The 115,343-nt window shown below is 54.0% G+C and carries 97 protein-coding genes (1 of these 97 running past the window's edge); 48 read left to right on the plus strand and 49 right to left on the minus strand.

All coding sequences use genetic code 11. From position 1 onward, the window contains the following. From AAIG39_RS06725 to AAIG39_RS06765, 9 genes are all read left to right on the plus strand, one after another. Positions 1-329: LysR substrate-binding domain-containing protein (locus tag AAIG39_RS06725; RefSeq protein ID WP_343193467.1), on the plus strand; the 329-nt coding region annotated here is incomplete at its 5' end. Between the two features lie 59 nt (positions 330-388). After that, entirely contained in the window at positions 389-919 is a 531-nt protein-coding gene (locus tag AAIG39_RS06730) for a GrpB family protein (RefSeq protein ID WP_343193468.1), read from the plus strand. A gap of 258 nt (positions 920-1,177) precedes the next feature. Beyond that, a complete protein-coding gene (locus AAIG39_RS06735) occupies positions 1,178-2,032 on the plus strand; it encodes a transporter substrate-binding domain-containing protein (protein WP_343193469.1) in 855 nt (284 codons plus the stop codon). A gap of 10 nt (positions 2,033-2,042) precedes the next feature. After that, positions 2,043-2,696, plus strand: a complete 654-nt coding sequence (locus AAIG39_RS06740; protein WP_343193470.1) for an amino acid ABC transporter permease — start codon at positions 2,043-2,045, stop codon at positions 2,694-2,696. Positions 2,697-2,698: 2 nt separating this feature from the next. Continuing rightward, positions 2,699-3,340, plus strand: a complete 642-nt coding sequence (locus AAIG39_RS06745) for an amino acid ABC transporter permease (protein ID WP_343193471.1) — start codon at positions 2,699-2,701, stop codon at positions 3,338-3,340. A 31-nt stretch (positions 3,341-3,371) separates the two neighbouring features. Continuing rightward, positions 3,372-4,157, plus strand: a complete 786-nt coding sequence (locus AAIG39_RS06750) for an amino acid ABC transporter ATP-binding protein (protein ID WP_343193566.1) — start codon at positions 3,372-3,374, stop codon at positions 4,155-4,157. Beyond that, the gene (locus AAIG39_RS06755) at positions 4,154-5,407 is read left to right on the plus strand and encodes a M20 family metallo-hydrolase (protein ID WP_343193472.1); all 1,254 of its coding nucleotides are present in this window, start codon (positions 4,154-4,156) and stop codon (positions 5,405-5,407) included. The genes AAIG39_RS06750 and AAIG39_RS06755 overlap by 4 nt, the downstream gene beginning before the upstream one ends. Further along, positions 5,404-6,105: a DUF1989 domain-containing protein gene (locus tag AAIG39_RS06760; protein WP_343193473.1), complete on the plus strand. Its 702-nt coding sequence runs from the start codon at positions 5,404-5,406 to the stop codon at positions 6,103-6,105. The genes AAIG39_RS06755 and AAIG39_RS06760 overlap by 4 nt, the downstream gene beginning before the upstream one ends. Positions 6,106-6,174: 69 nt before the next feature. Then, positions 6,175-6,762: a cupin domain-containing protein gene (locus tag AAIG39_RS06765; protein WP_090084380.1), complete on the plus strand. Its 588-nt coding sequence runs from the start codon at positions 6,175-6,177 to the stop codon at positions 6,760-6,762. Positions 6,763-6,833: 71 nt separating this feature from the next. Here AAIG39_RS06765 and gap read toward each other — a convergent pair whose 3' ends face one another. The 5 genes from gap to AAIG39_RS06790 all read right to left on the minus strand — a co-directional run bounded on the left by gap (position 6,834) and on the right by AAIG39_RS06790 (position 10,842). Further along, positions 6,834-7,844, minus strand: a complete 1,011-nt coding sequence (gene gap / locus AAIG39_RS06770) for a type I glyceraldehyde-3-phosphate dehydrogenase (protein WP_090084381.1) — start codon at positions 7,842-7,844, stop codon at positions 6,834-6,836. 79 nt (positions 7,845-7,923) lie between these two features. After that, positions 7,924-8,904 (minus strand): GlxA family transcriptional regulator, encoded by a 981-nt coding sequence (locus tag AAIG39_RS06775; RefSeq protein ID WP_090084383.1) that lies wholly within the window; start codon positions 8,902-8,904, stop codon positions 7,924-7,926. 201 nt (positions 8,905-9,105) lie between these two features. Then, positions 9,106-9,414, minus strand: coding sequence for a YciI family protein (locus tag AAIG39_RS06780; RefSeq protein WP_090084384.1), 309 nt, complete (start codon positions 9,412-9,414; stop codon positions 9,106-9,108). Between the two features lie 12 nt (positions 9,415-9,426). Next, positions 9,427-10,050: an FMN-dependent NADH-azoreductase gene (locus AAIG39_RS06785; RefSeq protein WP_343193474.1), complete on the minus strand. Its 624-nt coding sequence runs from the start codon at positions 10,048-10,050 to the stop codon at positions 9,427-9,429. A 21-nt stretch (positions 10,051-10,071) separates the two neighbouring features. Beyond that, positions 10,072-10,842, minus strand: coding sequence for an alpha/beta hydrolase (locus AAIG39_RS06790; RefSeq protein WP_425503270.1), 771 nt, complete (start codon positions 10,840-10,842; stop codon positions 10,072-10,074). Between the two features lie 126 nt (positions 10,843-10,968). Here AAIG39_RS06790 and AAIG39_RS06795 point away from each other — a divergent pair, with 126 nt between their 5' ends. After that, on the plus strand, positions 10,969-11,976 hold the full coding sequence (locus AAIG39_RS06795) for a GlxA family transcriptional regulator (protein WP_343193475.1): 1,008 nt from the start codon (positions 10,969-10,971) through the stop codon (positions 11,974-11,976). Positions 11,977-11,989: 13 nt separating this feature from the next. Here the strand turns inward: AAIG39_RS06795 and AAIG39_RS06800 are convergent, their stop codons facing one another. From AAIG39_RS06800 to eitA, 4 genes are read right to left on the minus strand one after another with little or no spacing between them, the layout of a single operon-like run. After that, complete coding sequence (locus tag AAIG39_RS06800; protein WP_425503271.1) at positions 11,990-13,225, minus strand: MDR family MFS transporter; 1,236 nt, start codon at positions 13,223-13,225, stop codon at positions 11,990-11,992. Positions 13,226-13,239: 14 nt separating this feature from the next. Then, positions 13,240-14,001 (minus strand): siderophore ABC transporter ATP-binding protein EitC, encoded by a 762-nt coding sequence (gene eitC / locus AAIG39_RS06805; protein ID WP_343193476.1) that lies wholly within the window; start codon positions 13,999-14,001, stop codon positions 13,240-13,242. Then, entirely contained in the window at positions 14,001-15,038 is a 1,038-nt protein-coding gene (locus AAIG39_RS06810) for a FecCD family ABC transporter permease (RefSeq protein ID WP_343193477.1), read from the minus strand. Before AAIG39_RS06810 ends, eitC begins: the two co-directional genes overlap by 1 nt. Continuing rightward, on the minus strand, positions 15,038-16,036 hold the full coding sequence (gene eitA / locus AAIG39_RS06815) for a siderophore ABC transporter substrate-binding protein EitA (protein WP_090084395.1): 999 nt from the start codon (positions 16,034-16,036) through the stop codon (positions 15,038-15,040). Before eitA ends, AAIG39_RS06810 begins: the two co-directional genes overlap by 1 nt. 282 nt (positions 16,037-16,318) lie before the next feature. On the opposite strand from eitA, the gene AAIG39_RS06820 reads away from it, so the two are divergent. Together AAIG39_RS06820 and AAIG39_RS06825 are read left to right on the plus strand one after the other, a co-directional pair. Next, positions 16,319-16,699, plus strand: a complete 381-nt coding sequence (locus tag AAIG39_RS06820) for a nuclear transport factor 2 family protein (protein WP_343193478.1) — start codon at positions 16,319-16,321, stop codon at positions 16,697-16,699. Positions 16,700-17,176: 477 nt separating this feature from the next. Next, positions 17,177-18,463 carry an MFS transporter gene (locus AAIG39_RS06825; protein WP_343193479.1) on the plus strand — a complete coding sequence of 429 codons (1,287 nt, stop codon included), beginning with the start codon at positions 17,177-17,179 and terminating at the stop codon, positions 18,461-18,463. Between the two features lie 64 nt (positions 18,464-18,527). On the opposite strand, the gene AAIG39_RS06830 is transcribed toward AAIG39_RS06825, so the two are convergent. The 4 genes from AAIG39_RS06830 to AAIG39_RS06845 form a co-directional block, all read right to left on the minus strand. Further along, positions 18,528-19,292 (minus strand): SDR family oxidoreductase, encoded by a 765-nt coding sequence (locus AAIG39_RS06830; protein WP_090084401.1) that lies wholly within the window; start codon positions 19,290-19,292, stop codon positions 18,528-18,530. A gap of 51 nt (positions 19,293-19,343) precedes the next feature. After that, on the minus strand, positions 19,344-20,297 hold the full coding sequence (locus AAIG39_RS06835) for a 2-hydroxyacid dehydrogenase (protein ID WP_090084403.1): 954 nt from the start codon (positions 20,295-20,297) through the stop codon (positions 19,344-19,346). Positions 20,298-20,366: 69 nt separating this feature from the next. Continuing rightward, complete coding sequence (locus tag AAIG39_RS06840) at positions 20,367-20,744, minus strand: VOC family protein (protein ID WP_090084404.1); 378 nt, start codon at positions 20,742-20,744, stop codon at positions 20,367-20,369. Between the two features lie 124 nt (positions 20,745-20,868). Then, entirely contained in the window at positions 20,869-22,197 is a 1,329-nt protein-coding gene (locus AAIG39_RS06845; protein ID WP_090084593.1) for an MFS transporter, read from the minus strand. A gap of 708 nt (positions 22,198-22,905) precedes the next feature. Here AAIG39_RS06845 and AAIG39_RS06850 point away from each other — a divergent pair. After that, positions 22,906-24,090 carry a citrate synthase family protein gene (locus AAIG39_RS06850; protein WP_343193480.1) on the plus strand — a complete coding sequence of 395 codons (1,185 nt, stop codon included), beginning with the start codon at positions 22,906-22,908 and terminating at the stop codon, positions 24,088-24,090. A 59-nt stretch (positions 24,091-24,149) separates the two neighbouring features. Here AAIG39_RS06850 and AAIG39_RS06855 read toward each other — a convergent pair whose 3' ends face one another. Both AAIG39_RS06855 and AAIG39_RS06860 read right to left on the minus strand, forming a co-directional pair. Next, positions 24,150-25,613: a pyridoxal phosphate-dependent decarboxylase family protein gene (locus tag AAIG39_RS06855; protein ID WP_343193481.1), complete on the minus strand. Its 1,464-nt coding sequence runs from the start codon at positions 25,611-25,613 to the stop codon at positions 24,150-24,152. Between the two features lie 17 nt (positions 25,614-25,630). Next, positions 25,631-27,016: a diaminobutyrate--2-oxoglutarate transaminase gene (locus AAIG39_RS06860; protein ID WP_071845871.1), complete on the minus strand. Its 1,386-nt coding sequence runs from the start codon at positions 27,014-27,016 to the stop codon at positions 25,631-25,633. 781 nt (positions 27,017-27,797) lie between these two features. Between AAIG39_RS06860 and lysC the strand changes: the two genes are divergently transcribed. Beyond that, positions 27,798-29,159 (plus strand): lysine-sensitive aspartokinase 3, encoded by a 1,362-nt coding sequence (lysC, locus tag AAIG39_RS06865; protein ID WP_343193482.1) that lies wholly within the window; start codon positions 27,798-27,800, stop codon positions 29,157-29,159. Between the two features lie 60 nt (positions 29,160-29,219). Here lysC and AAIG39_RS06870 read toward each other — a convergent pair whose 3' ends face one another. Then, positions 29,220-32,147: an HD domain-containing phosphohydrolase gene (locus AAIG39_RS06870; protein ID WP_343193483.1), complete on the minus strand. Its 2,928-nt coding sequence runs from the start codon at positions 32,145-32,147 to the stop codon at positions 29,220-29,222. Between the two features lie 346 nt (positions 32,148-32,493). On the opposite strand from AAIG39_RS06870, the gene AAIG39_RS06875 reads away from it, so the two are divergent. Then, positions 32,494-33,771 carry a glycoside hydrolase family 10-like protein gene (locus AAIG39_RS06875; RefSeq protein WP_343193484.1) on the plus strand — a complete coding sequence of 426 codons (1,278 nt, stop codon included), beginning with the start codon at positions 32,494-32,496 and terminating at the stop codon, positions 33,769-33,771. Between the two features lie 40 nt (positions 33,772-33,811). Here the strand turns inward: AAIG39_RS06875 and AAIG39_RS25675 are convergent, their stop codons facing one another. Continuing rightward, entirely contained in the window at positions 33,812-34,282 is a 471-nt protein-coding gene (locus AAIG39_RS25675; protein ID WP_425503279.1) for an AAA domain-containing protein, read from the minus strand. A 71-nt stretch (positions 34,283-34,353) separates the two neighbouring features. Further along, positions 34,354-34,719 (minus strand): hypothetical protein, encoded by a 366-nt coding sequence (locus AAIG39_RS06880; RefSeq protein ID WP_090084415.1) that lies wholly within the window; start codon positions 34,717-34,719, stop codon positions 34,354-34,356. A 118-nt stretch (positions 34,720-34,837) separates the two neighbouring features. On the opposite strand from AAIG39_RS06880, the gene AAIG39_RS06885 reads away from it, so the two are divergent. Next, positions 34,838-35,449, plus strand: coding sequence for a GNAT family N-acetyltransferase (locus tag AAIG39_RS06885; RefSeq protein WP_249568805.1), 612 nt, complete (start codon positions 34,838-34,840; stop codon positions 35,447-35,449). On the opposite strand, the gene AAIG39_RS06890 is transcribed toward AAIG39_RS06885, so the two are convergent. After that, entirely contained in the window at positions 35,442-36,335 is an 894-nt protein-coding gene (locus AAIG39_RS06890; protein ID WP_343193485.1) for a LysR family transcriptional regulator, read from the minus strand. The two genes, AAIG39_RS06885 and AAIG39_RS06890, sit on opposite strands and share 8 nt — an antisense overlap. 142 nt (positions 36,336-36,477) lie before the next feature. Here AAIG39_RS06890 and AAIG39_RS06895 point away from each other — a divergent pair, with 142 nt between their 5' ends. The 6 genes from AAIG39_RS06895 to AAIG39_RS06920 are packed head-to-tail and all read left to right on the plus strand — an operon-like array spanning position 36,478 to position 42,179. Next, entirely contained in the window at positions 36,478-37,176 is a 699-nt protein-coding gene (locus AAIG39_RS06895; protein WP_090084595.1) for a CoA transferase subunit A, read from the plus strand. Positions 37,177-37,185: 9 nt separating this feature from the next. Then, positions 37,186-37,842, plus strand: a complete 657-nt coding sequence (locus tag AAIG39_RS06900; RefSeq protein WP_090084420.1) for a CoA transferase subunit B — start codon at positions 37,186-37,188, stop codon at positions 37,840-37,842. Positions 37,843-37,853: 11 nt separating this feature from the next. Then, positions 37,854-39,035, plus strand: coding sequence for an acetyl-CoA C-acetyltransferase (locus tag AAIG39_RS06905; protein ID WP_343193569.1), 1,182 nt, complete (start codon positions 37,854-37,856; stop codon positions 39,033-39,035). A gap of 11 nt (positions 39,036-39,046) precedes the next feature. Then, positions 39,047-39,964: a 3-hydroxyacyl-CoA dehydrogenase family protein gene (locus AAIG39_RS06910; protein ID WP_343193486.1), complete on the plus strand. Its 918-nt coding sequence runs from the start codon at positions 39,047-39,049 to the stop codon at positions 39,962-39,964. A 39-nt stretch (positions 39,965-40,003) separates the two neighbouring features. Further along, positions 40,004-41,398 (plus strand): GntP family permease, encoded by a 1,395-nt coding sequence (locus tag AAIG39_RS06915; protein WP_249568809.1) that lies wholly within the window; start codon positions 40,004-40,006, stop codon positions 41,396-41,398. 10 nt (positions 41,399-41,408) lie between these two features. Beyond that, positions 41,409-42,179 (plus strand): 3-hydroxybutyrate dehydrogenase, encoded by a 771-nt coding sequence (locus tag AAIG39_RS06920; protein ID WP_343193487.1) that lies wholly within the window; start codon positions 41,409-41,411, stop codon positions 42,177-42,179. Between the two features lie 26 nt (positions 42,180-42,205). Here the strand turns inward: AAIG39_RS06920 and AAIG39_RS06925 are convergent, their stop codons facing one another. The 3 genes from AAIG39_RS06925 to AAIG39_RS06935 are packed head-to-tail and all read right to left on the minus strand — an operon-like array spanning position 42,206 to position 43,392. Continuing rightward, a complete protein-coding gene (locus AAIG39_RS06925) occupies positions 42,206-42,643 on the minus strand; it encodes a YeeE/YedE family protein (protein ID WP_249568811.1) in 438 nt (145 codons plus the stop codon). Between the two features lie 19 nt (positions 42,644-42,662). After that, positions 42,663-43,094: a YeeE/YedE family protein gene (locus AAIG39_RS06930; RefSeq protein WP_343193488.1), complete on the minus strand. Its 432-nt coding sequence runs from the start codon at positions 43,092-43,094 to the stop codon at positions 42,663-42,665. Next, a complete protein-coding gene (locus AAIG39_RS06935; protein ID WP_343193570.1) occupies positions 43,084-43,392 on the minus strand; it encodes a metalloregulator ArsR/SmtB family transcription factor in 309 nt (102 codons plus the stop codon). The genes AAIG39_RS06930 and AAIG39_RS06935 overlap by 11 nt, the downstream gene beginning before the upstream one ends. 326 nt (positions 43,393-43,718) lie before the next feature. On the opposite strand from AAIG39_RS06935, the gene AAIG39_RS06940 reads away from it, so the two are divergent. Continuing rightward, positions 43,719-44,270 carry a cytochrome b gene (locus tag AAIG39_RS06940; protein WP_343193489.1) on the plus strand — a complete coding sequence of 184 codons (552 nt, stop codon included), beginning with the start codon at positions 43,719-43,721 and terminating at the stop codon, positions 44,268-44,270. 55 nt (positions 44,271-44,325) lie between these two features. On the opposite strand, the gene AAIG39_RS06945 is transcribed toward AAIG39_RS06940, so the two are convergent. Further along, on the minus strand, positions 44,326-45,084 hold the full coding sequence (locus AAIG39_RS06945; RefSeq protein ID WP_343193490.1) for a DeoR/GlpR family DNA-binding transcription regulator: 759 nt from the start codon (positions 45,082-45,084) through the stop codon (positions 44,326-44,328). Between the two features lie 87 nt (positions 45,085-45,171). On the opposite strand from AAIG39_RS06945, the gene AAIG39_RS06950 reads away from it, so the two are divergent. Next, positions 45,172-45,756 (plus strand): NUDIX hydrolase, encoded by a 585-nt coding sequence (locus tag AAIG39_RS06950; RefSeq protein WP_090084597.1) that lies wholly within the window; start codon positions 45,172-45,174, stop codon positions 45,754-45,756. 7 nt (positions 45,757-45,763) lie between these two features. Continuing rightward, entirely contained in the window at positions 45,764-46,126 is a 363-nt protein-coding gene (locus tag AAIG39_RS06955; RefSeq protein ID WP_343193491.1) for an NUDIX hydrolase, read from the plus strand. A 45-nt stretch (positions 46,127-46,171) separates the two neighbouring features. Here AAIG39_RS06955 and AAIG39_RS06960 read toward each other — a convergent pair whose 3' ends face one another. Further along, positions 46,172-47,101, minus strand: coding sequence for a DUF7916 family protein (locus AAIG39_RS06960; protein WP_343193492.1), 930 nt, complete (start codon positions 47,099-47,101; stop codon positions 46,172-46,174). Positions 47,102-47,309: 208 nt separating this feature from the next. Between AAIG39_RS06960 and AAIG39_RS06965 the strand changes: the two genes are divergently transcribed. From AAIG39_RS06965 to tehA, 5 genes are all read left to right on the plus strand, one after another. Beyond that, complete coding sequence (locus AAIG39_RS06965; RefSeq protein WP_090084438.1) at positions 47,310-48,059, plus strand: GntR family transcriptional regulator; 750 nt, start codon at positions 47,310-47,312, stop codon at positions 48,057-48,059. A gap of 265 nt (positions 48,060-48,324) precedes the next feature. Beyond that, positions 48,325-50,112 carry a malto-oligosyltrehalose trehalohydrolase gene (gene treZ, locus AAIG39_RS06970; protein ID WP_090084439.1) on the plus strand — a complete coding sequence of 596 codons (1,788 nt, stop codon included), beginning with the start codon at positions 48,325-48,327 and terminating at the stop codon, positions 50,110-50,112. Beyond that, positions 50,109-52,649 (plus strand): malto-oligosyltrehalose synthase, encoded by a 2,541-nt coding sequence (treY, locus tag AAIG39_RS06975; RefSeq protein ID WP_343193493.1) that lies wholly within the window; start codon positions 50,109-50,111, stop codon positions 52,647-52,649. Before treZ ends, treY begins: the two co-directional genes overlap by 4 nt. A gap of 47 nt (positions 52,650-52,696) precedes the next feature. After that, positions 52,697-54,772, plus strand: a complete 2,076-nt coding sequence (glgX, locus tag AAIG39_RS06980; RefSeq protein ID WP_090084443.1) for a glycogen debranching protein GlgX — start codon at positions 52,697-52,699, stop codon at positions 54,770-54,772. 149 nt (positions 54,773-54,921) lie between these two features. After that, positions 54,922-55,917 (plus strand): dicarboxylate transporter/tellurite-resistance protein TehA, encoded by a 996-nt coding sequence (tehA, locus tag AAIG39_RS06985; RefSeq protein WP_343193494.1) that lies wholly within the window; start codon positions 54,922-54,924, stop codon positions 55,915-55,917. 66 nt (positions 55,918-55,983) lie between these two features. Here tehA and AAIG39_RS06990 read toward each other — a convergent pair whose 3' ends face one another. Then, entirely contained in the window at positions 55,984-57,318 is a 1,335-nt protein-coding gene (locus AAIG39_RS06990; RefSeq protein WP_343193495.1) for an aminotransferase-like domain-containing protein, read from the minus strand. Positions 57,319-57,420: 102 nt separating this feature from the next. Between AAIG39_RS06990 and AAIG39_RS06995 the strand changes: the two genes are divergently transcribed. Further along, positions 57,421-58,299 carry a DMT family transporter gene (locus tag AAIG39_RS06995; protein ID WP_343193496.1) on the plus strand — a complete coding sequence of 293 codons (879 nt, stop codon included), beginning with the start codon at positions 57,421-57,423 and terminating at the stop codon, positions 58,297-58,299. A gap of 60 nt (positions 58,300-58,359) precedes the next feature. Further along, the gene (locus AAIG39_RS07000; RefSeq protein WP_343193497.1) at positions 58,360-59,250 is read left to right on the plus strand and encodes a dihydrodipicolinate synthase family protein; all 891 of its coding nucleotides are present in this window, start codon (positions 58,360-58,362) and stop codon (positions 59,248-59,250) included. 47 nt (positions 59,251-59,297) lie between these two features. Here AAIG39_RS07000 and AAIG39_RS07005 read toward each other — a convergent pair whose 3' ends face one another. The 20 genes from AAIG39_RS07005 to AAIG39_RS07100 form a co-directional block, all read right to left on the minus strand. After that, positions 59,298-63,317, minus strand: a complete 4,020-nt coding sequence (locus AAIG39_RS07005) for an eCIS core domain-containing protein (protein ID WP_343193498.1) — start codon at positions 63,315-63,317, stop codon at positions 59,298-59,300. A gap of 3 nt (positions 63,318-63,320) precedes the next feature. Beyond that, positions 63,321-64,736: an ATP-binding protein gene (locus AAIG39_RS07010; RefSeq protein WP_343193499.1), complete on the minus strand. Its 1,416-nt coding sequence runs from the start codon at positions 64,734-64,736 to the stop codon at positions 63,321-63,323. 105 nt (positions 64,737-64,841) lie between these two features. After that, entirely contained in the window at positions 64,842-66,065 is a 1,224-nt protein-coding gene (locus tag AAIG39_RS07015) for a hypothetical protein (RefSeq protein WP_343193500.1), read from the minus strand. Between the two features lie 19 nt (positions 66,066-66,084). Continuing rightward, positions 66,085-67,830 (minus strand): hypothetical protein, encoded by a 1,746-nt coding sequence (locus AAIG39_RS07020; RefSeq protein WP_090084452.1) that lies wholly within the window; start codon positions 67,828-67,830, stop codon positions 66,085-66,087. Positions 67,831-67,892: 62 nt separating this feature from the next. Continuing rightward, a complete protein-coding gene (locus AAIG39_RS07025) occupies positions 67,893-71,183 on the minus strand; it encodes a contractile injection system tape measure protein (RefSeq protein WP_343193501.1) in 3,291 nt (1,096 codons plus the stop codon). Beyond that, positions 71,170-73,275, minus strand: a complete 2,106-nt coding sequence (locus tag AAIG39_RS07030; protein WP_343193502.1) for a hypothetical protein — start codon at positions 73,273-73,275, stop codon at positions 71,170-71,172. The genes AAIG39_RS07025 and AAIG39_RS07030 overlap by 14 nt, the downstream gene beginning before the upstream one ends. Continuing rightward, positions 73,257-74,021, minus strand: a complete 765-nt coding sequence (locus AAIG39_RS07035) for a hypothetical protein (RefSeq protein WP_343193503.1) — start codon at positions 74,019-74,021, stop codon at positions 73,257-73,259. The genes AAIG39_RS07030 and AAIG39_RS07035 overlap by 19 nt, the downstream gene beginning before the upstream one ends. After that, entirely contained in the window at positions 74,021-77,707 is a 3,687-nt protein-coding gene (locus tag AAIG39_RS07040) for a baseplate J/gp47 family protein (RefSeq protein WP_343193504.1), read from the minus strand. The genes AAIG39_RS07035 and AAIG39_RS07040 overlap by 1 nt, the downstream gene beginning before the upstream one ends. Further along, positions 77,691-78,125, minus strand: coding sequence for a GPW/gp25 family protein (locus AAIG39_RS07045; RefSeq protein WP_090084460.1), 435 nt, complete (start codon positions 78,123-78,125; stop codon positions 77,691-77,693). The genes AAIG39_RS07040 and AAIG39_RS07045 overlap by 17 nt, the downstream gene beginning before the upstream one ends. Before the next feature lie 3 nt (positions 78,126-78,128). Next, a complete protein-coding gene (locus AAIG39_RS07050) occupies positions 78,129-78,428 on the minus strand; it encodes a PAAR domain-containing protein (protein WP_090084461.1) in 300 nt (99 codons plus the stop codon). A gap of 14 nt (positions 78,429-78,442) precedes the next feature. Beyond that, on the minus strand, positions 78,443-80,230 hold the full coding sequence (gene vgrG, locus AAIG39_RS07055; protein ID WP_343193505.1) for a type VI secretion system tip protein VgrG: 1,788 nt from the start codon (positions 80,228-80,230) through the stop codon (positions 78,443-78,445). Continuing rightward, positions 80,227-80,907, minus strand: coding sequence for a CIS tube protein (locus AAIG39_RS07060; RefSeq protein WP_343193506.1), 681 nt, complete (start codon positions 80,905-80,907; stop codon positions 80,227-80,229). Before AAIG39_RS07060 ends, vgrG begins: the two co-directional genes overlap by 4 nt. 54 nt (positions 80,908-80,961) lie before the next feature. Further along, positions 80,962-81,132 carry a DUF5908 family protein gene (locus AAIG39_RS07065; protein ID WP_343193507.1) on the minus strand — a complete coding sequence of 57 codons (171 nt, stop codon included), beginning with the start codon at positions 81,130-81,132 and terminating at the stop codon, positions 80,962-80,964. A 17-nt stretch (positions 81,133-81,149) separates the two neighbouring features. Next, positions 81,150-81,608 (minus strand): phage tail protein, encoded by a 459-nt coding sequence (locus AAIG39_RS07070; protein ID WP_079497381.1) that lies wholly within the window; start codon positions 81,606-81,608, stop codon positions 81,150-81,152. Next, on the minus strand, positions 81,598-82,068 hold the full coding sequence (locus AAIG39_RS07075; protein ID WP_343193508.1) for a phage tail protein: 471 nt from the start codon (positions 82,066-82,068) through the stop codon (positions 81,598-81,600). Before AAIG39_RS07075 ends, AAIG39_RS07070 begins: the two co-directional genes overlap by 11 nt. A 65-nt stretch (positions 82,069-82,133) precedes the next feature. Continuing rightward, positions 82,134-83,717 carry a phage tail sheath family protein gene (locus tag AAIG39_RS07080; protein WP_343193509.1) on the minus strand — a complete coding sequence of 528 codons (1,584 nt, stop codon included), beginning with the start codon at positions 83,715-83,717 and terminating at the stop codon, positions 82,134-82,136. A gap of 132 nt (positions 83,718-83,849) precedes the next feature. After that, positions 83,850-84,656, minus strand: coding sequence for a hypothetical protein (locus tag AAIG39_RS07085; protein ID WP_343193510.1), 807 nt, complete (start codon positions 84,654-84,656; stop codon positions 83,850-83,852). Positions 84,657-84,673: 17 nt separating this feature from the next. Continuing rightward, on the minus strand, positions 84,674-85,237 hold the full coding sequence (locus AAIG39_RS07090; RefSeq protein ID WP_343193511.1) for a Pvc16 family protein: 564 nt from the start codon (positions 85,235-85,237) through the stop codon (positions 84,674-84,676). A 1,019-nt stretch (positions 85,238-86,256) separates the two neighbouring features. Beyond that, positions 86,257-87,639 (minus strand): M24 family metallopeptidase, encoded by a 1,383-nt coding sequence (locus AAIG39_RS07095; protein ID WP_343193512.1) that lies wholly within the window; start codon positions 87,637-87,639, stop codon positions 86,257-86,259. A 40-nt stretch (positions 87,640-87,679) separates the two neighbouring features. Then, a complete protein-coding gene (locus AAIG39_RS07100) occupies positions 87,680-88,597 on the minus strand; it encodes a LysR family transcriptional regulator (protein WP_090084477.1) in 918 nt (305 codons plus the stop codon). A gap of 432 nt (positions 88,598-89,029) precedes the next feature. Here AAIG39_RS07100 and AAIG39_RS07105 point away from each other — a divergent pair, with 432 nt between their 5' ends. Together AAIG39_RS07105 and AAIG39_RS07110 are read left to right on the plus strand one after the other, a co-directional pair. After that, positions 89,030-90,430: an MFS transporter gene (locus AAIG39_RS07105; RefSeq protein ID WP_090084479.1), complete on the plus strand. Its 1,401-nt coding sequence runs from the start codon at positions 89,030-89,032 to the stop codon at positions 90,428-90,430. Then, positions 90,427-91,899 carry an amidase gene (locus tag AAIG39_RS07110; RefSeq protein ID WP_343193513.1) on the plus strand — a complete coding sequence of 491 codons (1,473 nt, stop codon included), beginning with the start codon at positions 90,427-90,429 and terminating at the stop codon, positions 91,897-91,899. The genes AAIG39_RS07105 and AAIG39_RS07110 overlap by 4 nt, the downstream gene beginning before the upstream one ends. Positions 91,900-92,037: 138 nt before the next feature. Here AAIG39_RS07110 and AAIG39_RS07115 read toward each other — a convergent pair whose 3' ends face one another. The 3 genes from AAIG39_RS07115 to nifJ form a co-directional block, all read right to left on the minus strand. Then, on the minus strand, positions 92,038-92,967 hold the full coding sequence (locus AAIG39_RS07115) for a hypothetical protein (RefSeq protein WP_090084482.1): 930 nt from the start codon (positions 92,965-92,967) through the stop codon (positions 92,038-92,040). Then, positions 92,945-94,504 (minus strand): AAA family ATPase, encoded by a 1,560-nt coding sequence (locus tag AAIG39_RS07120; protein WP_343193514.1) that lies wholly within the window; start codon positions 94,502-94,504, stop codon positions 92,945-92,947. The genes AAIG39_RS07115 and AAIG39_RS07120 overlap by 23 nt, the downstream gene beginning before the upstream one ends. A 179-nt stretch (positions 94,505-94,683) precedes the next feature. Further along, complete coding sequence (gene nifJ / locus AAIG39_RS07125) at positions 94,684-98,196, minus strand: pyruvate:ferredoxin (flavodoxin) oxidoreductase (protein WP_343193515.1); 3,513 nt, start codon at positions 98,194-98,196, stop codon at positions 94,684-94,686. A gap of 414 nt (positions 98,197-98,610) precedes the next feature. Between nifJ and nifH the strand changes: the two genes are divergently transcribed. The 14 genes from nifH to nifM all read left to right on the plus strand — a co-directional run bounded on the left by nifH (position 98,611) and on the right by nifM (position 111,822). Next, complete coding sequence (nifH, locus tag AAIG39_RS07130; RefSeq protein WP_090084487.1) at positions 98,611-99,492, plus strand: nitrogenase iron protein; 882 nt, start codon at positions 98,611-98,613, stop codon at positions 99,490-99,492. 25 nt (positions 99,493-99,517) lie between these two features. Beyond that, entirely contained in the window at positions 99,518-100,966 is a 1,449-nt protein-coding gene (gene nifD, locus AAIG39_RS07135; RefSeq protein ID WP_047370273.1) for a nitrogenase molybdenum-iron protein alpha chain, read from the plus strand. A gap of 55 nt (positions 100,967-101,021) precedes the next feature. Next, positions 101,022-102,584, plus strand: coding sequence for a nitrogenase molybdenum-iron protein subunit beta (gene nifK / locus AAIG39_RS07140; protein WP_343193516.1), 1,563 nt, complete (start codon positions 101,022-101,024; stop codon positions 102,582-102,584). 44 nt (positions 102,585-102,628) lie between these two features. Continuing rightward, positions 102,629-102,847, plus strand: a complete 219-nt coding sequence (gene nifT / locus AAIG39_RS07145; protein WP_039078967.1) for a putative nitrogen fixation protein NifT — start codon at positions 102,629-102,631, stop codon at positions 102,845-102,847. Positions 102,848-102,857: 10 nt separating this feature from the next. Next, the gene (locus AAIG39_RS07150; protein WP_343193517.1) at positions 102,858-103,517 is read left to right on the plus strand and encodes a NifB/NifX family molybdenum-iron cluster-binding protein; all 660 of its coding nucleotides are present in this window, start codon (positions 102,858-102,860) and stop codon (positions 103,515-103,517) included. 178 nt (positions 103,518-103,695) lie between these two features. Further along, positions 103,696-105,069 carry a nitrogenase iron-molybdenum cofactor biosynthesis protein NifE gene (gene nifE, locus AAIG39_RS07155; RefSeq protein ID WP_343193518.1) on the plus strand — a complete coding sequence of 458 codons (1,374 nt, stop codon included), beginning with the start codon at positions 103,696-103,698 and terminating at the stop codon, positions 105,067-105,069. Positions 105,070-105,079: 10 nt separating this feature from the next. Then, the gene (gene nifN, locus AAIG39_RS07160; RefSeq protein WP_343193519.1) at positions 105,080-106,462 is read left to right on the plus strand and encodes a nitrogenase iron-molybdenum cofactor biosynthesis protein NifN; all 1,383 of its coding nucleotides are present in this window, start codon (positions 105,080-105,082) and stop codon (positions 106,460-106,462) included. Further along, positions 106,449-106,913, plus strand: a complete 465-nt coding sequence (locus tag AAIG39_RS07165; RefSeq protein ID WP_090084496.1) for a NifB/NifX family molybdenum-iron cluster-binding protein — start codon at positions 106,449-106,451, stop codon at positions 106,911-106,913. Before nifN ends, AAIG39_RS07165 begins: the two co-directional genes overlap by 14 nt. A 198-nt stretch (positions 106,914-107,111) precedes the next feature. Continuing rightward, entirely contained in the window at positions 107,112-107,939 is an 828-nt protein-coding gene (nifU, locus tag AAIG39_RS07170) for a Fe-S cluster assembly protein NifU (protein WP_343193520.1), read from the plus strand. A gap of 34 nt (positions 107,940-107,973) precedes the next feature. Continuing rightward, complete coding sequence (nifS, locus tag AAIG39_RS07175) at positions 107,974-109,176, plus strand: cysteine desulfurase NifS (protein WP_343193521.1); 1,203 nt, start codon at positions 107,974-107,976, stop codon at positions 109,174-109,176. A 12-nt stretch (positions 109,177-109,188) separates the two neighbouring features. Continuing rightward, positions 109,189-110,331, plus strand: a complete 1,143-nt coding sequence (gene nifV, locus AAIG39_RS07180; RefSeq protein ID WP_343193522.1) for a homocitrate synthase — start codon at positions 109,189-109,191, stop codon at positions 110,329-110,331. Positions 110,332-110,333: 2 nt separating this feature from the next. Next, entirely contained in the window at positions 110,334-110,591 is a 258-nt protein-coding gene (locus AAIG39_RS07185; RefSeq protein WP_090084503.1) for a nitrogenase-stabilizing/protective protein NifW, read from the plus strand. Beyond that, entirely contained in the window at positions 110,588-111,031 is a 444-nt protein-coding gene (locus AAIG39_RS07190) for a nitrogen fixation protein NifZ (RefSeq protein WP_090084505.1), read from the plus strand. Before AAIG39_RS07185 ends, AAIG39_RS07190 begins: the two co-directional genes overlap by 4 nt. After that, positions 111,028-111,822 (plus strand): nitrogen fixation protein NifM, encoded by a 795-nt coding sequence (gene nifM / locus AAIG39_RS07195; protein WP_343193523.1) that lies wholly within the window; start codon positions 111,028-111,030, stop codon positions 111,820-111,822. Before AAIG39_RS07190 ends, nifM begins: the two co-directional genes overlap by 4 nt. Before the next feature lie 112 nt (positions 111,823-111,934). Here nifM and hrpA read toward each other — a convergent pair whose 3' ends face one another. After that, positions 111,935-115,343 carry the 3' portion of an ATP-dependent RNA helicase HrpA gene (gene hrpA, locus AAIG39_RS07200; protein ID WP_343193524.1) on the minus strand. It continues 494 nt past the right edge of the window, so 3,409 of the gene's 3,903 nt are visible here — the last part of the coding sequence; its start codon lies off the right edge, out of view; the stop codon is at positions 111,935-111,937.

Below are 115,343 nucleotides of genomic sequence, written 5' to 3' on the forward strand. Positions count from 1 at the left end.
ACGATGAACATCGCATGGACTGGGCCGTCTGGTTTAAGGCTGCCGGTATTGCGCATGCTATTGAGGAGAAAGGCCCGGTTTTTGTCGACTCAAATGGTGTACTGGAAGCGGCGATCGCCGGTAAAGGGATTGCGCTTATTCGAAGTACGCTTATTCGGGATGAATTGAAAAAAGGGCTGTTGATCAATCCGTTGCGCATCGCTATTGATTCGCTGGTGGCCTACTATCTGGTGTATGACGAATCGGCGCTGTTGCAAAAAATGAGTCGTAAATTTCGCGACTGGATAGTCTCTACCGCCACAGCGGAGAGAAATGAATATCCGGCGTAAAATCTCAGCGGCGCAGGTTTGTAGCCGTCGCAGGTCTTCATATTTCAAGGGGGAATCACATGGCCGGACGCCATATTTCTATCGAGCAAAGTGACACCACATGGCCGGATCGCTATCAGAAAGAGGCGTTATTATTACAGCGTGTGTTATCAGACATGCCCGTCATTATCCACCATATTGGCAGTACGGCTGTTCCTGGTCTTGCAGCAAAACCCATCATTGATATCCTGCTGGAAGTGACCTCGCTAAGTCTGCTCGATGAACATAACGACGCCATGCGTCAGGCAGGTTATACCCCCAGGGGAGAATACGGCATTGCGGGCAGGCGCTATTTTGTCAAAGGTGATAATCAACGAACCCATCATCTCCATGCTTTTGAGGTGGGCAGCCCGCACACGTTACGACATCTGGCATTTCGTGATTATCTGCGCCAGCACAGCGAAGTTGCGCAGGAATACGCAAGAGTAAAGCGCGAGGCTGCACAGCAGAGTGGAAATCAGTCCGGACTATACAGCCAGCTCAAAAATGACTTTATCGGGCATCATGAAGCGCTGGCGTTACGGGAAAAATCACGCCATCAGTCAGGCTGATTTCAGCTTATCGATAACGTACCATTGCCCCTTCTTAAAGCACGGAAGGCACCATATCCGTGCACATTAAATGTGCACATGACGATCCGTGACAGCCGTCCGCGATCGCGCCCACCACACAACTCTCCAGAATATATTCTATTTTTCAGCAACCTGAGAAATTTACCGCTGCCTTTAAACCAGTTGGCACGTTTCATGCCTCTCTAATTTTGTTCAAGTAACTTTACTAATGTTCAAATCACTTTCAGAGAGCACGCCATGACACTGACCCGTTTGACTTTACCCGCCTGTCTGACACTGATATCTGCCACGCTTTTTTGCTCTACGGCATACAGCGCCGATCTGCTTGAAAGAGTAAAAGAGGCCAAAGAGATCTCCGTTGCCACCGAAGCGCGATATGCCCCCTTTGAGTATGTTGATAACGGAAAAATCGTCGGCTACGACGTTGACCTGATGAATCACATCCTTGCGAAATCACTGCCAGGCGTGAAAGTGAAACAACTGGATCTGCCTTTTCAGGGCATTCTGCCAGGGCTGGATGCAAAGAAATTCGATTTTGTCGTCACCGCCGTTACCGTCAATAAACAGCGTATTGAACACTTCGGCTTTACCGCTCCGGTGGCGGAATCTACGGTCGCTCTGCTCAAACGAGCCGGAGACGATGCGATCAAAACCCCGGATGATCTGAGTGGCAAAGTGGTGGGATCGCAGGCCGGTTCCGGTCAGTTACAGGTGCTGCAATCCTTCGACCAGGCGCTGCGCGCCAGCGGCAAACCGGGTATTAAAGAGATCAAACAGTATGTGGCGTTCGATGAAGCTTACGCCGACCTGGCCTCCCGTCGTCTTGACGGTGTTGCCCAGTCGCTCTCAAACCTGGGGCCGCTTATCAAAACCCGACCGGGCGTGTTTGCCACGCTGCCGGAGATGATCGGGCCGCAAACCTTCTTTGGTTGGGTAGGGCGTAAAGATGCCGACAGCGCCTCTCTGGTCAAGCTGATCAGCGACGGGATTATCGAAGCCAACCGCGACGGCACCATGAAGGCGCTACAGCAGAAGTGGTTCGGCTTCACGATGACGGTTCCTGCAACTGAAATGCCTGAACCGGCGCTGTGAGCAGTAAACAATGACGGATTTCATAACGAGCTTACTCCACTGGCTTCCCATGCTAATGCAGGGGGCGCTCACCACGGCGGTGCTGTGTGTGACGGCGATGATCGCCGGTTTTGTGGCGGGTATTGGCTTATGGCAGATGTCGACAAGTCCGTTACGGATTTACCGTATGACGGCCCATGGATGGGTCAGTCTTTTCCGGGGCACTCCGGTACTGGCGCAACTGCTGCTCTGCTTCTATTTGCCCTCGCAGTTGGGTCTCGATATTCCCGGCTTTATGGCCGCTGCGCTGGCCTTAACGCTGAACACAGCCGCGTATCAATCGCAAATTCTGAGAAGTGGTTTCGCCAGTATTCCGCCGGGGCAGCTGGAAGCCGCCGCCATTTGCGGGCTGAGTCCACGGCAAATTTTATGGCGTATTCAGGTGCCGCAGGTGGTCCGGGCCACGCTGCCGTCGCTGATTTCCGAACTCATTGACGTTGTCAAGGCATCGGCGGTGGTGTCGGTTATTGCGCTGACCGATCTGATGCGCGTGGGCCAGCAACTGGCGTCATCCACATACCAGCCGCTGCAGGTCTATCTGGCAGTCGCCCTGGTCTATTTACTGCTCACCAGCCTGCTGGCGCTGTTGGGACGCCAGGCGGAACGGCACTGGCAGAGGGAATAACGATGACTGAACTTGCGCAATATTTGCCAGCCTACATTCAGGCGCTGGGCGTGACTCTGTGGCTAAGTCTGTGCGCCGCGTCCGGCGGTATGCTGCTGGGCTTTGCCTTAAACGGGATCTGCGGCAAACGTGGCCTGGCGTTTCGCCTGTGGCGCGTCTATGTGTGGGTGATCCGTGGCACGCCGTTTCTGGCGCAGCTTGCCGTCATCTACTTTGGCCTGCCGTCGATTGGCATCATGCTGAGCGCGGTGGAAGCCACGTTGCTCTCACTGACGCTCTATAGCGCCGCCTATTTCGGGGAAATTTTTCGCGCCGCATGGAACAGCATCCCGCCGGGACAGCGCGAAGCGGCGCTGGCCAACAACATTTCTGCGTGGCGCTGCTTCTGGCATATCCAGACACCGCAGGCCATCCGTTTTGCGCTACCGCTGTCAGGCAACCAGTTCATTCTGACCATTAAAGAGAGCGCCATCGCGTCAATCATTACCGTACCGGAATTGACCATGACGACGAGTCAGATTGTCGCCAGTACCTACAGCTATGTCTTGCCTTACTCCCTGTTGATCCTCAGCTACTGGCTGCTGGCACAGAGCGTCAGTCTGAGCGTAAGAACACTGAGCCATGTACTACGAACCGGAGAATAACGTGAACAATACCTCTACGCCGGTGCTCGAAATGCGCCATGTAGGCAAGTCATTCGCAAACCATGTGGTGCTCAATGACATCAATCTGCGCGTCGATCATGGCGAGATAGTTACCCTGATTGGCCCGTCCGGTTCCGGAAAAACCACTGCGCTTCGCTGCATGAATTTTCTCGAAGCGTACGACAAAGGCGACGTACTGATTAAAGGGCAACTGCTCGGGTATTCCGGCACGCAGCGTGGCCCGGCGCATGTCGACAGCGCCAGCCTGATTGCCGAGGTACGCAAACCGCTTTCGATGGTGTTCCAGCAGTTCAATCTCTGGCCGCATATGACGGTGCAGGAAAATGTCGCCGCACCGCTGGTGCTGGGAAAAAAGATGTCACGGCAGGCGGCAAAGGCGGCGGCGATGGCCGCGCTGGGTCGCGTCGGTATGGCGCAAAAAGCCGATGACTGGCCGGCGCGTCTGTCCGGTGGTCAGCAACAGCGCACAGGTATTGCCCGTGCGCTGGCGCTGAACCCGGAATTATTGCTGCTTGATGAGCCCACCTCAGCGCTCGACCCGGAGCGGGTGGAAGAGGTGCTGGATGTTATCCGAAGTCTTGCCGGGCAGGGTATGACCATGGTGATGGTTACCCATGAGATGGCGTTTGCCGCCCATATCTCGTCACGGCTGGTGTTTATGGCCGACGGCCACATTATTGAAAGCGGCACGCCGCGACAGATGTTCACCCAGCCGAAAAGCGAGCGCCTTAAAAGTTTTCTCGCACCGCTGTTTCGTCGCCCCCTGCAGGCCGAAGATCTGGAGAAATTACCATGAGGGAAACGAGCTTACGGGTCGCCCGACAACTGGACGAAAACTGGCTCAGCCATCTGCTGGCGCAACTGGCCGAATTTGGCAAGTTAGCGGAGGGCGGCGTGGACCGCCAGGCGTTGAGTGAAGTGGAACTTGATGCACGGGCCTGGCTTATCGAACTCGCCCGTGAACTCGGTTGTGAAATATACCGTGACGCCGCGGCTAATTTGTTCTTCCGTCGTCCGGGTCGATTCGCCGTTTCACCCGTCGTCACCGGCAGCCATATCGATACGCAACCGTCCGGTGGCAATTACGATGGCTGTTACGGTGTGATAGCCGGACTGGTATGCCTGAAAGCCCTCAATGACGCGCAGGTTGTTACGGAACGCCCGGTCGAAGTGGTTATCTGGACTAACGAAGAGGGCAGCCGCTTTGCGCCGGGGGCTATGGGCTCCAGCGCTTTCGTCGACCCGGAGAAATTATCCGCCCATCTTGGCGCGATGAGCGTTGATGGCGTCTTGTTTCGCGATGCGCTGGCGCATCATCAGACGCGCTTTGCGGCAATCCCGTTGCGTCCGGACCGCGAGATGGCCTGCTTCGTGGAGTTACATATCGAGCAGGGCCCGGTGCTGGAAAGTAGGAACCTGCCGCTGGCTATCGTTAAAGGCATTCAGGGTGTGCGCTGGTATCAGGTCACCTGCCATGGAGTATCGGCCCATGCCGGGACCACACCGATGACACTGCGCCATGACGCGATGACCCTGGCCCGACAACAGCTTGTTCGTATTGAGCAGGCGATGGGCGATGACGCAGATGACGCGTTGCGTCTGACATTTGGCCGCTGGCAGGTCACACCGAATGCCATTAACACCATCCCGTCATGCGTGCGTTTCACCCTCGATTTTCGCCACCCATCGACAGAAAAACTGGCACAGCTCGACAGGCTGATGAGTTCGCTTTCGAGTGAACACGTAACGGTCGAGTCGCTATTAAATAAAGCGCCGGTCACCTTTGACGCCGGTATCAATCACACTCTGCAAGCGGCCGGAGATGCGCTGGATATCGCGCAAACGGCGCTGTTGTCCGGAGCGTTTCACGACGCCATGTATCTGGCCGAACATTGTCCGACCAGTATGCTTTTTGTCCCAAGCCATCAAGGCATTAGCCATAACCCGGCTGAATATACCGATCCTCGCTCACTGGCGGCAGGCGCCCGTACGCTGGCCTGCGCACTGACTGAGCTATCCCAAACACTCAAAGGAGTTACATCATGACTGCAACTGCACACTACCCGGCCTGCTGCGAGAAAGATAATGGCGACGCACTGGGGATCAACCCGACGGCAACCTCCCCAATTTCACCCGATGGCGCGCCGGTGTTAAATGAGCTGTATACCATCCCGCCACGCTGTGGACGCGCTGTTTTACTGAAAAAAGGGCAGGTGATCAAAGTCATCAATACCCCAGGCAGCCAGGTGTGCGATACATGGTTTTTTAACAGCAGCGATCTGTGCGAATTTGCCTCTATGGAGCATACCCGTGCCTTTATCGACAAAATCATTCCGCAGCCGGGTGATGTACTGGTAACCAATCAGCGTCGCGCCATCGCCACGCTGCTCACTGATACCTCGCCGGGTGTGCATGACACGCTGATTGCCGCCTGCGATCTCTACCGTTATACCAACATGGGGATTACGGAGTATCACGACAGTTGCGCCGATAATATGCGTATGGCGCTCAATGCGATTGGTCTGCGCGCCCGCGAAGTGCCGCAACCGCTCAATTTATGGATGAACACGCCAGTAAACCCGGATTATTCCATTTCCTGGTTGCCCACCGTCAGCAAAGCAGGTGATTATGTAGAGATTCGTGCCGAGCTGGATTGCGTGGTTGTCATGTCCGCCTGCCCACAGGACATCGTGCCAATTAACGGCTGCTCACCGAAAGAGATCCAGTTCGTCGTAGTGGGATGATTTAGTGGGATAATTTTTCTTGCCAGGCCTGCATAACGCAGCCCTGGCAGACTTTAATGAAGCAGACAGATGAAAAAAAACGCTGACAACAAATCTACCGGAACACCGCTCGGCATGCGACTGCGCCACGCCCGTCTGGTGCAGGAAATGACCCTCAAGCAGCTTGCGCAAAAAGTTGAATGTTCGGAAAGTCTGTTATCCAAACTGGAAAATGACGCCGCTTCGCCGTCGCTGGCGATGTTGCACCGTCTGGCTAAAGCGCTGGAGACCAGTATTGCCGATCTGATGGCCGATGACTGGACGGCCGACCAGCCCGTACTTAAACCTGAACAGCGAAACCGTAAGCGCTTTCTGCAACGCAGTAAAAAAGGGGGTATCGAGCTGGAGAACCTGACCTGGCATCACAAAGGCGGTTTGCTACAGGGCAACATTCACATTATCGAGCCGGGCGTCGCCAGTGATGGCCTGATTGAACACCATGGTGAAGAGATGGGTTATGTACTGGAAGGTGAACTGGAACTGCGCCTGGGAGACGATGTCTGGACCCTGGAGCAGGGGGATTCTTTCTATTTTCCGAGCCAGATCCCGCATGGTTACCGCAATATCGGTACCGTGGTCGCCAGAGTGCTGTGGGTGAACACTCCGGTCACATTCTGATCGCGCTATAAGACGAAAAAAATAAGGCGAAAAAACCACGCCGCAGCGTGGTTTCGTTCAGGCAGGTGATATTACAGACCACGCTGTGCCATTTTCTTCGCAAGGTCGACCAGACGGTTGGAAAAGCCCCACTCGTTATCATACCAGGCAAGAATTTTCACCAGATTACCGCCAATCACCAGTGTCGAGAGGCCATCGATAATGGATGAGCGCGGGTCGCCCTGGTAATCGCTGGAGACCAGCGGTTCGTCGCTGTAACCCAGAATGCCTTTCAGCGGACCTGCTTCTGCTGCGTGGCGGAACGCCGCATTGACTTCGTCTACCGTCACATCTCGTTTTAAGGTTACGGTCAGGTCGACAATCGACACCACCGGGACAGGCACACGTAAGGAGTAACCGGTGAGGCGTCCATCCAGTTCCGGGATCACTTTCCCCAGTGCTTTAGCCGCTCCGCTTGAATACGGCACGATGGAAAGCGCCGCCGCTCGCGCCCCGCGCAGATCTTTTTCTGGCTGATCGTGCAAGGCCTGGCTGTTGGTGTAGGCATGCGTGGTATTCATCAGGCCGTGTTCAATACCGAAATTCTGATGCAACACCTGGGCGGCAGGTGCCAGACCATTAGTGGTGCAGCTACCATTACTCACAACGAAGTGGCGGGCGGGGTCGTACTGCTGGTCATTAACCCCCAGCACAATGGTCAGGTCATCGTTTTTACCCGGTGCGGAGATGATTACGCGTTTCGCGCCGCCGCTGCTGATATGTACCGCCGCTTTTTCGCGATCGGTAAAGAAACCAGTGGCTTCAATCACAATGTCGACGCCAACGTCACGCCACGGAATATTGGCCGGATCGCGCTCGCTAAAGACCCGTACGGCCTGACCGTCGACAATCAACTGGCCTTCGCCTGCTTCAACGGGAACGGGGAGCGTGCCGAGTAGTGAATCGTGTTTTAACAGATGCGCCAGCGTTTTGCTGTCCGTCAAATCGTTGATCGCCACAATCTGAATCTCTTTATCACCCAGAGCAGCACGCAAAACGTTGCGACCAATCCTGCCAAAACCGTTAATACCGACCTTAACCATGATGAACTCCTTCTTATCCGATGTCTGACCTCACTGTAGGTCGGCGGCGGTTTGGCGTAAATGACAAATAAGGATCACTTTACGCCATTTTGCGGCAATGGAAGCGCTGGCGATATTCTCCGGGGGTAAGGTGCAACTGACGTTCGAAAATCCGCCGTAAATTGATACTGCTGCCAAAGCCGGTCTCAGCGGCAATCTTTTCCAGCGTCTCGTTGGTTTGCTCCAGCCGGTTACGCGCTGCGCCAAGGCGTGCTTCGGCGACGTACCGTGCCGGTGAGGCACCCGTTTCGCGGGTGAAGACACGGGTAAAATTGCGCGGACTCATCGCCGCCCGTTCTGCCAGCTTGTCGACGGACAAATCCTCATCCAGATGCTCAAGGATCCAGGTTTGCAGGTCACGGATGGGGCCAACGCGAGTGGCCTGCTGCAAATTGTAACGGCTGAACTGGAGCTGGCTGCCAGGGCGGCGCAGATACATCACCATATTCTGGGCGACTTCCAGCGCGAGGCTAAAGCCATAATCGTCTTCAACCAGCGCAAGCGTCAGATCAAAGCCCGAACTGACGCCGCCGGAAGTCCAGACAGAGCCATCCTGAACATACAGAGGACCTGCTTCGAGGGTGATCTCAGGAAAGCGCGCCTGCATGGTTTCCAGCAGTCGCCAGTGGGTGGTTGCTCTTCGTCCATTGAGCAGCCCGGCTTCGGCCAGCAACATCGCGCCACCGCAAATGGAGACCACGCGTCGCGCATGGGGTGCGGCAAGGCGTAGCCAGTCGACCACCGCCGTGCCTTCGTATTCATCCTCGCCGCGTCCGGTAATCATGACGGTATCCCACGACTCTCGCGGGTCAATTTCATGCAAACGGCTATCGGCGAGCAGGTTCAACCCGGATTGACCATGGATGACCTGGTGCGGTTGGGTGGTGGCGAGAGTAAAGCGGTAACGCGGCTGTGAGAGGCCTTCTACATGCAGACGATTAGCCTGCATCAGAATGTCGGCGATACCGGCGGCTTCAAACAGCATGCCGCCATCAGGAACAATTATCAGGAATGTCTTCATGTCCTGAAAAGTACACTCATTACAATTTAAGTCAATATTAAGAGAGAAAATGCAGCAACGGTTCTGGCGCCAGAAGACCGCGTTTTGATATGCGGAATCTATTCTGTGGCCCTACTTACGCTGCGTTTCTCTTCCACATTCTAATGAGATCCTGCAATGAGCAATATTACCAACAAGGGGGAAATCCCCCTTGTTGTTTGACTACACTATTTTTGCATTTATTGCCCATTGCTGAGGAAATACCTTTGAACAGAGCATGGGCTCGATACCACGAACATCCAGACTGACTTTTTGATGTATTACAAACGGGTCTTGCGCCAGATAAGCGTGAACATCATCTTCATTGTCACAGTGAAAAAGAATATAGCCTCCGGTACCGCTTTTGAGTGGCCCGGCCAGGATCACACCGGCTTTATCAATACCATCAATCAGCCACTTTTTATGTGCATCCAGATGAGTGCCCAACTCTGATTCAGAGCATAAATAAGATAGCGTTACGGCATATAACATAATGTGCTCCGGTTAGTTAATAATATTGTTAATAAGTTGAGGGATAGTATTCAGCGCTCGCGTTATTTCCCGTTGTTTAATATCTTCACCTTTTGACACTCCCTCGGCCCGAATAAATTCCATTCTGGTGATACCTAAAAAAGCAAAGAAATTGCGCAAATACTGTTCCTGAAAATCCATTTCTGTCAGCGGTGTGTTGTGATAGAAACCGCCTCTTGCGGAAACAATTACCACCGTTTTTCCTGCCGCAAGCCCCACCGGACCGCTTGCCGTATAGTGAAATGTTTTACCAGGCTGTGCAATTCTGTCTAACCACGCTTTAAGCTGGCTGGCGACCGTAAAATTATACATTGGGGCACCGATAACAATAATATCGCTACTCAGAAATTCGCTGACTAAACGATCGGAAAGGGCATATTCATTTGCCCATTCCGGCACCGCTTCTCCGCCAGGTACTGCTCTGAATCCGGCAGCAATATCGCCCGTTAAATGATGTATTTCATCTTTTACCACATCGCGATAAATAATATTTTCACACGGTCCGGTTTCCGTTAGCGCCTTTACAACGGCATAAGATAACTGGCGGGAAACTGAATTTTCTGACGCGATACTGGAATCAATATGTAGGATTTTCATGATAAATACGCCTGTGTAATGTCACTGTTTAATGTTGTGTGCTGCTTTATCAATAAGCGCCGCAACGTCCTCAGGGTGCGATACCATTGACATATGACTTGACGGGATACGAGTGATAGTTGCGCCAGCTTTCCGGGCTAATAAGTTTTGTACGGTGGGTTTAAGCGCATTGTCATTTTCAGTTAATAAGTACCACGATGGCTTATTATGCCAGGCGGCCTGGTTAACTTTTTCATTGAAGGCTTTCGCCGCAATAGGTTGCTGTGCTGCGGCAAGTAAACGTGCCTGATGCCAGGGGAGATCATTTGCCATCACTTTATGGAACATTTCCGGGTTATCAAGCCAAATCAAACCATTTTTATCGGCCTGCATCCCATCCATGGGTTGATCAAGGCGGTTAAGGGTGTCGGTTACGGATTCACCGCTGTCGGGCACCAGTGCCGACAGATAGACAAGTCCTTTCACATTTTCCGCGTTACCGGCCTGAGTAATCACGGCGCCTCCCCAGGAGTGACCAACAAGCAGTACGTCTCCATGTTGTCGTTGCAGAACGCGCTCCGTTGCCGCCACATCGTCCTTAAGCGAGGTTAACGGATTTTGCACCGCCGTAACGGTATAACCTTTAGCCTGCAGAAGCGCAGTTACCGCAGACCAGCTCGAACCATCGGCAAATGCGCCATGGACCAGAACGATGTTTTTGATATTTTGCTCCCGCGCATCAGCGCTCATTGTGAAAACGAGGCAGAGCAGTAACGACGCGAGCAGCATGATTTTATTGCTGATAAAAGACATAACTGGGTATTCCTGATCCGCATGAATAACGTTTAAAGAGTGTAACGCTACGCCGAGAACGCTATTAAGTGTCATTAATGACAGGTATCATGCAAAATCAGACATTATGGTGAGCAGGCTTTGATTATGCGAATTGCGTTACTCGCGGTGCCGGGAAGTATGAAATCGGCTCTTTCCGGGTTGTCAGATATGTTCTGGCTGGCAAATCAGGTGGCAAGGCAAAATTCGGCGCTTAGTCATCATGATTCTGGTAATGAACCTGTTTTTAGCGCGCAGATCGTCACGGCTGACGGTCATCCGGTTATCGATGCGCAGGGCAGACCGATTGAAAGTGAAGGATCAGTTGAGGACGATAAATTTTCCCTGATTATTGCCAGCGGCATGCGTCTTGATGAAGAAAAATATCCGCTTTCAAGAGAAGCAATCACTGATGCGGCGCGGTGGGTGAAAACACAATATCAGCAGGGATGTGCGGTCGCCGGCGCCTGTGCTGGTGGCTTTGTTCTGGCGGAGGCAGGGCTGTTAAACGGACGGATGTGTGCCACGACATGGTGGTTATTTCACACGTTCCGGGAACGATATCCGCTAACAAAGCCCGTCTGGGGGAAAGCGCTGGTGGAAGATCGAAATGTCGTCACTACCGGTGGGCCACTTTCATGGGTTGATCTGGCGATACACATTGTCCGGCGGTACGCGGGGGATGAGATTGCAAAACTGACCGCTGATATGGCCGTTGCTGATAGCCAGCCACTCTCCCAACAACTTTATGCACCCGCTGGTTTTATTAATTCGCGCCATCCGTTACTCATCAAAGCCGAACATCTGGTGCGCTTTCAGGATCTGTCGATTACCGTCGAGCAACTTGCCGCATCGCTAAATATGACCACCAGAACCCTCAATCGAAAAATGACAGAACTCACGCAGGAAAGCCCAAAAAACTTTATAACGCGTGTGCGCATTGAGACGGCGGCTATGCTGCTGGAAAATCGCGGTAAAACGATTTCTCAGGTAGCAAGTGAGTGCGGATATCACGATGAAACGGCATTCCGGCGTGCATTCCATTCCGTGATGGGCATGTCACCGGGGATGTACAAAGAGTGGGTGAAAAACAGATCCCGTTCAGAAACAGGCTAAGAGAGAAAGGGGTTTAGCTCTTCTTTTTTTCCTGCCCCGGTCGGCAAATAAAGAGCAGGGCAACGGCGCTTAAGAATGGAAATACCGCCAGTTGCAGCCAGGGCCAGATAGCGTCGGCGGAAGGCGTCAACGCCCGGTCAAGCTGGCTGCCCAGCAGGAAATTGCCCGCCAGCACAGCAATACCACCGGCGGTTGCCAGTGCGCCGTAGTGTGCACCCAACATGGACGGGGCGGCGAATTGTGGAATCAAATCTTTCGCTGAGGGCACCAGTAACATCTGTCCCAGGGTCAGCAATGTCACAAAACAGGCGGCGGGCAACAGGCGAAGCCAGGAGTCCGGCGGCGTCGATGCAGCGAACAGAGCGACGCTCAGAAATGATGCGGACAACAGCAGAAAACCGCAGGGCAGTATCCGTGCCGCGCCAACGCGCCGGGCAAAGCGGGCGAGGGGGAGCTGAAGAAGAATAATGAGCCCCGATGCCAGCATGAATAACGGACCTAAATCCTTCTCGCTGCTGCCGGAGCGGGCAATTTCCACTGGCAATGCCAGATATAGCTGGTTGTAACTCAACAGCCAGGAACTGTAGGCAATGATAAAGGCCACAAATCGTGGCTGACGAAAAGTGGTCCACCACGGCGTAATATGCAGTGTTGCCTTGCGTGGCGGATTACGCGGCAGGCAAAAATGGAGCACGCCAAGTGCAACGATAAATACCATAGCCCCCGCCAGAGCTACCTGTCGAAATCCCAGACCGGCAAGAACGGCGCCCAGAACAGGGCCGAGTACCGCGCCAAGTTCGCCGCAGACAGCAAAAAGCGCAAACCATTCCGCGCGGTTGCGCTTCCCGCTCGCTTCACTGTCCGTTCCCGCCTTTGCCAGCAAGGCTTCTATGGACGGAGAGAAAAGGGCGCCGCCAACGCCTGTCAGGCAGGCGCCGAGAATAATGGGCGCGATGCTGTCGCCCAGCGCCAGCAACAGATATCCCACTACCCGAATAACGCAGCCGCAGAGGATGATGCTGCGGGCGCCGAATCGGTCGGACAGGGCGCCGCCCACGATAAACATCCCCTGCTGTGAAAAGGTCCTTAACCCCAGAATCAGGCCGATCATCCCACCGGAAAGCAGCATATCATCGCGAAGAAAGATCGCCAGAAAGGGGACAACGGCGTAAAAACCGATATTAAAAACAAACTGGCTACCCAGTAATACGGGCGGCCAGAGGTGCGTGGCGGGGCGAAGTAAATGCATCCAGATAGTCTTATTCAGATAAGGTAGTGAATATGTTTCTTGCCATGAAACGCCGATATTTCAATACGCGTTTTCACCCGAAAGACATCCCAGAGTAACTCTTCGGTCAGAATCTCCTGCGGCGTGCCTGTGGCAATCACCTGGCCTTGTTGCATCACAATTAATGCGTCACAGAACATAGAAGCATGATTGAGATCGTGAATGGCGACAATACTGGTGACCGGCAGTTCACTGATAAGCTTCATCAATTGCATCTGGTGATGGATATCCAGGTGGTTGGTTGGCTCATCCAGGAGGATCTCGCTCGGCACCTGCGCCAGTGCTCTGGCAATATGCACGCGCTGACGTTCGCCGCCTGATAAACTCAGCCATCCCTGATCGCTTATTTCGAGCATATCGACCCGCTCGAGTGCTGAATGCACCGTCTCATCATCGTGAGAAGTCCAGCCAGAGAAGGCGGAATGGTGCGGAATACGCCCCAGTTTCACCACGTCGCGAACCCGCATATTAGACTCGGTCATCCCGTGTTGTTCGACAAAGGCAATGCGACGGGCAAGTTGTTTTTTAGGCAACCGGGCGATGTTGTTGCCATCCACAGTAACGGTTCCTGCATGTGGTCGGCGTAAACCGGCAAGAATACGCAGCAATGAGGACTTTCCTGAACCGTTCGGGCCAAGCAGTCCCACCGTTTGTCCACGGGAGACCGACAGTGAGACATTATTGACGATAGTTTTCTTCGCTATCTTCCAGGTAATGTTTTCAGCAGTGATGCTCATTACTTGTTCCTTGAACGATAGATAATGACGGCAAAAAAAGGCACGCCAACCAGCGCAGTAACCACGCCGACCGGCAGACTCTGCGGTGCGATCAGCATTCTTGAGGCGATATCAGCCAGCACCATCAGAATCGCGCCGGCCAGAGCACAGGCAATGAGCAACGTACGGTGAAGCGGGCCAAAGAAAAAGCGCATCATATGTGGTACCACCAGACCGACAAAGCCGATCGATCCCGCCATACTGACGATGGTGGCGGTCATCAGCGCCGTGGCAGTAAAGAGAATCAGACGAACCACAGGCACATTGATGCCAAGCGATGCCGCGGCATCGTCGCCAAAGGTAAAGGCATCCAGCGCGCGGGAGTAAAAAAGGCAAACCGCAAGGCCAAGCAACAGGACCACCAGTGCCAGTTGAAACTCCGGCCAGCGAACGCCGCTAAAACTGCCAAGTAGCCAGAACATCACATCACGCGCCTGTTGCGCACTGGCGGAGGTACTGATGGTATAAGCGGTGATCGCGTTGAAGAGTTGGGATGCCGCCACGCCTGCCAGGATAGTTCGCTCATTACCGCCGCGCGCGCCGTTCGTCAGAAAGGCGACAAATGCAAAAGCGGCAAAAGCACCGGCAAACGCGCCAGCAGAAAGGGAAACCGCGCCGGTGCCAACGCCGAGAACCACGACAGAGACAGCGCCCGTTGACGCACCCGCCGAGACCCCCAGGACATAGGGTTCCGCCAGGGCATTTTTGAGCAAACTTTGCAAAACGGCGCCACAAATAGCCAGCCCCGCACCACAGCAGGCCGCGACTAACGCACGGCTAAGCCGGAAATCCCAGATCACACTTTCATGGATACGGCTGAGTGGCACCTCTGTGAGTCCGGCTTTGTTGGTCAGCGCAAAAAAGACGCTGCGAAGCGGAATGGAGAGTTCGCCGACGCTGACGCCTGTGGCAATGACCAGCAAAAGAAGCAGTAGCGCCAGCACCGTCGATGTAGTGAGTATCAGGCCCTGACGGGCCTGTTGTACTACGGAACTCATCAATTCAGTCCCATTTTTCTGAGCTGTTCAGCAACCTGTTCAGCGCCATAAATAGTACGAATTGTTGGGTTCATCGCCTGGCCATCCATCACGATAATGTGACCTTTTTTAACGGCATCAAGCTGGCTGACGGCCGGGTCGCTTTTCAGGAATTTAATTTTTTCTTCGGCGTTATCCAGTGCCCAGCGGTTGCGGTCAAGGCTGGAGACGACGATGACATCCGGGTTAGCGGCAATAATGCTTTCCCAGCCAACGGTTGGCCATTCGGTTTCGGAGGTAATGGCGTTGTGGCCGCCCAGTACATTCGCGATAAACCCTGACGCGCTGTTCTTGCCACCGACATAGGCGTCAGCAGACGGGGAGGAGCTGGAGAACCAGAAGACAAATGAGAGGTCTTTTTTGTTCTTGCTGAACTCGGCGCGCAGATCATTTTCGCGTTTTTTGAAATCCGCAATCAGCGCCTTACCGCGATCTTCTACGTTAAAAATGGTCGCGAAATCCGTAATTTCCTGATAAAGGAAGCTCATATCCCATAGTTTCTGACGGCTTCCGTACATATCGCCAACGCCTTTTTTGGTGGCGCACATTCCCGGTGACATATAGCTGTTGACGCCAACGGTGGTGAGATCTTCGCGTTTAGCAACCTTGCTTTCCGGGCCCAGTAAGAGTGGGATCTGGGCAGGGACGAAGTCCGGGTTTTGCGCGAGAATGGATTCGAGTGTTGGGATTTCAACGGTCAGGGTTTTGATTTTACTGTTTTTTTCTGCAAGTGATGGCAATACTTTCGTTGGCCAGAATGCGCTGGCAACCACTTTATCCTCAAGGCCAAGCAACAAAAGGATCTCAACAGTGTTTTGTCCCAGTGCCACGACACGTTCAGGCGCTTTGGTGAATGTCTCTTTGTATCCGCAGTTTTCGATGGTAACAGGGTAGGTGGTTGCAAACGCGGAGCTGACCGAAGCGAAAACCAATCCTAAGGCACTGATGATCTTTTTCATGTAACGCTATCCTTCGTTAGCGAGTTTCCTGGGCCGGAAACGAGTAAAATCGTAAATGAGAATTAATAACAAGGCGCGGTTTTATACAATGCCGAAGAAAAAGTGTCAACGCAGGAAGATAATTAATTGTTATTAATAGATTTTTATGCACCAGGAATTTGAATTAAAGCCCATAATCATTAAAACGCAGCGCTAAATCTATGAAGGCGGTAACACAGGTCTTTATTGTCGCTGCGAAGTGAATCTGAATCGGCTGAACGAGTGAAAAACAGGAAAATCAGGATGACAAGAGATTTACGGGTATTGCTTATGCAGAATGAGCAGAGGCTCCATCATACAGAAACGCGATCGCAGAGGACGTTGCTGGAGAAATTGTTGCATCGCGATTTTTTTGAAATTGGCCGTTCAGGTCAGCGATATGACAGAGAACATGTCATCAGTGCGTTAGTAAGGGAAACTGACGCTCAGAAAATCCAGTCCGATAATTTTGCGTTGTCACTGCTGGATGACAGGTGCGTGTTATTAACGTACCGGAGTTTTACGGTTGACGAGCAAGGCAGTATTGGTCGACAGACACTGCGAACATCTCTGTGGGTGAAGAGCGCAGACGATCCAACTGAGTGGCAGATGCGGTTTCATCAGGGAACGCCGACAGATGAGTGAAACAACAAACACAGTGGCAAAGACGGCTGCGAGTGATAAACGGTCAGCGCGAATTGCCAGCAAATGCACATTGTGAGGCCTTAGATGAACAGGACAAGGATGACCAAAGAAAGCTGGATTCTGTGGCATCTTATCTTAGTGCGCATAATGTATATTATGTTAAATGAGATTATTGTTGTGATTTAACTAAAGCGCACCCTGTTCTACTGCGACTTGCCACTACGTTAACCGCCTGCATTGCATGTACGAAACCTTAGCCTGTATGGCGAAGCTGACTCGATTTACACTCTCACCCCGGTCAACAATTATTTTATCCAGTCGACCAATTACACCTCAACACAGGGTCTGCCGTACCAGACTGTGACGGCTAAGTCGTTTATTTACTGGATCCTCTTCTCTTTTTGTCATCCGGAACAAATTTACGTTATGTTGACGGAATGCTTCCTTCATCCGTCCTCATAATGTTTGATACGCACGATGAAATTTAACGCCTTCATGCGCCTCGGTCCCGCATTCTTCCTTTTACAAACCGCAACGACCCTCAGCCTGTTGGCTGGGCATGTATTCCGTCTGGCTCTGGCATGGTGGTGCTTAAAGGAAACCCATTCAGCGGTCGCCTTCTCATCACTGATCGCGTTTTCCGTTGCCGCCGAGATTTACCTGAAGCCTTTTCTCGCCTCATTCGGCGATCGGTTTCACCGCGTAAAGTTTATTAACGGCTGTCAGCTCGCGGTTTTCGTCATCATGATGCTCTTTTCTCTTGCCTGTTCGGCGGGACAATTCCACCTCGTGTTACTGACCGCAGGCCTCATCGCGATGAGCGCAGTGGCATCAGTCAGAGAGCCCACCATCATGGGTCTGATCCCCGATCTGGTCGATGACGGTCATATTTCACGCGCCGTATCCAGCCGCTCGGCCATTAATTCCGTGATTATGCTCATCGGGCCGGTGCTGGCCGCCTCGCTAATCGCTTTGTTTTCTGTTGGCCTGGCGCTTTATGCCGCTGTGTTACTGCAAGGATTATCGTGCCTGGCCTGCGTTCTGCTTGCGAAACGGCCTGTATGCGTGCATTCGCCAGGCGCAGGTGAAAGCTGGTTCAGCAAAACGAAAGGCGGATTTGTCGCCATCTACCGTGTCAAATCAGAGTTTCACATCGCCTTAATTTCCGCGCTCATCAATTTTACGATGTTCCCCTTCTTTTCTGTGACCATTCCGTTTTGGATGAGCACGGAGTTGCGCCTGCCCGCCTCGTACCTTGGCGCATTTGAATTTTCCTTCGCCATCGGATTACTGGCCGGCAGTCTCTACCTTAATGCGGCAATAACCCGAAACGTTGGACGTTTCTGGAATGTCGTTATCGGGTTTATTTTGTTGGGTGGGAGCGTCCCGGCTATTGTGCTGGTCCCGGATATCAACATCTCGATTGCGCTGGCCTTCTTCTGTGGCCTGGCTTTCAACTTAATCAATGTGAATCTCAGCACCCTGAGAGCAACCGCCACCCCCGGACATTATCGGACACGGATGGCGGCCATGTCGGCGTTTCTCTCGAGTCTGGTCAACCCCTTCGGCGTCATGATAGCAGGCGGGTTTATTCACTGGCTGGGTGTGAGTGTGTTCACGCTCTTTTCAGGGCTTGCCGTGTTAATGATAGCCCCTCTGCTTCTCTGCTCATGGCATCTTAAGAGGGCGCTGTCCCTTGAAGAGGGTGAGATGAAAGGCTATTACGAAAAAACCTACCCGAAGGCCTTCACCAAAGAGGGATAAGAACCACAGTCCTCAGTCCGTTTACGCCTCAGGCGCAACCGGACTGAGTCTGGTTGCTGAGCGTCTAACCGCGCCCGACAAACGGCATTTTGGTCGCCATCACGGTGATAAACTGCACATTGGTATCAAGCGGAACGCTGGCCATGTAGACCACGCTGTTAGCGACCTGCGACACATCCATCATCGCTTCCACCGCCAGTTCGCCATTGGCCTGCTTCACGCCTTTAGACATCCGCTGCGATAGTTCCGTATACGCATTACCTATATCAATCTGCCCACAGGCGATATCGTACTTTCTGCCATCGAGCGAAATGCTCTTCGTCAGCCCGGTCACGCCATGCTTGGTTGCCGTATAGGCTGCCGAATCAGGACGTGGCGCGTGCGCCGAAACAGATCCATTGTTAATGATACGGCCCCCCTGCGGGGTTTGTTCCTTCATCAGGCGGAATGCACCCTGAGCACAAAGGAACATTCCGGTCAGATTGACATTCACCACGGCGGACCACTTCTCGTAGCTCAGCTCTTCAAAGGGGATACCGGGAAAATTGGTGCCGGCATTATTAAACAGCACGTCAAGGCGCCCCAGTTTATCCTTGATCCGCGCAAACAGCGCATTAACCGATTCGGGGTCGGTAACATCAGTTGGGACGACCATCGTCTGGCCGACATCGCTGCTGTCTTCCATCGCAGCAACTGTCTCCAGTAGCGGATCCAGACGGCGACCCGCGAGAACGACAAAATAACCGGCACGGAACAGCGCCAGCGCCGTTGCCCTGCCAATCCCGGTGCCCGCGCCGGTGACCAGCGCAACCTTTCTTGAGGTGATCATCACTGCTTCCTTTATTTAATAGTTTGATAAACAGAATAATAGCAGTCCTGCTCAACGGGTTAGACTGTTCTCGGGACGCTGCCCGGAAAGCGCCTGAGCCAGACTTGCCAGCACCATTTCCCCCATCGCAGTACGCGTCTCCACCGTGGCACTGGCGCGATGCGCCTGCAACACAACGCTGTCCAGACCAAAAAGCACCTCAGGAACATTCGGTTCATCAACGAAAACATCCAGCCCCGCCCCGCTGATGCGTCCTTCGGTTAAGGCCGCGACCAGATCGGGCTCATTGACCAGTTTTCCGCGAGCGATGTTCACGAGGAAACCATCCGGTCCCAGCGCATCAAGGACGGCGGCATTAATAATGCCTTCCGCTTTGTCCGCAGAAGCGGAAAGGATTAGCGCGTCGCTCTGGCGGGCCAGTTCCTGAAGATCAGCAATAAACGGGTAATCAAGGTCTTGCATGGCATGCAGGTCGGTATAGCTGATCGGGCATCCGAATGCTGATGCGCGGGCGGCAATGGCGCGCCCTACCCGTCCCATTCCGACAATACCGACCCGCATACCGCTGAAACGACGGGAAAGTGGTATGGAACCCGGATGCGGATTTTTCGCCCACAGCCCGTTACGCACCACGCGATCGCCGGAACAGATACCGCGGCAGGTTGCGATCAGCAGGCCAATGGCAAGGTCAGCCACATCTTCTGTCAGCGCGCCAAGCGTGGCGGTAACATGAATACCGCGTTTGCGGGCGTAGTCCAGATCGACCGCATCCACACCAACGCCATTAATAGCGACCACTTCAAGCGCGGGCAGTTTTTCCATAAGTGCATTGCTAATGCCCGTGTGGCCGCCAGAAACAACACCGCGAATACTATTACCGTATTCTTTAATAAAGGCTTCTTTATCTGCGATCTCGAAATAGCGATGCACGGTATAAAGGGAATTTAATTTCTCGCTAATGGCGGGAATCAGAATTGGATTTAATTGTAAAATGCTGGGTTTCATAACATCAGTTCCTGGTTTCGCCAATCAATGGCTGGTGTGTTTGTCGTTATTACCTGTACACGTCGCCATTTATGGCAGATGTCGTTCAAGTATTTCGATGGCAATATTTTGTGGTCCGCGAATAAAGCATCCGCGCACGCCGGGGCGAAGTGTTTTCGGCTGCTGGGTGAACACCACGCCGCGTTGTTTTAGTTCGGCGGCGACATCATCAAGGTTGTCGACGGTAAGGCCAAAATGGTCCAGCCCCTGATATGGCGGCAGTGGTGCCGGCGCAACGCCATCACCTTCACCCACCGGCGCGATAAAGATATCAATTCCGGCAAGGCGGATATCGACTTTGCCAGGTTTTCGGATGATTTCAGCATCCAGGCAACGTTCAAACCATAACGCGGTCAATTCCGGGTCGGGGCTGCGCAGTTGTAAATGGTCCCATTTAAACGTAATCACTTTCTTTCTCCCTATGAACATTTCCAGCCTGGTTCCCTGATGCTGAGAATCAATTACGACACAGGCTGGATAAATCAGTGAGTAATCATTGTGCTATTAATGAATTGATATCGTGGTACGCGCCTTAATCCATTTCGATACGGGACAATGGCCCCAGCAGGAATGAATAGGCAAAGGCGCCAATCAAACACATAATCCCCATCATATTGAGCGCCCAAAAGAATTGGCCGGTAACATGGAGAATATAACCAATCATTATCGGCGTAGTGACACCGGCAATATTGGCAGCAAGACTGGTGATACTACTGGTTAATCCTATATATTGACGCGGTGCAATTTCAGATACCGCAGCCCAGGAGGATGAGCCAACACCCTGGGCAAAGAAAGAGATGGTTAAAATAACAATGATTATTTCATTCGATGTTACGAAGTTAACTAACAGAATGGAGGAACCTAACAACGTACCAATAATCAACGGCGCTTTGCGGGCCACCGACATAGAATAACCGCGGCGAATAAAGAAATCGGAGAAAAAGCCAGCCAGTAATATCCCGGCAGTTGCTCCCAGAAATGGTAACGCCTGGAAAATACCCACTTTGATCATCGTCATTTGACGCTCTTCAACCAGATAGGTCATAAACCAGGTCGTGAAGAACACCAGGATGGCATTATTACAGAATTTACCCAGACAAATCGCCAGAATCTGACGGTGTTTTAACAGACGCAGCGCATTTTTCCAGTCAAAACGATCACGCTCTTTTTTGCCGACAAGACCGCCACCTTCACGAATATGTTTCAGTTCGGCTTCGTTGGCTGAACGGTGATTTAACGGATCGCGATACCAGATATACCACAGAATACCGAAGATGAGACCCGCCCCACCGGTTAAATAGAAGGCGGATCGCCAGCCAAAACCGTTTGCGATCCACAGCAGCAATCCGGTAAATAAAGGCGTACCAATATACTGCCCCATGACATAGACACTGGTGGCAAAACCACGCTCGCCAGTGGGAAACCACATAGTCACCGCACGGGCATTAGACGGAAAAGCGGGCGCTTCAAGGGCGCCAATTGCCAGACGTGAGCCGAACAACATATTAAAACCACCGGCTAACCCTTGCGTCATCGTAGCCAGTGACCAGGTGATCAGTGAAAATGCGTAAGCAATACGCGACCCCAGTACGTCGGCAATAATACCGCCAGGAACAAGCGCGAAGGCGTAAGTCAGGCCAAATGCGGCGAAAATCTGCCCCATCTGAACTTTATCTAACGTCAGATCTTTACTGATAAATGGCGCTAAAATGCCGAGACTTGACCGATCAACAAAGTTGATTATTGTGGCAAATAATATCAGGGCAAGCATATAATAACGAATGCGTGTTGGCTTTACGGATGTTGCCACGTCGGCAACTCTTGCTGCCTCGGTAAGCTCTTGTTGATGTACATGGTTCATATTTTTTCCTTCACAGATTTGTAGGTGTTCTTTATATTTCTCTACCTGTATTTTCAGGAAGATAATAGTTATGAGGTAAATGTTCTGGTCGGCAAAAATGTCCATCATTTGCTACAGAGAATATGGTTATTGCAAACTCACGCAAGAGTTTGCCGTCGTTACAAAAATTAATAACGCACCACGTAACCATCAATCCCCTTGTGTTTATCACATTCTGCAATAACAGCCATTTTTCACCGTAATTCAATTTTTCGTTTTTATCATTGAGTACTTATTTGACGGTAGAATAAGGGCTGGTCAGGATCAATCTTGATTAAATTAATCAATATAAATATCCGCCATCATCGTCTGGTTGTGTGATGAATGAGCGATAGATTGCATTTGTTTGTTGACAACTCTCTGTTTACGGTATCTCAAAATGCCACGACAGGTGTAAACGAAGCGGTGCGCCTCTTATTTTCGTCTTAAAAGCGACGTTTTTAGCAATATCTGACCATTTTGCGATCTGTTTATCAGTTGATTATGTCAATCAACATTGATTGAACACCGAGTGAAATATAAAGTTTATTGATTCGGTTCAATAATGAGGTCTGGCTGAAATGCGTCATGCCGCCCTCGCCCGTTAACTCTGGTGGCGGGCATGCAAAATCCTGGTCCCGCCACATGGCTGCACCAAAATTGCTTATCACCCTATTTTCAGGCTCAACGATGGAACCCAAGAACAAAGCGACATGGCTTACGCTGGAGGATGTTCAGGACTATCTTGGCGTACGCGCACAAACGATCTATGCGTACGTTAGCCGTGGATTGATTGCCTCACATCCGGATCCGCAGAATATCCGTCGCAGCCTGTACAGCGCCGAGAATATTCAAAAGCTGAAACAGAAAAAACAGCAGGGCCGGAAGCGGGAAACCCTCGCTGCGAATACCCTTTTTGGCACAGAGCCCAGTATTCCAACCGCCATCTCAACGTTTGCCCGTGGTCGTCTGTACTACCGGGGAAAAGATGCGGTCAACTTTGCCAAAGAGGCAACGCTGGAAGAGACTGCCCGCCTGCTATGGGATGCGGAAACTCTGGAGGCATTTTCTATTCAGGAGCGCGATTACCCGCCTTGCCCGCCGGATCGCACGCATGCTTTTGTGGCGCTGGCGGCGGCCACTGCTACGGGCCATTCCACGCATGGACGCACACCACGCGTCTTGCATGCGGAGGCGGCAAGACTGGTGGGGCATCTGGCCTCGACATTCGGTGCGGAAAATAACCCGTCTTTGCTGATTCATCAACGTCTGGCAAAGGGCTGGGGGAAAGAAAAGGATGTGGCGGATATTTTACGTAAAGCGATGGTGCTGCTTGCCGATCATGAGCTGACCAGTTCCGCGTTTGCCACACGTATTGCCGCCTCTAACGGCGCATCGTTACCCGCCTGTCTTCTGACCGGGCTGGCGACCTTCACCGGTCCGCTACACGGCGATGCCACCCCTCGCGTGAAAGCGTTGTTAGATGAGGTCGAGCGTTCCAGCGCCGAGCAGGTGGTTAACCGTTACCTCTCCTCGGCGCTGCCGATCCCAGGCTTTGGCCACCACCTTTATCCCGATGGCGATCCGCGCGCCACTGCGCTGCTGGAAGAGTTTGAGCCGCCGGATGAAATCGCCAGGTTCATCGAAAAAGTAACCACGCTGACCGGCCTTTATCCCAACATTGATGCGGTACTGGCTGCGCTGGTGACCCGTTACCGGCTACAGGGCGATGCGGCCTTTGCTCTTTTCTCTGTTGCCCGCAGCGTCGGGCTGCTGGCGCATGCGATGGAACAAATCAACACCTGTAAGGTTATTCGCCCGCGCGGTCGCTACATCGGGCCAGATCTGAATGAGCCGGTGAATGGACGCAGCTGAACAGGCATAAAAAAACCGACAGCATTTCTGCTGTCGGTCTTTACAGGCCAGGGGCTAAATCAGGCGTTCAGCAGTTGCGCACCGCACGCTTTCACGCTTTCCAGCAGCACTTTAACGTCCTGCAGGTTTACGGTCGGGTTCAGCAACGTCAGTTTCAGGCAGGTAACGCCGTCTGCTTCGGTTACACCCACGTTCGCCGCGCCAGAAGCCAGCAGCGCATCGCCGATACGCTGGTTCAACAGGGCAACAAATGCCGTATCACCCTGCACCGGACGGAAGCGGAACAGTACGCTCGCCAGCTGCGGCTTCATGACCAGTTCCAGTTGCGGCTGCTCAAGAACCCAGGCAGCCACATCCTGCGCCAGCGTCACACCGTTATCGATGATTTCGGCATATTTCTTCTGACCCAGTGCTTCAAGACCCATCCATAATTTCAGGGCATCGAAACGGCGGGTAGTCTGTAAAGACTTCGATACCAGGTTCGGAACGCCGTGCTCTTCGTCAAAGTCGGAGTTCAGGTAGGCCGCCTGGTAACGCATCAGCTGATAGTGACGCGCGTCTTTCAGCAAGAATGCGCCACAGCTAATGGTCTGGAAGAACTGTTTGTGGAAGTCCAGGGTTACGGAATCCACTAACTCAAGGCCGTTCAGGTAGTGACGATACTTCTCAGACAGCAGCAACGCGCCGCCCCAGGCTGCATCGACGTGAACCCAGATCCCCTCTTTCGCTGCCAGTGCCGCGATATCTGCCAGCGGGTCGATTGCCCCCGCATCGGTGGTGCCGGCGGTTGCGACAATCGCCATCACCTGCTCACCGTTGGCTTTCGCCTGCGCCAGTTTCGCGGACAGATCGCTTACGTCCATACGCGAGAATTCGTCAGTTTTCACCAGTGTGACAGAACGGTAACCCAGCCCCATCAGCGCCATGTTCTTCTGCACGGAGAAATGCGCATTTTCAGAACAGAACACTTTGAGTTTGCTGAGATCGCCCGTTAAGCCGTTCTGCTGAACAGAGTGGCCCTGACGAGCAAAGAACGCATCACGCGCCAGCATCAGGCCCATCAGGTTACTCTGCGTACCGCCGCTGGTGAACACACCCGCGTCGCCCGCCCCGAAACCGACCTGCTCACGCAGCCATTCAACCAGCTTCACTTCCATGATGGTGGCAGACGGGCTTTGATCCCAGGAGTCCATACTCTGGTTAGTGGCGTTGATCAGCACTTCCGCCGCCTGGCTGATCACCAGGCTCGGGCAGTGCAGATGCGCCACACACTGCGGGTGGTGCACGGACAGACTGTCTTTGAGGAAGTACTCAACGGCGCGCTCAATAGCGGCCTGGTTACCCAGGCCCTGAGAGTTAAACTCTAAATTGATGCGCTCGCGGAGCTGCTCGACGGTCTTGCCCTGATACATCTCAGGTTGCTGTAACCATTGCACAACGGCTTTCGTGCTTTGCTCAATGGCGTCCTGATAGGCAGCAATGCTCTGCTCAGAACCTGACAGAATCGGATTAATATCAGACATGCGATCGACAACTCCGATTAAACAGGCTTAACGCCAGCGTTCAGCAACGCGGTTTCAAATTTATCCAGGAAGATTTCCAGCTCTGCATTGCTGATCAGCAGCGAAGGCAGCAGACGCAGTACGCAACCGTTACGACCACCGCGCTCCAGAATCAGCCCCGCTTTGAAGCACTCTTTCTGCAGCAGTGCAGACAGTTCGCCATCAGCCGGGTAGCAACCCATATGATCCTGCGCTTCGTGCGGTTTAACGATCTCAATACCGATCATCAGACCCAGACCGCGAATGTGACCGATGACCGGGTAACGTTGCTGCAGCTCGGCCAGTTTGCCTTTCAGCCACTCGCCCTGCACAGCGACTTTATCGGCAATACGATCGTCTTTCAGGATTTTCAGCGTGGTCAGGCCTGTTGCCATTGCCAGCTGGTTGCCACGGAAAGTACCGGTGTGGTGGCCCGGCGCCCAGGCGTCGAACTGTTTTTTGATACCCAGTACAGCCAGCGGCAAACCGCCACCGACAGCTTTGGACATGACAATGATGTCAGGCTCGATGCCTGCGTGTTCAAAGGCGAACAATTTACCGGTACGGGCAAAACCAGCCTGTACTTCGTCGATAATCAGCATAATGCCGTGTTCTTGCGTCACTTTACGGATACGCTGCAGCCACTCAGCCGGGGCCGGGTTAACACCGCCCTCGCCTTGTACGGCTTCCAGGATCACAGCAGCAGGCTTACGTACACCGCTCTCAACGTCATTGATCAGGTTATCGAAGTAGTAAGTCAGCGCTTTGACGCCGGCTTCACCACCGATACCCAGCGGGCAACGGTACTGGTTCGGATACGGCATAAACTGCACTTCTGGCATCATACCGTTAACGGCTTCTTTCGGTGACAGGTTACCCGTCACGGAGAGCGCGCCATGGGTCATGCCATGGTAACCACCGGAGAAGCTGATCACGCCAGAACGGCCTGTGACCTTTTTCGCCAGTTTCAGTGCGGCTTCAACGGCGTCTGCGCCAGAAGGACCGGTAAATTGCAGGCAGTATTCTTTACCCTGACCCGGTAACAGCGACAGAAGATAAGATGAAAACTCATCTTTCAACGGCGTGGTCAGGTCGAGCGTATGTAACGGTAAGCCACTGGTAATGACACTTTGGATGCTCTGAAGCACTTCAGGATGGTTATGACCAAGCGCCATCGTCCCGGCACCTGCGAGGCAGTCAAGATATTGATTGCCCTCCACATCAGTGATCCAGACGCCCTGCGCTTTGGCAATTGCTAAAGGCAATTTGCGCGGATAGCTGCGGACATTGGATTCAAACTCAGCTTGTCTTGCTAAAAAGGTTTCATTGCTTTGCGGTAATGAATTAGCACTCAAAGTATCAATACGGACTTTATCCGTCATCATATCACTCCTACAACCGCGGGTATGATTAACGCCGGGTTGAATTAATGTTTAAGGGGGGTGTAAAAAAACGCGGCTAATATATGTTTTTTTAGCAACGGACTCAATATTTTATTTTCCACACCGTTTTGAAACATTTTTATTTGAAATCAATGAGAAACAACTCAACTGGCTTTATTGTAAGCATCATAATTTGTAACTAATTCTGTTACTTAGTGAGTAATGCCTGATTTATGTACAACGCCACGATAACAGAAGCGACTTAACCTATATTATGGTTATTTATTCTGGCTTTTCTGGCTTTTAAAGTTAAAGATGATGGAAGCATTTGAGTGCCTTATTATTTTTTTTACTTCTTTGCCATAAAGCGTAAGGAAATTATCGATCCGGCGGGTTAAATCACTTACTATGCCCGCGATAAAATCCCCGTACATCGCGATACTGAGTAAAGGCAGCGATTACGTTTACCAAAATTAATGAGCAAACGTGACATTTTCACGACAGCTTAACCCTGCGCGACAAAGAAGAAACGCGTATTGTAAAAGGAAATTAATAATTTAAGTCATAAATAAGTAACACCCCGGTAACGCGTTACAGGCAAACATGTTATCGACAACGGGAGCAACATCCTGGGTTGTAATCAGAAATGTTCGCGGGCGGACATTTCGTAAGGCGTAAGCCGCTGACGTAACGGGAATATCCCCTTCACGCAGCCCGCTTCCCTTATGCCGAGAATGAAAATTTTCATGCCATTCCTTATATGGCGCCCTGATATGAGATTGTTATGACTCGCATTTATCCACAAATCGTTGTTGCAAAATTTGGTGGCACCAGTGTTGCTGATTTTGACGCGATGAACCGTAGTGCCTCCATCGTCCTTGCCGATCAAAATGTTCGTCTGGTTGTATTGTCCGCCTCTGCTGGCGTCACCAATCTGTTAGTGGAATTGTCCGCTGGCCTGGAGAGTGGTGAACGCACGGACAAAATTGAAACGCTACGCGCCATCCAGTACAACATTATTTCCCGTCTGAGCCAGCCAACGGCTATTAGTCAGGAAATCGACCATCTGCTCGACAACATCAGCCGTCTTGCCGAAGAAGCGGCCAGTGTCAGTTCAACTGCGTTGAACGATGCGTTAGTCAGCCACGGTGAGCTGATGTCCAGTCTGCTGTTTGTTGAGGTGTTGCGTGAACGCGGCGTTGAAACACAGTGGTTTGACGCACGAAAAGTGATTCGTACAAATGACTGTTTCGGCTGCGCAGAACCTGTGCCAGAGGCAACCGCAGAACTGGCGGAAAAACAGCTGCGTCCTCGTCTGGAACAGGCGATAGTGATCACGCAGGGGTTTATTGGCAGTGATGCGAAGGGGCACACCACAACGCTGGGTCGTGGCGGTAGCGATTACAGTGCCTCACTGTTTGGCGAGGCATTACATGCCGCACGCGTGGATATCTGGACCGATGTTGCCGGGATTTACACTACCGATCCGCGTATTGTTCCCCAGGCACAGCGCATGGATAACGTCTCATTTTCCGAGGCCAGCGAAATGGCGGCCTATGGAGCCAAAGTGTTGCATCCGGCCACCATGCTGCCGGCGATGCGCAAAAATATTCCGGTCTTTGTGGGCTCCAGCAAAAATCCGTCTGCGGGCGGTACGCTGGTGTGCTGCCATGCGGATAATCCCCCCCGCTACCGTGCGCTGGCCGTGCGTCGTAAACAGACGCTGCTGAAATTGCATAGTCTCAATTCCCAGCCTGCGTGTGTATTCCTGGCTGAGATGTTTGCGCTGCTCTCTCGTCATAATACGGCGATTGATTTGGTGACCACCTCAGAAACCAGCATCGCGCTGATCCTCAACGCATCGGGCGCCACCTCAGGTGATGCAGACTCACTGACCACCTCGTTGTTGACTGAACTCTCCTCCCGTTGTCGCGTCGAGCTGGAAACCGGCCTGGACCTGGTAACCCTTATTGGTAACGACCTGACTCAGGCATCAGGTGTCTGCAAAGATGTGTTCGCTGAGCTGGAAAAACATCACGTGCGGATGATTTGCCACGGCGCCTCCGACCATAAGCTCTGTTTCCTGCTACCCGCAGCCTCCTCAGACAGTGCAGTTAAAGCACTTCATCGCAGTTTATTTGAATAAGACTGCGCAACCCGAAGCGAGCGGATGCCCTGCTCGCTTCGGGGCAGCGACCTACGGTATTTAAGCCTGGCTGGTTTCTGGCGTTACCCCTTCAACGTGCTGCGGCTTAATTTTTGCCACCAGCGCCGAAACATTCACGTTGTCCGTTTTCTCGGGATCCAGATAGGTTTGAGCATAATCAAGCCAGACGCCCGATTGCAGGAAGAGGATAAACAGCTCCCGGTCCAGGTGATGTTCATTGACCATGCTGACCATGATACCCAGCGCTTCAGAAAGCAATTTCCCCGGTTTATACGGTCGGTCAATGGCCGTTAATGCTTCGAAAACATCGGCAATCGCCAGCATTTTGACCTGCATACTCATCTGCGAATCATTAAGCTGATATGGATAGCCTTTGCCGTCTACCCGTTCATGATGTCCACCAGCAATCGTCGGCACATTGGCCATTGTGCGTGGGAATGGCAGATTATCCAGCATGATAATGGTCTGCATAATGTGTTCGTTGATTTTGTAGCGCTCTTCCTCATTCAACGTGCCGCGCCGGATACGCAAATTATAAATTTCGCCATAGTTATACTGGTGCAGCGGTTTTTTCAGTTTGAAGTGATATCTGTCAGCCTCTTTACTGACATCGGTGCGGTAGACGATGTGCTCTTCTTTATCTGCGAGCATCGGCTCCTGTGCGGGTAACGTCGCGGCGGGCTGACGTTGTTTACGCATCAACTCCTCTTGTGATATGCCCACAGTATCGTCGAGTGTGCGCGTCCAGCGGTAGTTGGCAATCTTACTAATACGTGCCAGTGCATCATCAGAGAGAAACTCGCTGCCAATATTACAGCGGGCAATAAAGTAGAAATCGTCATCAAGCTGGCGCAGCGTCGCTTGCAGCGCCTGCGCATCAGTGCCCTCCCCGTGATGGCGCAAAAACTCAATTTCTTTTTCCCGTTTAAGCAACTCAAAGCGCATGCGGATTTCATGGATCCGGTTGTAGATCTGCTCAAGCTTGGTGGCTTTATCCACGACAACTTCCGGGGTGGTGATCTTCCCGCAATCATGCAGCCAGCAGGCAGTATGTAATTCGTCCCACTCATTTGCGGAAAGCGTAAAGCTGGCGAAAGGCCCGTCTTGTGCTTCTACGGCGGCTTTTGCCAGCATTTTTGTGATAACCGGGACGCGCTGGCAATGACCACCGGTATAGGGACTTTTCTCATCAATCGCCCCGGCGATCAGTTTAATGAAGGCATTGAGCAGTTTCTTCTGTTCTGCCAAAAGATGTTGCGCTTCGATCGCCACCGAAAGCATGCCGACCAGCGAATTAATCAACTGAATTTTTGCATTTTCCTGTTTATCGCTCAGCACATCGGTATTAAAAAGCAGCAGGAAACCCATGGGGTGATTATCGTGGGTTTGCATAGGTACGGCGACGTAACGCACCGGGAGATGCGGTAAAAGAAACGCCAGCAGTGACGGGGGGATATTTTCACGGGTCAACATGCCGCTTACCGTCTGCCCCTGTAAGAGTTGCCAGAACCTGGCGTAGTGTTCATGGTCAACGGCGAGCGGCTCAATGTCCGAGAAATCGATGTTTTCCTCACGCCAACGAAATGCGGCAGGCGTGAAAACATTCGCATCCTGACTGGAAAGAAAAACCATTCCGCCGGTCATGTCAGCGATTTCCGTCGTTTCGGTCAGTAGTCCCTGCATCTGCTGGGTAAAATTATTCTTAACGGTCAGCATACTGCCCATCGAAATAAATTTGATCAGCGTCTGTTTCATTTTTGCCATCGCAGTATGCAAGTCATCTATCTCTTCGATGATCGAGCGACCACCAGGACGCTCTTCGGCCTCAAAATTTAACTGGCTTATCTCCTCCGCATCTTCACGCAGTCTGAGCAACGGATGAGAGATTTTGCGCGAGAAATACCAGATAACCGGCAGGCTGAGGAGGAGTAACAGGAAAGCGATCAACGTAGAACGATCGCTGATTGCACTGGCATCGGCCGTCAAAAAAGCCGCCGGGGTGGCAATCACCAGTCGGTAGTCATTTCCCGAACTATGAATGTTAACCACTGAGCCATACCAGTCTTCGTTTCCAACATTGAAGATACGACTGCGCCTGGCATCTTCATGTGTCAGTAATGATTGTAATACCGGCAAGTTATCCATTTTCAAACCGCCGTTATTACCAACCTCACCTGTTGGCAGGCTGGCAATAATCTCACCGGACTCTGACAAGATGGCGGCCTGGCTGCCAGGCGGTAGCCCTTGTTGTTGCAAAAAGGCGGAAAGTAAAGCGAGAGAAACATCGAGTCCAATGACCGCATGCTGATTATCAGCCCGCTGACTGTAGGTAAAACCGGTTTCGCCTGTGGCTTTAAAGATATAGTTGGGTGAGGTAATCAGTCCTTTTTCGTCATGGGCGAGCGTATACCATTTCCGGGTGCGGGGATCGTAATTATCATAGGGCACAGTGGCCGATGAAATAATGTTTTGCGCACTGTCTAAATAAAACGCTTTTTTCTCGGGAGGATTTACCTCAAATCGGTAATTTTGTACCAGCCATTGGGCATTAGCCGGGCTTTTAAATAACGCCCGATTTTGGTTCGTTAACCGACGAAGAATAAAAAAGTCTCCGTTGTCCCAGGCACTGTAGACGGAGCTGGCGTAATCATTCTGTTGCAGGATCGTGATGAAGCTACTCAACTGCGCCACGCGCTGTGGTTCTGTCATAGCATCAGCGACAGGCATCTTCGCCAGCATATTGACCGAACTCGCCATTGTGCGTGTCAGCGAATTCAGTTCCGCCGCCATCGCCTTACCCGTTTGTTGGTAGCGTTGATGTGTGCTGACTTCCGCAAGCTTTGTCAGCCGACTATGGTTGAAAAGAATGATAATGCTGCCAATTGAAACAATGAGTAGTGTAAAAAGAACGGTTATCTGAATGTGCAACGGATATCGGTTTTTTAGTTTTCTTATTCGCGTTTTCATTGGCGCTTTTCCTTGGGCTTTTCCAGGAAAGATACGAATACATTTCTAAGCATAACCGAAGCCGTTAAAAGCGACAGGCGCTCCAAAAAAAGACTATTTTTCTGCGTATTAAGTCAGAATTTGCCCGATCCTGTCATGCATTAAGCCCTGCATGTTGTCGATACCACTGGCACTACAATATCGGTTGGCTGCTCAGTGCTTGCGCGCAACAGGCTTTAACGCATTGACTTACCCCGTAATAAGCCGAAAATGTGCCTCCAGGCGACAACCTGAAATACTGGAGTATCCCATTAACCGCTCACGTCGTTTTATTCCATTAACGAGAATCAAAAAAACCAGTGTGTTTATGGCCGCGGCGTTTTTACTCGCCAGTTGTACCTCAAAACCACCCGTTTCGCTCGTTACCCCACTTCCGCCGGTCGCTAAACATCCCCTCGCGGATAAACCTCTGCAAAACAATGAGCCGGTGCGCGGGATCTGGCTGGCAACGGTTTCCCGCCTTGACTGGCCGCCGCTTGCCTCGGTGAATGGCGTCGGCAGTGCGCAAAGCCGTATTAATCAGCAGCAGCAAGCGATGCGGGTGAAGCTGGATAAGCTCAAAAGTCTTGGTATCAACACCGTCTTTTTTCAGGTAAAACCGGACGGCACGGCGCTGTGGCCGTCAAAAATCCTGCCCTGGTCCGATACTCTCACAGGGAAAATTGGTCAGGATCCGGGCTACGATCCGCTGCAGTTTATGCTTGATGAAGCGCACAAACGCGGTATGCGCGTTCATGCCTGGTTTAACCCTTACCGCGTATCCACCAATATCAAACCGTCTACCGTGGCGGAGTTAAACTCCACTCTGCCTCTGAATCCGTCCAGCGTCTTTGTCCTGCACCGCGACTGGGTGCGTACAGCGGGTGATCGGTATGTCCTTGATCCGGGCATTCCCGATGCGCGCGACTGGATAACCAGTATTGTGGCGGAGGTGGTTAGCCGTTATCCGGTCGATGGCGTGCAGTTCGATGACTATTTTTATACCGAGACGCCGGGCTCTGCGCTTAATGATGGCGAGACGTTCAGAAAATATGGTCAGGGGTTTGCTTCGAAGGCTGACTGGCGACGTCATAATACGCAGCAGCTGATTGAGCAGGTTTCCCGCACCATTAAACAGATTAACCCGAATGTTGAGTTTGGTGTCAGCCCTGCCGGGGTATGGCGTAACCGCTCTTTCGACCCGGCAGGTTCCGACACGCGTGGTGCCGCCGCTTATGATGAGTCTTTCGCTGATACCCGCCGTTGGGTACAGCAAGGCTTGCTGGATTATATCGCTCCGCAGTTGTACTGGCCGTTTGCCCGTGACGCGGCGCGTTATGACGTGCTGGCAAAATGGTGGGCAGACGTTGTAAAACCGACCAAAACCCGCCTTTATATTGGCGTTGCGCTGTATAAAGTGGGTGAGCCCTCAAAGAATGAGCCGGACTGGACGGTAAATGGCGGCGTACCGGAACTGAAAAAACAGCTTGATTTGAATGAATCGACGCCGCAAATAAAAGGCACAATTTTGTTCCGTGAAGATTACCTGAACCAGCCACAAACGCAGCAAGCCGTCAATTATCTGAAAAGCCGCTGGGGCAATTAAGTGTCAGTGCAGTCCAGAGGGATACCCTCCCCTGGACTGTTTATTCAGCGTTCGTACCTTTCAGGCCAAAAACGCCGTTATACAGATTTACGCGGACTCCCTTTGTCTGCGTTCTCTTTTCTGGCAGGCCTGGTACCAATATGATCCCCTCAGGCGGAATTTGCGCGATCACCCCGATAAAAAGGTTTCGCTCATTACTGTCTCTTTTCGATTTCAGGAAATTAAAATCACTGAAAAAGATAAGATTCTCTCTTGCCCTTGAGCAGGCGACATTCAAACGTTTCCAGCCAGGAATGAGACGTAAATTACCGCGAGTTTGTACCACTGAATAGAGAACAATGTCCGCTTCGCTACCCTGGAAGCTGTCTACCGTATTAATTGGGATAGTGAGCTTGCCGGGTTTCGACTCCGGGAGAAAAGTTAAAACCCTGTGCCAGCAGTAATAGTTCCGCTTTATAAGTAGTTCTCTGAAATAGCTTACAAGGCAAACTTCAATACACTTAACGCAAATTTGTCCAGTTCAGGGGTAATATGCTGTGAATGTTTTTAGTCATTACCTCTGGCACTCATGCGCTACCTGGGTCACATCAATTGTTTTAGCATCTTAATATTTTTATCATTCGGCTCCTGATGCAGCTCGACGCAATATTTTTCGCCGTAGACTTCGAGTAATTTTTGTACCGTGCCGCGACTGTTTCTGCTATCCATCCACAGCTCTTCTCTTGCTTTATCGCCAATTTTAACCATCTCGTTATGGCTTAATGCGGGTGGGGTGGTACCGAAAAATAGCATACTGTTCTTTTTATAATTGTCCTGCGCATGTTCATTGCCTAATTCATCAACAGCTAAACCACACTTTAATAACTTTTTAACTTTCGTTTCCTGGCTGTCACAACCTTGCAAAAGAAGAAGACTAAAAGCAATTATTACTGCTCTTGTAAATTTCATTACTGACCTTAACTAAAATAAAAAGCCGCGATTTCATGCGATTATATTAAAATCCAGTTGAAAGATGTAGTCTGTCCTGAAATAACTGAGAGCACACACCTGCAATTAAGGAAAATAGATGAGCACTGCTAACCCCCCCATCGCCTTAGGTTATTCCGACGTTCCACCGGGACATGTGGCATCAGTCGTCACCTGTCTCGAAATGCGGGCAAAACCACAACAAAAAACCTTACCTCTGCCCGAGGGCATCACGCTGGAACCGCTGGTAAATGTCGATTTGGTTGCCTACCGCGCATTGTTTCGCAAGATTGGCGCGAAATGGCTGTGGTTTTCCCGACTCTATATGGCGGATGACAAACTGACCGCTATTCTGAACGACCCGAATGTTGAAGCCTGGGTCATTCGCGATGGCGCTGAGGAGATCGGCATGCTTGAGCTGGATTTTAGTGAGGCCGGTCAATGTGAGCTGGTGTTTCTGGGGCTGACTGAGGGGACAACCGGCAAAGGGCTGGGTCGCGCCATTATGAGCAAAGCGACAGAGCGCGCCTGGGCCAAACCCATCGAACGGTTCTGGGTGCACACCTGTACCTTTGACCATCCGTCAGCGCTCAGTTTTTATATCCGCTCAGGCTTTGTCCCTTACGCTTTTCAGGTTGAAGTACAGGCCGATCCGCGCCTGACAGGCCATTTGCCTGCCGACGCCGCACCGCACATTCCGCTGATCAGGTGACGTGGTAAGCGGCGCGAAGCGTATTGAGCAGCGCCTGCGCCGCCGTGGAAAGCTGCGCGTGATCGAGACGAATAATCCCCACGCGCCGTTCAATCACTGGATTGATCAACGGCACACATACGGCCCCCAGTTCGATCATCTGTTTTTCGCACAACGCAGGCACTGCGCTTGCGCCAAGGCCACTTGCCACCATACGGCCTACCGTCACCAGCTGATGGCTTTCGAAGGCCACTTCCAGCTTATGCCCGCTACGGGCGAGTATCTCTTCAAGCATGATGCGTACCGCAGAAGGCCGTTGCAGAGTAATAAAATCGAGCTTAAGCAGTTCACGCCAGCTGACCTGCTCTTTTTGCGCCAGTGGACAGTCTCGCGGCACCACCGCCAGAAAGCGGTCCATTGCCAGCGGCGTAAAGTGCAGACTGGACGCGGGTTCGGGTTCAAAAGCGATCCCCATCTCCACCCGCCCGTCGCTTATCATCTCAATCACCTGTTCATTAATCACATCGTGCACAGTCACGTTAATGCCCGCATAGCGATCGCGGAACGCCTTGAGCACGGGAGGCAGCGCGTTGGCAGCAAACGAGGGCATTGCGGCAACCGACACTTTTCCTCTCTGTAACGTAAAACGCTGACGCAGCGCCTCTTCGGCATTATCACAATCAGCAATAAGCTGACGCGCCATCGGAAATAGCGCCTCGCCTTCCGGCGTCAGGGTGACCCGTCGCGTGGTACGCGTCAGTAATGCGCCCCCCAGAACCTCTTCCAGCCCCCGAATCGCCAGGCTAAGGGCTGGTTGCGACATATTCAGCTTTTCGCTCGCATGGGCGAAGTTAAGAGTGTGAGCTACCGCTAAAAACGCGCGTAACTGTTTGATGGTCATTCTCATTTATCATTTCATTAACTTATTGAAAAAGATTAATTAACAAAAGATTAATAAGAAAAGCAAATCAATGTGTCACAAAATCAAAATTAACAAATCATTTTTCGCCCCGGATGATGCCGCAAAAGGACAACACAGGGGCAAACGAATGGCTGGACTGGATAAACGCGTCGCGAGTTATCAAGAGGCACTCGAGGGGCTTAGCAACAATATGACGGTACTGGCAGGCGGCTTTGGCCTGTGCGGTATTCCGGAAAATCTCATCGCCGAAATCCGCCGCCGCGATGTACACGGCCTGACGGTGGTATCCAATAACTGCGGGGTGGACGGCTTTGGCCTCGGCGTTCTGCTGGAAAGCCGCCAGGTCCGTAAAGTCATCGCCTCCTACGTTGGTGAAAATGCGCTTTTTGAAGAGCTTGTGATCAAGGGCGAACTGGAAGTGGAACTGACGCCGCAGGGATCACTGGCAGAGAAGATCCGCGCCGGTGGCGCAGGTATTCCGGCCTTTTTTACCGCCACCGGTTATGGCACCCCCGTCGCCGAAGGCAAAGAGGTACGCGAATTTGCGGGTCGCCCCTACATTCTGGAGCCGGCAATTACCGGTGATTTCGCCATCGTTAAAGGCTGGAAGGCCGACTGGTACGGCAATGTCATCTACCGCCACACGGCGCAAAATTTCAACCCGCTGATGGCCACCGCCGCAAAGATAACCGTGGTGGAAGTGGAAGAGATTGTGCCACCGGGTGAACTCGACCCCGCTGCGATCCACACCCCTGGTATCTACGTCGATCGCCTGATCCAGGGCCAATTCGAAAAACGTATTGAACAGCGCACGCTGCGCGCATAAGGAGCCGATATGTTGACTCGTGAACAGATGGCACAACGTGTGGCGCGTGAACTGCGTGACGGCTACTACGTCAATCTGGGCATTGGTATTCCGACACTGGTGGCGAACTTTGTCCCGCCCGGCGTCGATGTGATGCTGCAATCAGAAAACGGCTTGCTCGGCATGGGGCCGTTTCCTGATGAAGCTGAATTAGACGCCGACATGATCAACGCCGGAAAGCAGACGGTCACCGCCAGACCCGGCGCAGCCATTTTTGACTCGGCGCAGTCCTTCGCCATGATCCGCGGGGGCCATGTGGATTTAACCGTCCTTGGCGCATTTGAAGTGGATGTCGGGGGCAATATCGCCTCCTGGATGATCCCCGGGAAAATGGTGAAAGGGATGGGTGGCGCCATGGATCTCGTAGCGGGCGCGGAAAACATCATCGTGGTAATGACCCATGCCTCGAAAAGCGGTGAGTCGAAACTGCTCGACCACTGCACCCTTCCCCTTACCGGAGCGAACTGCATTCGCCGCATTCTGACCGATCTCGCTTACCTGGAAATTGAGAACGGGGCGTTCGTGCTCAAAGAGCGCGCGCCGGGTGTCAGCGTGGAAGAGATTGTCAGCAAAACCGCCGGACGCCTCATCGTGCCTGATGTGGTCCCGGAGATGCATTTTCAATGAGGAGCGAACAGATGCAGGACGTGGTGATTGTTGCAGCAACCCGCACGCCAACCGGTAATTTTCATGGCGCTCTTGCCCCGCTGTCAGCGGTTGAGCTTGGCGTCTGCGCGGTGAAAGCGTTGCTGGAAAAGAGCGGTGTTCGTCCCGAACAGGTAGATGAAGTGATTTTTGGCCAGGTGCTAAGTGCGGGCTGCGGGCAAAATCCGGCGCGTCAGACGGCGCTGCATGCGGGGATACCGGTGACCACACCTGCGGTGACCGTCAATCAGGTTTGCGGTTCCGGGCTGAAAGCGGTGTTACAGGCGGTCCAGGCGATCCGCAGCGGCGATGCGCATATTGTGGTCGCTGGTGGTCAGGAAAGTATGAGCAACGCGCCTTATCTGGTGGACGGAGCGCGCGCCGGATTACGTCTCGGCCACAGCAATATGCTTGATAGCGTTATTCACGACGGATTATGGGACGCGTTCAACGACTATCACATGGGGATCACGGCGGAAAACCTGGCAGAGAAATACGCCATTGATCGTGCCCGCCAGGATGCCTTTGCCCTCGCCTCGCAGCAGAAAGCGGTCGCAGCCCGTGAAGCCGGGCGTTTCAGCGCAGAAATTACCCCCGTTAGCGTTCCGCGCCCCAGAAAAGAGCCGCTGATCGTCAGTGAGGACGAGCCGCCACGCCCGGAAACCTCGCCGGAATTATTAAGCCGTCTGCGTCCTGCGTTTCGTCCTGATGGGGGGACGGTGACAGCAGGCAACGCTTCATCGCTGAATGACGGCGCGGCGGCAGTGCTGGTGATGAGCGCGCAGAAAGCCCGGGAACTTAACCTGGTGCCAATGGCCCATATTGCGGGGTATGCGGTGGCGGGAGTTGACCCGGCGGTCATGGGACTGGGTCCGGTACCGGCAACCCGTGAAGCCCTGAAACGCGCCGGCTGGGATATCAACGATCTTGAGTTGATAGAAGCTAACGAAGCATTTGCCGTCCAGGCGCTGGCGGTGGGCGATGAGCTGGGCTGGAACAGCGAGCGTGTCAATGTTAATGGCGGCGCTATCGCCCTCGGTCATCCCATTGGCGCGTCGGGTTGCCGCATCCTGGTCACACTACTGCACGAAATGCAGCGTCGCGATGCGCATAAAGGGCTGGCGACGCTTTGCGTCGGTGGCGGTCAGGGCGTCGCACTGGCGGTGGCCCGATGAAGGAGAATAGCATGCAGCAGACCGTAATAATCGGCGCCGGGTTGATGGGGATTGGTATTGCCACCCACTTCGCCCGCTTTCAGCAGGACGTACTGATTTACGATACGGACCCGTCCCGCCTGGCAGAAGTGGCAGGCGCTGCCAGCGCTATCCTCAACGAACTGCAGGACGCCGGACAGGTCAACGAGGCAGATAAACCGGCAACCCTGGCACGGCTTCACGTGACAACGTCACTTGACGATCTTGCTGATGCCCGCCTGCTTATTGAGGCGATTCCTGAACGACTGGAACTTAAGCACGCACTGTATGAGGAGCTGGAAAAACGCATTTCCCCTGAGGCGATCATTGCCAGTAATACCAGCGGTCTGCCGCCGGATGCGCTGGCGGCCAGGCTGGCGCATCCCTCGCGCCTGCTGATCGCCCATTTCTGGAACCCGCCGCACTTTATCCCGCTGGTTGAGGTGGTTCCCGGAAGCCATACCGACCCGCAATGCATTGAGACGGTGTATCAGCTTTTACGCCGCCTCGAACTTGAGGCGGTAAAACTCGACCGCGCCGCCCCTGGTTTTATCGGCAACCGCCTGCAGTTTGCCCTGCTGCGGGAAGCCTTACATATCGTCCACAGCGGCATTGCCAGCGCCGCAGTGGTGGATCAGGTAATGCGTGCTTCCCTTGGCAGACGCTATGCCATGGTTGGCCCACTGGAAGCGGCAGATATGACGGGTCTTAACACCGTACTGGACATCTATCGTCATCTTCTGCCGGAGCTTGCCCAGGGTGATGAGATGCTTGAACTCATTAAGGAGAAAACGCAACGCGGCGAGACCGGCGAGCGCAGCGGAGACGGATTTTATCACTGGGATGAGGCGCGACGCGCGCGCATCCAACAACGACGCGCCTGGCAACTGCGTCATGCCTTAAAGCCTTAGTGCCCGTATCTGTCCCCTACAAAATAAGATTCAGGAGTCATGATGAGCGTAATAATTGCCCTGGCTGCTCTGGCCCTGCTGATGGTCGCGGCTTATCGCGGCTACAGCGTCATTTTGTTCGCCCCGATTGCTGCGTTAGGCGCCGTGCTTCTGACCGACCCCGGCGCAGTTGGCCCGGCCTTTACTGGTCTTTTTATGGAGAAGATGGTCGGGTTCGTTAAACTCTACTTCCCGGTCTTTTTACTCGGCGCGGTGTTTGGCAAGCTTATTGAGCTTTCAGGTTTTTCCCGTTCGATTGTTGCCGCGGCAATCCGGTTATTAGGCCGTCGCCACGCTATCCCGGTCATAGTGCTGGTCTGTGCGCTCCTGACCTACGGCGGCGTCTCTCTGTTTGTGGTGGCGTTTGCGGTTTATCCCTTTGCGGCGGAACTGTTCCGTCAGAGCGGTATTCCGAAACGGCTTATTCCCGCCACCATCGCGCTGGGCGCATTCAGCTTTACGATGGACGCCCTGCCCGGTACGCCGCAGATCCAGAATATTATTCCAACCAGTTTCTTTGGCACGAACGCCTGGGCAGCCCCCTGGCTTGGTGTGATCGGCTCGGTATTTATCATTGTGGTCGGCCTTTTTTATCTCGAACGTCAACGGCGCAAAGCGCAGGCGAATAATGAAGGTTACGGCACCGACTTACTCAATGAGCCGGAAACGCCGGATAACATCAATCTTCCCAACCCGATCATTGCCATTGCGCCGTTGATTCTGGTTGGCGTATTCAATTTGCTGTTTACCCGATGGATCCCGGTCTGGTATGGCGCCTCGCATGAGCTGACGCTCCCCGGTCTGGCGAAACCGATTGTCACCGAAGTCGGCAAAATTAACGCCATCTGGGCGGTGGAAGCGGCACTGTGCGCAGGTATTTTGATGGTGGTGATCTGCGGCTTTCGCAATATTCGCGGACGGCTGGCAGAAGGCAGTAAAACGGCCGTGGGCGGCGCTATTCTGGCGGCAATGAATACCGCATCTGAATATGGATTTGGCGCAGTCATCGCCGCTCTGCCAGGCTTTCTGGTGTTGTCCAAAGGACTGGCGGCCATTCCCAACCCGCTGTTGAACGAAGCAATCAGCGTAACAGCGCTGGCCGGTATCACTGGTTCTGCTTCCGGGGGAATGAGTATCGCGCTGGCGGCCATGGCCGATACGTTCGTCGCCGCCGCTCACGCGGCCAACATTCCACTTGAGGTGTTGCACCGCGTGGCGTCAATGGCCAGCGGCGGTATGGATACACTTCCGCATAATGGCGCGGTCATCACCCTGCTCGCCATTACGGGTTTATCGCACCGACAGGCGTATGGCGGCATATTCGCCATTACCCTGATTAAAAGTCTGGCGGTCCTGTTTGTGATCGGCGTGTTCTACATGACCGGTATAGTTTAAGGAGAACAAGATGCATCTGAACGGTAAAGTCGCGCTGGTAACAGGCTCCACCAGCGGCATTGGCCTGGGGATCGCCTGCGCACTGGCAGAAGCGGGCGCTGAACTCATTCTCAACGGTTTTGGCGAGGTAGATCGCGCCAAAGATAAAGTGGCTCGCTATGGCGCAAGGCCGGGTTATCACGACGCTGATCTGAGCGACCCGACGCAAATCGAAGCCATGATGCAGTATGCAGAAAGCGAGTACGGCGGCGTGGATATTCTGGTCAATAATGCCGGGATCCAGCATGTCGCCCCCGTCGAGCAGTTTCCGGTCGAAAAGTGGAACGCTATCCTTGCGATCAACCTGTCGTCGGTCTTTCACACCAGCCGACTGGCGCTACCGGGGATGAAAGAGCGCAACTGGGGACGCATTATCAATATCGCTTCGGTGCACGGACTGGTGGCATCAAAAGAGAAATCGGCCTACGTCGCGGCCAAACACGCGGTGGTCGGTCTGACGAAAGTGATCGCGCTGGAAAACGCACAGACCAATATTACCTGTAATGCTCTCTGCCCTGGCTGGGTGCTGACACCCCTGGTACAGCAACAAATTGATCAACGCATCGCCTCCGGGATCGCCCCCGAAGTAGCGCGTGACACGCTACTTGGGGAAAAACAACCCTCCGGCGAATTCGTGACCCCGGAACAGCTGGGCGCGCTGACCCTGTTCTTATGCAGCGATGCTGCGTCTCAGGTACGCGGCGCGGCATGGAATATGGACGGCGGCTGGGTGGCACAGTAATCAGAAAAGGTTCGTCACCGCTTGTGTTAGCGGGGGCGAACCTGTGACTTATCGCGGTATCCTTCGATCCACTGAAAAAGCAGCATCCCGGCGAGCATTGCCAGTACAAAAATCACCCCCTGCATGAAACCGGCCCCCAGCAGCACCAGTCCGGGGCCGGGGCAGATGCCCGCCAGCCCCCAGCCTGTGCCAAATAACAGCGCGCCGCCCACCAGTCGTTTATCAATATGATTCGCCGTGGGCAGATGCATCTTATCGCCACACAGCGGCCGTTTGCGTCTGGCGGCTATGCGAAAGGCAAAGAAGCCGACACTAATAGCCCCTCCCATGACAAACGCCAGCGAAGGATCCCACACGCGGGTGATATCCAGAAAGCCGATAACTTTTGCCGGATTGGCCATACCGCTGACAATCAGGCCGATACCAAACAGCAGACCGGACAGTAAGGCGAAAAAGAGATTCATCACTGCACTCCTCTTGCGCTCAGCCACGCCAGAAACCGACAAGCCACACGGTAATAAACGCAGCGGCCATAAAGGTTAGAGTGGCGACCAGTGAACGCAGCGACAGACGCGACAGCCCACATACACCGTGGCCGCTGGTACAGCCAGAGCCGTAACGCGTTCCCACCCCTACAAGAAGACCGGCTACGACAAGCATGGGCCAGGAGGCCGCGATACTGACCTCAGGCAGCGGTGCCGCCAGACGCCAGATCAGAGGAGAAAGTACCATGCCGAGCAGAAACGCTATTCGCCAGCCCTTGTCTTTATTCGCCCGCGATAACAGTGCGCCGAGAATGCCGCTGATCCCGGCGACCCGTCCGCAAAACAGAATCAGCATTGATGCCGCCGCACCAATCACCAGGCCACCTGCGGCGCTTGCCAGTGGCGTGAAATGTGTCCAGTCAATCATCATCTCCCTCCTCGCTTTCCGCTGTCGGGCAATAGAGTGTGTAAAGGGTATTGAGCAATGCCAGTACGTCCGGCGCTGCGACCCGGTAGAAAATCTGTTTTCCTTCACGCCGGGTTTCGACCAGTTGCTGACGGCGCAGCACCCCCAGTTGCTGTGAGAGTGTTGGCTGTGTAATGCCCAGCGCCAGCTCTATCTCACCCACTGACGCTTCGCCCTGGCTGAGATGGCACAGCAACAGCAGGCGATCTTCATTGGCCATGGACTTTAGCACCCCTGCCGCTTTGGCGGCAGCGGCGTACATGCGTTGCTTATCGGGTGTTTTCACACGTCATCTCACGTTATCCGGCATACAATATACTTTTTAATATATTATTAAATTATATAATGATCAACCACGCTGCGCCTGGATAAGCGCGCCTCACTGATGCCTCAACGGCCCGTCAAATTCACAATTCTCCCTGATGCCGGGCTTTGTTACAGATAAGTAATCCGACAGGAAAGTGACATAAAACGGAGGTAAAACAACAGGACAACCAGGGAACAGTCCAACCGAAAAGGGTTTAATTAATGTCGGCTTAAGGTTGTTTATTTATATCTACGTCACCGTTATTAATGAGGGACATTCCGGTGAAAAATACATTTGCTCGCAGCCAGCGCATCATGCACTGGCTGGTGTTATTGCTGATAGTTATCGCCTACGCGGCAATGGAGTTAAAAGGCTTTGCGACGAAGGGCAGCACGCCGCGAACGTTGCTTGTTCTGATCCATTACACCGCCGGTGTAAGCGTACTGATACTCATGGTGGTGCGTGTCGGACTGAAACTCACGCATCATGATCCCGACATTATCCCGCAGCCGCCACGCTGGCAGATCATCGCCGCCAAAGCCGTACATGGTTTGCTTTATCTGATGTTCTTAAGTTTGCCGCTGCTCGGGGTGCTTTCACTCTACGTCGGGCAGGTGGAATGGTCATTTTTAGGTCTGCAAATGCCGATCGCTGCCGCGAAAGACCCTGAGCTTCAGCACAACCTGAAATCGGTACATGAATTTATCGCCAACGCCGGTTATTTCCTGGTGGGCCTGCACGCTGCCGCTGCGCTGTTTCATCACTACATTGTTCGCGATAATACCCTTGAGAGGATGTTGCCCTTTCTGCACCCACGCGATAACCAGAAATAGTTTCGTGCTACAGAGTCCATCACTTCTCTGTTCCGGAAAAGTGATGGACACCGTTTCAGTCTGCCTTTACCACCACCACGCCGGCCTTTTCAAGCGCAGCGACCAGCCCGGCATCGGCCTCTTCTTCCACCACCACCGTATTGACCATCGATAAATCACCGATGACATACGAAGAGGCCGCATTTATTTTTTCGGCGGACGCCAGCACGATGGTTTCGGCCGCGCGGCGGGAAAATGCGCGTTTAACACTGGCTTCTTCGTAATCGCCGGTGGTCAGCCCTGCCTCGGCATGGAGCCCCGTCACTCCCATAAAAAACAGGTCAGCGTGAATGGCGGAAATTCCTTCGATGGCGGCGGTCCCGGTAGTAACAACCGAGTGTTTAAACAGCTTTCCGCCGATCAGAATGACGTCGATGCAAGGGTGTTCTACCAGCGCCAGGGCAATACTCGGGCTGTGTGTCACCACGGTAATGTGCAAATCCGGTGGCAAGAAGGTGATCAGTTCCGCCGTCGTCGTCCCGCCATCAATCATGACCACCTGGCCTGGCAGGATCAGTTCAGCCCCCTTTTGCGCCACCCGTTTTTTTGAATCCAGACGCAGCGACTGACGTTCAGCGAAAGTGGCGGTCGCCCCCGACGCCGGCAGCGCTCCGCCGTGCACGCGCTGTAATTCTCCCTCCGCCGCGAGTTCGCGTAAGTCACGGCGAATAGTGTCTTCTGACACCGCAAATTGTGCACTGAGCGCTTTAGACAGCACCTGTCCTTCACGGGCGAGTTGTTCAAGGATAAGGCGTTTGCGTTGGCTGGTAAGCATGAGGCTATTCCTGTTTTTGCACGAATAATCTTGATCGTGCACGAAAATGCTGTTTATGATGCCTACTCTACGTATGGAGGTGGTATTGTGCAATCAAAACGTGCAGAAGTACGCATTGAGGACAGTAAAATCCTGTCCGACGACTGGTATACGCTGACGAAATATACTTTTGAGCTACGTCGCCGCGACGGTGAGTGGCAGCGACAGAATCGCGAAGTATATGACCGCGGCAACGGAGCAACGATCCTTCTCTATAACCGTCCGAAACGCACGGTCATCCTGACCCGACAGTTTCGTTTTCCGGTCTTTATCAACGGACATGACGGTTACCTGATTGAAGCCGCCGCAGGACTACTCGATAACATGGACCCGGAAAGTCGCATCAAAGCAGAGGCCGAAGAAGAGACCGGGTATCGCGTGGCGAATGTACAGAAGGTGTTCGAAGCCTTTATGAGCCCCGGTTCTGTCACCGAAAAACTCTACTTTTATACGGCGGAGTATCAGTCTGGCGACAAAATAAGCCTGGGTGGGGGTATTGAAGCCGAAGGGGAAGATATCGAAGTCATGGAAATGACGCTCGATGATGCCCTCGCGGCGATTGACAGCGGCCTTATCTGTGACGCTAAGACCATCATGCTGCTCTACCATGTCGCGCTCAAAAAACTCCTGTGAGGCCAACATGAACCGTCAAATCATTCTCATCGCGGGTCCTTATCGCAGCGGGACGCAGGGGAACGCGGACTTAATCGCGCAGAACCTTGCCAGGCTTGAAGAGGCCGCGCTGGCAGTCTGGCAACGTGGCCATATTCCGGTCATTGGTGAATGGCTGGCCCTGCCGCTGGCAAAAGCCGCAGGTTCCACGAGACACGACGATGCTATCTGCGAGTCGATGCTCTATCCCGTCGCACATCGCCTGATAACCCGCTGTGACGCCATCTTTCGCATTGCCGGCGAATCGCGTGGGGCTGATATGGATATCAAGCTCGGCAGGCAACACGGCCTGACGATCTACCCGACGCTGGAGAGCATTCCTGCCGTTTAATCGATAAACCGGTATTCACTGCCAGCGGATACCGGTTCATGCACGTTAGCGATTTACCGAACGCGCAATACGCGTATAAGTATGTCTCACACCGCGAATGGCCACGCTATAGGCCAGAATATTTTCCGGCAGTGCCATTCCCATATAACCTGTATCGCCAATATGATGCAGATCGGCCCCGGCCATTTTACTCATCAGGGCAATCTGGCGAATCGTATTGATGTCGGCCCCTTCCTGTGACGTTCCGATAGCCGTCATCGCCAGAACGCCCCTGGCGTGCGCGCAATCAATAAGCGCCGCGACCCTTTCCTGGCTCATGCCCGGTATCGTACCGGGTGCCGGGATCAAGACAATATCCGCCCCTTGCTCAGCAAACCAGTTCACATCCTCTTCACAAATAATGGCGCTCCCGCTTTCCCGGACCACACCTGCACCATGCATTTTACCGGTTATTAATATCGCGCTGTCGCCAGTCGCATCGCGTATCTCTTTAAGCGCCAGTCCCAGTGCCCGGTTACTCACGCCGTTATTAGGGTTCCCGGTCAGTACAATGAGTTTGGCCCCCATCGCCACCAGTTTTCGCGCATTTTCCGCCGTCGCCGCGCGCCCGGGATTCATTGTCCAGATATCGTCATGGTTACAGGCAAAACTGGGGTCGACGGCCTCCAGGTTCACGCCGATTACCCGGCCGGTCAGTTGCGCTAAACGATGTAACACCTCTTCCGGTCGGGTATCCGCAGGCATGCCCGCTATATGTGGATGTTCGCTATCAAACATATTGATCAGCAGGATATCCGCCCCCTGTGACGCCGCAAGCTCTGCATTGGTCACGTTGTTAAGTAGCGGCTGCGTAATCGCTATCGTTTCACTGATCAACACGCGCCCTTCACTGGCACGAATCGCATACAGCAACGCCGCTTTGTCCATCTGTACCAGGTCGGAAGCACAGCAGTCCAGTAAACGTTTGGTTGTCATATTTTCACCTGTAGTAAGTGTACCATTTATGTACCACACACCTACCTTAAATAAACCATACGTCCTGAAACCAGTCGAATATGTTTACTTTGTGATCACTTTCACGTTTGCAGGCGGGCACAGCTCCGCAAGCAGGATGACAAGTGGCGTAAAATGGTTAAGGATTGGTACACAATAAGCCGATAGAGAAATTCATTCTGGAGATGTGATGTCCGCTGTCTTTGCCCTCGATCCGTCAGATGGCCTGCCGCTGTATATGCAACTCATCAATGTCATCAAAAGCGCCATTGCAAAGGGGCAACTGCGTCCTGGGGACGCAGTCCCCTCTGAGCGAGAACTCGGGGAAATGCTGGCGATAGCCAGGGGGACGGTGCGCAAGGCATTTCAGCAGTTATTTGAGGAGGGGATCCTTATTCGTCAGCAGGGAGCGGGGACATTTGTTGCCCCTCACCTGCGCCAGTCGCTCCCCTTGCTGGAAAGCTTTAGCGAGATGGCCGATGCCAGCGGAGGCCAGGCACAAAGCGAACTGGTGGGCTACCAGCGCCGGATCGCCTCGCCGCAGGAGTGCCAGACCCTGCAATTAAGTGCACCGCACAACGAAGTGGTAGAACTGACCCGGGTGCGTAAAATTAATGGTATTGCCATCTCCGTGCAAACGGCGGTATTACCCGCACAGTTGCTGGAGAAAATTACCGACCTGCCTGAGTCGCTCTACCACTACCTTGATCAGAAAGGGATGCCCGTACTTCGTGCCACCCAGCGTTTTGCCGCCGTCGCGGCTGACGACAGGCTGGCACACTATCTTGGCATCCGCCAACAAACACCGCTTTTGTTAGTTACCCGTAGAGGGTGCAGCCATAACGACGTCCCCGTAGAGTATACCCGCACCTGGTGCCTTAGCGATTACCACGATTTCAGCCTTGAGCTACGTAAGTCTGACACCGATACAGATGCATGATTTAACGTTATAAAAAGGGGTATTGAGCGCTTAACGCCGCTCACAGGATAAACGCCCTGAATGAACCCTGGCGTCTCGCTTGCGCAACGAGACGCACTCGCCCATCACTCGTCGCAATTGCGCCCATCCTGCCTGCTTTATAAGTGACACTGTCACATCACTTTTCCCATAATCGACTATGATCAGCTTCGTATGCCTTGAGGTGTCGCGTTCTTGAGGCACTTTTGTCGGCCATTGATCGCTTTGCATTAAACGAGGTAATTGAATGGAGTCAACATCATTTCATAAAAGCTGGGGTGCCGAATGGCTCGGAAACGGCACCGTCCGGTTTCGTGTCTGGGCATCCGCTCAGCCCAGTATCACCCTGCGACTTGCGGGCCAGGACCTTGATATGCGCCCGTGCGGCGAGGGCTGGTTTGAACTTACCGTCGAAAATGTCGCCCACGGCACGGAATATCAGTATGTGCTCGCCGATGGCATGACACTTCCCGACCCGGCCTCGCGCGCGCAGAAAGCGGATGTTAATGGCCCGTCGCTTGTCATCGACCCCACACAGTACCACTGGCAACTCCCGCAGTGGCAGGGGCGTCCGTGGGAAGAGACTGTTGTGTATGAGTTGCACATCGGAACATTTACGCCGGATGGAACCTTCCGGTCAGCTATCAGAAAACTGCCTTATCTCGCCGAACTGGGGATTACCCAGATTGAAGTGATGCCCGTGTCGCAGTTTGGCGGCAATCGGGGGTGGGGATACGATGGCGTACTGCTCTACGCGCCGCATTCCGCCTACGGTACGCCGGACGACTTCCGCGCCTTTGTCGATGCCGCCCACGCGCTTGGGCTTTCTGTGGTTCTTGATATTGTGCTCAACCACTTTGGCCCGGAAGGCAATTATCTCTCTTTGCTCTCGCCCGACTTTTTCGATAGCTCCCGTTCCACCCCCTGGGGCGCGGGTATCGCTTATGATGTGGATGCGGCCCGTCGCTATATTGCAGAAGCCCCGCTCTACTGGTTGACCGAGTTTCGTCTTGATGGATTACGCTTCGATGCCATCGATCAGATTGAGGATAAATCCGAAAAACACATCCTCATAGAAATTGCGCAGCGCATTCGTCAACAGATAACCGACCGCCCCGTTCATCTCACTACCGAAGACAGCCGTAACATCATCGACCTGCACCCGCGCGACCAGAACGGCGCTGCCCCCCTCTTTACCGGCGAGTGGAACGATGATCTTCACAATGCCGTGCATGTGCTGGCGACGGGTGAGACTCATGCTTATTACCAGGATTTCGCGAATACCCCTGAAAAATGGGTGGCCCGGGCCCTCGCCGGGGGCTTTGCTTATCAGGGCGATATCTCTGCGCACAGCGGCGAACCGCGCGGCGTGGACAGCCGGGGTCAGCCGCCTGTCGCCTTTGTCGATTTTATCCAGAATCACGACCAGGTGGGCAACCGCGCACTGGGGGAACGGCTGATTAGCCTCGCAGGGCCGGAACGCTGCCAGCTTCTGCTGGCTGCCCTGCTGCTCTCGCCGCATATTCCGCTGATCTTTATGGGTGAAGAGTATGGCGAGACGCGGCCTTTCCTGTTCTTTACCGATTTCCATGGCGATCTCGCCCGCGCCGTTCGTGAGGGACGGGCAAAAGAGTTTGCCGGTCACTCTGGCTATGACGGCATTGATGTGCCCGATCCCAACGCCGAGAGCACCTTCACTCTGTCGAAACTCAACTGGCAGGCACAGCAAAGCGCGGAAGGTAAAGCATGGTTAGCCTTAACGCGTGAACTACTGGCATTGCGCCAGCAGCACATTGTGCCATTGCTCACCAATGCTACAGGGCACAACGGTACGGTCGTGGATACCGATTGCGACTTTCTCGCCGTACGCTGGACCTTCCCTGACGGGACGTTATCAATGGCGCTCAATCTCGGTGAGCACGCCCGGCCCGTACCTGACCTCCCCGGCAAGACGTTGTTTTCTCGCCCGACTATCACAAACGAACTGCCGCCACATTCGATTGTGGTTCGCCTCGCGTCAGGAGATGCGCAATGACCATTCCAACGGCAACGTACCGTATTCAGTTTCGTAACGGCATGACCTTTGACCGTGCCGCGGCACTGGTGCCCTACCTGAAACGCCTCGGCATCAGCCATCTGTATGCTTCGCCTGTTTTTACCGCCACCAGCGGATCAACCCACGGTTATGACGTGACAGACGCGAATGAAATCGATCCGGCCATTGGTGGACGTAAGGGATTTGACCGCATGGTAAACGCGCTCAAAGAGGCCGGGCTGGGTCTGATTCTCGACATTGTGCCAAACCATATGGCGGCATCGCTGGAAAACAGCTGGTGGCGCGATGTTATCGAACACGGACCGCAAAGCCGTTACGCCCACCATTTCGATATTGACTGGACGCGCCCGCTTACTCTGCCGTTTCTGGGCGATACCTTTGAAAATGCACTGGAGCGTGGCGAGATCCACCTGCAGCCGGACCCGGAAACCGGGAAGCCTGCCTTCGCCTATTACGAAAGCTTTTACCCACTGACGCCGGAAAGCTGGCAGCACGATCCCGACGCGATACTGAATCTGACGGATAAATCAGCCATTATCGCGTTGCATCAGCGCCAGCCCTGGCGGCTCACCTGCTGGCGCGATGCGCCTCATTCGCTCTCTTACCGCCGCTTTTTTGAAATAACCGGTCTGGTGGGCGTTCGCGTGGAAGATAAAGCGGTTTTTGATGATACGCACCGACTGATTCTTGAGCTGGTGCACAGCGGCGTCGTTGACGGACTGCGCCTTGACCACATTGACGGGCTGGCGGACCCGAAAGGTTATCTGGATCGTTTGCGCCAACAGGCGGGGCCGGACTGCTATATCACCGTGGAGAAGATCCTGGCCGACGGCGAGCAGATACCGCCAGAGTGGCCCATCTCCGGGACCACCGGTTATGAATTTATCGCCGCGTTATCCGACGCGCTGGTCGATGGCGACAAGATGGAGACCCTGAGCCAGACCTATGAAGAGGTACTGGGCAGAACGGTTGATATGGCGAACGAGCTCAGGTCCGCCAAGCTGCTGATGTCGGGGCGCAATTTTGAAGGTGAATTTACAACTCTTCTCAGACTGAGTCTGGAAATTGCCACGGCCGAAGGGGCGGATCTGGATGAAACCGCGATGAGCACGGCTCTGCGAGAGCTGCTGGTTGCCTTCCCCGTTTACCGTACCTACGGCACTGACGAGGGGCTGCCCCCGGCAGACTATGCCCTGTTACAAAAGGTGGCCGATTCGGTGAGAGCCTCCGGCAATCTGCCTGATCCTGGTGCGCTGGATTTCCTGCAAAAGATTCTGGTGGGCTATCTAAAAGAGAGTACCGCCGATAATGTGCTCACCTTTCGCACGCGCTTTCAGCAACTGACCGGACCGCTAATGGCGAAATCGGTGGAAGATACCCTCTTTTTCCGTCAGCACATGGCGCTGGCGCTCAATGAAGTGGGATCGGAGCCGTTACCGCGACCCTATTCGCTGGCCGCTTTCCATAATGAGATGCAAACCCGCCGCCAGCGCCAGCCGGATGCCCTGTCGACAACCTCCACTCACGACACCAAGCGGGGTGAAGATACCCGCGCACGGCTGTATACCATTACCGAAGCACCCGAACTCTGGGCGCAGTGCGTTGTTCGCTGGCGCGAGATGAACAAATCAAAAGTGGTGCTGATTGATGACGGCGCCGCGCCACGCTCCGGCAGCAAATGGATGATCTATCAGGCGCTGGCGGGGGCGTGGCCCGTAACGCTGCGCCCGGATGATCGTAAAGGCCTCAAAGCCCTGGAAGAGCGTTTTCTGCCGTATGTTGAAAAAGCGCTGCGCGAGGAGAAATTACGCACGAGCTGGGATGACAATAATGACGCTTACGAACAGGCGGTTCTGGGCTATGTCGCCCATCTGCTCTCAGCGGATAACCAGCCGTTTCTGACCGATTTCCACCGCGCCCTGCAGCCTTTTATTCGCGCCGGACTGGTGAACAGCCTGACACAGGCAATAATTAAGCTTACTGCACCCGGCGTACCGGATATCTACCAGGGGAGCGAGGCGTTCAATTTTAGCCTTGTGGATCCGGATAATCGCCTCGAACCCGATTTCTTTGCGCTTGCCAGCGCGCTCGACGATGAGGACAAACCGCTTAATACCGACAAAGAGGCCTGGTTTAGCGGCAGAACGAAACAGCAGGCTATCGCCCTTCTTGCCCGTTTCCGCCAGCAAAAACCGCAACTCTTTCGCACAGGCGATTATCAGCCGCTTTCCGCCTCAGGTTCGCAGGCGAAAAACGTTATCGCCTTTGCCCGCACCTGCGGCGACGAGGCGCTGATTGTTATCGTACCGCGTCTGGTTTTCGATTCGCTGGCGGCACACCCCGACTGGCTCTACCCGCCAGGCCTGCAGGATACCTCGGTCATGCTGACGGATGCGCTTGCCGGACGGCATTATCGGGATCTCTTTACCGGAAAAGAAGAAAACCTGAATAAGGGCATCGACCTGACGCCATGTGATGGCAGTCTGCCCGTACGCGTTTTATATAGTTCATTTTAACCTTTTGTATTTATGGCAAAAAATGTCATTAGCGGGAGAAGGAAAAAATGTCAGACGGAAAGTCATTTACTATTACAGCAGGAAATTATCATCAGCTCGGTGCTAATTACGATGGCGAGGGTGTCAACTTTGCGCTCTTTTCCGCACACGCGCAGCGCGTAGAGCTCTGCCTCTATGCTCCCGACGGCCAACAGGAGATTGCAAGGCTCGATCTGCCGGAGTACACCCATGAAATCTGGCACGGCTATGTACCCGGACTGAAACCCGGCGCACTGTATGGTTTTCGCGTCCACGGCCCTTACGACCCGGAAAATGGTCACCGTTTTAACCCGCACAAATTGCTGGTTGACCCCTATGCCCGCGAACTGGTTGGCAATGTGGAGTGGAATGAATCGCACTTTGCCTACGATCTGTTACATGAAGATAAAGATCTGACGTTTGATACCCGCGACAGCGGCCCGTATATGCCTAAATGCCGGGTGATCGACCCGAATGAGTTTGACTGGCAGGACCAACATCGCCCGGTCATTCCCTGGTCCAGTGCGGTTATCTATGAAACGCACGTCAAAGGCTTTACCCAGCTCAATTCCGCCTTGCCGCAGGAACTGCGCGGCACCTTTGAAGGCATGGGCCACAAGGCGACGGTTGATTACATCAAAAATCTTGGCATCACCTCGGTTGAACTCCTGCCCATCCACTGGTTTCCTGATGACCAGCATCTGCTGGATAAGGGTCTGAAAAATTTTTGGGGCTATAATACCCTCGGTTTTTTTGCACCGGCTTCGCGTTATTACGGCCCTCGAGGCATTCAGGGTCTGCGTGATATGGTTCGCGCCTTTCATGACGCCGGTATCGAAGTGATCCTCGATGTGGTTTACAACCACACGGCGGAAGGCAATGAACTTGGCCCGACGCTCTCGTTTAAGGGGATCGATAATTTCTCCTACTACCGTACATTGCCTGACCAGCATCGCTATTACATCAACGATACCGGTACGGGTAACACGGTGAACACCTCGCATCCTCGGGTGCTGCAAATGGTGATGGACTCCCTGCGTTACTGGGCCGAATCAATGCATATCGACGGCTTTCGCTTCGACCTGGGGACTATTCTTGGGCGCGAACCGCAAGGCTTCGACCAGCGTGGCGGCTTTTTTGACGCCATGATGCAAGATCCGCTGCTTTCACGCCTGAAATTGATTGGCGAACCCTGGGATATTGGTCCGGGCGGCTATCAGGTGGGTGGCTTCCCGCCAGGCTGGGCCGAGTGGAATGATAAATATCGCGATACGGTGCGCGAATACTGGCATGGCGATAATGTCTCCAGCGATTTTGCCGCACGCCTGTTAGGCTCCGGCGACCTGTACGACCAGCGCGGGCGTCGTCCATGGGCCAGCGTTAACTTTATTACTGCCCATGACGGTTTCACCCTTAACGATCTCGTGTCCTACAACGAAAAGCACAATGAAGCCAACGGCGAAGATAACAACGACGGTCACAACGATAACCGCTCCTGCAACTATGGCGCGGAAGGCCCTACTGAGGATGAAGGCATTAACGCCGTGCGCGAGCGGCAGAAACGCAACTTCCTTGCGACCTTGTTCTTTTCTCATGGCACGCCAATGCTACTTGCGGGTGATGAGTTTGGCCGCAGTCAACTGGGTAACAACAATGGCTACTGCCAGGACAGTGAAATTTCATGGGTTCACTGGGATGACCTGCCGGAAACGGCCAGTACGCTGCGCGAGTTTACCCGCCACATTATAAAACTGCGCGCTGACCAGCCGTTGCTGCGCCGTGAAAACTGGCGCGATGGCATGGTGATTGAGTGGTTTAATGCCGGGGGGGGCTTCCAGCAACCCGAACAGTGGGATGAGGGTTCGACGCTCGGTGTCTATATTGGCCGCCCGGATCTGCAAACTGAAAAGGGTATCTGGCATGATGTCCTGATGCTGTTTAATCCGTTTGAAGGCAACGTGCCGTTTCGCATTCCGCAGTTTGGCGAGGGTGGCTGGGTGCTGGAGATTTCTACCGCCGAAAATGCCAGACACGGGCTGGTTATCACTAAAGAGATGGATTTTGAACTGGAGGGGCGCTCTATCGTTCTGTTCAGACGCCCGTAACGATTCTTGACACCGTCACTGTAAAAAACAGTTCCTGAGCAGGCCACGCGCCTGCTCATTTTTAGCCCGCCCGTTTTTTGCTTCCGTTTACGCCCTGTCGGCAACTCTATACACTTCCTGCTTCGCCAGCCGCTACAAGTAAAAAACAGATGAACAAAACGCGCATTAATCTTCCCGCCGGTTATTTTGGCATGGTACTGGGCATTATTGGCCTGGGTTTCTCCTGGCGATATGCTGCCACCATCTGGCCTGTCACCACCCTGCCTGCCGATGTGCTGGTCATTTTCGCAATTCTTATCTGGGCGCTATTGATGTTTGCGTTCATTACCCGTCTGATACGCCACGCAGGTACGCTGCGCGAAGAGATTGGGCATCCGCTGAAAAGCAGTTTTGTCAGCCTTGCGCCCGCCACCAGTATGCTGGTGGCCATTGGCCTGACGCCCTGGTGTCATACTCTCGCCCTGCTACTTTTTCTGGTTGCCGTCACCGCCCAGTTGACCTTTTCTGCCTGGCAAACCGCCGGATCATGGCGCGGCACACATCCGAAAGAGGCCACCACTCCGGGTCTCTATCTGCCTACTGTGGCGAACAATTTTATCAGCGCGATGGCCTGCGGCGCGCTCGGTTTTACCGATGTTGGTCTGCTCTTTTTAGGGGCCGGCGTTTTCTCCTGGCTGAGTCTCGAACCGGCCATTCTGATTCGAATGCGCAACCTGGCAGAGATGTCCCCTGCGGTCCGCACCTCGCTTGGCATTCAGATGGCCCCGGCGTTCGTTGCCTGCAGCGCCTGGCTGATACTGAACGGCGGTCAGGCGGATGTCTTTGCCAAACTGCTCTTTGGTTATGGTCTGTTGCAAACGCTGTTTATGATCCGCCTGATCCCCTGGTATAGCGCGCAGCCGTTTACGCCGTCTTTCTGGAGCTTCTCGTTCGGCGTGGCATCGCTGGCTACCACTACCCTGAAACTGGGACAGGGTTCTCCCGATGGCGCGCTGTACTGGATCTCCTTCCCGCTGTTTGCCGCCTGTAATCTGGTGATCGGGTTACTGATAGTAAAAACTTTTATGCTGCTGGCGCGCGGCAAATTAATCATTCGCGAAGAAAACCCGAGTGATAACAGGCCAGGTGGGCATCGCGGCTTATAAAACCGCAGGCAGAACAGGCGAATCCATGCGCGCTTTTTGCGTTAAACCCTGGCAAAAAGTAAGCGTCTACCGGGCGTTGAAATACTCGATAGTTTCTCTGACTTTGCGGGCGGCACTTTTCAGGGTGTCGATATCCACCGAGCCAATAGCCATGCGCAGCGCATGTGGCGTGTGAATGGAAGTGCTGAACGGTTCTGCGGTGGTCAGTGAAATGTTCTCTTTGAGTAACGCACTGACCACACGGTCCGCGCGCACCTCTTCCTGTAACGGCAACCAGACAAAATACGACGAGGGATGGCTTACGCAATGTAGCGGGGCCAGATACTCGCGAGCGACAGCCTGGCGATAGCGGGCATCCTCCCTTTTTAGCTGTTCCAGACGCGCCACTGTGCCATCCAGCACCCAGCCACAGACAATTGCCGTCATCAGGGCGGGCGTATTCCATGTGGTTGCCCTTATGGCGCGTTCAATATTCCGCTTTTTCTCCTCCGGCGCGACAACCATTCCCACACGCAGCCCGGATGCCACGTTTTTGGAAAAGCCCGCAAGATAGAGCGTCCGCTCCGGCGCATAATGGTGAACAGGCAGCGGCGGGTTATCCACCAGCCAGACATAGGTCGCATCTTCGATAATCAGCAGATCATGTTCACAGGCGATAGACGCCATTTCGCGGCGAAACGCCTCATTTGCCACCCACCCCAGTGGATTATGCAGCGTGGGCATCGTGTAGATGGCTTTCACCCGACGCTTTTTACAGAGCTTACGTAGTGCCTCAGTATCCATCGCTTCCCCGCTGGCCGGCACCGCCGCGAGTTCCAGATGAAACTGTTCAGCCAGTACTTTAAATCCCGGGTATGTCAGCGCGTCAACCGCGACCACATCGCCGGGCTTGAGCAAGCCCATGACCGCGACCGTCAGCCCGTGTTGCGTCCCGTTGACGATCATCAGGTTCTCAGGGTCCGTTTTGACGCCAAATTGCGCCAGATAATCGGCAAACACACTACGTTCGCTGGCTTTGCCGCCGTGTGGCTGGTAACGCAGTAGTGATTCAATATCACCACTGACAGAAAGCTGACGTAACGCTGTTCTCAGTAATTCCGCCTGTTCAGGCAGCGCCGGATAGTTAAAACTCAGATCAATCACATCGGAAGCGATCGCATGACGATCGATACCCTGCCCGCGCGGCAGCATGATCTCTCTGACAAAAGTCCCGCGTCCCGTCTCACCGCTGACCAGCCCCATTGCCTCCAGTTCCGCATAGACGCGCGTCGCTGTGACCAGCGAAATATGGTGCTGCGCCGACAAAGCGCGGTGGGTAGGTAGCCGTGTTCCGGCTACCAGTTCACCGGCTTTGATGGCATGCGCGAACTCATCCACGAGGCTTTTGTAGCGTGCTTTCACAATTGTATCCATGACAATAATTTGATTGTCATGAATTTTCAGCCGTATGCTCAGTTCTGTCAAACAGGTTCAGATAACTCTAACCACACATTGAGGTGCGCTGTGCAAAAGAAGCAAGACTACCCGCCCCTGAGCGGCTGGATAAATGGCTTTACAGGTATGATCATTTTTAGCGGTTCGCTTCCGGCCACCCGCGCCGCAGTACTGGATTTCGATCCCCTGTTTCTCACTGTCGCCCGTGCCTCCATTGCCGGTCTGCTGGCATTGCTGTTAGTCGTTACCCTGCGGGGCAAGCGCCCGGACGGTGCCCAGGTACTCTCCCTGATGGTGGTTGCCCTCGGCGTGGTGATTGGTTTTCCTCTGCTTACGGCCTTGGCGCTGCAGCATATTACCTCGGCGCACTCCATCGTGTTTCTCGGTCTGCTGCCGCTCGCTACCGCCACTTTCGGCGTCATACGCGGCGGTGAAAGACCACGTCCGGCCTTCTGGATCTTTTCAGGGCTGGGCAGCTTGCTGGTGACCGGTTTTGCCTTAAGCCAGGACATTACCGTTTCGGCAGTGGGTGATTTACTGATGCTGGCGGCGGTGGTTGTCTGCGGGCTGGGCTATGCTGAAGGTGCACGCTTAACACGCGTACTGGGCGGCTGGCAGGTGATCAGTTGGGCGCTGATTATTGCGCTGCCGTTGATGTTAACCGTAGCAGTATTGACCCGACCGGCCAGCTTTTCGGGTATCAGCGAACCCGCATGGTTTTCATTGGGTTATGTCTCATTGTTCAGCATGCTGATTGGTTTTGTCTTCTGGTATAAAGGGCTGGCGCAGGGGGGAATCGCCGCGGTCGGGCAGCTACAGCTGCTGCAGCCCTTTTTTGCACTGGTGCTGGCCGCGACGTTGTTGCACGAGTCTGTCAGCATCACGATGATCATGGTCACCGTTGGGGTTATTGTCTGCGTGGCAGGATCTCGTAAGTTTGCGCGTTAACAGGTTTTCTGGTCACTGATGCCCCGGCATAAGTGCCTTTTTCACGGCAGGAGAAGCAGTATGCTAAGAGGTTTGAGTGCCTTTCCACTCACCCCCATCATCAACAACAAAGTGGATGAAGCCGCGTTTGTTCATCTGATTACTAACCTTGTCGCGGCGGGCGTGGACTCCATCGGCGCAGTGGGTTCGACAGGCAGCTATGCCTATCTCACACGCGATGAACGCCGCCGGGTGGCAGAACTGGCCGTGCAGCACGCCGAAGGGATACCGGTGCTGGTGAGCATCGGCGCGATCCGCCTGGACGATGTGCTGGCGATTGCCGATGACGCACAGCGCGCCGGGGTGAAGGCCGTTATGATGGCGCCGGTCTCCTATCAGCGGCTTACGGCAGAGGAAGTCTATACCCTTTACGAAACCGTCACCCGTCACCTTTCCGTGCCGCTGTGTCTCTACGATAACCCGGCGACCACCGGTTTTGCCTTTACCGATGACTTACTCGTTGAGATTGCCGCGCTTCCCGCCGTCTCTTCAATCAAGCTCTCTGCGGTCTCTACCGATCCCACGAAAGGCAAAGAGCGTATTGATGATTTGCGCGCACGCATTCCTGAGTCCGTCACTATTGGGATCAGCGGCGACTGGCAGGCGGCTACCGGCTTTGCCGCCGGATGTGATGTCTGGTATTCGGTGATTGGCGGGCTGTTCCCTCAGGTAAGCCTCGCCCTTACGCGCGCCGCGCAGGCGGGAAATCATCGTCTTGCGGGCGAACTGTCCGACCAGCTTGAACCGCTGTGGCAACTGTTTCGTATTCACCGCAGCCTGCGGGTAATGGCCGCGGCGGCGGAAATCCTGGGCGTGGCCGCCCCTTCCTGCCTGCCTTTCCCTCTGCGCCCACTGGCAGGCGAAGAGAAAGAACATCTGTACGCGGTCCTCAAGTCCACCGGCCTGGTGTAGCGGTTCTCTACGGGCAGACCTGAGCGTCGGTCTGCCCGTTTATGATGTTAATGGAACGTCTTAAGCGCCGCTCGTACCTGTTCTTGTAATACTTTCACCACCGGCCCCCTGCCACTTTCCGGGTTGGTTGTCAGATAGCTTTTGATAACCTGCGCCAGTAATTTCAGGTTCGCTTCGGACTTATCGTTATGGAAGGCTGCCAGCGCATTATCGACACTTTGGATATTTTTACGGACGGTTTTACCAAATAATCCACTGGTGGTTGAATAGGATATAAAGTCCGCAGGGCTCATTACCCCGGCAAGACCCGCCATCACAATATTGTCTTGCTCAATTGCCGCCTCCAGCGTCTCGATGGCCATCTCAAGTGATTGTTCAAGAGCCTGTGTATCGGGAAAATGCAGCGTTTTGGCCTGATTTTTACTTTCTTCCACTTTGGCCAGTGGCAATGCCAGTCCATTCTCTTCCAGGATTGCGGGATTTATCTTTGCCAGTTTTTCCATTTTACCGATATTAATTTGAATATCTTTTGTCAATTTTTCTTCTTTATATACCAATGCTTCATATTGCTCTTTTAATACTTCAAGGCCGAATTTTTCATTAAACTCCAACAGCCGCTGATTGACATCTGTGCTGTTCATACCTTCGTAAATGGTATTGAAATAGATAACTTTTCGGCTCATTAACTTGATATATTTTTCTTTGATGGCTTCGCGCTTTTTGGCGGCAACAACACTCTCTTGCTTTAATGCTTTTAATAGTAGTTCTACCTCTTCTCTTTCGCGATTGAGCATTGCTTTGCGGATATCGCCGCTACCGCCTATTGTGCGGTTGCTTTTTAATAAGGATTGCTCCTCTTCGCCTTTGATTTCCCGATAGTCCGGCGAATTGAGTTTATTGTCTTCAATACCCAGATGTTGCGGCGTCTCAGGGACCATCTTATCGTTATTGTCGCCAATTTTACCTGTTAACTCGTAATTTCCCATCCGCCACTCAGCAGCCGTATATTCAAACAGGGTTTTATTAATGAAATAAAGTGCCCGGGCTTTGATAACCACGCCGATAGAGGCAACGGCTTCCGGCTTAAAACTGTAGTCAATAATTAACGGTTTAATGGCATCGAATGTCCGTTTTTTGCGATTAAATTTCGCGGCACCCTGCAGAGTCGCATTACTGTGTAACGTTGCCTTCCCTTGTGCAAAGAAACCGGCACTCAGCGCGGCGATAACCTGTGAGCCGATATTCGCTCCCAGCTCGGCGCGCAGCAAAATAGCACCGGTAAATTTCGCATGATCGCCAACCGACCAGAGACCCTCTTGACCTTTGGCATTGAGCAGAATATCAATGTCCAGATTCGCATCAGCCCCCAGAGAGCCATAAACCTCAAGGCCAGGGAAGACGGGAAATATCATGGAAACTTGCAGCGGCAAACCGACCGCGAGCTCCTGTAGCGAAAGTGATTTTTTATAGCCAATCTCACCAAACATCTGTTCGATATTTAGTCGGGCGCTAGCTCCAAATGCGGAAAACCGTATCTCATCCAGCTTCGGTTTAAATGATCTGATGGTTAAGCCTGCTTTATTCAGGTTTACCCCTTCGACTTTGAAGGCCACCGAGCCGAAGGGAAGAAAATCCATCAATCCACTATTAAAATCGGGAACAAAATCGGTCATTTCCTTGCCATTACTGTTCTCGCTGGCGGGCAGTAGCTTAAGTGTTGCGCTCTCCACGGAAAACCCATCTTTATCGACCTGCCCATTTCGAATATCCAGACCAAATAGCGACGTCGTGAGATCAGCCGATGCGAGCGAGCCTTTAAATCCGTCAGCATCAAATCCAATTTCTAACTGTTTCGCTTTCCCTTTGACTTTTGCCCGTTCGAGTACTGCATTACTGGAAAGTGTCATGGATTTACCGTTTTGCTTAATCAGCAGTTGCAATTGCTCAAGCGTAAACCCGTCGAATAAAGTGATCTTATCCGGTCCTTTCACGATAGCAGTGGCAAAGCTAACCCCATTTTCGTCAATAGTGACATCGCTGACGCTGCCTTCAACGCCAATGGATTTAATAAGCAGTTTTGCTGATTTCATTGAAAAGCATTTCTGCTCATGGTTATAACCTAAATCAGTCGCGGCAAAGCTAAACGCATCGTAATTGGCCGTAATTTGACCACCAAAGATTTTGATATGCGTTTTTTTATTTTCACTGTCATAGCTGATTTTCGCGCTTCCCTTTGCATCAACCTCAGAGAAGAGCATTTTTAACGTCGCATCAACACTAGCAGACCAATGACCGGGCTCTGCGGTGGCTTCGCCTTTTATATGTTCAAGTATGATCTTTTCACCCAACAGACGAATATTTTGCCCCGTAATATCTCCGCTGCCTTTTACCAATCCATTCTTGATCTGCAACTGCGCGATCGTTGCTTTGATATCCAGTTTGGTAAGTTTTTCGAGATCGAGCCTGGCTTTCTCCAGCATAAAACCATCGTTCTTACTCAACTGCGCCTTTTCTATTGTGACCAGGCCTGCGCTCTCTTTAAAATTTGTCATACTCCCCTGTTCAAACGTCCCATCTGCGGCCAGATTCAGTTTAAGATCCGCATCCGCTTTCCAGTCATAAATCTTAAGCACGGCTTCTTGCGCCTCGAAAATCGCCCCCTGTGCTTTTTTATATTCCGCAGTAATTCCCGTTGCAGAGACGGTATCATTTCCAAGCGAAAATTTGTGCAACGAAAAGGCCAGTTCATCCAGCCCCTCATTACTGACGCTCAGCGACGTCATATGCAATTGACGTACAAGAAAATTATCGCCAAATGCAATCTCATTAATCAGTAATATCGGTTCTCTGGCTTGTAAAATCGCGCCGCCTTCCCAGGGCAGAATTAACATCAGCTTACCGTCCTCGCCATAGCTGCCCTGGTAATCAAACAGGCGATACCCCAGCGCAAAGGTGGCATGCAAACCGCCTGTCTGTTCCTCTTTATCCTCTTCTTTTTTCTGGCTGTTTTTCAGGCCAATCGAGCCCACTTTCAGCCAGATGATATGCAAATCGATACTGGCGAGATCTTTCTTGCGCTCCTCAGGGGTGATGACTTTTTTATCTTCGTGGGTGGATTCTGTCTTTTCGCCTCCCCACCATGTGGAATAAATATGTTTGCCTAAGTTAAAAACGCTGGTAACCGGGTTTTTAACCGCCTGAATAATCATTTGCAGATAATCCAGAACTTTACGCAACCGACTTACTGCCCCGTCGCCATCGACTGCGACCAAAAGCGTGTGGCTGTAATTAACTATCGTCTCGTTGGGTAAATAGGTCGCCACTTTCCCGGTGAGAAATAAAATTCCGGTTTTGACGGGCGCGGGTATGGCATCCCAGATATTGATAGCGATCGTCAACGCATTGGTGAATGTCGTCACTTTGCCCACAATTTGGGTAAAGGTTTCAAGGCGCGTCAATAGATAGAGCGTTCCGGTATCGGCAAGCGTCAACAGGCCATTAAGTCCGAGTGTTTTAAACTGTGCACTCAGGAGCGACCACGTAAAATCAGAGACCACGCTGCGCTGCATTACCGCGTTGTCGCCCTGCCATGCATAACGCTGCACAACGCCGGAGGCCCCGGGCGTCCGATTGTCTGTAAGATGACGCTGGCTTGCGGACGCCAGCGCCTGTTCACCCATTTGCGTTGCCTCGGCCTCCAGGCCTGGGTCATCATTTAACGCCACCCCTTTCATCTGGCGCGTGGCGCTTACGCGTCCCTGCGCCTGTTGCACAACATGCCCGAGTTCATGGGGTAGATGGTGTTCCTGGCCGGGAGCCAGATGAACATTGCTCCCCTGGGCATAGGCGTGAGCGCCGTACTCCCCGGGTTTGTCCGAGTTGTAATGTACCCGTACATGATCGAGCGAGATGCCGGATACCCCCTCCATACCGGTTTTTAACTTGTCAGGTATGCCGGTTTTTGCGGACGACCGATTATCCTGCAGCGCGTTACGTGCCGGGCGCTGCGCCGCCTGCTGATGCCTTTTACCCGCGGGTTCTGCGCGACGTTGTGTGTACTTTGCCATGATTTACGGCTCTTCCGGCGACGAAAAGGGGGATGCGGCAGATGACGAAAAACGCATCGTCTTGTTCTCTTTGTGAAATTCCTGACGGATACCGCCGATCAGTTCATCCCGGTACACCACCCGCTGGTCGTGGCTGATGGCCTGTAACGCACACTGGCGCAGAACATTGATGATTTGCCCCCCGGAGAGTTCAAAATCATCGGCAATTTGCACTAAATCGATGTCGTCGCCTAATTCGCATACATCCTCAAACGCCTGCTGCCAAAGCAGTAAACGCTCGTCGGGGCCGGGTAAGGTAAACTCGACCATGCTCTGGAAGCGGCGGGAAAAGGCCTCATCCATATTGGCTTTCAGGTTGGTGGCCAGAATCACCGTGCCGGGGAAATCCTCGATGCGCTGCAACAGGTAGCCCGTTAGCTGGTTGGCGTGGCGGTCATTGGAGGATTGGGTGGCGGTACGTTTGCCGAACAGGGCATCCGCTTCATCAAAAAAGAGGATCCAGTTTTTGTAGCTTGCCGCGTCAAATACACGGGAGAGGTTTTTCTCCGTTTCGCCAATGTACTTTGAGACCACCATCGCCAAATCCACCCGGTACACCTCGCGCTCACTCACTTTCGCCAGCAGTGCGGCGGTGAGCGTTTTCCCGGTACCCGGCGGGCCATAGAACAGTGCGCGATAGCCCGGTTTTACTTTCCGGTCCAGTTGCCAGTCCTGCATCAGGATATCGCCATAGGTAAGCCAGGCGCGGATGTCATCGACCTTCGCCATCACCCGGTCATCGAGCACCAGATCACTCCACTGTAGCGGCGTCTCCAGAGGGTGAGCGGGAAAATCCATGCTCATTTCTGGTCGGGGATGCTGGCCGGTGATGAGAAATGTCAGCCATGGTTCATTAATGCGATAGACGCCTGCCCATGCGGGCAATGCCGGGTCGGCGGGCATCAGTGTCGTGACCTGCTCGGCCATAAAACGGTGTCGGGGCGAGAGAATATGCATAGTCTCGAGCCGCCAGGCCGGGTCGTTACCCGCTAACAAGAAATTAAGCGTCTGACCGGTAGGCACAAATCCGCTGAACGCTTTATCCGTAACCCCGCCAAATTCGCTGAACCCGCGTTCGGTATGCTGATTGAGCCCAAAAAGTCGGTCCAGCGCGTCGGGGCGAATGGCGGGTGCCATTGCCAGCGCCAGCGCCAGGCGCTCGAAAACATTCAACTCCCAGTGGAGCACCAAATCAGCATAGACGCTGCTGTGCCGTTCCAGCGCCGGAGGGGTTATCTCGAGCCAGTGGTTTTCATGCCCTGGCTGGCGCAGATAACAGCGAATGACCTGTTCAATGACCTGAGATAACCAGCCCGTTTCACGGTAAAGCGCAGCAATATTATGCTCCGGGGCAATCACGCTATGCCTGGATGAAGCCATGATGTCTACCTCGTTAACCTGTCGTCTGGCCCGTTGATGCCGCGTCACAGCCGGGGCGCGATCGCAAGACCGGCCCGGCAGATAAACGCGGCCCCTGCCGAATCGTTACGCGGCAAAGGCGGCCGCTTTTGCCGCCCCCAGACCGGCATTTAACGAATTGAGTGACGCCGTGGCGCGGGCCAGCTCGGCTTTTGCAGACTCCAGTTGGGTGTTTGCCATGTTGCTGGCCGCTAATGCCGACTGATAGTGCTCTACGGCACGCTGGTAGCCACGTTGAATCAGGGTATAGAGCGCATTGTCCTGCTGACTGCGGATAACCAGATTGAGTTGGGCGATATAAAAGTCTGCCTGACGGGTAAGATTGTTGAGCGTCTCGCTGGAGTCGCGATACTCCTGACGCGCGGTATCCATCGCCATCCGTGCCTGGATAGCCTCTTGTTGCAGGCTCAGTACACGTTCGGACAACTCCTCGCTTCTGCTCTGAGCCGACACGCTCTCCTCTTCCGCAGAAGTGACATTGTCACCTGATGCATTATCGACAGGCAGTGCGCTGGCGGTGGCCTCAGGGGCAACAGGTCTATTGAGTTGCCCCAGTTGCGCTTCATATTGCTGGGTCTTCTCATTTTGCCGGGACATCAGATTTTGGTTCTCGCGCTGTGCTTTGCCGAGCGCTTTGAGCACCTTCTCAACGCTTTTAATGACCGCGTTTACCCGTTTCTGCGCGGTGCTCTCCTGAACATCAAGAGAGGTTCCTGTCAACAGGGTCAGCCACTGTTGCGCCTGTCTGGCTTCCAGTGCCGACACGCTACCGGCTTCATCCACCGAAGCCGCGCTGGCATAGCTGCTTTGTAGCGCCGTCAGGGTTAGCGCGACGGCGTTGTTGGCATCACTCGTGGCCTGGTTTAATACCGAAACCAGCGCATCGGGAATCACATTGTTCGCCGCCTTCTGGCGGTTAACAAAACCCGAGAGTTTCTCGACTACGTCTGCGGAAAAGATGAGCTGTTCGATCAGTTCCGCCATGTGTTTACTCGTCTCCCTGACATTTTTCAGGCTCTTGTCCGTCTGCTGGCTGACAAGGAGAGAGTAACGCTGCAGCGTCTCGACGTTAGCCACCAGGGTTTTAGCCTGATTAAGATTGGCCAGCGCCGCGTCTTTTTTACTGTCGGCATCGGCTAACTGGGCGGCGAAACTGGCCTGCTTCGCCGTCAGAGACGTCACCACGGTAGTCAGTTGATTTACCCGAAATTGCGCTTTATTCGCCTGGCTTGTCAGCGCGTCAATCTCGGCATTCTTCTGTTCGGCAATGCCATTTTTCATGCTTTTCATCCTCTGCGCTCCTTACGGGTTAACCTTCGTTGGGGGTTTCGTTATTGTCGCCGCCACTGGCGTCGGAGGCCGGTGCGGCGGCTTTTGCGACGACCGACACGTCCTCACGACTGCCCGCCAGCGGAATTAGCGTTTCTGCCTTCGCCCCGAACGACAAGGTGCTACTCCAGGCACTGGCGTTTGTGTTGATGGCTGACGGCACCGCCAGCACCACTGGCAGGTATTCGATACCGGGGACCAGTAGCGCGCCAAAATTGTCGGTCATATCATCCGGGATAACGGCTTTCATGCTGCGCTCAAGTCCCCCCGCTACCAGTTGCGTACTGCTGCAATGCGCGACACGGTAATTTGCGCCCGGCACCTGTTCAGCAATCGCTTTGTTGAAGTAAAAACCGATCGCCGCATCGCCACTCTGCGCATCGGTGTCCTCACTCGTCATAAAGCCCCCGGTCAACGGCTGCCCGGAGTGCAATAACATGACGCGAAACTCCTGGCGGGTGATGTCTTCGCTTAACGGCGGCAGTGTGAACAGAACCGATTTTTTGTCCTGGCTAAAGGCAATCCCTTTCGCCTGACCAAGCGGCACCTGCAGAGTGACGGGTAACGAGACGCAGGAGAGGATGTTATTAAAGGAGTTGATATATTTCTGGTAAGGCAGACTCAGCACGACATACACGCCCGCCACATAACTGACGCCTGCAGCCAATAAATCACCGTCGATATCCATAACCGTTGACCCTGATGCGCGCACGGGCAACACCACCTGCCAGCTATCATCTGCGGTCACAGCGTGGAAATATTTCGTCGGTTCGGTATTAAACAGCGCCTCAATCTGCTCCAGTTTTACGCTCGCGGCATTTTCCGCTTTCGCAATAAACACATAATGTTCGGGATTGGCCGCAGGGATAGTAATGTCGCTTCCCAGGTGAATTCCCGCGCCTTCCGGATAAGTGGTAAAAGGTTGCTGATACGGATCCAGACTCACGGCAAGACCGTCAAACGTGTCGGTGACACTGGCGATGAGATTAAAGTTAAGCGCCCGGTTGCACTCATCCACCGCGCTGTTGATGGCGTTCATTTCACGCTCAGTATCCTCCAGCACCCCTTCGGCCAGTTTTTCGGCATTGCTGGCCGTTGCGAGCGTTGTCTGCCCGGCGACAACCTGCTGAGAAAGTGCCGTAAACTGGGCATTGGCCGCCCCCTGAACCGTTTTCAGCGCCGCACGAGCCAGGGCGGATTGATTCACCAGATCGGTGGCAATTACTTCCGAACTGGCGGCGGCGGCATCCATCGCCAGCCGGGTGATGTACTCCGCATGATTGGCGGTAGTGCGGATAAAACTATTAGCTTCGAGCGTCTTTCTGTAGATATCCGTGCCGTAACAGGCGGCCGCGGCGATGTTTAACGCGCTGCCCAGTTCCGCCGCGAGGGTGGAAATCGCCTTTGCGGCGGCCTGAATACCTGCCGCCGTGGCGGCACTGTTGGTTACGGTGGTGGCAGTTGCCTGTTGTACAAGCGCTGCCGACGCATCCAGATTGGTCGCCAGGTTATCGCACTCCACCCCCTGCTCGCTTATCAAACGACTGGCCAGCAGTTGTTGTTTCACCTCCGTCAGGCTCTCATAGGCATTGAGTTGTGCGCCCTGGGCATAGTACAAACTGTATTGCGCGCTGCAGTTCTGCGATTGCAGTTGCTGCTGCTGCGCGTACAGGCCCGCAAGGGTGTTTCCTGCGGCGCTCTGTACGTTTTCACGGTACGAGTTCATCGTTTCACCTTCCCCTTCGTTCGTTGATTAACGTTCCACGGCTTACCCCGTCACAGCGCCGCTCAAATCGGCCAGGTGACATAAATCGGTTTACCCATCCACGGCAATCGCACAATGGTGTATGACAACGACGAACGACGGATGAGAATGTCGTAAGAGCGTCGCTCTACCACCAGATCCCAGTGCTCACTTTTTTCTGTCAGGGTGCCGCCCCTGACCAGCCAGTTCCCCTGAAATCCCGCCACTGACGTTTTGCCAATGGCGGGCCAGTACTGCGCCACCGCCTGAATCAGACTGTGAATTATCTCTGTCTCGGTGTGGTCTATCCCGATGCCGCCTTCCAGGGGCTGTGACAGCGGCAGTCCGCACAGCACTTTGTTCAGCATCAGGTGATGTTCTTCGCTGTGGGATTGCCCGCAAATCAGGTATTGCAGATAGTGCGTTGCCGCCCGCTGCGCGCTGGCGCTAACAAACTGGTCGTCATGAATGAGTTTCAGGCGCTCAAAAAGCGGTTTGATATAGCTTTGCAACAGCACAACGCCCGCGTTATTGATAACCAGTGGCCCCGGGCCAGGCCAGGGGTTATGTGATGAGGTGGCCGGCACACTGAGCGCGTTGGCGGAAGTCATAGCCTGCTCCTTCGCCAGTAACGGCATAGCCTTTCCGGCAAGCGCAAGGTGGTATCGCAGACTGTGGCCGGCGGGCAGACCAGACGCGCTCAGCGCGCCGCGCAACTGCTCCACGGTGCAATCCCCGTGGTGTAATAATCGCCAGCAGAGCTGGTTAATAAGCCAGGAGAGGTCTGTCTCCCCGCTGCGGGTAAACCATCCCTCCAGCAGGCAGGCCAGCAATAACTCCTGGCGAACAGCAAGGCTGATAAAGGGCAACGGCAGCGCGGGAAGGAGCAGACACAGCTCTCGCAGCACACTGGCGCTGACAGGCGCACTTTGGACTGCGTGCGTAAACAGCTCACTCAACTGCGCCAGCGAGAGGTGCTGTATCAGACGGTAGCGCACCGCAGGCTGGGCAAAGCGTGGCGCAACAATTCGCCGGAATGTTTCCGGATCGCGCCGTATTACCCCATACAGCCACTCGTTGACAGACACCTGGGCGGGCAGGACACCGGAAATCAGCCACTGCGCCAGATGATGTTGCTCTTCGTCGGCCACGCCTGGGTGTCGCTCCGCCGGGCCAGGTTCCATAGAAGGCATGGCATCCGGCGCAGCAAACATGTCAGCCTGCTGGCGACGTGGCGGATGAGGCGGTATCGCGCCACGCGAGCGCTCGTTCATGGACTGACGCAGAGCCCCCGGCGGCACCAGCGGAAAGAGCGCAGCATCCAGTTTTCCTTCTCTTCGATCGTCCTGTGCGTTGCGCTGCCAGCGGCGGAACATCTCAGGTATTGTGGTCGCCGTCTGGCGGGCAAGGATCGTCCACACCCGCGCTAACCACTGTCTGGCCGTCAGAGTGCCGCCCGCGTGCCCGAACAGTGCCTGAAACAGAGTGATAACCAGGAGACTATCCGCCACCGTTGCCCCGGAGTGCGTAAGCCGCCCCTCCCGGTTCCAGCGGCGCAGCGTATCCAGCAGCGCCAGCGCCGGGGCGCTTAAGTCTGGTGAAAGCCGTCGCATTAGCCGGTGTAATGTCGAGAGCGTGATCTCGCCCTGCACGGTCAAAATGGTGAGCAGACGGCGGGCCAGCGCCTGTTCGTCACTACGCGACTGGCGAATCACCGCCAGCAGCACTCCGGGCGGCGAAGGCATCAGCAATAACGTGCGCAGCGCAATCAATTCAGAGTGGAGCGGCGCATCCGGGGCGGTGTGTCCGTTAATCGTCAGGCGCCCGTAGCGTAAATAATCACGCAGCGGCTGCCAGCGATGACTGGCGGCATGGTGCCGCTTGCGCTGCTGCTGGACCAGTTCGTGCAAAATGACCAGCAATTCAAAATGGCCAGCATGCGGTTGAGGTATGGCGGCCTGCATCAACATCGTTAACAACAGGACATAGTCAATGGCGCTACGGGCGCTGATAGCCATCAGCGTTTCCTGCACGAACTGACGTCGGCTGAAATGGCTACCTGAATTGACCAGTAGCCATGCCAGCAACACTTCCCATATAAGCCGCCGTGGATGTTGACGCTGGCGCAACAGCGCCTGAGTACGCGTAATGTGCGTCATGATAAAGCGGTGATCGCGCGGCTCCAGAACGGCCACCAGTTGCGCCAGCTGGGGCGTGCTCAAACGCTGTAACAGATAATCACGCACCTGCGACGCGCGACCCTCTTCACGCAGGATACCTGCCGTTCGCGCCCGGTCTTTGGCGGCAAGTTGCGCCAGCAACTCCGCCAGATGGACCACATCGCTATTGTGACGCCAGTTGTCGGCGCGATGATGCAACAGGCGCTGGAACTGCAACCACAGGTCATCGTCATTGGGTTGCATCATCGCGGGCGCGGGCGCGTGAATCTCCTCACGTTGCAAATCGGCCAGCACCTGCAAAAAGACCGGTGCGACCCGCCCGCTAATCTGCAGGCGATCAACCGCCTGCGCCAGGCCTGCCACAAGCTGGCGGAAATCCAGCTGATAGTGCTGCGCCATTTGCCAGAGCGTGGCGCGGACAAACTGGCGGGTATTGAATAACGTTCCGCGCTCAACCAGCAGGTGGGTAAGGATCCAGTACCACAGTTGCCCGCTGAACCCACTGTCCTGGCGCAGAACAATGCGCTGTTGTTGCTGGCAGGCGACAACCCTGTCGGCATAGTGGCAGATAAACCCCGCGTGCCACGGCTCAAGTCGCCTGATGGTCTGCCGGATATGTCTGTCGCTCCACTGCCAGGCCATGCGCCGACGCGCAACGTCTCCTTGCCCCACGTCGCGGATCATCCTGGTGAAAGCGTGCGCGTCCCCTTGTAATAGCTGCTCCACCAGTGGCTGCAATGAGAGACGCTCGCTGCGCCACCAGGGCGATGTGCCGTGGAGTAAAAACCAGCGCAACGCGTCCAGATCGGTCATCTCACCCGCCACCGCGTGGCCCGGCAATACCGATGCCGGGAGAAAACGCACCTCCTGGTGGTGAAACGCCCGGCTTAGCGCCTCCTCCAGCGCGGTTTCAAAGCGCTGCGCTAACGTCTCGTCCAGTGTATTGAGATCAATGGTCCCTAAGTCCAGCTCAAGTGACTCAATACGCCAGCGTTCAGTAGCAGGGCAATGCCTGGTGAAAAAGCGCGCCAGAATAGCGGGCATTACCTGCTGGCTCCACTGACTGATCGCATTTTGCAACGCAACGGCGCAGGACGGCTGATCAAAGCGCGTCTGCCACTCACAGCGAGCGATCATATGCTCAGGCGCCGTCATCTGACCTCCCGCTGCCCACGGTTTGCAGGGCCTTGAGAAGTGCCGGGATCGCCTCAGACAAAGCGGCCTGCGGGGAGGCTGTCACATCCGGCAACCGCAGGTTATACCACTGACACCAGGCGTTGATGAGCGCCGCCATTTGCCCGACATTGCACCGCTGAATACGCAGAGCGATATGCCCTGGCCAGTGCAACTGGCGCAGCATATCCAGGCTTTGCAAAAAGGCGGGATTGCCGGTCAGCGTCACATAATCTGGCAGCACCAGCGTGGCCGAAAGCCCGCTCATCGGCGTCTCGTCATCCGGCGGCGTTACGCAAGGGTCTGTCTGCAGTAAACCCTCTTCTACCAGCACCATGCCCTGGCGATCGGCCCCCAGCCAGGCCAGTTGATCAACATACTGCTGCAAGTCACTGGCCGTCAGCGACGGTGTATCCGGCAGTTGCAGCACGCACTGGCTTCCGATGAATAACGCAAAACCCACGGCGTTTTTTTGCATCGACACGTCGCCGGTGATTGGATCATCCCGTTCGGATTGCCGGAACGGTGTCGCGCAGCCTGCCGACAACCACTCAATAAACAGCGGCTGATCTAATAAGCGCGCCAGCGTGGCGGCCAGCAGACGCAAATGCGCAGGCAGGCCTGACAAAATGGCACATTTCAGTTCAAAGGTGCTGAAATCGGCAAAGGCTTGCTCCGGCAAATGGCTCTGGCGTTCAAGCTTTGCCAGATCCCATTGTCCGTCATGCCGACACACCTCATCTTCATTACGCACCCGTTCGATAATGCGGCGATTGCCGTCTTCGCGCAAAATCGCCTCTTTCAGGTGCAAACGCCACCGGAGAATCGTCTGCAGGGTAAGATGCGCGTCGTTGCTGCCGCTGGCCGGAAGAGTTACCCTGGCGCACGCGGCGGTAATGGCCTTCGGGCTGTCGAAGCTTTTCAGATATAAGGCATCGATTAACGGTGCTATCGATGGCGGACAGGCCATCTTCCACTGGCGATAGTCTGTCTGTGAAAGACGATAGCGCCCGGGCGGCGTAACGGGTGCGGCAAGCCAGCTATCGCCCGCCTGCGCCCGGCGGGACGAGAGCGCCTGTAAATTGAGCAGCCAGGTGCTTTTCACCCTGATTCGGGTTTTCAGCATACCGCCAGACCACTGCAGAGCATCAATCATGGCATTGTACAGATCAGCCGGTTCACCGTGGCGCGCCAGAAGGTGGCTGAGCATCTCATCGCGGCGCTGCTCCGCGCTTTCTGTACTCTCCATCGCCTGTACCAGGCCATAGTGATACGCGTTAAAGGGGTCACGCTGAAAACGTTGCCAGGCCAGTTGCGATTGCAGGCGGGCATCGGCGGGGTCATCCGGCGCGATATAGTGAAAGCGCTCGCCGCCCAGTAGCAGCGCCTGGACATCGGGCACGTTATACAACGGCTGGCAAAACAGGGTCCGGATAGCAGGCTGGTCGGGGATCCCGCGCAGCGGATCCGGCCGGGTCAATAAGGTTCCGACATCCTCCGGTCCGCTGACAGGCGCTCGGGTGAAGCCAAATGAGAACAGATTGCCCAGGTTGGCCAGTTGCGCAAACTGGTTAGCCATCACCTGATCGAAAAGCATCAGGTATCCTTTGAGCTGCCGCGCCTGCGCGACCCGGTAGTCCGGCGTATCGGCCTGCAAGGAGTTCGGCCCGATAGCATAGATATTGGGAAAGGTGTTCTGTACCGAGTAATACGCCGCGATATTGCGATAGCGCCCGGTCGGTAACGCAGGCGCGATATCAATTTTCGCGTCAATGCTGCTGCTCTGGTGGCGGGCCTGCAGTTGTGCCAGCGCATTCAGCGCCGCGTGCTGCGCCGCTGCCCCGGCAGAGGGGGTCTCCGTTTGTGTGGATGACGGCGTAAAATGAAGCCGCGCAACACATCCATCCTGCACCGGGATACTGTCGGGCTCGCCGTCTTGCGCATCGCTAAACCGACACCCCGCCACCCCCTCCACGCCTTTAATGCCGCTGATACAGACCACAACGTCCATCAGGCGGATAACGCTGCGTTTTTGCGCCGTCAGAGTCCCACTGACTATCCAGCCGTTGTGCATTTCCGGTCCGTTGAAAATTGCGCTGGCATCCAGCCCCTGCGCACGTAACTCTCGATAGCCGCAGCGCCGGACAAGTGGCGCACATAGCCCGCCAGCGCCTGATTGATTTGTGCGTACACTTGCTGTGCATCGGCATCCGGCGCCATAAACAGCGTGGCGGTGACGTTAATGATCTGCGCTTTGAGCAGCGTGGGAGGCAGAAAGCCTTCACCGAGATTACGCTGGCCGTTAAGCAGTCTGTCGATCCGCGCCAGCAGACGATCCACGGCATCGTCTTGCGCAGGCAGAGACTTGTCCGCGACATCGACCTCCACCTGATACCAGCCGGTTGGCGTTTGCCCGCGCAGCTGCGGCGTCAGGTAGACATTATCCACCTCCGGCACGTTATCCAGCACCAGTCGCTGATAGTCCTCAGGGGTAACGGGACCGCTGGTCAGAATCTCCTGAGCGGCAAAAAATTGCTGCGTCCAGGCGATACGCTGGTCGGGACCGGTAAGCACATCTTCAATCGGGAAACTGTTCACATAGCCCAGTTCGGTCAGGGCATAGCAAAGCTGCTCAAGAATAGTGACGCCCGGATCGCTGTCGTTGTAATTGCTCCAGGTCTGGCCCGCCATCGCTTTAAGGTAGCGAATGCCCTCCTGTTTGAGAAAAGCGATGTTTTGCTCCGCAGGCAACGGGCCGGACTGAATATGGTTTTGCATCACCTGTTGCGCCAGCGGGACCGCCGGAGTCATTTCGCTCATCACCAGGCCTCCGATAACGTATTCTGCGGCATCGATAACGTTGCGCTGGCGGCAGCAAGCGCAGGTCCGTCGCTACTTGCGCGGATAAATGTCAGTTGATGCGTGAGGGCCGATACCAGTACCCGGCGCGCATCGGTGGGTACCAGCAGGCCGTCTGTGGCATAGCTTTCCTCACCGTTGTCGGCCCCTGATTTGCACAGTTGCAAACGCTGTACGGCGGTCACCCCGTCAAAGCTGGCTAAAAAGCTCAACACCGCGCCATGGCTGACCCCGGACGAGACGGAGTATTGCGCCTGCGCCGCCGCTATCCATGGCGAAAGAAACAGGGTTATGCCCTGAGTCAGTGATTGCATCAGATCGTTAGCATTGACCCAGGCACCGATAACTAACGTGGCTATTACCTGAACCGGTTCATACTGGAAGTTACAGACCGACACCTGCGCCATTGCCGATAAGCGGCGGGCGAGATATTGCCGGATAAGCTGCAAACCATCCGCAGAGACCGCCGGACGAAGCGCGCCGATAGCGCCAGCGTTGTCATACCGGGGGATCACACCAACACAGACATCGCCAGGGCGTGTCGCGGGCAATATCCGGGTATAAAACGCGCCGGGGAAGACCTCGCGTGTCAGAGTCAGGCTATCCCACTGGCTGCTCAGGCGATCTTTCGTCCTGAGCCGCTGGCTCACCCGCTGGCGAAACATAATAGTGTCTTCTGCCGGGCTGCCGCCGATGGAGTCAAACGGCTGAATAACCCCGGCAATTGCGGGCTGCGTGATAAGCGGTGCGACAATACTGCCTGCCGGCAATTTTGGCTGCTCGCCAGGTGACAACGTCACGTTAAGCTGGCGTTGCACCCGTACCGCTAGCGTATTGCAGTAGACCACCTGTACCCGTTGCGCGACATTTTGCGTCATCAGCAGCCAGCCGCAGGGCTGCCCTGGAGTCACTTGCGCGGTCAGCACCGGAGAGTCCAGCGCCATGTCCTGCGGCAGGTCAAGCACCATGATGCCGGAACGGCGCAGTCCGCCCGTCTCATCACTTACCACGCTGAGCGCCTGCCAGCCGTTTACGCTCCAGTAAAAGAGCTGGATCTCTGCCGTCGCCCCCTCCGGGTCGACCTCCTGCGTCAGTTCAATAAACAGGCTCAGACGGCACGGCACCGCCACCTGGGCGAGAGAGAAAAACAGCGAACCCGCAGCCTGATTAACACCCTGGAAAAGCGCCAGTCCGGGGGCGTGAGTCGCCCCAGGTTGTAATGCCATCGTTGCCAGCGAGAGTTGCGCACGCTCTTCTCCTGCCAGCTTGCGAAAATAGCAGTAGTCCGTCAGCGTCCCCTGATGAATAAGCGTGAAGTCCGTGTTTGTCGTCAGCGGACGGGTGAAATCGAGATATTGGCTCGCCTGATAATTGACCAGCGCCCGGTTGGCTTTCGGCACCCAGGGCAGGTTCGGCATCGGTGTGGTATCACTTTTACCAAACAGCGACATCAGCGCTTTGGCATTCTCAAGGCTGATATCCGCCACCAGTTGCGGATAGAGGTTAAAACCAAACCCCGGCCCTGGCGCAATCAGGGTCATACGCATACCCGGCCCCGTCGACGCACTCTGCGTGTTCCAGCTAAGCGCCGTCGGGAAGCGAAATGTCCAGGTGCTGGAGGGGGCATTGAGGCAGGTTTTCCCCGTTTCCCGTTGGGCAAAGAGTCCGCCAGGCAGCTGTGGTTCGGTCGCGTAAAAGGTATAGGGCGTGCTGTGCAGCCGCTGCCAGATCCGCTGCCACCATGAGCGACGGGCGGCTGATGCTGGCGGTGGCGGTTCAGCGCCAGAAGGCGGCGCGATCGTTAACATCGCCGGTAATATCTGCCAGCCCATGGCGCTGTTTGCCTGCCAGGTTACGCGAAAGGCGCTGTTGCTCCAGGTTTTTGCCTCTTCGTCGTCCTCATCCGCCCAGTGGTTCCAGGTGGCGTAATACCCGGCAAAATCGGGCGGCTGATTATCCCAGAACAGTTGCAGACTCAGCCCGCTGAGGGGTTTGCCGAACAACTCCGGCGCGTTGAGATAACAGTGATGCCCCACCTCCGGGATCGGGCCAAAAACGGGCATCACTTTATCCGCTGCCATCGGCCCATTGTCATTACTGAGGCTAAACGCCTCGCTCTGTGTCACGTTAACCGTAATGGTCAGACTGAGCAGACGCGGTGGCTTTCGCAAATCGACCTGCGCGGGCAGAGTCACCCGGCAACAGGGCGCTGTGTCGGCAAAGAGTCCGACGGAGCCAGCGGTGAAGGCCGACACGGGGGGAAAGGCGCAGTCCAGGGTCAGCGTGAGCACCAGTTGTTGCGCGTTATCGCCCTGCTGCCACACGCCATACGCCGTTGCATCGAGCCACTGCTGCGCGCCGCTTAAGGCGATAGCCGCCCGCTGCCAGGGGCCAGCATCGACCGTCTGCGCGAAGGTAAAGGTCAGCGTCACCTCGCGCGTCCCGCTGGCCAGCCATAACATTGAGCTGGCAAAGGCGAACCCCTGGGGTTGGGTCTGTGGCGCACTGTTGCCAAACCAGTCGCTGGCCAGAACCGTATTATCGGCGTCCCGGCGGATCTGGTTTGCTGCCGCCAGCGTATTCACATACTGCTGCCAGTCGCCATTGTTATCCTTCGCGTAGCGGCTACTGATTATCGGACCGGGCCGGGCGGTGTTGATCTCCATCGCCTGCTGAGTTGCAAAGATAATCGGCTGCTTCTGGCTGTCCTGGCCTGCCATGAACGGCGTACCAGCAGGCAGGATCACGGGCGATATCCCCGCAACCGGCGTCAGACAGATCACCGTATGGTCAGGCAGCGCCGGGCGCTGTTGCTGGTGTAACAGCCGCTGATAATAAAAATCGAGATGACGGCGACTAAAAGAGTTGAGCCCCGCCCGGGAAAACTCCAGTAGCCGGTTAAACGCGATGATAAGCGACGTATCAGGGTAATCGTTCTGCTCTTCTCTTAATTCAGAAAAGGCGCGGTTTGCGTGGCTAATGACCTGAACAAAAAATGAAAAAACCTGCTGATAGAGTCTTTCCAGCGTACTGAGGACCTCTTGCGGTGAGCGCGGGCGGGAAAACTGCGCGCCGCGAAATTGCCACGCATCGCCAAACAGACTCAGATCAAGCTCCGGCAGGGGGCAGTCTGGCCAGGCCTGCGCCAGCCAAATCTGCATATCCACCCGCCGCCAGAGGCACGGCGAAAGGGTCGCATTTACCTCTTCACTGACGAATTTCTGCAACGGAAAAGTGACAGCGCTCTGCGGCAAATAGTGATGCCAGGTATTGATCTGCCCGAACATGCTGTCCAGCAGCGAAAACAGGTGCGCAACCGCCTGTTTATCTTCGTCATTCGGGCTGGCAGTCGCAGGCAACGCCTGAAGCTCTTTTAGCCGTTTCTGCAACTGGTTAAAACGAAAATGGAGCGGCTGATACGCCGTTTTACCCATCACCGCCAGCAGGATAGCCGGGTCTTTTAATACCAGCGCGCGCCAGTTTCCCGCCGCCTGGTTGTGCTCATCGTAAAACACGATAAGGTCCGCGATAGCGGCGACAAACGCCAGCCGATCGCGCATATCACGGCCATCGATGGCAATGCTATCGGGATCCAGACGCTGGTTGATGTCGCCCGCCAGGGCATCGATGTCAACGTTGATGCGCACCCTGCTGCTCCACGGTAAGATTCGTCCCTTCAAGCAGAGAGAACGGGAAGACATGGTTATGCCGCGAGTTGGTTTGCCTTATCAGATAACCAATATGGATAACCACCGTGGCGGGTTTTAGCTTAAAAGAGACGTCAATGGTTTCAACGGTGATTCGCGGCTCGTCATTAAGCAGCGTCAGGCGCACGGATTGGGTGATTTCATCTTTGAGGGTCGCATCCGGCTGGCGGAACAAAAAGCTGCGCAATTCGCTGCCAAAATAGGGCAACAGGCAGCGTTCGCCACGCGCGGTGCGCAGCACCAAATCGATGGACTGCTTGATATTATCGTGCGCGCTGTTCATCGACACCTGCCGGATTGCCCCGGAAAATACAGGGGGAAATTGCCAGCCGCGACCAAGAAAATCACTCTCACTCATCTCCTAGCCTCCAATAAATACCGTGAAATCGCCAATCACAATCGTTCCCCCGTGCGCCGTCTGATCCCCTACTCTGGCCGCCGGTAAACCACCAATGAAAACCGTTGCAGATCCCTTAATAATGGTGTCCGGCGGACCGACGCAAACCAGCATGTCACCCAGTCTGGCGGCGGGCAGCTTGCCAATGAGCACCGTCGGACACCCCACCTGAACGATGGGACCACCCACATGGGGTATCGGTGGAACCCCCGGCGTCACCATCGGACACTGATGAAAATCGGTCAGTCTTGCAGCAGGCGGCATGGTTGTCCCTCCTCTTAGTTGATCATGACGATTGCACCCTTAAGGGTCAGTTCCGCACCGCCCTGTACCTGCGCGCTGACACTGCCCTTCGCACTCAGGGCAATGTCGGCTTTGGCATTTACATTCATGCCAGAAACGGCAACATCGCCGGACGACGCCTTAATACTGACGCCCATATTTCCGCTGATATTGACCTGCTGGTCGGCATGAATGGTGATAGATGCGGGGCTTTTGAGTTCAATGCCGGATGACGACAGGGTGAAGGCATTTTTGTTTTGATCGGTGATGCTGATTTGCTGCTTTTTGTCGTCCAGCACAATGACATTGTTGGCTTTGGTGGTGATCGTCATGATGCTCTCTTTGTCATCAAAGACGATGCGCATTTCGCTGTGCGTGACGATAGCTTTTTTGCTGTTGTCCGCATCCGGTGTCAGGCCGCTGAAAGGGGCTCGTTTGCCGCTGTACAGGCTGCCGAGGATCACCGGGAAGCAGGGATCAAGATTAAGGAAGCCGACGATCACTTCATCGCCCACCTCCGGCAGGAAAAAGGCACCCACGCCGCTACTGGAATAAAAGTTGGCCATCCTCGCCCACACGCCGTGCCCTTCGGTATCAAAGAGCGGCAGCGTGACCAGAATCCGGTACGCATTGTCCGGGTCCTGATCGATTTTCTGCACCGTGGCGTTAAATAACCCTTCAACGCCGGGAAGCACTCCAGCCGCCGCCGGGGCCATTACCTCATGTTGCTGAACAAACCACAGGGAAGAGAGGCCCAGCGAGGCTTTGGTGAACCAGTTTCCCTCGGCGAATTCATGCTCAACGCCAGAGACGAAATAGTCGCCATCAAAGCGATCGCCAACGCCTGCCAGCGTCAGCCAGGCGCCCGGCGTTACCGCAGCGTTACCCGCCACACGCACCTCACCGGTGATTTTCGCCAGTTCGCTTTTCTGCATTTGCGCCTTCGACCACTCGGTCAGCGCGCCATTGTTGAGCGTAGCGGCAGACTGGAGAGTAAAGGCGGGTAGCCCCACCACCGCCGAGAGTTTTTTGCTGCTGATATTACCCGGCCCACTGAGGCTGTTGTTGGCCGTCGCGGAGATACATTTCTGGGTGGCGTAATCCCAGGCGCTGGCTTTCACCTCGGCGAGTTGAGTGACGGCGTCCATATCCGCGCTGAACTGATAGAGATTATCGCCGTAGGTCACCGTCAGTACCGACGTCGTGTTTTTGGTCGGCGAGAACACGGAAACTTTGCCGTTCAGCGTGCTGACTACCAGGCCATTCATGTCGGCGCGGCTGAGCATAAAATCCCAGTCGCTGCAGTAATACTGCACCAGTTCCGCCAGAGTCAGCGATGTGCTGGCAACGTCGCTACTTAACCCGGCCTGAGTGATCAGAGCGCTTATTACATCGCTGTCGGTTTTGTTCTGGTAGACCGTGCTGCGGCGACCAACGCTCATTTTGATCGCTTTATCGCAGCACTCTATCGACAAAATGGGGCCACTATTGCCCTCCACCTGCACTGACTGACGCGTAACAATGCCGGAAAAGACGCTTTTATTTTCGGTGTCATAACCCAGCGAGATGGTAATTTCCGCACCGGGTACAAAGGTTGACGAGGCGCTGACAGTAAAGTTTTCCGCGTTGGCGGAGCCATCAAGAATCTCCAGCGTGGCGCGGCCAATACGGTTAATCCGCTGGTCAATCTGAATGCGCAAAATCTGGTAATCGCCGGGAATCGCGCTGCCGTTGGCTGTGATCGTATAGCTTGCCAGGCCGCCAGAAGAAGGGTTAGCGCTCATGCGTCACCTCCCTGTGTTAACGGAGGAACCTGCAGCGAGGTGCCTGAGTTCAAATGGCGAAATTTATCGAGCTGGTTAAAGGCCGCCAGCTGAACATAGAACGATGGATCGCGATAAATGGCCTGGCTAATCTGCGGCAGGCTGTCACCATCCACGACGGTGATGCGGTGGGTCAAATCCGGTGACTTGCGATCCTCTTCTTTTGCCGCCGTTGCCGGGTCAAGGTAAGAGGTAAATTGCAGTGCCACTTTGGCACGCAGCGCGGTGCCATCGGGACGAAAAAAGGTATAGGTGGTATCAAAGACCTGTAGCACGCCCTTAAACGAGAGGCCCTGTCCCCAGTAGAGGATCACATAGTTTGGCCGGTGAATATTGCCGTTATAGTCATACACCGTCTTCTTGAGCTGGTTTATCTCATATGTCAGATCGGTACGGTTGCTGTCGACCACGCCGGTACAGTCAATCACCAGGTCAAAACTTAGTTGTTCCCCCGGTGTCGCCCGATATTTGGACGACAATTTGCCACTGCCAGGGGCCTGTTCTTCGTTGTAACTGACGCTGCGATTAATGCGAATTTGCTCAGGATTGAGGATCACGACATACTCCCCGCCGCTGACCTTGCTGGTGAATTTTTCATCACTGTAGGCCACCATCCTCATTTTCTTTATTCCACCCATTAGCCCTTCCTGATCGGTAACGTTTATCCGGTATATGCCGCAAGACCCTACGACTTAACGCTCCAGCGGATTTTTTCTTTCGCTCTTTTTGAGTTGGCGCAGACAAGCCTGAATCACCTGCTGCTTAATTACCTGTAGCTGCTGTGGATCTAACTGCGTCTGCGTTGGTTCGGATTGACTCTGAATCGCGGTTTTGATGACCAGTTCGCGTATCTCAACGGGCATAGCGGCCTCTCCCGGCGTTAGTAAGTGTCAAAATTGGGCATGTCGAAGTACTGATAGGCAAACTCCAGCGTTTCGATGAAAATTTCACTCTCCTGTGAACGTAAATTGCTGGCGGACCATTTCACCGGCCAGGCGGCGATAAAATTCCAGTCCATGCTGATATGACCATTCTCATCAAGTAGCCAGACCTTAATATCGCGGGTTTTGATAGGGGCGGAGAGCCCATTATCCAGCGTATCTTTCACCCAGCCGATCAGTGCTGATTCCGCATTGACCACCCCGCGCCGCAGCACCAGGTTCTGAAACGATGTCTGAGCGGGAAGACGGTACTTAAACCGGTTTTCCCCGCCGCATACCACCTCTTCGATACCCAGCTCCTTACTCAGGCCGCTCACCTCCTGGAAGGCGGCATCGCTGCCGCCCATCCCGGTGATCGAGACGCTGAAATAAAAACTGGTTTGCAGGTTATGATCCATTGGTCACAACGAGCTGTTCGTGGGCGATTTCCAGCGTATCCACAGCCACTTCATTGGCATCGGATTTCAAATCTGTGCAGGTGATTTTGGTCGGCCACGCATTGTTCAGTTGCCACTGCATGGTGACCGCCCCATTTTCATCGAGCAGTTTGATGAGTACCGTTCTGCGTTTTACGGTGTTCATCTTGATTTCATCCATCCAGTTCCAGAAGTTGTTGTCATTGACGAAGACCCCACGCTTCATCGTGATGTTGCCGTACTTGGCGATACCGGGCATTTTGATGGTCGAGAACAGCGTGCTGTTACTGTGTCGGTACTCGATCACCTGTACCTCTTTATCCATCCCCGAGACTTCCTGAAACGCTACCCCTTTGAGTTCCGAGCCCAGATCAACCTCAAACCGAAACTTGGGCATAGGCCAGGTTGTGCCTTCTTTGCTGCCGTCATCTGCCATGAGCATGCTCCTTAACAGTCGCTAATCAGTTAATTGACTTATTGATGTGTGAACAGGCCTGAACGCTTCACTTAGCCTGATTTCGCCATTTCCTGCTCAAAGGTGATGACGAGGAATTCTGCCGGACGCACAATGGCGACTTTCACGGTGACATTGAGGAAACCGTTCAGGATATCGTCCCCCGTCATGGTGGAGCCCAGGCCGCAAAAGACCTGAAACGCATCGTTTGCCGTGGCGCCTTGTAAACCGCCCTCTTTCCAGATATCGGTCAGGAAGCTGGAGATTTCGCTACGTACCGCAGCCCAGGTATTCGCCGTATTGGGTTCAAACACATACGCACGCGCTGCCAGTTTCACGGACTGTTCGAGGAAGGTCATGGTGCGGCGCACGGAGATGTAGCGCCAGTCCTGGCTGTTGCCATCGAGCGTTCTCGCTCCCCAAATCAGAATGCCCTGTCCGTTGAAAAAGCGGATAGCATTGATGGACTTACCTGATACCGCGTCAATATTGAGATCCGCCTGTTGAGCATCGGTTAAGCGAATGGGTAATCGCGCCGCCCCGACGATGCTGGTATTAGCCGGGGAATTCCAGACGCCGTTCAGGTTGTCATTAACGGTATAGACCCCGGCCATCGCGCCGCTCGGCGGCAACAGGTTGGAGCAGTTCAGTACGTTCGTGATGATTTGCGAATAGGTTTTTGAGGCGTTAAGCAGCGCAGCATTAAGCTGCGAGTTGGTCATCGGGTTGGTTTGCGGCGGTGTTTCAATCATCCCGAGGATCTTCGCCACCACCGGGTCCTGCGCCGATGGCGGGTTAATCACCGCCCCCAGTTGTTTAATGTCGCCGCCGAACAGGTTAGTGAAATTGATATCACTGCCCTGCATGATGGTTGTGCCAATAAAGGGATAATAAGCAACGCCGTAATTCAGCCCGTTTGACCCGGTACTATTGCGAAACGCTTCAATGTCATTGGTGTACATAATCGGATCAGGCGTATCGCCGCCGATAATATCGAACAGACAGACTGCGGTCTGCAACTCAGCCGCCTGCAGCAACATACTCTGCATCAGGGTGCCGTTATCCGCCGGGGCAAGCAGCGTGGCTTCCGGGCAGATGTACATGGTGGGTTCCTGTTCGTTTTGCAGCAGCGCCAGACCGGCTTGCAGATCGGCGAGTTTCACGTTCGGGTTAACGATTTGCGCCCCCACATCGCCGGGTTTGCCGCTGGACTCTCCATAGCTGCCGACCGAGACAATATACGCATCACCGCCGCCGTTGAGATAGAACAGACGAATGCTGTTATAGAGGTAGTAGATGGTGTTCGGGTCCGGCACTATCGAATAATATGTGCCGTTCAATAACAGGTACTCCCCCTTTTCCGGCTGCGTTTTTTGCGCCACCAGATAGTACTCAGGGTTATACTGCGACGCAGGATCCGCAGGCGGCTGCGGATTCGCATTCATATAGATGGCCTGAAATTCGGCAAAAGAGGTGATCTTCTGCGCCCTGTTGTAGTAGGACTTGCCCTGATACTGCGCGTTGGGTGTATAGCCGATAAAGGCCGGAACCGCGGTGGCGACAGGGACCACCGAGTTCGGAAAGGCATTCAACTCGTTGATATACACACCCGGAGTTTTGATATTGGATGCTAGCATGTCGTGGTTTTCCTTTGGTTCTCTGAGTGAAAATCCTGTACTGCATGTCGTTAACCTGAAAAGGCATTAGCCCAAATACATCAGTATCCGACCCCTGTTCGCCTGCGGGTGATGCGTGTTGCGCCCCTTTCATCAGACATACACATACATAACCGACACGGGCTGCTGATCCGCGCAATACGCGGTAAATAAACGATCTGCCGCAGGCGTTGGCAGCACAGACATCACCGTCTGCTGTCGGCTACGCCCGCTCTGCGTCTGGGTTCGCGCAATATCCACTAAAGCAAAGCGTTGTGGCGGCACCTGTTGCAGGGTAATCGCTGAGGTGCTGCGGGTTACCCAGCCATTTTGTCCATCGTCATCCCCGCTATGTATGCTGGCGGGGTTGAATGCGATCTGCCCTGATGCGTCCACAATCTGCGGGTTTTGCAACCGTCGCTGTCCCCGCGGAATCAGGCGATATTCCCAGACGGTAGCGCGCGCCAAAAGCGTCACCGTAAAAGCCTGCCGGGAGAGCAAATCCGCCGGATAGAGACAGATTTCACCCGTCGCAATAGCAGGCGCGATCTGCGCTTGCGCAGGCCCCATAATCATCGCGCCCGGCATCTGCCTGTCGGCGGTAATACGCTGACTACTGAACCCGAGTACCCCTTTCCAGTCGCCGGGTAGTACCGTGACCGCCAGTAACCAGGTACTCTGCTGCACCAGCCAGAAACGAAATGGACTACAGGCATCCTGAGAAACGCAATACTGCAAAAATGCCGTTCTGCCCGTTGGGGCATAGCCATAGATGCGCCATACATTGCCCGATGCCACCAGGCTCAGTCCCAGACGCCGCATAGCTTCACTGGTGTTTTGATCCGGCAATAGCGTGGCGTCACGCCAGACACAGTCCGGGAAAAACTGATGCTGCAAGGTAATTTCCGCTATCACAAACATCAGCGTCCGGCCTGCGCCTAGCTGCTAACCTGCCTGAGCACGGGCGCTTCCCCGTTAATCTGGTTAGCCTGAATCGCGATATGGCGGATTTTGTAAATGATCGATGGCTGATACCGCGCGCCTAAGGCGCTCCAGAGGTTGTGCGTGTTTTCGTAAGGTGAATTTTCAATTTCAAACTGCAACTGTTCGATGCCATCCGGGATGTCGGGAAAATTCTGCCGTTTGATAATGGGATTTGCCTGGAAAAAGGCGATTACCGCCGAGAGAAAGCGCAACGATTCGCTATAGTCATCAAAGCTGGCGGTAAGCAAGACATCCAGATTAAATCTCACCGTTGGCATCATCTGCCTGACGATATTATTTTTTGTATCTGGCGCGGTGCGGGTGCCATAAAATGGTTTGCTGGTTTCATGTTCCAGATTGATAAGCGTCAGCACTAATTTATTCTGATTTTTTAAAGGCAAGCCGCCGCTCGAATCGACCAGATTATTTAAAACAACCATATTCCCGGCAATATCGAACTGGTTGCGTAATTGCTGATCAAGAATGTTCTTCACATAACTCAGCGCATCATCAATCATGTAACATCCTTAATGAGTAAATTGCAAGTCGTCACACGCCGAACCGCTAACCCGGCACTCTTTAATGTTTGCCTGCAAACAGTCATTAACTCAGACAGCACGAGCCCATAAAATAAAGACAATAGTATTCGGTGCCTTTAATTTTAAAGACAAGACTGTTCCCCTGTAAAAACAGACAGCAGGAACTCTTTTATCGCGAACCGTGATGAGCTGTATGCAAATTCAATGGGCAAGACCTCCCATACAATAAGAAATGCGTTCTTATCGCTGTTATTTATATGTAAAATGAGAAAGCAAGTAGCATATCGGCATGATTCACATGCAACGATGTTTTTTCAGTATAAGCGGGAAATCAGAAAATTCTATAAAATTATTAAAAAAACACCTCCAGCAGTAAAGTTGATATATTTCATACAGATACACAGATATTTCCTTATCCTAAATCTCACAGAAAGGGAGTCAAAGACGCGACAGAAATACAGGCGTGGCGCGCCATACAGGGCAAAAAATATGTCAAAAGACAGCATCTAAAAAGCACGCCTGAATTTACAAAAAAAATAGACAGGCAATTCCCGACAAGTGATTTTAGTCAACCATTTCTTTATTGCTTACGGAAAGTTTAGTCGCAGTAAAACCATCCTGAAACTATAAGATTAATTATTTGTCAGTCCTTATCTTAACGTTACACGTCAGACCAGATATTCGCCTGTCAGGGCACAGCCATTCAGAATAAGCGCTAAGAATATATTCAACCTTGAGGGTAGAAGACAAAGATAAAAATTGATATGCTTTGATAAATACACCGATAACCTGTCATAATGCGGCAGGTAAATTGTAATATGCAAAAACCACTTGCTTGCGAGCCCCCCATTTCGAATATCATTCCTCAAAATGGTGCCAGGACGCCGAATGCAAAAAAGATAAAATTGCCCTCAAAATGTCACCAGAAAATTATGTCGGGTGTTATTATTGACAACGTCATGCATTAGCGACAGAACCCAGGCATGACGTTATCGATATTATGCTTTCACTACGGCCTTACTTTTATCCAGTAAAAAAGGACGCAAATACCCGACGGTGTTTGACAATAAAATGACCTCAACTGGCAGATCTATTTTCAACACTTCGGTGACATACTGGCGACGCGCCTGCATACGTGCCCATACCTGCGGATACGCCCGCGCCAGTTCATCGCGTAGCGCCTCATCGGCCAGGCCAACGGTATCTTCAATGCTACAACCGCCATAACCTGCCACCGAGGGAATAATATCAATTTGCAGCAACATGCCACTTTCCAGACGCGCCGCAGAACCGGGGTAAACCGGCGAGCTAAGCCACTCTTCATCGGCAACCAGATGACCGGGATTGAGATGCCAGTGCCAGCGATCTTTCGGTAACACCGACTCAATCAGACGGTAGACCTCCGCGCCCGTCACGCCAGGACGGATAAACTCAAGCCATTTGACCACAGCGTGATAGTAGGGAATGGCTACACGGGTCAGGTAATCGGCAACCGGCGCCGCCAGCTCATTTTCACTGGCAACAACGTAGGCCGAGCGGCTGGTTAACCCGCCTTTGTAACCGACGGTCAGGGAAAACTTATCGCCGCGAGCGATGACCTTATCCGTTGGGTACAGACAAGCGTGAGCAAAGCGGTCGCCGGTTGCCGCAATCATCACCACGTTGTTGGGTTGCCCCCACCCCGCCAGATGATGACCAATCTCTTTTTCACGCCGCCCTGGCTCCACGGCATTGAGCGCCGTAAGCAACCGGGTGGATGCGAGATTTGCGCCATATTCATAAAAAGCGATTTCGCAGGCGCTGTTAAGCCGCCGTACCCCCTGCTCAGAAGAGATAAACAGTCCGGTGGCATTGTGCACCCTTTCCCGCCCGCCTGCCGCGCTGAACACCGCATCGAGAATAAACGCCGGAACATCAAACAGCGCTGAATGACCTGTGAATAATTTCCAGCCCACCACACCCACGCAGGACGCGTCGCTGATACCGCACGAGGCGAGCAACCCGGCCAGCGGCGTATCCCCTTCCATTGGCTGGTTGGGTAAGGAGAAGAGCGGCGTATGCAGACATCTGCCGCCGTTACGCGCATGGGGCACCAGCTTGAGGTTCTCATTACCCATGATGTAGCTCAGCTCGCCTCCGGCATTCACCACCAGCAGCGCTTCCTCAAAACGGGGAATAAACCCGGCAAGATATTCAAAATTGGCGCCGTGCTCTTTGTCGGCATAGATAACCAGATGGGTAAAACCGCTGGCCTGCATCGCCAGCAGGACATTACGCAACCGCTGTTTCATGGTCTCGTCAGAAAGGACGGGGTAAGCAATATCCGGGTAGGTTTGCGGCGCAGGTATTGTCTGCAGGTGATAGCGCGGAACCGTTGTCATGGCGTCATTCCTTATGCGGCGGGAAAAGATCCTGATTGCTCTACGCCGTTGTGTTGACCAGAGCATTCTGACCATCAATACGTTGCGACAACATATCATGGAACAGACGGGTCGCCATGGATAACGTCCGTTGACGGGGTAGACAGAGATCGACCTTCACTTTGCCCATTAAGGGATCGGCCAGCGGTACCGCCACAAACATTGCCTGGCTGTCCCTCTCCTGCTGATGTAGCTGAGGCAAAATAAGCAGCGTCCTGCCCTGCAGTGCCAGCGTCTTTTGCACCTCCATCGAGCTGGTAATAAAGCGCATATCAAAATGGACGGCTTCGCGTCTGGCTGCGGACTCCAGTAACTGGCGCACGGCATAGTTGGCGGGGGGAATGGCAATCGGATGAGCGGCAATCTCTTTCAGGGTCAGCCGCGACTTCGTCGCCAGCGGGTGATGGGCCGCCATCAGCACCTTGTGCTCCAGATGACAACAATGCGTCACCTGAATCTCCGCGCTGACCGGCGTGTAAAAGGCCAGCGCAACATCAGCGTGTCCACTAATAAGCTGTTCGGCAATATAAGGGGCGCTGCCGGTGTCAATTTCAAACGACACCTCCGGGTTATGCTGACCAAACGCTGCAATGACAGGGGCGATAAACAGCGCCACCAGGCTCTCGGCGGCGCATATTTTTACCGTACCGGAAACCACGCTGCGCCTGGAGGTAATGCGCGCCTTCACCGACTCCAGCTCCCGCAATGTGGCGTCCACCGCCTGCGCCAGTAACTCCCCTTCGCGGGTCAGTTTAATACCGCGCGGGCCCCGTTCAATCAATTGGGCGCCATAATAGTGTTCCAGAATATCGATTTGCCGCGTCACGGCTCCTGGCGCGACAAATAACTTATCAGCAGCTTCACGAAAAGAAGCAGACTTTGCGACCTGACTAAAATATTTCAGCGCCCGTAATTGCATTGTCTCTCCCGCTGGATGAAACCCTTGCTGCGACCTTATTACGCCTGAGAAATATTGGCAAACATCGCCATAATGACTGTGCTATTGCACCCTTAGTAAGCACAGAGCGCCATTTCTGTGCATTCACTCATCCATTTTCACAAGCCCATACCCTGTAATGGGCTCTCTATGCGGCATAACCTGTCAATAACCGTCGTTTTATTTTGGCGCGTATTTACCCAACCAGGCACATTTTAAGTGCACCTGCTGACGCGTATATTTATCGGCGCAAAATTGTAATTTCGGGTTTAATTATAATTTGCAATATAAACAATTAGTTATATTAAATCATATTATTTTCTTATTCATTCACTCTGTCGTCAGTGCCTACTTTTTTTAAACACTGACCTCGCCTTATTGTGATAGTGGGCGGATCTGCGCCCTGTTATATGTCTGCTATGTCTTTTCACCTTTCATTCGCCTGAACATATTGAGGAAGGCCATACGATGACAAACGAAATAAGTCATAGCGCTTCGAAACCAAAAGCATCGCGCAAAGAAGTCGTTGCTGTTGTGCTTGGCGCTGCGGTTGAGTTTTTCGATTTCAGTGCTTATGCCACCTTTGCCGTGATGATCGGTAATATTTTCTTCCCCTCAGATAACCCCTTTACCAGCCTTTTATTGTCAGTCTCTGTTTTCGGTATCGGTTTTATTGTCCGCCCGCTTGGCGCCATATTTATTGGCAGCTATGCCGACCGCGTGGGACGTAAACCGGCAATGCTACTCACTATGGTCTTTATGACCATCGGCACCGGCGGGCTGGTCTTCCTGCCCGGCTATGAAACCATTGGGATGGCGGCCCCTGTCCTGCTGGTGCTTGTTCGCATGCTGCAAGGGTTGGCCTGGGGCGGCGAAGCAGGTCCGGCGACAACGTTTATTATGGAGGCTGCGCCGCAAGGCAAACGGGCGTTCTACACCAGCTGGCAAATCGTCGCGCAGGGGCTGGCGGGGATCAGTGCTGGCGTGATTGGTTATACCCTGACAGTCATCCTGACGCCGGAGCAACTCTCCGCCTGGGGCTGGCGTGTGCCTTTCGCGTTTGGACTGATAATCCTGCCCATTGCCATCTACCTGCGCCGTAACCTTAACGAGACGTTCACCAGCGAGAACAGCGCCGCCAGTAACTCCACCGGCAGCCTGCTCGGTGAGGTGATGCGTAACTACCGCGGTCTGATTCTGGTGGGCATTTTTATTCTTTCAGGCAGTACCATCACGCAATATTTTCTCAATTACATGACCACTTATGCCCTCAAAGAGCTGGCCTTTGCGCCGGGTACGGCGATGGTGTCGACCATTCTTATCGGCGTGTGCGTGGTGGTCTTTTCGCTGGTGGGTGGCTGGATGGCAGATCGCTTCGGGCGCAAGATAACCATCATCGCGCCGCGCCTGATTCTGCTGCTCCTGCTGCTACCGGGCCTTGAGATGATCAATGCCTGGCGCAGTGAAGGCGTTTTCTTTGCCATCATCACCCTCTTTGCCGCGCTGCAATGTATCAGCGGCTCCGGCGTGCTGGTGGTACTGTGCGAAAACTTCCCGCGCTATATCCGCTCAACCGGTTTTTCCATCGCGTTTGCCTTCGGTATCACGCTGTTTGGCGGGACGGCGCAAATTGTCTTTTCGTGGCTGATTAAATGGACTGGCGATCCGGTCTCCCCAGGCTACTACCTTATCGCCGCCAATATCCTCTGCCTCGTGGCGACGTTGATGCTTAAAGAACGCATCCCCCATAACGCCACCCGCCGCATTAAAGCGCCGCAGGGCAAAATCCAGTTTGCGAAGGAGAAATCACAATGAACACCGTACTGAGCTGGGATGAGTGGGCCGCCTGCGACGCCACCGCGCTGGCAGAACTGGTTGGACGCGGCGAGGTCAGCGCCCGCGAACTGGCCCTACAGGCACAGGCTGCGACGCAGCGGGTTAACCCGCAAATCAGTGCTGTTGTGGAGCTGTTTGATGATGCCATCGACCAGCCGGAAACCGACGGCACCTGTCTTGAGGGGCCATTTAAGGGCGTTCCTTTCCTGATGAAAGACTTAGGACCAGGGATAAAGGGGCGTTTACAGGAGCAGGGCTCCGCATTTTTGCGCGGCAATCGACCGACCGAAGACGCCTTTTTGACCACGCAAATTCGCCATGCCGGGCTTAATATTATCGGCCGCAGCGCCACGCCGGAGTTTGGCGTCTGCGGATCGGCGGAAAACCCGGCTATTTACGTAACGCGCAGCCCGTGGAACACGCAATACACCACCTTCGGCTCCTCCGCAGGCGCCTGCGCTTCGGTGGCCGCCGGAATTATTCCCCTCGCCCACGCCACCGATGGCGGCGGTTCCATTCGCATTCCGGCGGGGTCCAATGGCCTTATCGGTCTGAAAAGTAGCCGGGGAGTCTTCTCCATTGGCCCGGCGCTGTCGGATATCACCGGTTATGTCTCAACGCAAGGCTGTGTAAGTCGCAGCGTGCGCGACACGGCGCGCTTTGTCGACAGTTGCCGGGGCGGCGCGCCAGGGGAGTTTATGCCTTACTGGCAACCCCCGCAGACATGTAGCGAGATGATCACCCGCGATCCGGCGCCGCTGCGCATTGCCGTGTCTCATGAGTGGGGGAATTACCGCTCGACGCCGCACTTTGTTGCGGAGCTGGAAAAAACAACGCGTCTGCTTGAGGAACTGGGGCATCAGGTGGAATGGGTGACGCCGGACATTCCGTTTGAAGAGGCGTTTGCCGCGCAGACTGCCTGTTATATCAGCAACTTTGCACAATTTATTCAGCGGCTGCTGGAAAAAAACAATCTTAGCGCCCCGCCGGAAGATAAAGTCGAACCGATGAATATCCGCATCTGGCAAAAAGGGATAAATATGTCCTATAGCGAGCGCTGGAAAATGCAGGATGCGTTTAACCAGATCTCCCGCAAACTGGGGGCATTTTTCCAGACATGGGATCTGATCCTGACGCCGACATTTTCTAAACCTACGCCTCTGCTCGGTGAGAAAAAGTACCTGACGCTCAGCGATAACCCGGACGTCATGGATTGGTTCTATTCGCTGTGGGATATCTTCTCCTACACCCCGCTCGCCAGTTTAACCGGCACACCGGGCATCTCGTTGCCGCTGGCCTGGCAACAATCCGGTCTGCCGCTCGGGATGCATTTCCAGACGCGCCAGGGTAACGATGGGCTGCTGTTACAACTGGCGGCCCAGCTTGAGCGCGCATCCGGCGGGCGGTTTATCAGCAACACCACGCCGCAGGTGCACGTCACGCGTTAACACCGGACCGGTAAAACAAATGGCCGGAGCGCATCACTGCCGCTCCGGCCTGAATCAATTTGAAAAGCAGAGCTTTTTTATTCAAGTATTTATTATTGTTTTGGTGAGTTATCCCCTATAAGCTCGCATCTGGTAGAATCAATTAATATTATCTCTTTTAAGACCATTTATTTGATTATTGATCCCCAATAATAGTTTACCCAATAAATACTGCGTGTATTCCTCCGCATCAAATCGAATAATCGTTGCCTCACTGATTTTTTCAAAATAGGGAATCCCTGTTTCTTTTGCATACAAATACTCCAATTTACTTTTCGCAAATGTTGCAGCTTCAAATGCGACAAGTTCATAGCGCTCTTTAATCAAAAAAGTCTCAATTGACTTATTAGTACGATCACATAAAGTATCAACATTGGTATTTACAATAAGTCCTTCCGGGGCAGCACATACATCTTTTTCAAGATTTACCACCCCGCGCACATGAGAAAAACTAAAACTAATGTTTTCATCATCCCATAAGGGATTCAAATGCGGGATTTTAAAAAAATCCTTTTTCCCTTTCAGATTTGAATTGCATGTATAGCAACTAGGTACAAGATTATTTAATGAAAGAGCCAAATGCGGATAGTCATCTTTACTGTAATAATGGTCTAATGTTGGCCTAAACCCTCTTCTTCCAGCTTGCAAAGTAAAAGCATATGATTGGTTGCAGTAAGGACAAGTACGGGTTAGTGAATCTTTACAAAGTTCATAAGCATTCCAGTCACCGTTTTTTTTGACAAAATTATCATAGTCAAATATAGATCTTATTTTTTTAATGAACCCTTGGCGATTTATTTCATCATTGAATGAATTCAAATAATCATTGTAAATAGATATGGACAATAAAATATCATCCCTCCCTGAGATGATCAAATAATGCGTAACTTCCTCCAGAAATTGTACAACCTTACTTTCAACAAGCAATGTACGATCAAGTTTTAAAATCTTAGCGCTAACCAAATCAAACAAAAATTTAGCATGCTTATTTTCCGCCTTGCGCCAATTATTTACTATTGAAATTATCATAATTTCCCCCCGAAGATTTACTCTGTAATAAAAGCCTCTGCAACTCAGTACGAATAATATTATTATCTATTCTAGATATTAAGATGCGATCTTGTTCAGACACTTTATTATTTGAGATTCTATCGATTATTCCGTTTATTTTTTGAGAGGCAAATTCACCGATTGAATTTGCATTGAATGAATTGGAAAGCAATGAAAACAAAGGCGCAGCGAATCCTGATAATGTTTGTTGGTCAGTGTTGTCCAATCGGCATATGAAATTACTAGGCACATCAGTAGCCAGCAGGGGGGAGTGACTTGCCAAAATAACCTGCAATTCATCTATTTCCAATGAGACCTTTAATTTTCCCAACAATTTATTCAATGTAGAAATATATTTTTGTTGCCATCTCAAATGTAAAAAAGCATCACCTTCATCAATTAATAACAGGATTGATTTTTTCTTTTTACCATGAAGTGATGTTATTGCCTCAGAAATCTTTACTAATTGATATAATAATGCCAGCTCTCCGGAGCTCATTCCAGAAAATTCAAAATTAATTATATCTTTAAGTTCTGGATTTTCTACAGTAGCATTGTCATTGTAAGGATCTATATCGCTTAAAAAACTTGCATAATAGCCATTATTGAAGTCGCCAAAGTAAATTATGTCATCCTTGACTCCTGTTCTTTCAAGGAAAGTCAACAATGACTTTGCTTTATCAAGCATAACTACAGAATCAGATGAAGATTTAAATGTCCTTTTGGGAGATAAAGAAAAAAACTCGGCTAATAATGCAATAATGACACTTTTAGACGTTTTCTTTTTTAGCACACAATACTCTATGAGTGTTAAGACTGAAAAAACAACAGTATCGCCATAATTAGAGCGAAGGAATCCCTCTAAAAGTCGGGCTGACGTGCTAATAATTTCATCAATACGTTTCTGTATATCAATAATAATTACGCTATTGTTTCCCTCAGCTATTTCACTCCGATTGTCTTTTATTCTTTGAACATCTTTCCTCAATTGCGGCACTTGAAACAATAATTCAGTCCCAGGTAAACCCTCTGGACATTCGATATTTTTCGATGCGATAAGGTCCAGGATGACATTTAGAGCTCGAGTGTAATTTGTTCTCCTTGACACTTCTCCATGTGGAGTAATTCCGAATTCATCTAAGATTGATTTATGATCAATAATACTCTGCATGTCATTACGTATGCTTAGCTTGGGAGAAGCATTAATAAAATTCGCTGTTCTGGCGTTAATTTTTGCTCTATATGGTAATGGAGTAAAATAGACAACCCCCCAACTTGAAAGGTCATAATTCATTAATTCCACTCCATCAATATCATAAACCCTACAACCATCGTGATAATATCGATCTTTAAACGAAGTGAATTTTTCAATTATATCACAAAGCATTCGAGTTTTTCCCGAACCATTTTCACCAATCAGAAGAGATAAGGAGTCTATGTTATAAATATTAGATAATCCTGATATAGAATCATGCAGTAAAATCTCCCTATCAGAAATTCGTATTTTACTCAACATTTTTCATCATCCTGTGAATAGCATGTGATTAAATAAAAAACACCTCTATTTAGCCACTTATATAAGAAATCACAAGATTTCAGGATTCTTTTTTTCAATTTTGAAAATACAAAATTCAAATGTAATCGCTACTTATCTTTATTAACCCGGCAAGCTATAGCCTGCCGGGCTTCTTTACCTTACTCTCCTGCCAGACGCTTGTACTGGGCGTAGCGGTCTTTCGCATCCTGCTCAGTCTGGGTAAACAGACTGTCGGCGACCTCCGGTGAGGTACGGCCCAGCGAGGCATAGCGCACTTCACCCATCAGGAAGTCACGGAAACTCTCCTCCGGCTCTTCCGAATCGAGAATAAACGGGTTCTTCCCTTTAGCCAGTAACTGCGGGTTATAGCGCCAGAGGTGCCAGTAACCGGCCTCCACCGCGCGTTTCGCCTCGCTGATACTGCGCCCCATCCCGGCTTTCAGCCCGTGGTTAATACAGGCCGCGTAGGCGATCACCAGCGACGGTCCCGGCCAGGCTTCGGCTTCGGCAATTGCCCGCAGCGTCTGGGCTTTATCGGCCCCCATCGCCACTTGCGCGACATACACGTTGCCGTAGCTGACGGCCATCATCCCCAGATCCTTTTTACGCGTCCGTTTGCCTTCGGCGGCAAACTTGGCGATGGCGGCCACCGGGGTGGATTTCGACGACTGCCCGCCGGTATTGGAATAGACCTCGGTATCAAACACCAGGATATTTACATCCTCACCGGAAGCCAGCACATGATCGAGGCCACCAAAACCAATGTCGTACGCCCAGCCATCGCCACCAAAGATCCACTGCGAGCGCTTGGTGAAGTAATCCTGGTTTTGATACAGGCGATTGAGCAGGTCATCATCTCCCTTCTCAGCCGCCAGCAGCGCGCTCAGTTTTTCTGCCCGCGCACGGGTTCCTTCGCCGAGATCTTTATGTTCCAGCCAGTCGCGCAGGGCCTGCTGTAAATCCGGATGCAGCGGCTTTTCCAGCACGCTGGCCGCATCGCTCGCCAGCTGTTCACGAATGGCGCGCCCCCCCAGCATCATCCCCAGACCAAACTCGGCGTTATCTTCAAACAGTGAATTTGCCCAGGCCGGCCCCTGGCCTTTATGGTTAGTGGTCCACGGAATGGACGGTGCGCTGGCCCCCCAGATGGAGGAACAACCCGTGGCGTTGGCAATCATCATCCGATCGCCAAAAAGCTGGGTAATTAAGCGTGCATACGGGGTTTCGCCGCACCCCGCGCAGGCGCCGGAAAACTCCAGTAATGGGGTTTCGAACTGGCAGCCTTTCACCGTGGCTTTGTTGAACGGATTCTCTTTGGGCGTTAGGGCCAGCGCATGGTCCCACACCGGGATCATATGGCGCTGGCTGTCGAGGGGTTTCATGGCCAGGGCTTTACCTTTCGACGGGCAAATGTCAACGCAGTTGCCACAGCCAGAGCAGTCGAGCGGCGAGACCGCCAGATGATACTCATAATGTTTGGCCCCCTGCGCCACCTTGCTCAGTAGCGCAGCAGGCGCAACTTCCCGTTCCTCACTGCTCAACAGCGCCGGGCGAATGGCCGCATGCGGGCAGATAAAGGCGCACTGATTACACTGAGTACACCCTTCTGGCTGCCAGACCGGCACCTGCATGGCGATACCGCGTTTCTCCCATGCGGCGGTGCCGGGGGGAAATGTTCCGTCCTCCATGCCAAGAAAAGCGCTGACAGGCAGCCTGTCGCCGTTCTGGCGGTTCATCGGTTCGAGGATATTGCGAATAAAGTCCGGCATCATTTTGCCGTCATCCTCCGCCTCTTCTTCAACATAAGCCCAGTGGTCGGGAACGATAATCTCCTGTAGCGCATCCATCCCCAGATCGATAGCGGCATTATTCATATCCACCACGTTCTGCCCTTTGCTGCCGTAGGATTTCGCTACCGCTTTTTTAAGGTGCGCCGAGGCGGTTTTGGCATCAATGATATCGGTCAGTTTAAAAAATGCCGCCTGCATCAGCATATTGAACCGCCCGCCAAGCCCCAGTTTACGCGCGATATCGACCGCGTTCAGGGTGTAAAACCGCACCCCCTGGCGGGCAATAATGCGCTTCATTTTATTCGGCAGATGACGTTCGATCTCTTCGCCAAACCAGGTGCAGTTAAGCAGGAAGATCCCGCCAGGATTGATACCATCCAGCAGATCATATTTGTCCACATAGGACTGTTGGGAACAGGCAATAAAATCCGCATTATAAATAAGGTACGGCGAGGTGATCGGACGCTTGCCAAAGCGCAGGTGCGACATGGTTATGCCACCGGATTTTTTCGAATCATAGGCAAAATAGGCCTGCGCGAACATCGGTGTGTTATCGCCGATAATTTTAATAGCGTTCTTATTGGCACTGACCGTACCGTCGGAACCCAGCCCCCAGAATTTACAGGCGGTGATGCCTTCACGGGAGACGTGAATGTCATAAACCGGAACCGGCAGCGAGGTATGGGTCACATCATCAAAAATGCCCACCGTGAAGCCATCCATCGGCAGCGGTTTTTTCAGGTTTTCGAACACGGAAACAATATGGCCAGGCAGGACATCTTTACCGCCCAGGGCATAGCGTCCGCCGACAATCAGCGGCGGGTTTTCGTGATGATAGAAAGCATTTTTGACATCCAGGCACAGTGGTTCCGCCTGCGCCCCTGGCTCTTTGGTACGATCGAGTACAGCAATACGCTTCACACTGGCGGGGATCTTCGCCATAAAATGGGCCAGCGAGAAAGGACGAAACAGATGCACGGAAACCAGGCCGACTTTTTCACCGCTGTCTATCATCGCATCCACCACCTCCTGGATGGTGTCACATACCGATCCCATCGCAATGATGATTTGCTCAGCATCCGGTGAGCCGTAGTAATCAAACAGATGGTATTCGCGCCCGGTGATGCGATGAATCTCCGCCATATAACCTTCGACGATATCCGGCAGTGCCTGATAAAAACGGTTCGAGGCCTCACGCTCCTGAAAATAGATGTCCGGGTTCTGCGCCGTGCCGCGAATGACCGGGTGATCAGGGTTTAAGGCGTTGCGGCGAAACTGGTTAAGCGCCTCCTGATCCAGTAACGGCGCCAGCGTTTCATGCTCCAGCACCTCGATTTTCTGGATTTCATGGGAGGTACGAAAGCCGTCAAAGAAGTTGATAAACGGCACGCGACCTTTAATGGCGGCGAGGTGCGCCACCGCCGACAGATCCATCACCTGCTGGACATTGTTTTCCGCGAGCATCGCACAACCGGTCTGGCGCACGGCCATAACGTCCTGATGATCGCCGAAGATATTCAGCGAGTTGGTCGCCAGCGCCCTGGCGCTAACATGAAACACCCCAGGCAGCAGCTCACCTGCAATTTTGTACAGATTGGGGATCATCAGCAGCAATCCCTGGGACGCGGTATAGGTTGTGGTCAGCGCCCCCGCCTGTAATGCGCCGTGTACCGCCCCTGCCGCACCGGCTTCTGACTGCATCTCCATTAAACGCACCGGTTGACCAAACAGGTTTTTCTTACCCTGTGCCGTCCATTCGTCGACGTTTTCCGCCATCGGCGTTGAGGGGGTGATGGGATAAATCGCCGCAACATCAGTAAAGGCATAGGAGATCCAGGCCGCCGCAGCGTTGCCATCCATCGTTTTCATCTTTCCGGACATTTCTCGTTCCTCGAATGTGAGAGGCAAAGTCGCCGTCTGCTGACGGCAAACCGTAGTACCCCTGCATTGCACAGCCTGTGCCACATCGGAAAGACGCAATAAACGCACATAAATTCAATCGATTAGTGAAAACTGACCGCGTGTTGATATGTCGACATTGCGCGGAATAAGACAGGCGGTACGACATCCTGTTGAACAGCTAACAAAGTGTCAGCGCCGCCACGCCAACGCCTGACGCAGCGGCGAATTGTCCTGTTTCCAACAATTGGTCTGCATATTGTTCAGTGTTTGTTTTGCCACTCACAGAGGTGATAAATATAAAACTCAATAAATACAATAAATTATCCGTTCTGGCACGGCTGGTATGTTCCCTGCACTACGTAATGGGCAAACACACAAACAGGAGAACACACCATGACCATGCGTCAATGCGCCATTTATGGCAAAGGTGGGATCGGCAAATCCACCACCACACAAAACCTCGTCGCCGCACTCGCGGAAATGGGTAAAAAAGTGATGATCGTCGGCTGCGACCCGAAAGCGGACTCCACCCGTCTCATCCTGCACGCTAAAGCACAAAACACCATTATGGAGATGGCCGCTGAGGTGGGTTCCGTGGAAGACCTCGAACTGGAAGACGTACTGCAAATTGGTTACGGCGGCGTGCGTTGTGCGGAATCCGGCGGCCCGGAGCCAGGCGTGGGCTGTGCAGGACGCGGCGTTATCACCGCCATCAACTTCCTTGAAGAAGAAGGCGCCTATGTCAGCGACCTCGACTTTGTCTTCTATGACGTTCTTGGTGACGTTGTCTGCGGCGGGTTCGCCATGCCGATTCGTGAAAACAAAGCACAAGAGATCTATATCGTCTGCTCCGGGGAAATGATGGCGATGTATGCCGCCAATAACATCTCCAAAGGCATCGTGAAATATGCCAAATCCGGCAAAGTTCGCCTGGGCGGGCTGATTTGTAACTCCCGCCAGACTGACCGCGAAGATGAGTTGATCATCGCGCTGGCAGAAAAACTGGGCACCCAGATGATTCACTTTGTGCCACGCGACAACATCGTCCAGCGTGCGGAAATTCGGCGCATGACGGTTATTGAATATGACCCGACATGCAACCAGGCCGACGAATACCGCAAACTGGCGAATAAGATAGTCAATAACACCCTGATGGTCGTGCCGACCCCCTGCACCATGGATGAACTGGAAGAGCTGCTGATGGAATTCGGCATTATGGATGTGGAAGACGCCAGCATCATCGGTAAAACCGCCGCCGAAGAAAACGCGGCCTGAGCCGCCTTATAACAGGAACACAGTTATGAGCAATGCAACAGGCGAACGTAATCTGGAAATTATCCAGGAAGTGCTGGAGATCTTTCCGGAAAAAACGCGCAAAGAACGCAGAAAGCACATGATGGTGACAGACCCGGAGATGGAAAGCGTCGGGAAATGCATCATCTCTAACCGCAAATCGCAGCCGGGTGTAATGACCGTTCGCGGCTGCTCCTACGCCGGTTCGAAAGGCGTGGTTTTCGGGCCTATTAAAGATATGGCTCATATCTCCCACGGCCCGATCGGCTGTGGGCAGTACTCCCGCGCCGGGCGTCGCAACTACTACACCGGCGTCAGCGGCGTTGACTCCTTCGGGACGCTGAACTTTACCTCTGACTTTCAGGAGCGCGATATCGTCTTCGGTGGCGATAAAAAGCTCAGCAAACTGATTGAGGAGATGGAGGAGCTGTTCCCGCTGACCAAAGGTATCTCCATTCAGTCGGAATGCCCGGTTGGCTTAATTGGCGACGATATCGAAGCGGTGGCGAATGCCAGTAAAAAAGCGCTCAACAAGCCGGTGATCCCGGTGCGTTGCGAAGGCTTTCGCGGCGTGTCGCAGTCCCTCGGCCACCATATCGCTAACGACGTGATCCGTGACTGGGTGCTGGATAACCGCGAAGGTAAACCCTTCGAATCCACTCCGTATGACGTGGCCATTATAGGCGATTACAACATTGGCGGTGACGCCTGGGCTTCGCGCATTCTCCTTGAAGAGATGGGGCTGCGCGTGGTGGCTCAGTGGTCCGGTGACGGCACGCTGGTCGAGATGGAAAACACCCCGTTCGTGAAGCTCAATCTGGTGCACTGCTACCGCTCCATGAACTACATCTCTCGCCATATGGAAGAGAAACACGGAATTCCGTGGATGGAGTACAACTTCTTTGGCCCGACCAAAATCGCCGAATCGCTGCGTAAAATCGCCGATCAATTTGACGACACCATCCGCGCGAATGCGGAAGCGGTGATCGCCAGATATCAGGCGCAGAACGACGCGATAATCGCCAAATATCGCCCGCGGCTCGAAGGGCGTAAAGTCCTGCTCTATATGGGTGGCCTGCGTCCTCGCCATGTGATCGGCGCGTATGAAGATTTGGGGATGGAGATTGTCGCCGCCGGGTATGAATTTGCCCATAACGACGATTACGACCGCACCCTGCCGGATCTTAAAGAGGGCACGCTGCTGTTCGATGACGCCAGCAGTTATGAGCTGGAAGCGTTCGTGAAGGCGATTAAGCCGGATCTCATTGGCTCGGGCATCAAGGAAAAATACATTTTCCAGAAAATGGGGGTTCCGTTCCGCCAGATGCACTCCTGGGATTACTCCGGCCCGTATCACGGCTATGACGGCTTTGCCATCTTCGCCCGCGATATGGACATGACGCTCAACAATCCCGCCTGGGGCGAGTTGACCGCACCCTGGCTGAAATCAGCCTGAATACTATCCTGACATCCCGTTTGTTCACCGATTTGTGGCGCGGGAGGAGAACATCATGAGCCAAACTGCTGAGAAAATTGTCGCCTGTCATCCGCTGTTTGAACAGGACGAATACCAGACGCTGTTTCGCAACAAGCGCGGTCTGGAAGAAGCGCACGACCCGCAGCGTGTGCAAGAGGTTTTTGAATGGACCACCACGGCGGAATACGAGGCGCTGAACTTTAAGCGCGAAGCGTTAACCGTCGATCCGGCGAAGGCCTGCCAGCCTTTAGGATCGGTGCTCTGTTCACTGGGGTTTGCCAATACGCTGCCCTATGTGCACGGTTCCCAGGGCTGCGTGGCCTATTTTCGCACCTATTTTAACCGTCATTTCAAAGAGCCGATCGCCTGCGTCTCCGACTCAATGACGGAGGATGCGGCGGTATTCGGCGGCAACAACAACCTCAACACCGGGTTGCAAAATGCCAGTGCCCTGTACAAACCGCAAGTCGTTGCGGTCTCCACCACCTGTATGGCGGAGGTCATCGGCGATGACCTGCAGGCCTTTATCGCTAACGCCAAAAAGGACGGGTTTATCGATGCCGCCATTCCGGTGCCGTATGCCCACACGCCAAGTTTTATCGGTAGCCATATCACCGGCTGGGACAACATGTTCGAAGGTTTCGCCCGCACTTTCACCACTGATCATGTGGCACAACCCGGCAAACTGGCGAAGCTAAACCTGGTAACCGGTTTTGAAACCTACCTCGGCAATTACCGCGTGCTCAAACGCATGATGGCCCAGATGGATGTGCCCTGTAGCCTGCTGTCTGACCCTTCCGAGGTGTTAGATACCCCCGCCGACGGCCACTACCGCATGTATGCGGGCGGCACAACGCAACAAGAGATGCGTGAAGCCCCCGATGCTATCGACACCCTGCTGCTGCAACCCTGGCATCTGGTGAAGAGTAAAAAAGTGGTGCAGGAGTCCTGGGGTCAGCCCGGCACAGAAGTGCAAATCCCGATGGGACTGGCCGGAACAGACGAACTGCTGATGGCCGTCAGTCAGTTGACCGGCAAACCGGTGGCGGATGAACTGACGCTTGAGCGTGGACGCCTGGTGGATATGATCCTCGATTCACACACCTGGCTGCACGGCAAGAAATTCGGTCTCTATGGCGATCCGGATTTTGTGATGGGGCTGACGCGTTTTCTGCTGGAGCTGGGCTGCGAACCGACGGTAATCCTCTGTCATAACGGCAGCAAGCGCTGGCAGAAAGCGATGAAGAAAATGCTTGAGGCGTCACCCTACGGTCAGGAGAGCGAGGTATTCATCAATTGCGACCTGTGGCATTTCCGCTCGCTGATGTTTACCCGTAAACCGGACTTTATGATCGGCAACTCATACGCCAAATTCATTCAGCGTGACACGCTGGCGAAAGGCGAACAGTTTGAAGTGCCGCTGATCCGCCTCGGCTTCCCGTTGTTCGACCGCCATCATCTGCATCGCCAGACCACCTGGGGTTATGAAGGGGCGATGAATATCGTCACCACCCTGGTCAACGCCGTGCTGGAGAAAGTCGACCGCGATACCATCAAACTGGGCAAAACGGACTACAGCTTCGACCTTGTCCGCTAACCATTACGCGCCCCGCCCTGTGCGGGGCCGCAAAGGGGAAAAAGATGCCAATAGTGATATTTCGTGAGCGCGGACCGGACCTCTGGTGCTACATCGCTAAACAGGACCTTGAGGCAAAAGTCATCGCGATTGAACATGACACCCCGGATAACTGGGGTGGTGCTATTTCTCTGGAAGGGGGACGCCAGTATATCGTCAGCCTGCAACCTGGACGGCCCACCTTCCCCATCAGCCTGCGCGCCACGCGCGGCGCGCTTTTGTGAAGGAGGTCAGATGAACGATAACGATGTCCTTTTCTGGCGCATGCTGGCGCTATTCCAGTGTCTGCCGGAGCTGCAACCGGCGCAAATACTGGCCTGGCTTACGGGAGAGCGCGATGATGCCTTAACCCCTGCGTACCTTGATAAGCTTAATGTTCGCGAACTTGAAGCCACCTTTCCATCTGAAACGGCGATGATGTCGCCCGCGCGCTGGAATCGCGTTAAAGCGTGCCTTCACGGTACGCTGCCCGCGCACCTGCAGGTAAAAAACACATCCCGGGAGGGGCAATTACGGGTGGCTTTTTGTTCGCTGGATGGATTGCTGATCAATGGTCATTTTGGTCAGGGGCGGCTCTTTTTTATCTATGCCTTTGATGAACAAGGCGGATGGCTGCATGCGTTACGTCGTCTTCCCTCAGCCCCACAAACCCTGGAGCCGAATGAAGTTCGTGCGCAGTTATTGAGCGATTGCCACCTGTTGTTTTGTGAAGCGATTGGCGGGCCCGCTGCCGCCCGGCTGATTCGCCACAATATCCACCCTATGAAAGTGTCGCCAGGGATGTCCATTGCCGCCCAGTGTGATGCCATTACCTCACTGCTGCGCGGTCGTCTGCCACCGTGGCTGGCAAAACGTCTTGAGAAAGCCAACCCGCTGGAAGAACGGGTGTTTTAATCTGCCCGATCCCCTGCGATTGATCCAGATATGCAGGGGATCATTCCCGTTGTCCTCAATATGCCAATTGTCTGCTTTGTCGCAAACCCGACAGTAACTTCCCTTTAAAAATCAACGACTCATTCCTGGCTTGCGAATTGCAACATGGCTCACAGCCCAACAAGTCAATGAGGTCACTATGAAGGGAAATGACATTCTCGCGCTGCTGGATGAACCTGCCTGCGAACACAATCATAAACAAAAATCCGGCTGTAGCGCCCCCAAACCCGGAGCAACGGCAGGTGGTTGCGCGTTTGATGGTGCGCAAATCACTCTGTTGCCGTTGTCGGATGTGGCCCATCTGGTCCACGGGCCGATTGGCTGTACGGGAAGCTCCTGGGATAACCGGGGCAGCATGAGCTCCGGCCCCAGTCTCAACCGGCTCGGTTTTACCACCGATTTAAATGAGCAGGATGTGATCATGGGACGTGGCGAACGGCGGCTTTTCCATGCGGTGCGCCATATCGTTAACCGCAATCACCCCTCTGCGGTGTTTATCTATAACACCTGCGTCCCGGCGATGGAGGGGGACGATATTGATGCCGTGTGTCAGGCGGCGGAAACCGCCACAGGCGTGCCGGTGATTGCCATTGATGCCGCCGGGTTCTACGGCAGCAAAAATCTCGGCAACCGTCTGGCGGGCGAAGTGATGGTCAACAAGGTTATCGGACGACGCGCGCCTGCGCCCTGGCCGGACAATACCCCTTTCGCGCCGGAACATCGCCACGATATCGGGCTGATTGGCGAATTCAATATCGCCGGGGAGTTCTGGCACGTTCAGCCACTGCTTGATGAACTGGGTATACGCGTGCTGGGTAGCCTGTCGGGGGATGGCCGTTTTAGCGAAATCCAGACCCTGCACCACGCGCAGGTCAATATGCTGGTCTGCTCCAGGGCGCTGATTAACGTAGCCCGCACCCTTGAACAGCGCTATGGCACCCCCTGGTTTGAGGGCAGTTTTTACGGCGTGCGCGCCACCTCCGATGCGCTGCGGCAGCTGGCATCCCTGCTTGGCGACAGCGATCTGATGGCCCGTACCGAAGCCGTTATCGCACGGGAAGAAGCCGCCGCCAGTCTGGCGCTGGCCCCGTGGCGCGAACGATTGCAGGGACGCAAAGTGCTGCTCTATACCGGCGGGGTGAAATCCTGGTCGGTGGTCTCGGCCTTACAGGATTTAGGCATGACCGTGGTGGCGACCGGCACACGAAAATCCACCGAAGAAGATAAACAGCGTATTCGCGAATTAATGGGTGATGACGCGCTGATGCTGGAAGAAGGTAACGCCCGCACCCTGCTTGATGTGGTGTACCGCTATCAGGCGGACTTAATGATTGCCGGTGGGCGCAATATGTATACCGCCTACAAAGCGCGACTGCCGTTTCTGGATATCAACCAGGAGCGCGAACACGCCTTTGCAGGTTATCGCGGTATCGTCACCCTCGCCCAACAGCTTTGCCAGACCATTGACAGCCCCGTCTGGCCGCAAACACACGCCCGCGCGCCGTGGCAATAAGGAGTGAAAGATGGCAGATATCATCCGTAATCAGAAACCGCTGGCAGTAAGTCCGGTAAAAAGCGGCCAGCCGTTAGGCGCAATTCTCGCGAGCCTCGGCTTTGAGCACAGCATTCCGCTGGTGCACGGGGCGCAGGGATGCAGCGCGTTCGCCAAGGTATTCTTTATCCAACATTTTCATGACCCTATTCCGCTGCAATCCACAGCGATGGACCCCACCTCAACGGTGATGGGGGCAGACGGCAATATCCTTACCGCACTGAATACGTTATGTCAGCGCAACAACCCGAAAGCTATTGTCCTGTTGAGCACGGGCCTGTCTGAGGCTCAGGGCAGCGATATCAGCCGCGTGGTACGCCAGTTTCGCGAGGATTTTCCCCGCCATAAAAATATCGCCCTCCTGACGGTCAACACGCCGGATTTCTACGGCACGCTGGAGAACGGCTTTAGCGCGGTGGTGGAAAGCGTTATCGAACAGTGGGTGCCGGAAAAGCCCCAGCACGGCCTGCGTAACCGGCGGGTCAACTTACTGTTAAGCCACCTGCTGACGCCCGGTGATGTTGAGCTGCTGCGCAGCTACGTAGAGGCGTTTGGCCTGCAACCGGTGATCGTTCCCGACCTTTCACAATCGCTGGATGGCCACCTGGCAAGCGGCGATTTTTCGCCCGTCACCCAGGGAGGGACGTCGCAGCGGGTCATCGAACAGATGGGACAGAGCCTATGCACCTTTGCCATCGGCGTGTCGCTTTCGCGCGCGGCCTCGCTGCTTGCGCAACGCAGCCGTGGCGAAGTTGTCGTTCTTCCCCATCTGATGACCATGGAACACTGCGACCGCTTTATTCACCAGCTAAAGATCATTTCCGGGCGCGACGTTCCCGCCTGGATTGAGCGCCAGCGCGGACAGTTACAGGATGCGATGATCGATTGTCATATGTGGCTACAGGATGCCCGGCTCGCACTGGCGGCTGAGGGCGATCTGCTGGCAGGCTGGTGCGATTTCGCCCGTAGCCAGGGCATGCTCCCCGGCCCCGTCGTGGCGCCGGTCAGCCAGCCAGGCCTGCAACAGCTTCCCGTTGAGAAAGTGGTCATTGGCGATCTGGAAGATATGCAGGATTTACTGTGCGATATGCCCGCCGACCTGCTGGTCGCCAACTCTCATGCGGCAGACCTGGCCTGCCAGTTCTCCATTCCGCTTATCCGCGCCGGGTTTCCCATCTTCGACAGGCTTGGTGAGTTTCGCCGCGTGCGTCAGGGATACCCCGGTATTCGCGACACGCTGTTTGAGCTGGCGAACCTGATGCGCGAACGTCACCACCACATGCCACTCTACCGCTCCCCCCTGCGCCAGCAGTTTGCCCGGGACGCTGACGGAGGACGCTATGCAACATGTTAATCGTCAGTTCAGTACCATCTGTTCCGGTGAATGGTCGATGAAAGTCGCCTTCGCCAGTTCCGATTACCATCACGTGGATCAGCACTTCGGCGCTACGCCCCGCCTGGTGGTCTATGGCGTCAAAGAAGATGATGTCACCTTGCTGCGGGTCGTCGATTTTACCGTACTGGCCGGACATCAAACCGAGAAGATCGCCAGCCGTATCAGCGCGCTGGAAGATTGCGTCACCCTTTACTGTGTGGCGATTGGCGAAACAGTATTTCGTCAACTGCTGCAAATAGGTGTGCGCGCCGTCCGCGTGCCCGAAGACACGCCGATTGTCGGCCTGTTACAGGAAATTCAGCACTACTGGTATGACAAAGAACAGCGTAAAAACGCGCGCAATCGCGACCCCAATCGCTTTTCGCAACTGCTGCTGGAAAGTCAGTGGCAGGATGACAATGAGCATTAAAGATTGTGTCGTTTCTGCGACAAACCTCACATAAACCACGACATTGCGCGTGGGTTTATGTGAGTAAACATTCATAACATACTGAAAATAATCAATTTTAATCTCTGGTACTGCTTTTGCTTAATCTTCATACCCGCTGTTGATTAACGCGGTGAATTGCGCCTTGCGCTGTCCGTCATAATCCTGGGAGCTGAGAGCATGTGGAACTATTCCGAGAAAGTGAAAGACCATTTTTTTAATCCCCGTAATGCCCGGGTGGTGGCAGAGGCCAACGCGATTGGCGACGTAGGTTCGATAAGCTGTGGCGACGCCCTGCGCCTGATGCTGCGGGTTGATCCGCAAAGCGAAACCATTCTTGAGGCCGGTTTTCAGACCTTTGGCTGCGGTAGCGCCATCGCCTCCTCATCCGCCTTAACGGAACTGATCATTGGCCGCACGCTGCAAGAAGCCGAACAGGTCACCAACCAGCAAATCGCCGACTATCTCGACGGACTGCCGCCGCAAAAAATGCACTGCTCAGTCATGGGCCAGGAAGCGCTGCGCGCGGCGATCGCCAACTACCGGGGCGAAACCCTCGATGACGATCATGAAGAAGGCAAACTTATCTGCAAATGCTTTGGCGTTGACGAAGGCCAGATCCGCCGCGCGGTGTTGACCAACGGCCTGACCACGCTCGAAGAGGTGATCAACTACACCAAAGCGGGCGGTGGCTGCACCGCCTGCCACGAAAATATCGAGCTGGCGCTGGCTGAGATTCTGGCCGAACAGCAGGAAACCCCAGCGGTCGCCCTTGAGGCGACAAAAGATCCGCACTGGCAAGAAGTGATCGACGCGATTACCGAACTGCGTCCGCACATTCAGGCGGACGGTGGTGATATGTCGCTGATTAATGTCGCAAATCACAAAGTCACCGTCAGTCTTTCCGGTAGCTGTAGCGGCTGCATGATGACCGACATGACGCTGGCCTGGCTGCAACAGAAATTAATGGAACGTACCGGCTGTTTTATGGAAGTCGTGGCGGCGTAAGCCACATCTCGCTATCCGTTATGGGGGAACAAAGATGAAACAGGTTTATCTGGATAATAACGCCACCACCCGTATCGACCCGATGGTGCTGGAGGCGATGATGCCGTTTTTGACCGAGCATTACGGCAATCCGTCATCGATTCACGACTTTGGTCTGCCCTCGCGCGGGGCGCTGGAACGTGCGCATCAACAGGTTGCCGCCCTGCTGGGCGCCGATCACGCCAGTGAAATCATTTTTACCTCCTGCGCCACCGAAGCGACCTCCACGGCGCTGCATGCCTGCATTGAACTGATGCCGGAACGCCGGGAGATCATCACCACCATGGTAGAACACCCGGCGACGCTGGCGGTCTGCGAACACCTGGAACGCCAGGGATACCTGATCCACCGTATTGCGGTCGATGCCGATGGCGCACTCGATATGGCCCAGTACCGTCAGGCGCTCAGTCAACGGGTCGCGGTAGTCAGCGTGATGTGGGCTAACAACGAAACCGGGGTCATTTTTCCGGTGGCGGAGATGGCAGAGCTGGCCCATGAATATGGCGCGCTTTTTCACTGTGACGCGGTCCAGGCGGTGGGGAAAATTCCGCTGGCGGTGGGTAAAACGCAAATAGACATGCTGTCGTGCTCCGCCCACAAATTACACGGGCCGAAAGGGGTCGGCTGCCTCTATTTGCGCCGTGGCACACGCTTTCGCCCGCTGCTGCGTGGCGGTCATCAGGAGCGTGGGCGACGCGCCGGCACGGAAAATATTGCCGGGATTGTCGGTATGGGCAGCGCCTGCGAACTGGCGCAGATTCATCTGCCCGGCATGCGCGAAATCGCCCGTCTTCGCGATTATTTGCAGGACGAACTGGTCAATAGCGTGCCGTCAGTAATGGTGATGGGAGGCAATCAGCCGCGAGTACCGGGCACTGCGAATCTGGCGTTCGAGTTTATTGAAGGCGAAGCCATTTTGCTGCTGCTCAATCAGGCAGGGATCGCCGCATCCAGCGGTAGCGCCTGCACATCGGGCTCACTTGAGCCGTCGCATGTCATGCGCGCAATGAACATCCCCTATACCGCCGCCCACGGCAGCATTCGCTTCTCCCTTTCACGCTACACGCGGGAAAAAGAGATTGATTACGTCATTGCCACGTTGCCACCGATTATCGCCCGACTGCGGATGCTTTCCCCTTACTGGCAGGACGGTAAACCGCTGCCGGTGGAGTCATCATTTGCGCCGGTTTACGGCTAAGCGGAGGCGGCTATGGCCAGTGTGCTGATTAACGACACAACGCTGCGGGACGGCGAACAAAGCCCCGGGGTGGCGTTTCGCGCAAGCGAGAAAGTCGCCATTGCCGAGGCGCTGTTTGCCGCAGGCATCAAGGCGCTTGAGGTAGGAACGCCGGCTATGGGTGATGAAGAGCGCACCCGCATCCAGCTGGTACGTCGCCATTTGCCCGATGCGACACTGATGTCCTGGTGTCGGATGAATGCCGGGGAAATCCGCCAGAGTGCCGATCTTGGTATGGACTGGGTGGATATTTCGATTCCGGCGTCCGACAAACTGCGTCAGTACAAATTGCGTGAACCGTTGGCTGTGCTGCTTGAACGGCTGGAAAGCTTTATCGGCATGGCGCGCGCACTGGGGATGGCGGTCTGTATCGGCTGTGAAGATGCATCTCGCGCCGATGACGACACACTTCGCCAGATAGCGAGTGTCGCACAGGAGGCAGGGGCGCTGCGTTTGCGTTTTGCTGATACGCTGGGAGTGCTGGACCCGTTCGCGACCGACCAGGCTATCCGTTCGCTGCGTAGCTACTGGCGTGGTGACATTGAGATGCACGCCCATAACGATCTGGGGCTGGCCACCGCCAATACCCTGGCGGCCATTCGTGCCGGGGCGACCAGCGTAAATACCACCGTGCTGGGCCTGGGAGAACGCGCGGGGAATGCCGCACTGGAGACCGTCGCGCTTGGCTTACACCGTTGTCTGGGGCTTGATAGCGGCGTCGATTTTAGCCAGCTGCCCGCACTCTGCCAGAAGGTCGCCGAGGCCGCTCAGCGCCCTATCGACGCCCAGCAACCGCTGGTTGGCGAACAGGTCTTCACCCATGAATCCGGAGTTCATGTTGCTGCGTTGTTGCAGGACAGAGAGAGTTATCAGGCGATTGATCCGGCGCTGATGGGACGGGAATATCGCCTGGTACTGGGAAAACACTCTGGCCGCCAGGCAGTGGACGGCGTCTTTGCACGCATGGGCTACCCCCTTAACGCGCTGCAAATCGACGTACTGCTCCCGGCTATTCGCCGTTTTGCGGAGAGCTGGAAGCGTACGCCGAAAGATTATGAACTGATCGCGATTTACGATGAGTTATGCGGTGAACCCATTCGCCAGGTGGGAGGCTGAGTATGGAGTGGTTTTATCAGATTCCCGGCGTTGATGAGCTGGAAAGCGCCGAATCTTTCTTTGAGTTTTTTTCCGTCCCGTATGATCCAGCCGTACTGCGCAGCCGCTGCCTGCTCGTGCTGAGGGCCTTTAACCATAAACTGCGTGCCAACGTACCGCTGCGTAATCTGCTTGAAGAAGAGACGCGCGCACCCTGGCTCCTCGCCCGACGTCTGCTGGCAGAGAGTTACCAGCAACAGATTACCGGAGGTGGACAATGACCCCCGCATTTACCTTTGGCGATGAAGTTCGCGTCACGCGGGCCATTCGTAATGACGGCACTATGCCCGGCTTTGCACGCGGTCAACTGCTGGTACGGCGAGGCAGCACCGGGTTTGTCCGGGAATGGGGCCTGTTTTTGCAAGACCAGATTATCTACCAGATTCACTTTCTCGACGCTGACCTGGTGGTTGGCTGCCGTGGACAGGAACTGATCCCGGCAAACCAGCCCTGGAATGCCGGGATGCTGCAATTCGGTGATCTTGTCACTACCCTACATTCCCTGTCGGTCAATGGCGTGGTGGCGGTGAGAGCCGGGGAGACCGGGCAGATCGAAGCCACCGATCAGGGAGATGATGGCAACAGTTACACTGTCACCTTTTCCGGGCGCTGGTTTCAGGTTCCCGCCAGCGCACTGCGCTTAGCGGAGGAATTTGCATGAGCAGAGCCTGGGAGCAATTCGCGCGGCGACGTCTGGCGAAGACCCGCTGGAACTGCGAGCCACAGGATATTCCGGCCAGTGAAAACGCGGCCTTTGAACAGGCCTGGCGTCGACAGTGTTCACTGGAACAGGCTATCGTGCAGCAGGCCCATGATTTGCCGGTCACCGATACCCTGCTGCAGAGTATTGACTCCTCGCTGGCAGAGTTACTCGCTGAAAGCGCGTTTAGCGAGGAAGAACGTCAGGCAGTGGTGCGTCATCACGCGCTGATGGAGCTGCAATTTGTGCGCATCAGCGGGCAGACCTCGCGGCCTGATGACCTGACAGTGCTCACCTGGTATCAGCGTAATCAGCAGAAGTTTATGCGCCCGGAGCAGCGGTTAACCCATCATCTGCTGCTCACCGTTGATAATGACAATGAAGCAGTGCGCCGCCAGACGATGCGGTTTTACCGGGAGATTCAGGCCTCTCGTGAGGTTTTCTCCCGTCTGGCGAACCGTTATTCCCATTGCCCGAGTGCCTTAGAAGGTGGGCTGCTGGGCTGGATCAGTCGCGGTTTGCTTTATCCCGAACTGGAATCTGCCCTGTTTGCCTTGCCGGAAAACGGTGTCGCCGCGCCGGTGGAAACGGAGCTGGGCTGGCATATTGTCTGGTGTGAACGGATTCGGGGGCCTCAGCCATTGCCACAGACAGAAGCGCTGGAAAAAGCACGGGGTTTTTTATGGCGCCAGCGTCAACAGCAGGCGCAACAGAGGTGGTTAAAGCAGTTGATGACCGGAATTGCAGAGTGAGTGTGGGGGCCGGTTTTACATACCCCACCGCACTCCTGACCCGGACTATACGACACCTGATGAACCCGTATCCCGGATAAGGCAAAGCCGCATCCGGGATACCAGGAAAAAACTATGCGCTTACCTGCTCCATCGCCTGTAATACGCGCTTATCGGAGACCGGGTACGGTGTACCAAGTTGCTGCGCAAAATAACTGACGCGAAGCTCTTCTATCATCCAGCGAATCGCTTTCACCTCTTCATCTTCACGACGCGCGGGCGGTAGCTTATTCAGCCACTGCTGCCACGCCTGCTGAACCTGTTCGACTTTCAGCATTTGCGCCCGGTCACGGTGCGGATCGACTGCCAGCTTTTCCAGACGCTTTTCAATCGCGTGCAGATAGCGCAGCGTATCACCCAGGCGACGGAAGCCATTGCCGGTAACGAAACCGCGATAAACCAGCCCGCTCATTTGCGCTTTGATATCCGACAGTCCCAGCGCCATGGTCATATCCACGCGCCCTTTCAGACGCTTGTTGATATTGAACACCGCGGTAAGGATCTGCTCGACCTGTTTAGCGATGTCCACCACCGTTTCGTTCAGGTCAGCACGGACTTTTTCATGCAACGCCGTAAAGCCCTCTTCCGTCCAGACCGGTCCGCCCGCTTCGTCAATCAACTTATCAACACCGCAGGAGATACAATCATCAATCAAATCCAGTACTTTGCCATACGGGTTGAAATACAGGCCCAGCTTGGCTTTGTTTGGTAGCTTTTCGTGCAAATATTTGATGGGCGATGGAATATTTAACAACAGCAGACGGCGTAACCCGTTCCACATCGCCTGCTGCTGATCCAGCGGATTATCAAACAACTTAATGGCTACACTGTCGCGCTCATCCACCAGCGCAGGCCAGGCTTTCACCTTATAGTTGCCGCGTTTCTGCTCATAGCTTTCCGGTAGCTGACCGAAGCTCCAGATATGTAGCCCGCTTTGCTCAATACCGTCGTCCGCTACCGCAGAAAGGGTCTCCTGCACTTTGCCTTTCAGCGACTCTTTCAGTGCAGTTAACGACGGGCCTTCGGCAAGTTTCTTATTCTTCTCATCCACCACCCTGAAGGTGATTTTCAGATGGTCGGGAACCTGATCCCAGTGCCAGTCGTCGCGATCAATGGTATGCCCCGTCATACGCCGAAGCTCACGCTCCAGGGCATCCAACAGCGGCAGTTCAAGCGGAGTTACGCGACCTAAAAACGCTTCGGCGTAGTTTGGCGCCGGTACAAAGTTGCGTCGTACCGGCTTGGGTAAGGATTTTATTAGCGCAATCACCAGCTCACGACGCAGCCCCGGTATTTGCCATTCAAACCCGCCTTCTTCCACCTGGTTAAGCAACGGTAGCGGAATATGCACCGTCACGCCGTCCGCGTCCGCGCCCGGCTCAAACTGATAGGTAAGACGCAGCTTCAGGTTGCCCTGATGCCAGAAGTTGGGGTAATCCAACTTGCTGACCTTCTCCGCCCCTTCTTTGATTAACATGCTCTTTTCAAAATTGAGCAGATCCGGGGTTTCATGGCTCGCTTTCTTCCACCAGCTATCAAAGTGGCGGGCAGAGATCACATCATGGCTGATGCGCTGGTCATAGAACTCAAACAACGTATCGTCATCCACCAGAATATCGCGGCGGCGCGATTTGTGTTCAAGCTCTTCAATTTCAGCACGCAGTTTGAGGTTGTCGCGGAAAAAGGCATGACGCGTCTGCCAGTCGCCTTCCACCAGGGCGTGGCGAATAAACAACTCACGGCACAGAGCCGGGTCAATCTGGCTATAATTCACGCTGCGGGCAGCCACAATCGGCAGGCCGTACACCGTCACCTTCTCCGTTGCCATTACCGCGCCCTGCGAACGTTCCCAGTGCGGTTCGCTGTAAGAACGCTTGATCAGGTGTTGAGCGACAGGCTCCACCCATTCCGGATCGATACGCGCCGCGATGCGCCCCCACAGACGGCTTGTTTCCACCAGTTCGGCCACAATGACCCACTTCGGCGGCTTTTTGAATAAACCAGACCCCGGAAAAATCGAAAAACGGGCATTACGCGCACCGGTAAACTCCTGCTTATCGGCATCTTTCATCCCGATATGCGACAGCAGACCGGTTAGCAGCGCGATGTGGATCTCACGGTATTCCGCCGGTTCGCTGTTTACCGGAATGCCAAGCTCTTTTACTACCTGGCGCAACTGGGTGTAGATATCCTGCCACTCGCGCACCCGCAGGTAGTTGAGGAAATCGACGCGGCACTGGCGACGGAACTGGTTCGACGACAGCGCTTTCTGCTGCTCGCCGAGATAGTTCCACAGGTTCACGAACGCGAGGAAGTCAGACTCTTTATCGTGGAAGCGGCGATGTTTTTCATCGGACGCCTGCTGCTTGTCCATCGGACGCTCACGCGGATCCTGAATGGAGAGCGCCGAAGTGATGATCATCGCCTCGCGCACGCAGCCGTGTTTCTGCGCTTCCAGCACCATTCGCGCCAGACGCGGGTCGACCGGCAACTGGCTGAGCTGACGCCCCATCGGGGTTAATTTGTAGGCGGTGGCCTGCTCGTCAGTGGTGATAGCGCCGAGTTCTTCCAGCAGACGCACACCGTCCTGGATATTGCGTTTATCCGGTGCTTCAACAAACGGAAACGCGGCGATATCGCCCAGCCCCAGCGCGGTCATCTGCAGAATGACGGACGCCAGGTTGGTACGCAAAATTTCCGGGTCGGTAAATTCCGGGCGTGACAGGAAGTCATCTTCGGAATAGAGACGAATGCAGATCCCTTCGGAAACACGCCCGCAACGGCCTTTACGCTGGTTGGCGGACGCCTGCGAGACGGGCTCAATCGGCAGACGTTGTACTTTGGTCCGATAGCTGTAGCGGCTGATACGCGCGGTGCCAGGGTCAATGACATATTTAATACCTGGCACCGTTAGCGACGTTTCAGCCACGTTGGTCGCCAGCACAATGCGCCGCCCGCTGTGCGCCTGGAAAACGCGGTTCTGTTCACTGTTAGACAGACGCGCATAAAGCGGCAGCACTTCCGTATGGCGCAGATCGCGCTTATTGAGCGCATCGGCGGTATCGCGGATTTCACGCTCGCCGCTCATAAAAATCAGGATATCGCCCGGCGCCTCCTGACTTAATTCATCAACCGCATCGAAAATGGCCTGTAGCTGATCGCGCTCGGTATCATCCGCCTCCTCGACAATCGGACGGTAGCGCACTTCCACCGGATAAGTGCGCCCCGATACTTCGATGATCGGCGCATTATTAAAGTGGCGCGAGAAACGTTCCGGATCGATGGTCGCGGAGGTGATGATAACTTTCAGATCCGGACGCCGTGGTAACAGCTCTTTCAGGTAGCCGAGCAGGAAGTCGATGTTCAGGCTGCGTTCGTGCGCTTCATCAATAATGATGGTGTCGTACTGCATCAACAGGCGATCCTGCTGAATTTCCGCCAGCAGGATACCGTCTGTCATCAGCTTGACCATCGTGTTGTCA

This window comes from Phytobacter palmae (assembly GCF_039409775.1).
Lineage (GTDB): Bacteria > Pseudomonadota > Gammaproteobacteria > Enterobacterales > Enterobacteriaceae > Phytobacter > Phytobacter palmae.

Excerpts from the sequence above, each read along its gene's own strand:
- eitA (WP_090084395.1), bottom strand. The coding sequence starts at position 16,036 with ATGAAAAAGATCATCAGTGCCTTAGGATTGGTTTTCGCTTCGGTCAGC.
- AAIG39_RS07085 (WP_343193510.1), bottom strand. The coding sequence starts at position 84,656 with ATGTTTGTGATAGCGGAAATTACCTTGCAGCATCAGTTTTTCCCGGAC.
- AAIG39_RS07050 (WP_090084461.1), bottom strand. The coding sequence starts at position 78,428 with ATGCCGCCTGCTGCAAGACTGACCGATTTTCATCAGTGTCCGATGGTG.
- AAIG39_RS07115 (WP_090084482.1), bottom strand. The coding sequence starts at position 92,967 with ATGATAATTTCAATAGTAAATAATTGGCGCAAGGCGGAAAATAAGCAT.
- AAIG39_RS06955 (WP_343193491.1), top strand. The coding sequence starts at position 45,764 with ATGAACCGTCAAATCATTCTCATCGCGGGTCCTTATCGCAGCGGGACG.
- AAIG39_RS07030 (WP_343193502.1), bottom strand. The coding sequence starts at position 73,275 with ATGCACAACGGCTGGATAGTCAGTGGGACTCTGACGGCGCAAAAACGC.
- AAIG39_RS06820 (WP_343193478.1), top strand. The coding sequence starts at position 16,319 with ATGACAAGAGATTTACGGGTATTGCTTATGCAGAATGAGCAGAGGCTC.
- AAIG39_RS06800 (WP_425503271.1), bottom strand. The coding sequence starts at position 13,225 with ATGCATTTACTTCGCCCCGCCACGCACCTCTGGCCGCCCGTATTACTG.
- AAIG39_RS07185 (WP_090084503.1), top strand. The coding sequence starts at position 110,334 with ATGGAGTGGTTTTATCAGATTCCCGGCGTTGATGAGCTGGAAAGCGCC.
- nifS (WP_343193521.1), top strand. The coding sequence starts at position 107,974 with ATGAAACAGGTTTATCTGGATAATAACGCCACCACCCGTATCGACCCG.
- AAIG39_RS06830 (WP_090084401.1), bottom strand. The coding sequence starts at position 19,292 with ATGATCACCTCAAGAAAGGTTGCGCTGGTCACCGGCGCGGGCACCGGG.
- AAIG39_RS06835 (WP_090084403.1), bottom strand. The coding sequence starts at position 20,297 with ATGAAACCCAGCATTTTACAATTAAATCCAATTCTGATTCCCGCCATT.
- lysC (WP_343193482.1), top strand. The coding sequence starts at position 27,798 with ATGACTCGCATTTATCCACAAATCGTTGTTGCAAAATTTGGTGGCACC.
- AAIG39_RS06910 (WP_343193486.1), top strand. The coding sequence starts at position 39,047 with ATGCAGCAGACCGTAATAATCGGCGCCGGGTTGATGGGGATTGGTATT.
- gap (WP_090084381.1), bottom strand. The coding sequence starts at position 7,844 with ATGGTTAAGGTCGGTATTAACGGTTTTGGCAGGATTGGTCGCAACGTT.
- AAIG39_RS07045 (WP_090084460.1), bottom strand. The coding sequence starts at position 78,125 with ATGAGTGAGAGTGATTTTCTTGGTCGCGGCTGGCAATTTCCCCCTGTA.
- AAIG39_RS07020 (WP_090084452.1), bottom strand. The coding sequence starts at position 67,830 with ATGAACTCGTACCGTGAAAACGTACAGAGCGCCGCAGGAAACACCCTT.
- AAIG39_RS06825 (WP_343193479.1), top strand. The coding sequence starts at position 17,177 with ATGAAATTTAACGCCTTCATGCGCCTCGGTCCCGCATTCTTCCTTTTA.
- AAIG39_RS06860 (WP_071845871.1), bottom strand. The coding sequence starts at position 27,016 with ATGATGACGGATAAAGTCCGTATTGATACTTTGAGTGCTAATTCATTA.
- AAIG39_RS06890 (WP_343193485.1), bottom strand. The coding sequence starts at position 36,335 with ATGAGAATGACCATCAAACAGTTACGCGCGTTTTTAGCGGTAGCTCAC.
- AAIG39_RS06880 (WP_090084415.1), bottom strand. The coding sequence starts at position 34,719 with ATGAAATTTACAAGAGCAGTAATAATTGCTTTTAGTCTTCTTCTTTTG.
- AAIG39_RS06875 (WP_343193484.1), top strand. The coding sequence starts at position 32,494 with ATGGCCGCGGCGTTTTTACTCGCCAGTTGTACCTCAAAACCACCCGTT.
- AAIG39_RS07035 (WP_343193503.1), bottom strand. The coding sequence starts at position 74,021 with ATGAGCGAAATGACTCCGGCGGTCCCGCTGGCGCAACAGGTGATGCAA.
- AAIG39_RS07165 (WP_090084496.1), top strand. The coding sequence starts at position 106,449 with ATGCAACATGTTAATCGTCAGTTCAGTACCATCTGTTCCGGTGAATGG.
- AAIG39_RS07095 (WP_343193512.1), bottom strand. The coding sequence starts at position 87,639 with ATGACAACGGTTCCGCGCTATCACCTGCAGACAATACCTGCGCCGCAA.
- AAIG39_RS07120 (WP_343193514.1), bottom strand. The coding sequence starts at position 94,504 with ATGTTGAGTAAAATACGAATTTCTGATAGGGAGATTTTACTGCATGAT.
- AAIG39_RS06785 (WP_343193474.1), bottom strand. The coding sequence starts at position 10,050 with ATGAAAATCCTACATATTGATTCCAGTATCGCGTCAGAAAATTCAGTT.
- AAIG39_RS06845 (WP_090084593.1), bottom strand. The coding sequence starts at position 22,197 with ATGAACCATGTACATCAACAAGAGCTTACCGAGGCAGCAAGAGTTGCC.
- AAIG39_RS07100 (WP_090084477.1), bottom strand. The coding sequence starts at position 88,597 with ATGCAATTACGGGCGCTGAAATATTTTAGTCAGGTCGCAAAGTCTGCT.
- tehA (WP_343193494.1), top strand. The coding sequence starts at position 54,922 with ATGAACAAAACGCGCATTAATCTTCCCGCCGGTTATTTTGGCATGGTA.
- nifE (WP_343193518.1), top strand. The coding sequence starts at position 103,696 with ATGAAGGGAAATGACATTCTCGCGCTGCTGGATGAACCTGCCTGCGAA.
- nifJ (WP_343193515.1), bottom strand. The coding sequence starts at position 98,196 with ATGTCCGGAAAGATGAAAACGATGGATGGCAACGCTGCGGCGGCCTGG.
- AAIG39_RS07060 (WP_343193506.1), bottom strand. The coding sequence starts at position 80,907 with ATGGGTGGAATAAAGAAAATGAGGATGGTGGCCTACAGTGATGAAAAA.
- AAIG39_RS06780 (WP_090084384.1), bottom strand. The coding sequence starts at position 9,414 with ATGTTATATGCCGTAACGCTATCTTATTTATGCTCTGAATCAGAGTTG.
- AAIG39_RS07110 (WP_343193513.1), top strand. The coding sequence starts at position 90,427 with ATGAACACCGTACTGAGCTGGGATGAGTGGGCCGCCTGCGACGCCACC.
- AAIG39_RS06810 (WP_343193477.1), bottom strand. The coding sequence starts at position 15,038 with ATGAGTTCCGTAGTACAACAGGCCCGTCAGGGCCTGATACTCACTACA.
- AAIG39_RS06870 (WP_343193483.1), bottom strand. The coding sequence starts at position 32,147 with ATGAAAACGCGAATAAGAAAACTAAAAAACCGATATCCGTTGCACATT.
- AAIG39_RS06915 (WP_249568809.1), top strand. The coding sequence starts at position 40,004 with ATGATGAGCGTAATAATTGCCCTGGCTGCTCTGGCCCTGCTGATGGTC.
- AAIG39_RS06935 (WP_343193570.1), bottom strand. The coding sequence starts at position 43,392 with ATGTACGCCGCTGCCGCCAAAGCGGCAGGGGTGCTAAAGTCCATGGCC.
- nifH (WP_090084487.1), top strand. The coding sequence starts at position 98,611 with ATGACCATGCGTCAATGCGCCATTTATGGCAAAGGTGGGATCGGCAAA.
- AAIG39_RS06930 (WP_343193488.1), bottom strand. The coding sequence starts at position 43,094 with ATGATGATTGACTGGACACATTTCACGCCACTGGCAAGCGCCGCAGGT.
- AAIG39_RS07075 (WP_343193508.1), bottom strand. The coding sequence starts at position 82,068 with ATGCTCATGGCAGATGACGGCAGCAAAGAAGGCACAACCTGGCCTATG.
- AAIG39_RS06775 (WP_090084383.1), bottom strand. The coding sequence starts at position 8,904 with ATGAAGACATTCCTGATAATTGTTCCTGATGGCGGCATGCTGTTTGAA.
- AAIG39_RS06920 (WP_343193487.1), top strand. The coding sequence starts at position 41,409 with ATGCATCTGAACGGTAAAGTCGCGCTGGTAACAGGCTCCACCAGCGGC.
- AAIG39_RS07015 (WP_343193500.1), bottom strand. The coding sequence starts at position 66,065 with ATGAAAAGCATGAAAAATGGCATTGCCGAACAGAAGAATGCCGAGATT.
- AAIG39_RS06855 (WP_343193481.1), bottom strand. The coding sequence starts at position 25,613 with ATGTCTGATATTAATCCGATTCTGTCAGGTTCTGAGCAGAGCATTGCT.
- AAIG39_RS06895 (WP_090084595.1), top strand. The coding sequence starts at position 36,478 with ATGGCTGGACTGGATAAACGCGTCGCGAGTTATCAAGAGGCACTCGAG.
- nifM (WP_343193523.1), top strand. The coding sequence starts at position 111,028 with ATGAGCAGAGCCTGGGAGCAATTCGCGCGGCGACGTCTGGCGAAGACC.
- AAIG39_RS06755 (WP_343193472.1), top strand. The coding sequence starts at position 4,154 with ATGAGGGAAACGAGCTTACGGGTCGCCCGACAACTGGACGAAAACTGG.
- nifK (WP_343193516.1), top strand. The coding sequence starts at position 101,022 with ATGAGCCAAACTGCTGAGAAAATTGTCGCCTGTCATCCGCTGTTTGAA.
- nifD (WP_047370273.1), top strand. The coding sequence starts at position 99,518 with ATGAGCAATGCAACAGGCGAACGTAATCTGGAAATTATCCAGGAAGTG.
- eitC (WP_343193476.1), bottom strand. The coding sequence starts at position 14,001 with ATGAGCATCACTGCTGAAAACATTACCTGGAAGATAGCGAAGAAAACT.
- nifT (WP_039078967.1), top strand. The coding sequence starts at position 102,629 with ATGCCAATAGTGATATTTCGTGAGCGCGGACCGGACCTCTGGTGCTAC.
- AAIG39_RS07005 (WP_343193498.1), bottom strand. The coding sequence starts at position 63,317 with ATGGCAAAGTACACACAACGTCGCGCAGAACCCGCGGGTAAAAGGCAT.
- treZ (WP_090084439.1), top strand. The coding sequence starts at position 48,325 with ATGGAGTCAACATCATTTCATAAAAGCTGGGGTGCCGAATGGCTCGGA.
- AAIG39_RS06905 (WP_343193569.1), top strand. The coding sequence starts at position 37,854 with ATGCAGGACGTGGTGATTGTTGCAGCAACCCGCACGCCAACCGGTAAT.
- AAIG39_RS07010 (WP_343193499.1), bottom strand. The coding sequence starts at position 64,736 with ATGGCTTCATCCAGGCATAGCGTGATTGCCCCGGAGCATAATATTGCT.
- AAIG39_RS06945 (WP_343193490.1), bottom strand. The coding sequence starts at position 45,084 with ATGCTTACCAGCCAACGCAAACGCCTTATCCTTGAACAACTCGCCCGT.
- AAIG39_RS06735 (WP_343193469.1), top strand. The coding sequence starts at position 1,178 with ATGACACTGACCCGTTTGACTTTACCCGCCTGTCTGACACTGATATCT.
- AAIG39_RS06750 (WP_343193566.1), top strand. The coding sequence starts at position 3,372 with ATGCGCCATGTAGGCAAGTCATTCGCAAACCATGTGGTGCTCAATGAC.
- AAIG39_RS07025 (WP_343193501.1), bottom strand. The coding sequence starts at position 71,183 with ATGACGGCGCCTGAGCATATGATCGCTCGCTGTGAGTGGCAGACGCGC.
- AAIG39_RS07150 (WP_343193517.1), top strand. The coding sequence starts at position 102,858 with ATGAACGATAACGATGTCCTTTTCTGGCGCATGCTGGCGCTATTCCAG.
- AAIG39_RS06900 (WP_090084420.1), top strand. The coding sequence starts at position 37,186 with ATGTTGACTCGTGAACAGATGGCACAACGTGTGGCGCGTGAACTGCGT.
- AAIG39_RS07000 (WP_343193497.1), top strand. The coding sequence starts at position 58,360 with ATGCTAAGAGGTTTGAGTGCCTTTCCACTCACCCCCATCATCAACAAC.
- glgX (WP_090084443.1), top strand. The coding sequence starts at position 52,697 with ATGTCAGACGGAAAGTCATTTACTATTACAGCAGGAAATTATCATCAG.
- AAIG39_RS07190 (WP_090084505.1), top strand. The coding sequence starts at position 110,588 with ATGACCCCCGCATTTACCTTTGGCGATGAAGTTCGCGTCACGCGGGCC.
- AAIG39_RS06740 (WP_343193470.1), top strand. The coding sequence starts at position 2,043 with ATGACGGATTTCATAACGAGCTTACTCCACTGGCTTCCCATGCTAATG.
- AAIG39_RS06730 (WP_343193468.1), top strand. The coding sequence starts at position 389 with ATGGCCGGACGCCATATTTCTATCGAGCAAAGTGACACCACATGGCCG.
- AAIG39_RS06760 (WP_343193473.1), top strand. The coding sequence starts at position 5,404 with ATGACTGCAACTGCACACTACCCGGCCTGCTGCGAGAAAGATAATGGC.
- AAIG39_RS06885 (WP_249568805.1), top strand. The coding sequence starts at position 34,838 with ATGAGCACTGCTAACCCCCCCATCGCCTTAGGTTATTCCGACGTTCCA.
- vgrG (WP_343193505.1), bottom strand. The coding sequence starts at position 80,230 with ATGAGCGCTAACCCTTCTTCTGGCGGCCTGGCAAGCTATACGATCACA.
- AAIG39_RS06960 (WP_343193492.1), bottom strand. The coding sequence starts at position 47,101 with ATGACAACCAAACGTTTACTGGACTGCTGTGCTTCCGACCTGGTACAG.
- AAIG39_RS06745 (WP_343193471.1), top strand. The coding sequence starts at position 2,699 with ATGACTGAACTTGCGCAATATTTGCCAGCCTACATTCAGGCGCTGGGC.
- treY (WP_343193493.1), top strand. The coding sequence starts at position 50,109 with ATGACCATTCCAACGGCAACGTACCGTATTCAGTTTCGTAACGGCATG.
- AAIG39_RS06925 (WP_249568811.1), bottom strand. The coding sequence starts at position 42,643 with ATGAATCTCTTTTTCGCCTTACTGTCCGGTCTGCTGTTTGGTATCGGC.
- nifU (WP_343193520.1), top strand. The coding sequence starts at position 107,112 with ATGTGGAACTATTCCGAGAAAGTGAAAGACCATTTTTTTAATCCCCGT.
- AAIG39_RS06790 (WP_425503270.1), bottom strand. The coding sequence starts at position 10,842 with ATGTCTTTTATCAGCAATAAAATCATGCTGCTCGCGTCGTTACTGCTC.
- AAIG39_RS06765 (WP_090084380.1), top strand. The coding sequence starts at position 6,175 with ATGAAAAAAAACGCTGACAACAAATCTACCGGAACACCGCTCGGCATG.
- AAIG39_RS06795 (WP_343193475.1), top strand. The coding sequence starts at position 10,969 with ATGCGAATTGCGTTACTCGCGGTGCCGGGAAGTATGAAATCGGCTCTT.
- AAIG39_RS07070 (WP_079497381.1), bottom strand. The coding sequence starts at position 81,608 with ATGGATCATAACCTGCAAACCAGTTTTTATTTCAGCGTCTCGATCACC.
- AAIG39_RS06850 (WP_343193480.1), top strand. The coding sequence starts at position 22,906 with ATGGAACCCAAGAACAAAGCGACATGGCTTACGCTGGAGGATGTTCAG.
- nifV (WP_343193522.1), top strand. The coding sequence starts at position 109,189 with ATGGCCAGTGTGCTGATTAACGACACAACGCTGCGGGACGGCGAACAA.
- AAIG39_RS06965 (WP_090084438.1), top strand. The coding sequence starts at position 47,310 with ATGTCCGCTGTCTTTGCCCTCGATCCGTCAGATGGCCTGCCGCTGTAT.
- nifN (WP_343193519.1), top strand. The coding sequence starts at position 105,080 with ATGGCAGATATCATCCGTAATCAGAAACCGCTGGCAGTAAGTCCGGTA.
- AAIG39_RS07065 (WP_343193507.1), bottom strand. The coding sequence starts at position 81,132 with ATGCCCGTTGAGATACGCGAACTGGTCATCAAAACCGCGATTCAGAGT.
- AAIG39_RS07080 (WP_343193509.1), bottom strand. The coding sequence starts at position 83,717 with ATGCTAGCATCCAATATCAAAACTCCGGGTGTGTATATCAACGAGTTG.
- AAIG39_RS07090 (WP_343193511.1), bottom strand. The coding sequence starts at position 85,237 with ATGATTGATGATGCGCTGAGTTATGTGAAGAACATTCTTGATCAGCAA.